Source organism: Acidiferrobacterales bacterium (genome assembly GCA_028820695.1).
Taxonomy (GTDB): domain Bacteria; phylum Pseudomonadota; class Gammaproteobacteria; order Arenicellales; family JAJDZL01; genus JAJDZL01.
In genome coordinates this window covers 1-115343 of sequence record JAPPIB010000055.1, presented here as the reverse complement: position 1 = coordinate 115343, position 115343 = coordinate 1, and the positions used below count along the sequence as shown (strand labels likewise).

General features: G+C 52.9%; 98 protein-coding genes, 1 tRNA gene, 1 rRNA gene and 2 pseudogenes (1 of these 102 running past the window's edge). 43 read left to right on the top strand and 59 right to left on the bottom strand.

Annotated elements, in window-relative coordinates; all coding sequences use genetic code 11:
* The 8 genes from OXI60_11255 to OXI60_11220 all read right to left on the bottom strand — a co-directional run.
* Positions 1-929, bottom strand: partial view of a hypothetical protein gene (locus tag OXI60_11255; protein MDE0310386.1) — the 5' portion only. 10 nt of this gene lie to the left of the window's left edge; the window shows 929 of its 939 coding nt (coding positions 1-929); it begins with the start codon at positions 927-929; its stop codon lies off the left edge, out of view.
* The gene (locus tag OXI60_11250) at positions 926-1990 is read right to left on the bottom strand and encodes a VWA domain-containing protein (GenBank protein MDE0310385.1); all 1065 of its coding nucleotides are present in this window, start codon (positions 1988-1990) and stop codon (positions 926-928) included. The genes OXI60_11255 and OXI60_11250 overlap by 4 nt, the downstream gene beginning before the upstream one ends.
* Before the next feature lie 13 nt (positions 1991-2003).
* Positions 2004-2759 carry a MotA/TolQ/ExbB proton channel family protein gene (locus tag OXI60_11245; GenBank protein ID MDE0310384.1) on the bottom strand — a complete coding sequence of 252 codons (756 nt, stop codon included), beginning with the start codon at positions 2757-2759 and terminating at the stop codon, positions 2004-2006.
* Positions 2760-3033: 274 nt separating this feature from the next.
* Positions 3034-5049 carry an SUMF1/EgtB/PvdO family nonheme iron enzyme gene (locus tag OXI60_11240; GenBank protein MDE0310383.1) on the bottom strand — a complete coding sequence of 672 codons (2016 nt, stop codon included), beginning with the start codon at positions 5047-5049 and terminating at the stop codon, positions 3034-3036.
* Positions 5036-7123: a hypothetical protein gene (locus tag OXI60_11235; GenBank protein ID MDE0310382.1), complete on the bottom strand. Its 2088-nt coding sequence runs from the start codon at positions 7121-7123 to the stop codon at positions 5036-5038. The genes OXI60_11240 and OXI60_11235 overlap by 14 nt, the downstream gene beginning before the upstream one ends.
* Before the next feature lie 70 nt (positions 7124-7193).
* Positions 7194-8417 carry a hypothetical protein gene (locus tag OXI60_11230; GenBank protein ID MDE0310381.1) on the bottom strand — a complete coding sequence of 408 codons (1224 nt, stop codon included), beginning with the start codon at positions 8415-8417 and terminating at the stop codon, positions 7194-7196.
* 31 nt (positions 8418-8448) lie between these two features.
* Positions 8449-9069, bottom strand: a complete 621-nt coding sequence (locus OXI60_11225; GenBank protein MDE0310380.1) for a hypothetical protein — start codon at positions 9067-9069, stop codon at positions 8449-8451.
* Positions 9070-9190: 121 nt separating this feature from the next.
* Positions 9191-9646 carry a thioesterase family protein gene (locus tag OXI60_11220; GenBank protein MDE0310379.1) on the bottom strand — a complete coding sequence of 152 codons (456 nt, stop codon included), beginning with the start codon at positions 9644-9646 and terminating at the stop codon, positions 9191-9193.
* A 342-nt stretch (positions 9647-9988) separates the two neighbouring features.
* On the opposite strand from OXI60_11220, the gene OXI60_11215 reads away from it, so the two are divergent.
* Positions 9989-10717 carry a type 1 glutamine amidotransferase gene (locus OXI60_11215; GenBank protein MDE0310378.1) on the top strand — a complete coding sequence of 243 codons (729 nt, stop codon included), beginning with the start codon at positions 9989-9991 and terminating at the stop codon, positions 10715-10717.
* An 18-nt stretch (positions 10718-10735) separates the two neighbouring features.
* On the opposite strand, the gene tyrS is transcribed toward OXI60_11215, so the two are convergent.
* The 5 genes from tyrS to OXI60_11190 all read right to left on the bottom strand — a co-directional run bounded on the left by tyrS (position 10736) and on the right by OXI60_11190 (position 17114).
* On the bottom strand, positions 10736-11914 hold the full coding sequence (gene tyrS, locus OXI60_11210; protein MDE0310377.1) for a tyrosine--tRNA ligase: 1179 nt from the start codon (positions 11912-11914) through the stop codon (positions 10736-10738).
* 188 nt (positions 11915-12102) lie between these two features.
* Positions 12103-14628, bottom strand: a complete 2526-nt coding sequence (locus OXI60_11205; protein MDE0310376.1) for an FtsX-like permease family protein — start codon at positions 14626-14628, stop codon at positions 12103-12105.
* Between the two features lie 6 nt (positions 14629-14634).
* The gene (locus tag OXI60_11200) at positions 14635-15330 is read right to left on the bottom strand and encodes an ABC transporter ATP-binding protein (GenBank protein ID MDE0310375.1); all 696 of its coding nucleotides are present in this window, start codon (positions 15328-15330) and stop codon (positions 14635-14637) included.
* A 114-nt stretch (positions 15331-15444) separates the two neighbouring features.
* Positions 15445-15942 (bottom strand): very short patch repair endonuclease, encoded by a 498-nt coding sequence (locus tag OXI60_11195; GenBank protein MDE0310374.1) that lies wholly within the window; start codon positions 15940-15942, stop codon positions 15445-15447.
* Positions 15943-16052: 110 nt separating this feature from the next.
* Complete coding sequence (locus tag OXI60_11190) at positions 16053-17114, bottom strand: DNA recombination protein RmuC (GenBank protein MDE0310373.1); 1062 nt, start codon at positions 17112-17114, stop codon at positions 16053-16055.
* 214 nt (positions 17115-17328) lie between these two features.
* On the opposite strand from OXI60_11190, the gene OXI60_11185 reads away from it, so the two are divergent.
* The 3 genes from OXI60_11185 (at position 17329) to OXI60_11175 (ending at position 19169) form a co-directional block, all read left to right on the top strand.
* Positions 17329-18033: a YggS family pyridoxal phosphate-dependent enzyme gene (locus OXI60_11185; GenBank protein MDE0310372.1), complete on the top strand. Its 705-nt coding sequence runs from the start codon at positions 17329-17331 to the stop codon at positions 18031-18033.
* Positions 18034-18097: 64 nt separating this feature from the next.
* Complete coding sequence (locus OXI60_11180) at positions 18098-18799, top strand: arylesterase (GenBank protein MDE0310371.1); 702 nt, start codon at positions 18098-18100, stop codon at positions 18797-18799.
* A 55-nt stretch (positions 18800-18854) separates the two neighbouring features.
* Positions 18855-19169: a hypothetical protein gene (locus OXI60_11175; protein MDE0310370.1), complete on the top strand. Its 315-nt coding sequence runs from the start codon at positions 18855-18857 to the stop codon at positions 19167-19169.
* A gap of 259 nt (positions 19170-19428) precedes the next feature.
* On the opposite strand, the gene OXI60_11170 is transcribed toward OXI60_11175, so the two are convergent.
* The 14 genes from OXI60_11170 to OXI60_11105 form a co-directional block, all read right to left on the bottom strand.
* Complete coding sequence (locus OXI60_11170; GenBank protein MDE0310369.1) at positions 19429-21165, bottom strand: ATP-binding protein; 1737 nt, start codon at positions 21163-21165, stop codon at positions 19429-19431.
* 397 nt (positions 21166-21562) lie between these two features.
* A complete protein-coding gene (gene bamC, locus OXI60_11165) occupies positions 21563-22696 on the bottom strand; it encodes an outer membrane protein assembly factor BamC (protein MDE0310368.1) in 1134 nt (377 codons plus the stop codon).
* 14 nt (positions 22697-22710) lie between these two features.
* Entirely contained in the window at positions 22711-23580 is an 870-nt protein-coding gene (locus OXI60_11160; GenBank protein MDE0310367.1) for a ParB/RepB/Spo0J family partition protein, read from the bottom strand.
* The gene (locus tag OXI60_11155; GenBank protein MDE0310366.1) at positions 23577-24347 is read right to left on the bottom strand and encodes a ParA family protein; all 771 of its coding nucleotides are present in this window, start codon (positions 24345-24347) and stop codon (positions 23577-23579) included. Before OXI60_11155 ends, OXI60_11160 begins: the two co-directional genes overlap by 4 nt.
* A gap of 15 nt (positions 24348-24362) precedes the next feature.
* Positions 24363-25055 carry a 16S rRNA (guanine(527)-N(7))-methyltransferase RsmG gene (gene rsmG, locus OXI60_11150; GenBank protein MDE0310365.1) on the bottom strand — a complete coding sequence of 231 codons (693 nt, stop codon included), beginning with the start codon at positions 25053-25055 and terminating at the stop codon, positions 24363-24365.
* A gap of 27 nt (positions 25056-25082) precedes the next feature.
* Positions 25083-26969: a tRNA uridine-5-carboxymethylaminomethyl(34) synthesis enzyme MnmG gene (mnmG, locus tag OXI60_11145; protein ID MDE0310364.1), complete on the bottom strand. Its 1887-nt coding sequence runs from the start codon at positions 26967-26969 to the stop codon at positions 25083-25085.
* Between the two features lie 18 nt (positions 26970-26987).
* Positions 26988-29030, bottom strand: coding sequence for a hypothetical protein (locus tag OXI60_11140; protein ID MDE0310363.1), 2043 nt, complete (start codon positions 29028-29030; stop codon positions 26988-26990).
* Positions 29031-29048: 18 nt separating this feature from the next.
* Positions 29049-29978, bottom strand: a complete 930-nt coding sequence (locus OXI60_11135) for a hypothetical protein (GenBank protein MDE0310362.1) — start codon at positions 29976-29978, stop codon at positions 29049-29051.
* A 73-nt stretch (positions 29979-30051) separates the two neighbouring features.
* Positions 30052-31431: a tRNA uridine-5-carboxymethylaminomethyl(34) synthesis GTPase MnmE gene (gene mnmE, locus OXI60_11130; protein ID MDE0310361.1), complete on the bottom strand. Its 1380-nt coding sequence runs from the start codon at positions 31429-31431 to the stop codon at positions 30052-30054.
* Complete coding sequence (gene yidC / locus OXI60_11125) at positions 31398-33116, bottom strand: membrane protein insertase YidC (GenBank protein MDE0310360.1); 1719 nt, start codon at positions 33114-33116, stop codon at positions 31398-31400. The genes mnmE and yidC overlap by 34 nt, the downstream gene beginning before the upstream one ends.
* Complete coding sequence (gene yidD, locus OXI60_11120) at positions 33116-33361, bottom strand: membrane protein insertion efficiency factor YidD (protein MDE0310359.1); 246 nt, start codon at positions 33359-33361, stop codon at positions 33116-33118. Before yidD ends, yidC begins: the two co-directional genes overlap by 1 nt.
* 339 nt (positions 33362-33700) lie before the next feature.
* Positions 33701-33835 carry a 50S ribosomal protein L34 gene (rpmH, locus tag OXI60_11115; GenBank protein ID MDE0310358.1) on the bottom strand — a complete coding sequence of 45 codons (135 nt, stop codon included), beginning with the start codon at positions 33833-33835 and terminating at the stop codon, positions 33701-33703.
* 157 nt (positions 33836-33992) lie between these two features.
* Positions 33993-34820, bottom strand: coding sequence for an S-formylglutathione hydrolase (gene fghA, locus OXI60_11110; protein ID MDE0310357.1), 828 nt, complete (start codon positions 34818-34820; stop codon positions 33993-33995).
* A gap of 10 nt (positions 34821-34830) precedes the next feature.
* Positions 34831-35943: an S-(hydroxymethyl)glutathione dehydrogenase/class III alcohol dehydrogenase gene (locus OXI60_11105; protein MDE0310356.1), complete on the bottom strand. Its 1113-nt coding sequence runs from the start codon at positions 35941-35943 to the stop codon at positions 34831-34833.
* A gap of 530 nt (positions 35944-36473) precedes the next feature.
* Between OXI60_11105 and dnaA the strand changes: the two genes are divergently transcribed.
* The 3 genes from dnaA (at position 36474) to OXI60_11090 (ending at position 41832) form a co-directional block, all read left to right on the top strand.
* Positions 36474-37844 (top strand): chromosomal replication initiator protein DnaA, encoded by a 1371-nt coding sequence (gene dnaA, locus OXI60_11100; GenBank protein MDE0310355.1) that lies wholly within the window; start codon positions 36474-36476, stop codon positions 37842-37844.
* A gap of 252 nt (positions 37845-38096) precedes the next feature.
* Complete coding sequence (dnaN, locus tag OXI60_11095) at positions 38097-39287, top strand: DNA polymerase III subunit beta (GenBank protein ID MDE0310354.1); 1191 nt, start codon at positions 38097-38099, stop codon at positions 39285-39287.
* Between the two features lie 88 nt (positions 39288-39375).
* Entirely contained in the window at positions 39376-41832 is a 2457-nt protein-coding gene (locus OXI60_11090; protein MDE0310353.1) for a DNA gyrase subunit B, read from the top strand.
* 12 nt (positions 41833-41844) lie between these two features.
* Here OXI60_11090 and apaG read toward each other — a convergent pair whose 3' ends face one another.
* The 4 genes from apaG to OXI60_11070 form a co-directional block, all read right to left on the bottom strand.
* Entirely contained in the window at positions 41845-42222 is a 378-nt protein-coding gene (apaG, locus tag OXI60_11085; protein ID MDE0310352.1) for a Co2+/Mg2+ efflux protein ApaG, read from the bottom strand.
* Positions 42223-42327: 105 nt separating this feature from the next.
* A complete protein-coding gene (locus OXI60_11080; GenBank protein MDE0310351.1) occupies positions 42328-43140 on the bottom strand; it encodes a symmetrical bis(5'-nucleosyl)-tetraphosphatase in 813 nt (270 codons plus the stop codon).
* Between the two features lie 32 nt (positions 43141-43172).
* Positions 43173-43898 carry a VacJ family lipoprotein gene (locus OXI60_11075; GenBank protein ID MDE0310350.1) on the bottom strand — a complete coding sequence of 242 codons (726 nt, stop codon included), beginning with the start codon at positions 43896-43898 and terminating at the stop codon, positions 43173-43175.
* Between the two features lie 3 nt (positions 43899-43901).
* Positions 43902-44528 (bottom strand): YbhB/YbcL family Raf kinase inhibitor-like protein, encoded by a 627-nt coding sequence (locus OXI60_11070; protein MDE0310349.1) that lies wholly within the window; start codon positions 44526-44528, stop codon positions 43902-43904.
* Positions 44529-44631: 103 nt separating this feature from the next.
* On the opposite strand from OXI60_11070, the gene OXI60_11065 reads away from it, so the two are divergent.
* Positions 44632-45480 carry a hypothetical protein gene (locus OXI60_11065; GenBank protein ID MDE0310348.1) on the top strand — a complete coding sequence of 283 codons (849 nt, stop codon included), beginning with the start codon at positions 44632-44634 and terminating at the stop codon, positions 45478-45480.
* A 123-nt stretch (positions 45481-45603) separates the two neighbouring features.
* Positions 45604-46278: a hypothetical protein gene (locus tag OXI60_11060; protein MDE0310347.1), complete on the top strand. Its 675-nt coding sequence runs from the start codon at positions 45604-45606 to the stop codon at positions 46276-46278.
* Between the two features lie 65 nt (positions 46279-46343).
* Here the strand turns inward: OXI60_11060 and OXI60_11055 are convergent, their stop codons facing one another.
* Positions 46344-47069 (bottom strand): type III pantothenate kinase, encoded by a 726-nt coding sequence (locus OXI60_11055; protein MDE0310346.1) that lies wholly within the window; start codon positions 47067-47069, stop codon positions 46344-46346.
* Between the two features lie 150 nt (positions 47070-47219).
* Positions 47220-48152: an AEC family transporter gene (locus OXI60_11050; protein ID MDE0310345.1), complete on the bottom strand. Its 933-nt coding sequence runs from the start codon at positions 48150-48152 to the stop codon at positions 47220-47222.
* 86 nt (positions 48153-48238) lie between these two features.
* Between OXI60_11050 and OXI60_11045 the strand changes: the two genes are divergently transcribed.
* Positions 48239-48778: an NUDIX hydrolase gene (locus tag OXI60_11045; GenBank protein ID MDE0310344.1), complete on the top strand. Its 540-nt coding sequence runs from the start codon at positions 48239-48241 to the stop codon at positions 48776-48778.
* On the opposite strand, the gene OXI60_11040 is transcribed toward OXI60_11045, so the two are convergent.
* Complete coding sequence (locus OXI60_11040) at positions 48775-49671, bottom strand: fructosamine kinase family protein (protein ID MDE0310343.1); 897 nt, start codon at positions 49669-49671, stop codon at positions 48775-48777. The genes OXI60_11045 and OXI60_11040 overlap by 4 nt on opposite strands.
* A 69-nt stretch (positions 49672-49740) precedes the next feature.
* On the opposite strand from OXI60_11040, the gene OXI60_11035 reads away from it, so the two are divergent.
* The 3 genes from OXI60_11035 (at position 49741) to OXI60_11025 (ending at position 54599) form a co-directional block, all read left to right on the top strand.
* Positions 49741-51978, top strand: coding sequence for a primosomal protein N' (locus tag OXI60_11035; protein ID MDE0310342.1), 2238 nt, complete (start codon positions 49741-49743; stop codon positions 51976-51978).
* Between the two features lie 13 nt (positions 51979-51991).
* Positions 51992-53725, top strand: coding sequence for an arginine--tRNA ligase (gene argS, locus OXI60_11030; protein ID MDE0310341.1), 1734 nt, complete (start codon positions 51992-51994; stop codon positions 53723-53725).
* 232 nt (positions 53726-53957) lie between these two features.
* Positions 53958-54599: an SPOR domain-containing protein gene (locus tag OXI60_11025; GenBank protein ID MDE0310340.1), complete on the top strand. Its 642-nt coding sequence runs from the start codon at positions 53958-53960 to the stop codon at positions 54597-54599.
* A 16-nt stretch (positions 54600-54615) separates the two neighbouring features.
* Here the strand turns inward: OXI60_11025 and phaC are convergent, their stop codons facing one another.
* The 3 genes from phaC to OXI60_11010 all read right to left on the bottom strand — a co-directional run bounded on the left by phaC (position 54616) and on the right by OXI60_11010 (position 57924).
* Positions 54616-55671, bottom strand: a complete 1056-nt coding sequence (gene phaC, locus OXI60_11020) for a class III poly(R)-hydroxyalkanoic acid synthase subunit PhaC (GenBank protein ID MDE0310339.1) — start codon at positions 55669-55671, stop codon at positions 54616-54618.
* 9 nt (positions 55672-55680) lie between these two features.
* Positions 55681-56493, bottom strand: coding sequence for a hypothetical protein (locus tag OXI60_11015; protein ID MDE0310338.1), 813 nt, complete (start codon positions 56491-56493; stop codon positions 55681-55683).
* Between the two features lie 348 nt (positions 56494-56841).
* Positions 56842-57924: a hypothetical protein gene (locus tag OXI60_11010; protein MDE0310337.1), complete on the bottom strand. Its 1083-nt coding sequence runs from the start codon at positions 57922-57924 to the stop codon at positions 56842-56844.
* 337 nt (positions 57925-58261) lie between these two features.
* On the opposite strand from OXI60_11010, the gene OXI60_11005 reads away from it, so the two are divergent.
* The 6 genes from OXI60_11005 (at position 58262) to OXI60_10980 (ending at position 61043) form a co-directional block, all read left to right on the top strand.
* Entirely contained in the window at positions 58262-58558 is a 297-nt protein-coding gene (locus OXI60_11005; protein MDE0310336.1) for a hypothetical protein, read from the top strand.
* Positions 58559-58632: 74 nt separating this feature from the next.
* A complete protein-coding gene (locus tag OXI60_11000) occupies positions 58633-58815 on the top strand; it encodes a hypothetical protein (protein ID MDE0310335.1) in 183 nt (60 codons plus the stop codon).
* A 202-nt stretch (positions 58816-59017) separates the two neighbouring features.
* Complete coding sequence (locus tag OXI60_10995; GenBank protein ID MDE0310334.1) at positions 59018-59488, top strand: peroxiredoxin; 471 nt, start codon at positions 59018-59020, stop codon at positions 59486-59488.
* A gap of 91 nt (positions 59489-59579) precedes the next feature.
* Positions 59580-60305: an acetoacetyl-CoA reductase gene (phbB, locus tag OXI60_10990; GenBank protein MDE0310333.1), complete on the top strand. Its 726-nt coding sequence runs from the start codon at positions 59580-59582 to the stop codon at positions 60303-60305.
* A gap of 7 nt (positions 60306-60312) precedes the next feature.
* Complete coding sequence (phaR, locus tag OXI60_10985) at positions 60313-60780, top strand: polyhydroxyalkanoate synthesis repressor PhaR (protein MDE0310332.1); 468 nt, start codon at positions 60313-60315, stop codon at positions 60778-60780.
* 92 nt (positions 60781-60872) lie between these two features.
* Positions 60873-61043, top strand: coding sequence for a rubredoxin (locus OXI60_10980; GenBank protein ID MDE0310331.1), 171 nt, complete (start codon positions 60873-60875; stop codon positions 61041-61043).
* A gap of 13 nt (positions 61044-61056) precedes the next feature.
* Here the strand turns inward: OXI60_10980 and prmB are convergent, their stop codons facing one another.
* From prmB to trxA, 4 genes are all read right to left on the bottom strand, one after another.
* On the bottom strand, positions 61057-61965 hold the full coding sequence (gene prmB / locus OXI60_10975) for a 50S ribosomal protein L3 N(5)-glutamine methyltransferase (protein MDE0310330.1): 909 nt from the start codon (positions 61963-61965) through the stop codon (positions 61057-61059).
* A 55-nt stretch (positions 61966-62020) separates the two neighbouring features.
* Entirely contained in the window at positions 62021-62221 is a 201-nt protein-coding gene (gene rpmE / locus OXI60_10970) for a 50S ribosomal protein L31 (GenBank protein MDE0310329.1), read from the bottom strand.
* 149 nt (positions 62222-62370) lie between these two features.
* Positions 62371-63633: a transcription termination factor Rho gene (gene rho / locus OXI60_10965; GenBank protein MDE0310328.1), complete on the bottom strand. Its 1263-nt coding sequence runs from the start codon at positions 63631-63633 to the stop codon at positions 62371-62373.
* A 183-nt stretch (positions 63634-63816) separates the two neighbouring features.
* Positions 63817-64149 (bottom strand): thioredoxin TrxA, encoded by a 333-nt coding sequence (gene trxA / locus OXI60_10960; GenBank protein MDE0310327.1) that lies wholly within the window; start codon positions 64147-64149, stop codon positions 63817-63819.
* Between the two features lie 495 nt (positions 64150-64644).
* On the opposite strand from trxA, the gene OXI60_10955 reads away from it, so the two are divergent.
* From OXI60_10955 to OXI60_10940, 4 genes are all read left to right on the top strand, one after another.
* Entirely contained in the window at positions 64645-65736 is a 1092-nt protein-coding gene (locus tag OXI60_10955) for a TRAP transporter substrate-binding protein (protein ID MDE0310326.1), read from the top strand.
* 145 nt (positions 65737-65881) lie between these two features.
* Positions 65882-66934, top strand: a complete 1053-nt coding sequence (locus tag OXI60_10950; protein MDE0310325.1) for a TRAP transporter small permease subunit — start codon at positions 65882-65884, stop codon at positions 66932-66934.
* Between the two features lie 3 nt (positions 66935-66937).
* Positions 66938-69601, top strand: coding sequence for a TRAP transporter large permease subunit (locus tag OXI60_10945; GenBank protein ID MDE0310324.1), 2664 nt, complete (start codon positions 66938-66940; stop codon positions 69599-69601).
* A gap of 219 nt (positions 69602-69820) precedes the next feature.
* The gene (locus tag OXI60_10940; protein ID MDE0310323.1) at positions 69821-70405 is read left to right on the top strand and encodes an SIS domain-containing protein; all 585 of its coding nucleotides are present in this window, start codon (positions 69821-69823) and stop codon (positions 70403-70405) included.
* On the opposite strand, the gene OXI60_10935 is transcribed toward OXI60_10940, so the two are convergent.
* The gene (locus OXI60_10935; protein ID MDE0310322.1) at positions 70369-72729 is read right to left on the bottom strand and encodes a xanthine dehydrogenase family protein molybdopterin-binding subunit; all 2361 of its coding nucleotides are present in this window, start codon (positions 72727-72729) and stop codon (positions 70369-70371) included. The genes OXI60_10940 and OXI60_10935 overlap by 37 nt on opposite strands.
* 188 nt (positions 72730-72917) lie before the next feature.
* Between OXI60_10935 and bioB the strand changes: the two are divergent.
* Positions 72918-73859: pseudogene (gene bioB / locus OXI60_10930) on the top strand (biotin synthase BioB).
* A gap of 65 nt (positions 73860-73924) precedes the next feature.
* Entirely contained in the window at positions 73925-74620 is a 696-nt protein-coding gene (locus OXI60_10925; protein ID MDE0310321.1) for a hypothetical protein, read from the top strand.
* Here the strand turns inward: OXI60_10925 and OXI60_10920 are convergent.
* From OXI60_10920 to OXI60_10905, 4 genes are all read right to left on the bottom strand, one after another.
* Positions 74603-75871 carry an adenosylmethionine--8-amino-7-oxononanoate transaminase gene (locus OXI60_10920; protein MDE0310320.1) on the bottom strand — a complete coding sequence of 423 codons (1269 nt, stop codon included), beginning with the start codon at positions 75869-75871 and terminating at the stop codon, positions 74603-74605. The genes OXI60_10925 and OXI60_10920 overlap by 18 nt on opposite strands.
* On the bottom strand, positions 75868-76527 hold the full coding sequence (bioD, locus tag OXI60_10915) for a dethiobiotin synthase (GenBank protein ID MDE0310319.1): 660 nt from the start codon (positions 76525-76527) through the stop codon (positions 75868-75870). Before bioD ends, OXI60_10920 begins: the two co-directional genes overlap by 4 nt.
* Before the next feature lie 4 nt (positions 76528-76531).
* Entirely contained in the window at positions 76532-77695 is a 1164-nt protein-coding gene (locus tag OXI60_10910; protein ID MDE0310318.1) for an 8-amino-7-oxononanoate synthase, read from the bottom strand.
* Positions 77696-78106: 411 nt separating this feature from the next.
* On the bottom strand, positions 78107-78664 hold the full coding sequence (locus OXI60_10905) for a phosphoribosyltransferase family protein (GenBank protein ID MDE0310317.1): 558 nt from the start codon (positions 78662-78664) through the stop codon (positions 78107-78109).
* A gap of 285 nt (positions 78665-78949) precedes the next feature.
* Between OXI60_10905 and OXI60_10900 the strand changes: the two genes are divergently transcribed.
* From OXI60_10900 to OXI60_10885, 4 genes are all read left to right on the top strand, one after another.
* Entirely contained in the window at positions 78950-79801 is an 852-nt protein-coding gene (locus OXI60_10900; protein ID MDE0310316.1) for a TauD/TfdA family dioxygenase, read from the top strand.
* Between the two features lie 87 nt (positions 79802-79888).
* A complete protein-coding gene (gene speB / locus OXI60_10895; protein ID MDE0310315.1) occupies positions 79889-80854 on the top strand; it encodes an agmatinase in 966 nt (321 codons plus the stop codon).
* A 63-nt stretch (positions 80855-80917) separates the two neighbouring features.
* Positions 80918-81559 (top strand): hypothetical protein, encoded by a 642-nt coding sequence (locus tag OXI60_10890; GenBank protein MDE0310314.1) that lies wholly within the window; start codon positions 80918-80920, stop codon positions 81557-81559.
* Positions 81560-81592: 33 nt separating this feature from the next.
* Positions 81593-82090: a cytochrome c gene (locus OXI60_10885; GenBank protein ID MDE0310313.1), complete on the top strand. Its 498-nt coding sequence runs from the start codon at positions 81593-81595 to the stop codon at positions 82088-82090.
* Positions 82091-82140: 50 nt separating this feature from the next.
* Here OXI60_10885 and OXI60_10880 read toward each other — a convergent pair whose 3' ends face one another.
* Positions 82141-82824: a cytochrome b/b6 domain-containing protein gene (locus OXI60_10880; GenBank protein MDE0310312.1), complete on the bottom strand. Its 684-nt coding sequence runs from the start codon at positions 82822-82824 to the stop codon at positions 82141-82143.
* 201 nt (positions 82825-83025) lie between these two features.
* Between OXI60_10880 and rpoZ the strand changes: the two genes are divergently transcribed.
* From rpoZ to OXI60_10850, 6 genes are all read left to right on the top strand, one after another.
* Positions 83026-83355, top strand: a complete 330-nt coding sequence (gene rpoZ / locus OXI60_10875) for a DNA-directed RNA polymerase subunit omega (GenBank protein MDE0310311.1) — start codon at positions 83026-83028, stop codon at positions 83353-83355.
* The gene (locus tag OXI60_10870; protein MDE0310310.1) at positions 83306-85528 is read left to right on the top strand and encodes a RelA/SpoT family protein; all 2223 of its coding nucleotides are present in this window, start codon (positions 83306-83308) and stop codon (positions 85526-85528) included. Before rpoZ ends, OXI60_10870 begins: the two co-directional genes overlap by 50 nt.
* Positions 85529-85636: 108 nt before the next feature.
* Positions 85637-86020, top strand: coding sequence for a RidA family protein (locus tag OXI60_10865; protein ID MDE0310309.1), 384 nt, complete (start codon positions 85637-85639; stop codon positions 86018-86020).
* Positions 86021-86025: 5 nt separating this feature from the next.
* Positions 86026-88119 carry an ATP-dependent DNA helicase RecG gene (recG, locus tag OXI60_10860; protein ID MDE0310308.1) on the top strand — a complete coding sequence of 698 codons (2094 nt, stop codon included), beginning with the start codon at positions 86026-86028 and terminating at the stop codon, positions 88117-88119.
* Positions 88109-88963, top strand: coding sequence for a 4-hydroxybenzoate octaprenyltransferase (gene ubiA, locus OXI60_10855; GenBank protein ID MDE0310307.1), 855 nt, complete (start codon positions 88109-88111; stop codon positions 88961-88963). The genes recG and ubiA overlap by 11 nt, the downstream gene beginning before the upstream one ends.
* Positions 88964-88980: 17 nt before the next feature.
* Complete coding sequence (locus tag OXI60_10850) at positions 88981-89352, top strand: DUF2306 domain-containing protein (GenBank protein ID MDE0310306.1); 372 nt, start codon at positions 88981-88983, stop codon at positions 89350-89352.
* 11 nt (positions 89353-89363) lie between these two features.
* On the opposite strand, the gene OXI60_10845 is transcribed toward OXI60_10850, so the two are convergent.
* The 3 genes from OXI60_10845 to OXI60_10835 all read right to left on the bottom strand — a co-directional run bounded on the left by OXI60_10845 (position 89364) and on the right by OXI60_10835 (position 93526).
* Positions 89364-90668: an aspartate aminotransferase family protein gene (locus OXI60_10845; protein ID MDE0310305.1), complete on the bottom strand. Its 1305-nt coding sequence runs from the start codon at positions 90666-90668 to the stop codon at positions 89364-89366.
* Between the two features lie 18 nt (positions 90669-90686).
* On the bottom strand, positions 90687-92243 hold the full coding sequence (locus OXI60_10840) for a trimethylamine methyltransferase family protein (GenBank protein MDE0310304.1): 1557 nt from the start codon (positions 92241-92243) through the stop codon (positions 90687-90689).
* Between the two features lie 98 nt (positions 92244-92341).
* A complete protein-coding gene (locus tag OXI60_10835; protein ID MDE0310303.1) occupies positions 92342-93526 on the bottom strand; it encodes an NnrS family protein in 1185 nt (394 codons plus the stop codon).
* 562 nt (positions 93527-94088) lie between these two features.
* Here OXI60_10835 and OXI60_10830 point away from each other — a divergent pair.
* The 6 genes from OXI60_10830 to OXI60_10805 all read left to right on the top strand — a co-directional run bounded on the left by OXI60_10830 (position 94089) and on the right by OXI60_10805 (position 102760).
* Positions 94089-96533 carry an FAD-dependent oxidoreductase gene (locus tag OXI60_10830; GenBank protein MDE0310302.1) on the top strand — a complete coding sequence of 815 codons (2445 nt, stop codon included), beginning with the start codon at positions 94089-94091 and terminating at the stop codon, positions 96531-96533.
* A 5-nt stretch (positions 96534-96538) separates the two neighbouring features.
* Positions 96539-98974, top strand: a complete 2436-nt coding sequence (locus OXI60_10825; protein MDE0310301.1) for an FAD-dependent oxidoreductase — start codon at positions 96539-96541, stop codon at positions 98972-98974.
* A gap of 186 nt (positions 98975-99160) precedes the next feature.
* Positions 99161-100003 (top strand): shikimate dehydrogenase, encoded by an 843-nt coding sequence (gene aroE, locus OXI60_10820; GenBank protein MDE0310300.1) that lies wholly within the window; start codon positions 99161-99163, stop codon positions 100001-100003.
* 157 nt (positions 100004-100160) lie between these two features.
* Complete coding sequence (locus OXI60_10815; GenBank protein MDE0310299.1) at positions 100161-101165, top strand: ABC transporter substrate-binding protein; 1005 nt, start codon at positions 100161-100163, stop codon at positions 101163-101165.
* Between the two features lie 5 nt (positions 101166-101170).
* The gene (locus tag OXI60_10810; protein ID MDE0310298.1) at positions 101171-101962 is read left to right on the top strand and encodes an ABC transporter ATP-binding protein; all 792 of its coding nucleotides are present in this window, start codon (positions 101171-101173) and stop codon (positions 101960-101962) included.
* Between the two features lie 6 nt (positions 101963-101968).
* Positions 101969-102760, top strand: coding sequence for an ABC transporter permease (locus OXI60_10805; GenBank protein ID MDE0310297.1), 792 nt, complete (start codon positions 101969-101971; stop codon positions 102758-102760).
* Positions 102761-102859: 99 nt separating this feature from the next.
* On the opposite strand, the gene OXI60_10800 is transcribed toward OXI60_10805, so the two are convergent.
* Positions 102860-103240, bottom strand: a complete 381-nt coding sequence (locus OXI60_10800) for a DUF2384 domain-containing protein (GenBank protein MDE0310296.1) — start codon at positions 103238-103240, stop codon at positions 102860-102862.
* A 45-nt stretch (positions 103241-103285) separates the two neighbouring features.
* On the bottom strand, positions 103286-104632 hold the full coding sequence (gor, locus tag OXI60_10795; protein ID MDE0310295.1) for a glutathione-disulfide reductase: 1347 nt from the start codon (positions 104630-104632) through the stop codon (positions 103286-103288).
* A 459-nt stretch (positions 104633-105091) separates the two neighbouring features.
* Between gor and OXI60_10790 the strand changes: the two are divergent.
* Positions 105092-105607: pseudogene (locus OXI60_10790) on the top strand (ImmA/IrrE family metallo-endopeptidase).
* A gap of 327 nt (positions 105608-105934) precedes the next feature.
* Here the strand turns inward: OXI60_10790 and putA are convergent.
* From putA to OXI60_10755, 7 genes are all read right to left on the bottom strand, one after another.
* The gene (putA, locus tag OXI60_10785) at positions 105935-109636 is read right to left on the bottom strand and encodes a bifunctional proline dehydrogenase/L-glutamate gamma-semialdehyde dehydrogenase PutA (GenBank protein ID MDE0310294.1); all 3702 of its coding nucleotides are present in this window, start codon (positions 109634-109636) and stop codon (positions 105935-105937) included.
* Positions 109633-110685, bottom strand: coding sequence for a redox-regulated ATPase YchF (gene ychF / locus OXI60_10780; GenBank protein ID MDE0310293.1), 1053 nt, complete (start codon positions 110683-110685; stop codon positions 109633-109635). The genes putA and ychF overlap by 4 nt, the downstream gene beginning before the upstream one ends.
* A gap of 24 nt (positions 110686-110709) precedes the next feature.
* Positions 110710-111324: an aminoacyl-tRNA hydrolase gene (gene pth / locus OXI60_10775; protein MDE0310292.1), complete on the bottom strand. Its 615-nt coding sequence runs from the start codon at positions 111322-111324 to the stop codon at positions 110710-110712.
* 73 nt (positions 111325-111397) lie between these two features.
* A complete protein-coding gene (locus OXI60_10770; protein MDE0310291.1) occupies positions 111398-112072 on the bottom strand; it encodes a 50S ribosomal protein L25/general stress protein Ctc in 675 nt (224 codons plus the stop codon).
* A 42-nt stretch (positions 112073-112114) separates the two neighbouring features.
* Positions 112115-113059 (bottom strand): ribose-phosphate pyrophosphokinase, encoded by a 945-nt coding sequence (locus tag OXI60_10765; protein ID MDE0310290.1) that lies wholly within the window; start codon positions 113057-113059, stop codon positions 112115-112117.
* Between the two features lie 80 nt (positions 113060-113139).
* A tRNA-Gln gene (locus OXI60_10760) sits at positions 113140-113214 on the bottom strand.
* Positions 113215-113589: 375 nt separating this feature from the next.
* Positions 113590-114468 (bottom strand): HNH endonuclease, encoded by an 879-nt coding sequence (locus OXI60_10755; protein ID MDE0310289.1) that lies wholly within the window; start codon positions 114466-114468, stop codon positions 113590-113592.
* 540 nt (positions 114469-115008) lie between these two features.
* Between OXI60_10755 and OXI60_10750 the strand changes: the two genes are divergently transcribed.
* Positions 115009-115343, top strand: a 16S ribosomal RNA gene (locus tag OXI60_10750); the annotation flags it as partial.

The window sequence follows — 115343 nt, the reverse complement described above, 5'->3', positions numbered from 1 at the left end:
GGCAACCCAATAAATGACCCGCGATTTCTTTCAGTCACATATCTCATTAATGTCGCATAGCGGTCACCGCTGTACCCCGAAATGAATCCGACTGCGTGTATACGTGCGATCGCTTTTTCGGTCGAGTTGTCGATATTCAAACGATCTACGGTGTCAATCACCGCGTCATAGGATGAGCCGGTAAACTCATCTCCGAAAATATAGACTGATATGTTCTCCTTGCGTTTGGCGTAGGTCCTCAACGCAACTTCCAAACCCTCGACGGGACTGCTGTTGGAAAAACTGGCCCACGAAGACAATACGCCCTTGACGTTTTTTCGCGTGATTGGCGTATCCGGAATCCACTTGCGTCGAGTGCCCTGAATCAGATAACTTCCGTTGTCATTCAATATTTGAAATCCGTTCACTTTTGGATGGATGTCGATCACTTTATATATGACATCGATGACCTGGTCCCAGATTGCCATCATGCTCCCCGACGTGTCAACAATGAATATGACGTGATCGCTGTCAACCGGAATTCCGCCGACTTCCGGGGCTCGCTGCTCTGGTTCTGTGGTTGCTCGGATTGTTATCCGCTTCAATGACTCGACGACTTGTTCAAGGCCCAGATTGTCAGCTTTCAAATCGGAAAGCTCAGCGCCGGCTTGTGCAATGGATTGGTCAAGCGTCTCCGTGTCACCGGGCCGGGTCTTGGGAACTTCCAGCTTGGTCATGCTCATTGATGCCAACTCGGTTTCCAACCTGGCAATGGTCGTCAACACGAGTTGTATGGAGGACGTCAGGTCAACAGATTCCTGAACAGCATCAACTTCGACCGGGATCGGTCTTGTAATCAGCAACAGCAGAATGATTGCACCAAATCCGCAAGTTACAATGTCCAAAAACGCCAGGCTGAAGACTTCTGTACCTTGTCTTTTCTTTTTCATGGCCAATTTTCCGCCGGAACCAGCATTGTGCCTCCAGTCACCGCGGCCCACGACCAGTATTCGGGCGCGGCTTCGGGATCTCCCTCCAGAGGCAACAATATCACGTTAACGACTGTTCCTGATTCCGGCACCACAACCAGGCTGCTGTGAAAGTATGCCTTGCGACAACTGCCGCTGACCGTATTCGACCTGTTCCTGCAACTGGAGAACAACACCGGTCGAGACAAGCTTTGGGTCGGCAAACCATCGGTAATGACATACAGGTCGCTTGCAAATGGCGATGCGGATTTCAATTCCCGTAATGCAGACTCCAGATTCGTTGCGCCTGTGGGGACCAGCTGAGCCAACTCGTCGACGATCCCCTGAAGCGATTCGCTGTCCCGTCCCTTGGCCCAGCGACCTTCATTCAATATCTGCGCCTGATCGTTGAATGCGACCACGATCACATTCGAGTCTTCGGGGACTCGATTCAACAGCCACTTCGCAGTCCGTACTGTACGTTTCCACTTGGGGCCCTGTTTTTTTATGGTGTCGGATCGAACTTTTCGACTGATGATATCGACCAGCAAGTTGTCTGTCATGGACGCACTGCGATCGATCAATATTGCGATGTTGCGCCCTTTGACTTCCAGTCCCAAGAGATATTTCTCTTCGCCAACCTGGGAATTTTCTAGTACATCGGCTGCCTGTCGAGGCTGTATCGAAACTATTTCATCTTGCAGTCGGGTCTTTCGCACACGTTCGGATTCCAACTGGCTCTGGAGTATTGCCAGTTGATTTTGTTTCTTCTCAAGTTCGTCGAGTCGCCGGGATTCGTTGCGCGCCGCTGATTCGGCTTGCCGTGCGAGTTCAAGCTCGCGGGAAAGCTGCGACTCGTGCTCTTCCAACTGGCTTAGCAACTCGACTTGATTCGCATCTGATTCCACCTGACTTGACTGATCCTCGACTGCACCGGTGTTGTGCTTGACGATCAGGAATAGCAGGATGGCCACGCCCAGGCCACACGCCATTACGTCAAGAAATGCGAGTGTGCTGCCTTGACTGCGCCGAGTTTTCCTCATGGCGAATCACAAGTCAACGACTGATGCGTTTGAGCAGGAATTCTTCGCAATAGTTCTGAATGTCAACCAGTCTTTTGTCCTGTGCCCGCTGTAAGGAATGCAACAGCAGCATGAGCACTATACTGATTACCAGCGCGACGAAAGTTGAGTTGAACGCAATTCCAAGGCTGGCGGTCATATCTGAAATATCGCCTGCCAATGCTTTGTCAGCCTGCGACAGCGCGGTACCGATACCGCGAACAGTACCGATGAACCCGATGGAAGGTATGGCCCAAATAACATATCTGATCATCGTATTGTCCGCCTCCAGACGCATAGACAATGCCTCTACACTTGTCTGTATGGCATCAGAGGTGTTCTGAACATCTTCTGTTATGCGGTAGCGGCGCAGACTGGCCTTCAGCGTCTCCAAGAGCTGGGTGCGTCCAATGTGATCGGGAAGTGATTCCAGCTCTTCCAGGGTGTCAGCAAGCGGGGTTTCCTCCTGATCCGCGGCCGCAAAGAGATCGACTTTGAACAGATATTGTTCTTTGGCGACCTCCCTGAGTTTCAGAACAATCTGCACTATGCAGAACAGCATCAGGATGATGCAGATTTCCTGTTCCCAATCCTTAAGAATGACAACCCATTCCCGGGGGGCGGACTGCCCGGCCCGGCGGGCGGCTTCGATAACGATCTCAGCCTTCGGTCTGATGAACTCAATGTAAAAAAGATGGACACCAAGCGCAGAAGTTGCCAGTATCGCAAAACTGCGAACCGTGTGCTTCATATCATATGTCCACCGGGAAGCTGACCGGAGAATTCAGGCTGATTTGACTATTCTGGCTACGCGCGGGCTCAGAGAGGTAGTAGCTTACTCCCAGTACAGCAATAGCCAGCGATGTGAGAAGAATCAGCGCGTACATACGCGATTTCGAACGAATTCCAAACAAATCTCAGACTCCTGTTGGAACAGGCAGTTGTCTTTTTGCCAACATCTCACTACTGTTCATGTCGATTATACTACCTGGGAACTATCGTGAATTTTCATAGACAGCCTGAAGTCAGTAAAGGTAGCGGGCAACTCGAAATCCAATGTCATCGGCCGACGAGTCGCTGCCGTCCCGCCACGAAGCACGTAACTCAGCAGGGTCTGCCGACCTGAAACTTGATCCCTTGAAGGTTCGCCGCAACGAATCGTCGCTGTCCAGGACGTCATCTTTCACCTCGCCCTCCCTCGGCGGCCGCAAGCTGTAGGCATCATGTACCCATTCCCTTGCATTCCCGGTCAGATCATGCAGTCCGGACGGGTTGGACGAAAAACGTCCCGTTTCGGAAAGTGACGGTGCACCATCGCTGTAGTTGGGAATGTATGACTCCACCTTTCCCGTTGCTGATTCATCTGCGAGATTACCGGAATTCTTGGGTATTGTCCTGCTGTTACCCCACGTAAAAATGGACTGCTCAACGCGTCCTGCCTTTCTTGCCAGCCACTCCCATTCAGCCTCGGTCAGCATTCGATAACCGTCGGCGGACGGATCGCTCCCGGTAAATTGCCCGTCCGGGAACAGATAAACCGGTTCAAGCCCTTCTTGCCTGCTAAGCCAATTACAGAACTTTGCGGCCGAAATCCAGTCTATGCCGACAATGGGATGACGGTTTCCCGAGCCGGCCGCGTCGGGCGACTTGAACTTGTTGTATTGCTCGACCGATACTTCATGAACACCGGCATAGAACGGCCTTGAAAGCCTGACCTCCCTGAGAAACTCGTTCGCCCGTCGATCGATCTCACCTCGCGGTGAACCCACTGTGATCGTATCTGCGGTTTTGAACAGCTTCATCTCCATGCCCGCACTGTTCGAGTACTGCGCCGGTGAATTTCTCAATCTGTAGGCACTTTTCGTCTCCAGTGTGACAAACATCTCCAATGGGACATTTTCGTCCGGGACAAACTTTCTGAACTGTGTCTGGTAGCCGGGCGCGCTCAGCGCAACAGTCTGTTCAACGGCGTGAATTTTCAGCAGTTGGGGGGTTTGTCCATAGTCCGTACCGCCAATCTCGATTTTCGCACGCGGGTGCGAATCGATTCTCACCACTCCGTATATGGGCTTTAGCTCAAGCGCGACCGAATTCCCGCTTTCATTGACTGTGAACTTCTCGCCCTTCGTGCTGAATCCTTGCTTGGAATAGCGCAGGCTGTGCTGGCTTCCAACGGGCAGGAGCAATTTGCCGGTTGGTACCGATATGACTTCATCGTCCAATGAGATGACGCCTCCTTTTGGAGAAAGGATCAACGACACCGGCCGCAACGTTCTTTTCAGCTCGTAGTGCCGTTTGACCGTCGGAGAGGAATTGCTGACTGATATCGAATCTGTCTTGGTGTCGTATCTGTCAGCGGAAACGGTCAGGTGATGAACGCCGCCTTCGACTTGCAGATTCAACGGAGTCCTGCCTAACACCTCTTGATCCGATGCCACTTCAGCGCCGCCTGGTGCCGATGTGATGAAAATTTCTCCCTTCATCGGCTTCAGTGTCAGATCAAGATTGTATCGTTCGCCCCTGTTCACAGAAAATACCGATGTCTGCGGAACATAATAGGGGTGTACAGCACTGATACGGTAATCTCCGGAGTTCAGTTTCATGTCCAGCGAATCGCCTTGTCCGACAAGGTTATCATTCAGATGCCATCGGATGTCAGGAAGTCGGGGTGTGGCGACTGCTTTCAGAGTGGCGAGAACTTCTCGCATGATCACATCCACCTTCTCCCGCTCCCATGTCGCGTGTGTGATCGAGAATTCCTCGGTTTCATACCCGTCGGCTGATATCCGGATGATCATATCGCCTTTCAGTCCCCAGATTCTGGAGCCCGTCACATAGCCCTTGCCCTGCGTGACTGCAATTTGGGCCGAATTGGATGCCTCCGTCGGTGTTATGACAACAGATACTTTCCCGATTACCACAGTTGCGAAGTACAACACCCCTGCCAGCGCACAGATCGACACTACAACTGCCGTAGCGATGACCGCCCGTTTTCGGTGGCTGCGCTGTGCTAGGTTCAGAATTCGTTCAACTTCGCTCACTGCAGATCACGGTTATTTCCTGTGCAATTTCGCTGCTTGCCACGACGATTTCTATCAGGGTCGAGCGATATCCTTCTCTTCGTCCTTCAAAAACGTAGGTGCCAGGACGCAATGTGATTGACTTTTCTTTCGTCCTTCCGATGCGACCGACCCCCCGGATCCCGATTTCCGTCTTTCCGTCTGACAGCACCCTTACCAGCACAGGTGTCTGCCACTCGAGAATTGCATCTGCCAGCGAGTTGGCAGTCAACTCGAGTCTGCGGCTGAAAACGCCCAACGGCGCGGCACTCTCAACGGCTGAATTGGCAGAAGCGGCTATATTGGGCGAGCTCAGTCGATGGGGTCTGTTGAGAAAATCATCCATTGCACTTTGCAGTGCGATAATCCTGGTTGCAAATTCACGACCTTGGACGGCCTCATCACGATCCGGATCGATGGACAAGACTTTCTGATAGTGAACAAGTGCATTGTTCCAGTTATCCTGTTCCCAAGCGCGTGTGGCAGCTTCGAGGAGTTCAGAGATCCTGTGTTGTCGCTCTGCGTGTTCAATGCCACTTTGCAATCTTGCGGTTTCCGATGAAGATGGCCGTTGATTCCTGGCGTTCGAGAGTTCGGTTCTTGCCTGTTCAATATTGCCATCCGATAAAGCCGTAAGCCCCCGACTAATGGTGCTGAAGAACTGCCTGTCACTGATCAATTGCTTAAGTTCTGCGATGCGTTGTTCGGTCCAATCGGTGTCGTTCGAATACAGTACGACTCGTTCGAGGGCTTCAACTTCCTTGTGCAACTGGCCCGAGTCGCGGGCAGAGTCTGCGTCTTGCTGCGCTTCGATCAGATTTGGCAATGATTCAATCTGATCGTGCCAGTGAGCCGCTTCATGACTGTTCGGTCGCAACGCAACAGCCCGATCAATTGCCTGCGCGGCAATTTCGACATTGCGGTCTGCATACGCATCCTTGGCAGCTGCCAGACTCAGATGATAATGCCGCTCTTCGTGCTCGACTGCCTTGTTTGCGTCAGCGAGTGCGATAACAGCGAATCGCTTTGCATCGCTGAACCTCTGCACTCGATAAGCATCTTTTGCCTTGGTGAAATTTTGCTGCGCCGTTTCAATGATGCTTTTGTTTTGCGGTACAAGATTCTGGTTTTCCTGAACGGTTGGTAAAACGCGATTCAGTTCCGACATCAAAAATTCGTACTCCAGTCTGGCCAGATTTTCGTTGTCTGGCGCGGTGTCGCGTTGATGTTCTGTTTCGCTTGGCTGTGAGCCCTCGGTTTCGAAGTTCGTTTGTGGACTCAATGCGGAAACTTCCCGGTCGGACACCTCAGCGGAATCCGCTATGTTGCTGCCGTCAGTAAATTCTGGTTCCGCGTCCGAAATCGGCAACTCCACCGATTGCCGGTTGCCCTGCGCCAGATCACCGTCTGATCTTTGCTCACCTATGGGTATTGAAAGGATTACATTCGCTATCGATACCTCACCGGGCTGATCGTGATCAAGTGATAAGTCTCCTCCCTCATCCATTCGATTCTGTTCTGATGCTGACTTCGATGAATCATCAGACACGCCGTCTGTCTGTCTGTCAGAAAGACCCGCCTGAATCTGTTGCACAGTTCCTGAACCAGAGGACATTGCATCGATTTCTGAGACTGCCTGGCGCCAGTGCTCTGCAGATAATTCCAAATGCCGCAGCGCATCGTCGACGTCGCCGGCATTGAAAGCGTCTTGTGCACGAATCAACCCCAAAGCGACCTGCTCGCGGAATTTTGCTCTCCCGAAATTGCGAAGTTTCTCACTTTGATCTGAATTCAGTGCAGCCTGCAGGTCTGCATGCAGCTGCTGGTAACGCTGGTTCAGCTGAACTGGATCAGCTGAATCATCTCGAGAATCAAGCGGGTCGTCAAGCCAGGTCGAAGAATCAGTCACCATGCCCGCGAGGTCATCGATCGTATACATTCGCGCAAGCCAGACACCGCCGGCCAACACAACGACGAGCAAGATGGCGGTCAATAACAGAGTTCGTGTTGAAATACGATTCTGTTTTGGGGTTGTGATGTCATCTGTCGCGGGCATGCTCGTTCAGTACCATCAACACCCACTGAATCATGGCTCGCTGCAATAACTTCCTACGTCGGCTTCGGCATCAAAGCTGAATATCAGGAATCCTTTCACGCTCGTAAAGGTCTCCGAGCACAGTCAGCCATTGACGATACTGGGACTTGACTCCTCCTCGAAGCTCAAGAGTCGTATTTTCGAACTCCACAATTTGTGGAGCCACTTCAAAGTTCAGCGTCTGTCCCAACTCCATCAGATTTTCCTGGTGGAATTTGCCTTCAGCGTTGGCACTGAAACTGTCCTGCAACATCAATACACCTCCGGTAGCCAAACCGGCGGTTACCAGTTGATCGCCCGTTGAGTCACTTTCGGACGCCGCATACGCAGCGCCCAGCAACAGCAACCCACCTAGAATCGCTTGCCCTGCGGCCTTGGATTTTGCTTCTCGAGCCTGTTTTGCAGAAGTCAGGCTGTGCTCCTGCCATGAGACATAACTGTCGTTCGTGTCCCGTACCAGACTGTTGTAGTGAGTCTGCATCTTATCCATGAACAGCCCATCAACCACTCTGATCGCCCTGGTACGCTCAAGCATGGGGTCGTTTTCCGGCGGCAGGGAAACGAGTTGGATCTTGTTATTCTCAACTGTTACGTGATCCGAGTACACGCCCGGAACAAAGGCACTGGCAAACTTGATTTCTGTAATCGCTCTCACATCTCCGAGTCTTTGTTGCGGAACCTTCTTGAGCAGACTGACAATATGTTCGGCAGCCTTCGAGAAAACTGGTTGATACGGATCTTTATCTTTCTGACGCACATCCCTCCAGTGATACTCCTTGACGCGGTGCTTGAAGGTCTTTTTCGACCACCTTTTTCCGCTCGCATCGTAGACCTGGATGTAGATTTCGATGTCCTCACCATTGGACTTGTCGACTCTGCCGATTACGTACAAGTCGCCGGCGACGGCCACATCGGGTGCGATGCGGACATCGCCAAAAGCCATGGTATCCTGCAGGGCCAATTTCATCGCCTGAGCGAACCGAACCGATTCAGTTCTTCGAAGTTCTGGCCACACGCCAAGTTTTTCGTATTCGTCGGGGTCCTCAGGAATGTTGGGGTCGAATACAGGAACAATGACGTCGAGCTTGACACCCGCGTAATGACTTGCGGTCTTGCTACCTGGTGAGTCCTCAAGACTGACGCCGAACGGCGTCTTGCTCAAAGAAGAAACCTGCCCGCCGGACCCACCGCCAACACAACTGACCAGTGACAATGCGCTCAGACTCAAGCACAGCATAAAAAAGATCTTTTTCATTTGACCATTCTCCAATACATTCGGTTTCTCGCTATTTGACTTCCCTTACTTTAATGCCCTTGACCTTTCGATATTCGTTCCACAGGGCTGCCTGTGCCGCCGGATCGGTCTCATTTTCCGCCGCGAGACGGATCTGTGCCGCGAGGACGCTGTCGTTGTCTGCGGGCGGAATGTCTTCAGGAATCTTGCCATTGTCTGCGAGCGGCAAGTCTTCAGGAATCTTGCCATTGTCTGCGGGCGGCAAGTCAGATTGGAAAGTGCTGACACTTTCTTCTTCAATAGGCTCGAGCGACGGCGAATCTGTACCCTGAACGCCCGATGCCGCTACAGACTCAATAGATCCTGAAGTCTGTCCGCCGCTGGTTGCGCCGCTTGCGACAGCACCACCGCTTGCGCCGCCTCCGAGACATTCCTGATACTCGGCCAGTGACTCATAGAAAAGTTCGTCTATCAGCGCAATCACTTCTTCACGGGTAAACGACGTCTCGTCAATGTCAATGTTTATGGAAGGATTGCAGTCAGCAGACCTATCCTGCCCGATTGATGGCACTGGCACCAGAACGAGCCCGAATACGACGGCATACAAAACTCTCAACATGTCTTCAATACTGATTTTTCTTAATTTTCTGCTCGGACGTGACCGCGTTTCCAATCAGATAGTCTCCACACCAAAGCACATCAAAATGCCAGTTGAGACAAGCTGCCAAAACAGCAAGTGATGTTCAGACCGTGAAGCTGTACGTCCTTTGGCCAACCGGTCCTCGAACTGCGCTTCATTGCCTTGCCATGGATATGCGTCTGCCCACCCAATCTGGCCGTGAGTCAATTTCCGCCGCAGACAGCATCGCCTGAACCTCCTGCGGCAAGGGTATTGTCTTATTTTCTCGAGTACTGTAGTGGAGAATCATGAATTCTGCTGTCGCACATAACTTCTCCGCCACCCGCATCAAGTGGGCAAACCATATTTTCTTGGCGTCTGACCCCAGTATTATTGTTTCCACCTCAATATTGGCGGGTTTCCTGACTTCCTTAAGGTATCGCAGATGCGTTTCAACGGTGTAAAGCGCACAGCCAGTTCTCTCAAAGTAGTCAACACCAATCCCGAAATGATCCTGCATGATCCACGTTGTGTTGGTGAATGGGACAAGGTAATAGGCTTCGTTGAGGTGTCCGTAGGCATCCAGCCAGGAATCCTGAAGGGGCTCGGAATGAAGTCTCAATACGCTCACAGTGGTTCAACCCTTCCTCAGCCATTGACTGCACTTCGGTATATTTTGATCAGGCGTCACAGTAACCTTGCATTATATTTGATGTAACATCGACTGGCGAATTCCAGCATTGGCAGACAACGGCAGATCTCATTCAGACGCAGTGAGGAACCAGTGCAGTCGGATGTGGATATGTGTGCACAATGCTTTCGCGGTCGCGGCCCATCGAAGTCGGATTGCTCACAAACCCGACTGTACTGACAATCAGTCGAGCCGGATCGGTATGCAGTTTTCGAGAAGATGACAGGTTTGAGAAAATAGGACATAATCAACGCATCGAGTCTTCGATTGAAGGTATGTAACATGGCAAGTGATTTCCGAATTGTTGTTTTCCAGCACATCGCCTGCGAGCACCCGGGGATTTTCCGGGACTTCATGCGCCACGACGGTATCAGGTGGGACGCTGTTGAGCTGGACGAAGGCGAGAAGGTGCCCGACATCTCACGCTACGACGCGATGATATCAATGGGCGGCCCGATGGATGTCTGGCAAGAAGACCAGTTTCCCTGGCTGGCTGCGGAAAAAGAGGCGATTCATGAAGCGGTCCGGGTACGCCGCATGCCATTTCTCGGAGTATGTCTGGGGCACCAGCTGCTCGCTGAGGCCGCCGGCGGATCGGTCGGGAAGGCGCAGACACCGGAAGTCGGCATGCTCGACGTCAACTTGACCGATGCAGGCCAGGCTCATGTGCTCGGAAAGGATCTGCCTCAGTGTTTCAAGACCCTGCAATGGCATGGTGCGGAAGTGAAGTCTCTTCCTGATGATGCCAGTGTGCTGATGTCGTCGCCGGTGTGTGCTGTACAGTCATTTGCCATCGGGGACGCTTCGCTGGGCATTCAGTTCCACGTCGAGACCGGACCTCAGACAATCGACGAGTGGAACGCGGTTCCGGAATATGAACAGGCGCTGACCGCAACTTTTGGAGTCGATGGTGCTGACAGTCTCAGAGTCGAAGCACAGCAGTACCAGGAAAATCTGTCGTCTACAGCACAGATACTTTATCGGAACTGGATGGACCAGTGCAGGGCTTGAGGCGGATGCCGCTGCCGATTATTGGCTTGCCTGCACTGAAACCCGGGCGATCCGCCGCTTGCCCACCCGAATGACATGTGAGGTTCCTGCAGCAATTTCCTGCCTTGAGTCACTGACACGCTCACCATCGATTCGAACAGCACCCTGATCAACCATGCGATGGGCATCCGAAGTTGACGCGACCAGCCCTGCGTCCTTGAGCAGATTCGCGAGCGCTATGCCCGACCGCTCAATGAAAATGTCCTTGTGCTCGATATCGTCTGGGTCCATGCCCTGCTGAAATCTGGCGATAAACTGTGCATGCGCGCTTTGCGCGGCACTTCCAGAGTGGAACCGTTCAACCATTTCCATCGCCAGCAGAACCTTGAAATCGCGAGGATTGGCTCCTTCAGACGCCTGCTGTCGGAACTGTTGGATCTCCTTCATCGGCCGCTTACTCAGCAATTCGAAGTATCTCCACATCAGCTCGTCGGAGACCGACATCAACTTGCCGAATATTTCGTCCGGCGGCTCATCGATTCCGATGTAGTTACCGAGGGATTTTGACATTTTCTGAACGCCATCCAGCCCTTCCAGAATCGGAACGGTGATTACGACCTGCTGCGGCTGGCCATACTGTCGCTGCAAGTCTCTTCCGACCAGGAGATTGAACTTCTGATCTGTGCCGCCCAGTTCGACATCGGCCTTGAGTACCACAGAATCGTAACCCTGAACCAGAGGATAGAGAAATTCATGAATGGCGATTGACTGCTGATCCGCGAACCGTTTTTTGAAGTCATCGCGTTCGAGCATTCTGGCAACCGTGTATTGGGACGCCAGCTGAATCATCATGGCGGAATTTTCCTCTGAATACCACTCCGAGTTGAACCGAACAACAGTCTTGTCCGGATCGAGCACCATGGACACCTGCTTTCGGTAGGTTGCCGCATTGGCTTCAATCTGTTCGGTGGACATTGGCGGGCGCGTAGCGTTCTTTCCGGACGGATCTCCGATGCGTCCGGTGAAGTCGCCGATCAGGAAGACGACTCGGTGTCCCAGATCCTGAAACTGCCGCATTTTTTCCAGCAGAACGACGTGACCCAAGTGCAAGTCGGGTGCTGTGGGATCAAATCCTGCCTTGACACAAAGCGGACGCCCTTTACGAATTCGATCGTTCAGTTCTGAATCCAGCAGAATCTCATCGGTTCCGCGACGGATGAGATCAAGCGATTCCTCAAAAGAATAAGTCAGTTTAGAATGCTCCGTCTGCGGTCAAAAAATGAAGTGCCTTGCAAATTTTAAATGATTGGACTCGCCGATTGGCACCCAAATTCCGCAACAGCTGTGATCAGGCCCTGCGATTGTCGACATCGGCCGTGCTCCTCAACATTGATTAAACTCAACAATCATCCGTTTCTCAGATACGTCAGCGGACGTTGTCTCAACGCTCTCAGGATGCCGAACATGCCCAGAACCAAAGAAATGGCCAAACCCAGAATCGCTGTATTCAAAGCGGGAAGCGGTATCAGCTGCCAGTCCCAACCCATCAGCCCGGAAACAACTGCCCATGATGCGGCCGTTCCAAATATGATCGCAACCACTGCGGTGATTACGCCCTGCAGCAGATATTCGAACGAAAATGCTGCCAGTACGTATTTTCTCGAGGCTCCGATTGTCTTCAGCAGTACGCTCTCGTACGCCCGTCGACGATTCTCCGAGATGACAATGCCCGCCAGCACCAAGATTCCCGCCAGGACTGTAACCGTACTGATGCTGCCGGCTACAGTTCTTGCCTGTGCCATAAGGTTGGCAACACGGTCCAAGGCATCCTTGATTCGAATCACGGTTATGTTGGCGTAACTGCTCGCAACGTGCTCCTGCAGCACAAAGTCGACTTCAGGGGGCGCGCGAACCGTACCGACATTCGAGTGCGGGATCGTATTCAGAGGATGCGGTGACAGCATAATGGCAAAATTCAGACGCATTGACCGCCATTCCAGATCGCGGATATTGTGAACGGTACCGGTTATTTCCCGACCCAGGATGTTCATGGTGATCGTATCACCGATGTCGACATCAAAACCTTCCGCAACATCCTTATGAATGGAAAGAAGAGGCGGTCCTGAGTATTCAGGGCTCCACCAGTCACCCTTGATCATCTCGCCACCCTCAAGCGGAACCGCGGTGTAGGAGAATATGCGCTCACCGTCGTCATCGACCAGCCAGCGGCTGTCTTCGTCCACCAGGGCATCAAGTGGGTTCATTCCCTTGATCTGCGTGATCCGGCCTGGAATATAGGGCAGAATATTCAAGTCGGAGGTGCCATCGGCCGCTTCAATCAGATTTTCGAATTCATTGAGCTGCTCTGACTGAATGCCCAGGAAAAAGAAAGTCGGTGCGTTGTCCGGAATCAGATTGTTGATCTGCTCGTCCATGTTGGCCGATACCATGGCGGTCGCCACCAGGACCGACAGTCCCAGACCGATTGCCAGCACGATATCGGAGGTGGCTGCCCCGGGACGGTGGAGGTTGGCGATGGCCAGACGAAGCGCGGGCAGATGCCGGAATCCGAATTTTCTTGACATCACGGTGATGATCAGCCCTACCAGCCTGAATGCGGCCCAGGCGACACTGACGCAGATGACAAACCAAACCGCAAATCGGGTTTCGTATGCGGTCGTGATTACAATCCCGGCCAGCACGACAGCCAACAGCGCGGAAATCACACCATAGATCCACGAGGCGGTGCGTCTTTCTGCGGTCGCCGCATTTCTGAAAAGAGCCGAGGGCATCGTGTTGAGGGCGCAGGCAAGCGGCCATAATGTGAACAATATGGCTGTAAGCATGCCATACGTGATGATGATCATCGCGATGTAAAGACTGAACGAGTACGCAATGGGAACTGAATACAGGTTCGCAATGATCGTCCCGCTCACCAATGACAGGGCGGTCCCGAACGTCATACCCAGTGCGATACCGACACCGGAAAGCAACAGAATCTGAGTCAGATAGATCCTAAAGACGAGGCGCTGCGACGCGCCGACACACTTGAGTATGGCAATCGTCGAAAGTCGGGTGTCCATATAGGCGCGAATCGCATTGCTTACGCCTACTCCGCCGATCAGCAGTGTTGTCAGTCCGGCAAGTGCCAGCAGCACACCGATCCGCTCGATCACCTCGGCCAGGTTCGGCGACGCGTTGGAATAGTCTCGAACGTCCAGATTCGGATACTGCTCCGACCAGCGCGTCTTGAGCTCGCGGGGGTCGACTCCCTGTTTCAGCTTGATCCGGTAGTCGAAGTACGTGCGACTGCCTTCCACCACCAATCCGGCCGCCTTGACCGCCTCGTCACTGACAATCACCCGCGGCCAGAAACCGAAGCTTCCTGTACTGCCGATGCGGTCCGGTTCATTTTCGATCACTGCGGTAACCGTGAAGATGGCGTTTCCCAGGAAAACCTGCTCACCGACCGACACCCGGCCTGACTCAATCAGGACTGGATCGACAATCGCGCCCCATGTTTCCCCGTTCCAGGCGATCAATTCGCTGATATTTCCGCCGTCGCGAACAACAAACTCTCCGTAAACGGGATAGTTGTCGTCGATCGCCTTTAACGAAATGAGTCCACTTCTGCGAACATCGTCGCTACGCAACAGGGTCCGCATTTCCAAAAATCTGGTGCTGGATTCCGAGTATTGCTGAATTTCCAGAAGCTGTTCGTCGGTCAGGTCATGAAACTGCTGTCCGATCGCGATCTCGCCACCGAGCAGTATCCTGCCATCTCTCTCGATTCCATTGACCAGACTGGCTGACATGGTCATGACCGCAGTGATTGCAGCCACACCGAGTGCGAGGCAACTCAGAAAAATCCAAAAGCCGCGATGTCCGCGTCGCAGATCGCGGTATGCAACTTTGAGGACGGTGAGGTTCATCAGACTCTATCCGTCCGTATTGGCGATGATTCGGCCGTCGGAAATTTCCACATGTCGGGTGCAACGTTGCGCGAGTTCCCTTTGATGGGTAATGAGAAGCAGCGTCGCGTTCTTGTCAGCACAACGTTGAATCAGAAGATCCATGATTCGTTCGCTGTTCGTCATGTCCAGGTTGCCGGTGGGCTCGTCCGCAAGAATCAGGTCAGGTTGCGCAATCAACGCACGGGCGATGGCGACGCGTTGTTGCTCGCCACCTGACAGTTGGCTCGGATAGTGACCGAGTCTGGACAGAAGGCCGACCTCGGCGAGCTCGCTTCTCGCCCGATCGAATGCATCCTTGTCTCCGGACAATTCGAGTGGAATTGCGACGTTCTCCAAGGCCGTCATGGTTGGAATCAGATGAAAGGACTGAAAGACAATCCCGACATGCTGTCTGCGGAACCTGGCAAGCTCATCTTCAGTCGAGTCGTTAATTCGCACTCCTGCAACAACGGCCTGTCCACGGGTGGCTTTTTCCATGCCGCCGATAATCATCATCAAACTGGTTTTGCCGGCACCTGACGGTCCCGAAATACTGACACTCTCGCCGTACCTTACGTTGAGATTGACCCCTCGAAGTATCTCAACACTCCCTGCCTGGCTTTTGAGTACCAACCACAGATCGTTGAGCGCAACGATAGGCTCATTTTCTTTGTTAACCATCTTCATTCCCGGATTGGCACGGACAAATCAAACCATCCTGATCGGAAAACTGGTGAGGACGGCCGCGGATGTGAATCACCAGCACACGGATAGATGTGGTTATTCGGGTTATTTTCAACTGTTGCAATGCAAGTTTGGCGGCTCGGCTCCCGAGATCGATGATCCGCCGCTGATCTCAAGCTCACGATGGTCGCTCAGCAACCAGTTTTCTATTGCCGGGATCAGGTCATCCAATACCGTTCGATGTCTACCCTTCATGCTGCACTCCCAGATGATGAGCACGCGCCATCCCAAGTCAAGCAATTCTTGCCGGACTTTCTGATCACGTTTTTGGTTGTTGCTGATCTTGTCGCTCCAGTACTTCTGATTCGTTGCCGGCATCCTGAACAAGGTGCAATCATGTCCATGCCAGAAGCATCCGTGAACCATAATCACTGCCTTGAACTTCCGAAATGTCAGATCCGGTGTGCCGGGAAGGGTCCGGTCATGAAGTCGGTACCGGTAACCGTTGCGATGCAGCGCCTTGCGGATTGTCATTTCCGGCTTGGTATCCTTCGCGGTAATGGACGCCATGATCCGGCTTCGTTTCGCTTTGTCAAATACGTCAGCCATGACGATGCGGATGTCAGAACTATTGTGGGAGACTCGGCGTCAGCGATACGGCATTGCATCGGGGTTCATCGGGTACAGTCAGGCGGGTCCGGCTTGATAGGGCTCAAGAATCATGGCTGTACACTCGGTTCCCGCGATCCGTCCTGACCCGTCTCTTCTTCGCGGTGAGCGTCACCGATCACATCGATCCTTTCCCTCACACTGTGTGTTCTGCGGGTGATCCGGGATACATCGCCCTGCAGCCGGTCGAAGTTCTTTTGGAGTTTTTTTGCCAGTTCGTCCAGTTTTTCGACCTCAACGGCGACTTTCAGCAAGACTTCCCTGACCTGTTGCGCCTGATGGCTCAGTTCGGCATCTCTGACAATACCGCGAATCGCGGTTACGGTCGCCATCATGGTTGTCGGCGACACAATATATACCCGGGCATCGTGTGACTCCTTCACAAGATCCTGGTGAGCGTCCTGAATTTCCGCGAAAATTGCTTCGGACGGTACAAACATCAGCGCGAATTCACTGGTTTCACCGGCTACGATGTACTTGTTCGCAATGTCCACGATGTGCTTCCGGACTGCAGTCTTGAACTTTCGGCGTGCTCCGTCTACGTCCTTGGTCTCGCGTGCGTCCTGAATGTCCTGAAAGGATTGAAGCGGAAATTTTGAGTCGACGCAGATCGAGCCGGGTGGATTCGGCAACTTCAGTATCAGGTCAGCCCGTCTGGCGTTCGAAAGCGAAGACTGAAACTCATAGCTCTGTGCCGGCAACACGTTGCGGATGATGTCTGCAAGTTGCTGTTCTCCGAATATACCTTTGTGCTTGGTACTTGCGAGCACCTCATGCAATCGGTTGACCCTCGTCGACAAATCCGTGATTTTGCCCTGATATACCGTAATCTCCCCAAGCCTTTGTCTGAGGTCACCTAGCGTTACCGACGTCTCTTGGGACGTTTTCTCAAGAGTCTGTCGAACATCAATTCCGGTTCTTTCCAGACGCTGATCCAGCAATCCTGTCAACACTCGTTCCTGGGCGGCGAGTTTTTCGGTGATTTGCTCAAGCAGGTCGAATCTATCGTCGTGGCTGTTGCGGGCCGATGAACGTCTGAGCAACACAAATGAGACCCACGCCAAAATCAGCACAAATCCAAGCACAAAAAACGGGTCGGTCAAAACTTGCAAGGCAGATTCCCTCACTGGTTGGAGATCTCCGAAACTGTCGATTCTTTCAGGCTGATTACTCTATATGCCAGCGCGGCAACTGGCGCAGACTATTGTAGTGGTCAATGGACAATTATGCATCTAACATCACACTCGCGTAACCTGATTGGCGATAATAATAGGTGTATGCGAGGCATCCGGTATCGCGTGCGCCCGTAATTGTCAACAGCCATTCATGAACAATTCGAATCTCGCCGAAAATTATCGAACCGTAGTGGACCGGATTCACGCGGCCGAAAGGCAGGCGGGCAGGCAAGCCGGCTCTGTAAGTCTGGTGGCGGTCGGAAAACTGCACCCGGCACAAGCCGTCAGGACCCTGGCTGAATGTGGCCAGCGCATTTTCGCGGAGAATTTTGTCCAGGAAGCGATCGGCAAGCAGCGGATGCTGTCTGATCTGCAACTTGAATGGCATTTCATCGGAAGCATACAGAGCAACAAGACCAAGGATATTGCCAATCACTTTTCCTGGGTACACAGTGTCGACCGATACAAGATTGCCAGGAGGCTGAACGATCAGCGCCCTGATGATCTGCCGCCATTGAATCTGTGTGTCCAGACCAATCTGCAAGGCGAGGCGACAAAGTCGGGCGTGGCTGGTGAGCAGTTGTTGCCGTTGCTGGACGAGATCGCGAGTCTCCCCCGCGTTCGTATTCGGGGTTTGATGATCATACCGGAACCTGTCGACACGGTTGAGCGGCAACGCGCGGTTTTTGCCCGATTGAGACAGTGGCTGGAACTGGCGATCAAGCAGGGGCATCCGCTGGATACTCTGTCCATGGGCATGACGGCAGACATGGAGGTTGCGATCAGTCAAGGCTCAACCCACGTCCGCATCGGCACCGCACTGTTCGGGCCTCGGCCTTCCAGGACGCAGCGTTGAAAACGTCTTGCCGGATGGATTCCAGGTCATTAAAAAACCCGACTCACTTCAATCAGCAGCGATTATGAATAACACGTTCTTCGGTTCGTTTCCGGGCCTGGCAGCAGTCATTTTTGTTGTTGCAGGTTTGCTGCCGGCCGAAACTGACGCTGCCTCCCCGGAATCAATAAGGATTGTCGCAATCGGCGACAGTCTGATCGCAGGTTACGGACTCGCGTCCGAACACGGGTTTACGTCAAAACTGCAGAACACACTGAAGGAGAGAGGCTGCCCGGTCAGCATCGTCAACTCCGGCGTGTCCGGTGATACCACTGGCGGCGGACTCGCGCGGGTCGACTGGGTGCTGTCCGATCCATACTCGGGCGTGATTGTGTTCCTGGGCTACAACGACGCGTTTCGAGCTGTACCGGTTGAGTCCGTTCGTCACAACCTGACCGAAATAATCAGGAAAATCCAGTCCAGAGGGTTGCCCATATTGTTTTTCGGTGCGAAGGCGCCCCGCAATCTTGGAGCAGACTACTACGAAAGGTTCGACAGCATCTACCCGGACCTCGCCGAGGAGTTTGGTTTGCTGTTCTATCCTTTTTTTCTTGACGGCGTCGCAACCGAACCGTCATTGAATCAAAACGATGGCATTCATCCGAATGAGGCGGGTGTTGACTTGATTGTCGGCCGAATCGCTCCGTATGTCGGGCAGCTGATTCAACAGATTGCGTCGTCGCAAACTTCTGACGAACTGCCCCAGTTGTCAAATTGTTCAATATAATAACCACCGGTTTGTAAGGTCATGTGCTGAAAATTCTGAGCAGGCAGTCATTGAAATGTCAAAAAAGTCTTCCTTGATTCTATTCGCTACGGTGGTATTTACACTAGGTGCCCTGTTGGGATGTGGAGACAGGCAGTCAGACCGGAAGTCAAGTCACCCTCCTGTTCCAGATAACCCGAAAGGAGGGGGAGATATCCAAGGTTCGCCGCTGTTTTTGTTCAATCAAGGCGGTGGGCGGCTCGGCCCCGGTGAAGACGATCCAGCTTATCAGGAATACTTGCTCTGGAAAGAGTGGCAAGAGTACCAGAAATATCAGGAATGGCTTCGAAACAACCCGGATGCCCAGCCCGTCAATCAAACCGGCGAATAACACAGTCCCGGACAATGGATACTGTCTGTGACCAGGCAGGATTCAGCCATCATTCCAACAGTCTCAATGCTTTCGCTACATGATGTTGCCTGGCGTTCCAAACTCGCCCGGGCAAAGATTCCTCAGTTACGCTTGAGATACAGGCATTTTCGTTTCTCTGCATCCAGTCAATTGAGGCGGCTGGAGTTGCGGCGACGCGGTATCCATTGAGTGTTGGAACCGATCGAACTGACTGCCCGATCAGCCGGTGCCGCATGACTTACTTGCGGCTGTCAGAATCGCTCAAAGCATTTTGCTGAATCGCGAGTTTGATTGATTTCAGGACTGTCGAACAGATGAAGTCAATTTTTGCACTTTGGATTCCGATTTGGGAATGAGGCCATCGCAGGCCCGACAGCCCAGTACATTGATTTCCATCGACATCAATCGTAAGTGTCAACGCTTCAGTGTCGAAAGTCCATTTCAACGAAACGGTCAAGTTAAGGTTGAGGTTGGTAACTAAATTCTTCAACTCCAGACTGTGAACGAATATCAGTGGCTGCAATTTTTCGATTCTAAATCCCACAAATGCGAATTCTTGCTCTTTGATTGACTCCCAGCGCGAGGGCTCGAAGAGGGTAGCCGAGTTGATTGTTCGATCCCTGACACTAAGTTTCGAGCCGGCGTGATATCTTTGAAATAGCGGTTTCACATGCTCGCTCAGCAGTTGCTCAAGATGATCAAGCGTGGGTCTGATGTATGCGTAAAACACTGCGTCCAGTGTGCCGCGGTCAGACGAATCGGGCAAATCGGACAGACCAGTTCGTGCAATGGATGACATTTCTTTTTCAGCTTGAAAACGATCAAGCACATCAGACAGGTCACCGAAAGGCACCACCTCAACTGAACTTTGGGTTTGGCGAGCCGAACCGCCATAGACAATGATTTTTCTTGATATTTTCGGAATCAGATCTCCAATTCTGTCAAACGGCTTGAAATAGTCGGTTGCGATCGTTGCTCCCGATTTGATCTCGATCGCGAATATTTCATCGCCTGTCTCGAACAGCAAGTCGCACTCCAAACCTCGACTGTCACGAAAAAAAGAAAGAATTTCTCGTTTCCCGTTATTGAAACAATACTTCATGGTTTCTACGACGACCATGTTCTCAAATAACGCTCCTCGCATCGGGTGGGTGCTGATCTGTTCCGGCTGGTTGATACCGATCAGATAGGCCGCGAGCCCTACATCGTAAAAATAGATTTTTGGTGACTTGACGAGACGCTTGCGAAGATTGGCACGAAATGGAGGCAATCTGAAAGCAATGAAACTGGTTTCCAGAAGATTGAGCCACTGTTGTGCTGTTGTGTGCGATATACCTGCATCTGCTCCAATTGTGCTCAAGTTCGCGATCTGTCCGATTCTGCCGGCACACAGACGAACGAAACGCCGAAATTCCTGCCGATTGCGAATTTGGCCTATCCGCAGTATGTCCCGTTCAACGTAAGTCTCAAAGTAGTCAGAGTAGGCTTGGTTTGCATCAAGCTGCTGGTCATATATGCGTGGATAAAATCCCGAATAGAGAATGTCTTCGATTGATTGGCCGGCACCCGTGCTGTCGCGTTCAGCAATGGTTAAGGGAAGCAGGTAAAGTAAACCGGTTCGGCCTGCCAGGGACTGACTGATTGTGTTTGAGAGTTTGAAGTGTTCGCTGCCTGTCAGAACAAACAGGCTACTACGCCCTTTATCGTCTGACAGAACCTGCAGGTATGAAAGAAGTTCCGGGACACGCTGAACTTCATCAATAATTGCGCCATCGTCAATTTCAGACAAGAATCCGCGAGGATCGCTTTGAGCAAATTCCCGCACATCCGGTGACTCTAGATTAACGTACCTCAGATGAGGGAACACAGCGCGGCACAGTGTTGTCTTGCCGGATTGACGCGGACCGGTCACGGTTACGAAAGGATACTGCTCAAAGAGCCTGACAAGACGCGAAGCGATAGCTCGATCAATCATAACTTCAATTGTACATTGTCATGCACAATATGCATATAGTATTTGCATTTTGTGCATAACATGTTCGTTTCTCTGCATTCATTTGATTGAGGCGGCTGGAGCACAGACTGAGTTCGCTCAAGATGGCTCTGGGGCGCAAGATGCAAGCCACGAACGGGTAACGAATATCTGGAATGTCGCAGTAATCAATTGCAAGGACAGCACCGTCTGGCTGGTCTTGCGCAGGAACTGTCACCATCGGCCGCCGTTGACGTCCAGCTGCGATCGGCGATATGAAGCGCACCGTATTGTGAATTATTCCGCCGTCGGGCGCGCTGGATGATTTTCCAAAGGTCAGATCTGCGGGCTGACAAGGATGGATGATGCCAGGCTCAGTCTGGAAATGACCCCCGGCCGATCAGGTTAGCAAGCGTTCGTAAATGATCCCCAACAACTGTTCGCCGTATTGATCATCCGACTCGTCGTCCCCGGAGCCCTCAACATGAATTCTTGTCTGGGATCCATGGTCGGTGACCAGTACCCTGAAATGCTTCTGTGCTACTTCTTTTTTGTCTTTTCTCCAAAATGCGAGTCGCCATCTTTTCTTTTTGTCTTTTTCCAGATGGCTGAAGCTGACGAGATATAGACCCTGGCTTCGATCCAGATCATCGATGTTTACACCTGAAGCTTCCAGCGTTCGTCCAACCCGTACCCAAGCCGAATCAAAATTCTCTGAAATTACAATGGTCTGCCGTCCTTCGATCACTGTAATCGATTTATTGGAAACCGCGCTCGCCAGTGCTGTGCCGGACTCATCCTGCTGATAGCTCGTAAGCAGATAGTACCTGAGTCGGGTCAGGAATTCCTTGCTGCCCTCGGCATTCACCTCGACGTTGAACTCAGTCTTGGCGACCACCTGCGTCTCGGTGGCACTCGTCGTTACTACGTGCAACTCATCGATTCTTCCTTTGTATTCCTTGAATCCTATTCGCTGCAGCAGGGTGGGCAACTTCTTGATATCAACCCCGGAAACAACGAATTTACCGATTTCCTCATCGGCACTGTTCACCTTGACATCCATGTTGTGGAGCGCAACCTTCATCCGCTCAAACACGGCCTGTGCTGAATCGACCACCCGCAATCGTATCGCGTTCTCTCCGGTATCAATCACCGTTACCTTGAAGAAGTCCTCGCCGCGTTCGACGGCCTCGCGATACTGATCCGCGTCAACACCAATACCCTTGTCCGCTCTTTGAAACTCCTGGAATTTCTCGAATTCAACCCACGTCCCATAGTTTCTGAACTGTTCTGGAGAAAGATCCTCGGGAGCAAGTTCAGCCGGATTGTACTCACCGGGAATCTGGAACTGCTCAGCTTCCGGGAGGGGGGACAGGCCCGGTGGAACTTCCAGCGGGTCCAACACTCGGGACGACTGCAGCAACGACAGTTGTTTACCACCAAATTCCGCGCAACCGGTGATGACCAGTGCTGAGAAAATGACCACAGTCAGTTTGGCAACGTGGTTCATCTGTGACTTTGTGACGGTTTCCATAACTGTTTGTGCCTTCACTCGATGTTCAGATTCATTCGTTCAAGTATCCCGTCAAGCTCATCAAGATTTCCGTAGTGAATCCTGATGTATCCTTTTCCATTCCGATCATGAATATCGGCTTTCGCTCCAACTTTTTCTGACAATTCTCGCTCAAGCCTGGAAATGTCGGAATCCTTGGGTTTCGCTATTTTACCCGACTTGCGCCCGCGTTCGCCCCAGCGTTTGACCAAATCCTCTGTTTTTCGCACATTCAGGGCATTTTGCACGACAACCCGTGCCGCCTCAATCTGATCGGTCTTGGCAAGCGCAAGCAGGACTTTGGCGTGACCCGTCTCAATCTGACGGTTTTGAAGCATTTCCAACACAGGTTCAGCCAATGACAATAGTCTCAGTATATTGGTGATGGTGGCTCGCGACTTGCCGACATTCTCACCGACCTGAGCGTGCGAGAGATTGAACTCCTCAACCAGTCTTCTGATCATGTTCGCCTCTTCAACCGGGTTCAGGTCCTCCCTCTGAATGTTTTCAATCAGTGCCATCGCCATACTCGACTGATCGTTCAGCGTACGGACAATGACCGGCACTTCGTGCAGACCCGCCATCTGCGCCGCCCGCCATCTTCGTTCTCCGGCAATGATCTCAAATCCAGTGCCGCTGTCCGACTCGCGCGCGAGAATTGGCTGAATGATGCCATGGGCCCTGATTGAGTCGGCCAGCTGTCGCAACGGCTCGTCTTCTATTTCCATACGCGGCTGATAGGCACCTGAGTGCAGCTTTTCAATCGCGATCATGCTCACATGATCAATCGGAGCTGTCGTCGCTTTCGTCGCGGCCGACCCAAGCAACGCACTCAAGCCCTGGCCTAATCTTTCCTGACTGCTCATCTTCGCTCTTCCCTACTCAGCACTTCACCCGCTAATGCCAGGTAAGCCAATGATCCGGCACATTTTTTATCGTAATCAAGCACACACTTGCCATGGCTTGGCGCTTCAGCGAGCTTGACGTTTCGCGGAATGAAGGTACGATAGACCTGATCATTGAAATGGTTGTTCAATTCTTCAGATACTTCTTGGTGCAGCTTGTTTCTGCGGTCGTGCATGGTTCGCAGAATTCCTTCCAGTTGCAGATTCGGGTTGAACGACTGACGAACAGATGCAATTGTATCAAGCAAGTCAACCAATCCCTGCAAGGAAAAAAATTCGCATTGAGTGGGAACGATAACTCCGTCGGCTGCCGTCAGAGCGTTGATCGTCAGTATGTTCAGCGATGGCGGGCAGTCGATCAGGATGTAACCATAGGTGTTTTTAAGTGAGCTCAGCGCGCGTCTGAGCTGGTATTCTCGATTTTCCAGATTGAGCAGTTCCACCTGTGCGCCGGCAAGGTCCCTGCTCGCGTACACTGCATCTACGCCAAAGTCTGTCCGGCCGACGACCTCCGCAATGGTTGCCGCGCCAATGAGCACATCATAGATGCCCTTCGCGTCCGCATCTGTTGTCGCATGCCCCATTCCGGCAGAAGCGTTTGCCTGTGAGTCCAGGTCAATCAACAAGACCTTGCGTTTCGCACGCGCCAGCGAGGCTGCGAGATTGATGCCGGTCGTTGTTTTGCCAACCCCGCCCTTCTGATTTGCTATGGCTAGTACACGGCTCATGATATTCATCTGCACTCAATTCGTTTTTCTTTTTATAACAACAAGATGCCTGCTCTCACTCAAGCCTGGTACCGACAACTGATGAACGGCACAGTCACAGATTGATCGAATCGTCTCAAGCTCTCGTTTCGGATACTTGCCCTTCATTGCGAGAATCCGTCCATTCGACGTCAGGATCGGCAACTCACACTCGGCGACTGTAGCCAGTGAACCCAATGCCCGTACCAAGACCGTATCAAAACTTCGACAGTCCTTCGACAGTTCCTGTACCCGTTCGCACAGCACAGTCACATTGCACAACCCCATCTGCGCAACACAATGCCTGAGAAACTCGGACTTCTTCATGCTCGAATCCAATAGAACAACATGCGAATCCGGTCTGGCCAGGGCAATCGGAATACCGGGATATCCCGCGCCGCTTCCGATGTCAATGACTTCCTTCCCCTTGACGTGCTCGACAATCGAAAAACTGTCCAGCAGATGCCTGACCACAACATCGCCCAGATTTCTGATCGCCGAAAGATTATGGACACGATTCCAACGCAGCAACATCTCGGCATGATCAAGGCAGCGGTCGATGGCACTCTCCTGAAGGGTTATATTTAATGTTATCAACCCCTTACGTAATATTACATCCGCCTGGCGCCGATTGATTGCCAAAGTGGCGCTGTCCTGTTCCAAGACTGGCCTGTCAATCAGATTTTCCATCGGGTCGCAAGAGGCCACAATCGGACTTCAGGCAGACTTCAACATCGCCTGCTTTTTCAGATGTACGGAAAGAGCGGCGATTGCGGCCGGTGTCACACCGGGTATCCGCGAAGCCATACCGAGATTGTCGGGTCTTTTTGACTGCAGTTTCTGTCGGACCTCATTGGATAATCCGTGCACCTGAGTGTAGTCCATCGAATCGGGCAGTCGTATGCCTTGTGCATGCGAGGCCCTGTTAATCGCGGATCGCTGTCGATCGATGTATCCTTCGTAACGTGCCTCGATTTCAAGTTGTTCAGTGATCGTCTGATCTTCGACAGGCGTACCGGTGCCTGGAATTCTCATCACAGATTCATAGCTGACATTGTTATCGCGCAGCAAATCGAACAAAGTCGAATCGGCCGTCAGGTTCCGCCCCAATGCCTCATAGATCGCTTTCTGATTGGTCTTGGATGGTGTGACCGTATGTTGCTGCAAGCGGTCGCGCTCACGTGACAGTGCATTGCGTTTTTCAGTAAACCTCGCCCAGCGCTCATCACATACGAGTCCGAGCTCACGGCCTTTTCCGGTCAGTCGCAGATCCGCATTGTCCTCGCGCAGAATCAGTCGATGTTCGGCCCTGGACGTGAACATTCGATAAGGCTCATCGGCCCCCTTGGTCACCAGATCATCAATCAGGACACCGATATACGCCTCGTCTCGACCCGGCCACCAGGGCAACATGGACTGCGCCGTCCTCGACGCATTCAGCCCCGCGATCAGTCCCTGACAAGCGGCCTCCTCGTATCCGGTGGTTCCGTTGATCTGTCCGGCCAGAAACAATCCGGGCATCAGCTTCGACTCCAGAGTCGGCTTGAGATCAGTCGGGTCAAGAAAATCGTACTCAATCGCATAGCCGGGACGTGTCAGCGTCGCATTTTCAAATCCCTCAATCGACCTTACGAACCTGCACTGAACATCAAACGGCAAACTCGTGGATATGCCATTCGGATAGATCTCGATTGAGTCCAGCCCTTCCGGCTCAACAAATATCTGATGTGACGCACGATCCGCAAATCGAACAATCTTGTCCTCCACCGACGGACAATATCTTGGACCAATCGAGTCAATTGCTCCGCCGTACATGGCGGACTGGTCAAGTGCGCCTCGAATGATGTCGTGAGTACGCTCATTGGTGCGTGCGATGTGGCAGGAGATCTGCCGAGGATGCTCATCGGAACTGCCCATGAACGAAAATACCAATGATGGATCATCGCCGGTTTGCACCTCAAGCCTGGAGTAGTCAATGGTCCTGCTGTCAATTCGGGGCGGTGTGCCGGTTTTGAGACGTTCCACGTGGAACATCATCCGTCTGAGCCGCTTCGAGAGCCGGTTTGAAGCGGCATCGCCCGCGCGTCCGCCACTATGATTCTCAAGACCGATATGAATGGTACCGCCGAGAAAAGTGCCGGTTGCCAGTATGACGGCACTTGCCTTGATCCGGATGCCGAATCGCGTCAATACGCCCCGGACCATGCCATCTTCAACCAGAAGGTCCTCCACTTCTTGTTGAAAGATGGTGAGACGGTCTTGTCGTTCCAGCAAGGTCCGAACCGCGGATTTGTACAGTGTGCGATCAGCTTGGGCGCGGGTGGCCCGAACCGCGGGGCCTTTTCTGACATTCAGACGCCTGAACTGTATGCCGCTTTTGTCGATCGCTCTCGCCATGACGCCGCCCAAAGCATCTATCTCGCGTACGATATGTCCTTTGCCGATCCCGCCGATTGCGGGATTGCACGACATCTGTCCGATGGTCTCAATGCTCTGGGTGAGCAACAATGTCTCACTGCCGGTGCGCGCGGCCGCCATTGCAGCCTCGACCCCGGCATGACCGCCGCCGACCACCACAACGTCATATTCCTGTGGATGTCTCATCCGTCAGCTACCGTTGCATTATTGGTGATAATAGTCATATTGTGAAAGGATTTGCTGGGTAAATCCCCAGGCCTCTTCGAATGTCAGGAGTTCCTGCTGGGGAAACACAATGCGAGTATACAACCCTTCCGGCCGCTCGGACTTCAATCGGGTCAGAATCTCATCCAATTGCTGCCGATCAACAAACGTCGCCACAGTCTGGTCCGGCAACTTGTAAGAAAGAATCTGATTGCCGGAATCATCTTTTGTGTAACGCACATCGACAATATAACGGTTCGCGGGGCTTCTCGCCGGACGCAGCATCAGCTGCGCCTCTTCCTTAAGCTCGACCAGGTCCGATCTCAGACTTCGTGCTTCCTGGCTGCTTTCGGCAAATGCAACCTCCAGTTCGGCCAATTCGCTCAGTCGTTCCTGATAGGCTTGCTTCAGTTCCTCAAGTTCGTCCTGCGACTTCTGTCGGTCAGATTGCAAGGCGTCCCTCTGACTTGTCAATGTATCGATCTGCCGCTGTCTGCCCTCAATGTCCGTGCCCAGCCGATCGGTTATGGAGCGCAATGTGTCAAGCTGCGCTTCCTGGTCGGATTGACGGCGTCTTAGAAATGACAACTCTGTTTCCAGGGCCTGACTCAGGTTCTGAAGATCAGTTCTTTCCTGAAACATGGTCGAAAGGTCACGCTCCAGACTCGCGATCTGGGTTTGCTGTGTATCGATTTGTTCCTCGTGAGCAGTTGACTGCTCCCGCAATTCACGTTCCGCTGTGCGAATGCTCCCAAGTGTTTGATTAAGCTCCGAAAGCTGGCGCTGGTACTCAGAATTTCTCGTATTCAGATCGTCAATCTGTCTTTCCAGTTCGGTACGTTGTTGCGTCAGTTGAATAATCTGCGACGTTTGCTCCTGACCCGCTTCCTCAAGCTGCTTTCGCGTCGCGATCAATTGTGCGACCTGTTGCAACTGTTCGCTGCGCAGAGATTCCAGATTCTCAATGGTCGCATTCAGCCGCGCAACATTCGATGTAAGTTCCGTGCTGCGACTTTCCAGCTCGTCCTGTGTGCGGCTCAGCTGCTCAATGTGCTCATTCTGTACTGCGACAAGCTTCTCAAGCTCGATACGCTTGCGCTCCTGCTCGGTAATCTGTACCAATTGCTCCTGTGTCGTCGCCTCAAGCGCGCTTCGGTCATCAATCAGGGTCGCGATGCGTTCCGCCTGATCGTCGCTCAGCAATCCCAGCTCGTCTCGCTCCTGCGTCAGTTGTGCAATCTGTGTCTGTTGCTGTCCTGACTGTTGTTCGAGTTCATTATGTAATTGAATCAGTTGTGTTATTTGTGATTCCTGCAAACCGGTCAGTGACTCCAGTGAGACCCGGGTCTCAATCAGCTCGGCAATGCTCTGTTGCTGCTCAAGTTCAACCATCCGCAGATTTTCCAGTGATTCGTTCAGACTGGTGACCTCAATCAGTGTCTCCTCAAGGGTCATCTGAACGGTCCGAAGTTCGCCCAACTTGTCGTCAAGCTCCTGCTGCACAGCAGCCAGCGCCTGCGACTTGCTCTCGCTCACGGATTCCAGGTCCGCGATAGTCAAATTCATCGATGCGATTCGTTCGGTCAGCTGCGTCCGCAATGCACGGGATTCGGTGAGCTCGGCGCCAAGATCTTCCAGTTCCAGGTTCAACTGCGCCTGCGTACGGTAAAGATCGGCTGTCTCATACTCAAGCTCGGCAATTCGGGTACCGCGCTGTTCCGCCAGCAGGCTCGCTTCTTTCTGAAGACGCTCTGAATCGACCGCTCGTTGCTCAGTTTGTCTAATGATTTCCGATAGATAGGCGGCTCTATCCCGTAGAGAGCTGATCTCTTGGAGCGCTTCGCCCTCGGACGAGAGAGATGACTGCAGATCTTTGCCCAATTGAACATTGCGCAGCATGAATATGACTGAAGCCATCAGAAAGATCATCACGATCACCATCATGATGTCGGTGAATGACGGCCAGATGCTATCGTCTGAGTGACTGGCCTCGGATGCCCGATGAACGCGAAGGTCAACGAATCCGCCAGTGTTCCAGGTCATGTCCATCCCCCTCCGGGGTCAGTTCTTGTCGGACTCGTCGCGCAACCTGAATCCCGCACGCAGTATGCCGCGAATATCCGTCAGCAGATGCATATTCTGGTCGGTTAACTTCTCAAAGTTGGCAAAAACCTCGTCTTGTTTGGCACTGATTTCCTGAATTTGACGAATGAAGGTGTCAAACTTGTTGATCGTCTCAACGGTGCCTGCGAGCATCGCACTCAGATTCTGCTCGGGTGACCGAGTCGCGGCCTGGTACCGCGGCACCAGCACTGTAGCGGTAATGTGTTCAATTTTCCCCAGCACGTAGGATTGGGTGTCAAGCAGTTTCAGGTAGAAGTAGCCGAACAGAAAATAGGCCAGGATTGCGGTCATCGTAGTGGACAGCGCTGTCGACATGCCGTGAATGACAATATCGATACCTCGCAGGCTGTTGGCATCGGAAATCGCAGTTGATGCACCCAAAAGCGCCACGGTCAGCGATATGATCGTGCCGAAAACCCCTGTCAGGATCAGTATGTTGTTGACAAACTTGGCGAAACTGGTGCGGCTGGCCTCCTGAGCAAGCAATGTTGCGGCCAGCGCGTTGTGATTGAACTCCGTGCGGGTACTGAAAAAATCACTCACAATCCGGTAGCGTTGCCCGATGATGGTGCCTTCAGGGATTTGATCGAGTTGGTGCTCCACATCTTCCGACGAAACTGCGTCGCTGAACTGCTTGAGCGCTTTCTCCTCGCGACCATAGAGAAGAAACAGCCGTACCAACTGCGAAAGACCCGCAACAAAAAGGGCCATGATCGAAATATTGACGATCAGACCGACTCGGGTCACCTGGTTTCGAATATAAAGGTCCGCCAGATAGTCATACTGCCAGATAATCACCGAAGCGACTGCCGCCAGCACGATCAGCATCTGCAAAAGAACCGCTTGGGATTTGTTCAGATTCGTCATTTTGTATTCAACGCCAGTTCGGTCGCGGGACCATCAATGCGGATCAGGCCGGACAGGGTGTCAACTGCCTCGTTTACTTTCCGATGCAGAAATTTGCGAATATCTCGCCAAGCAACTGATCCGAGGAAGGTGTTTGCGTAATCTCGTCGAGCGACTTCATCGCATCCCACAAATCCTGGGCTGCAAGCTCGCCTGCCGACCGTTGCGCGAGCGCTTCGTGCGCCTGCGCAACGAATTCACTGGCACGTCTCATTGCGGAAAGATGTCGTCGCCGTGCGAGGAAAAGCCCTTCTTCATTCACTTCATAGCCCGCAATCCGCTTTATTATTTTATAAACTTTTTTCATACCCAAGCCAGTTAACGCGGAAACATGGACCTGTAGGCACGATTCCGACTCGATCGCCGGGCGAACATCCCCGATCAGGTCTGTCTTGTTCCATACAACGGCGCAATGCGCGCGGTCCAATTTCCCGATCTCCTTCAAGTCCTCATCATTCGCCCCCTGCTCGCTGTCGATCACGTAAAGCACGATGTCCGCCGACTGCATCGCCTGCCTGGCACGCGAGATCCCCTCCTTTTCAATCGCGTCGGAAACATCACGCAAACCCGCTGTATCAACCAGCCGTACCGCCAGTCCGCTCACATCGACAGTCACATCGACCGTATCGCGGGTAGTTCCGGGCTGTGGCGTTACAATAGCCCGTTCCTGCAGTGCCAACCGGTTGAAAAGACTTGATTTTCCAGCATTAGGGCGGCCTGCTATCACAACCGTAATCCCCTCGCGCAACAGATTGCCCGCGGTTGACCGGTCGATCAGGTCGGTCAGGTCCTGGTGGATCTGACTGATTGACGCGGCAATATCGGAATTCGCCAGGAAATCAATCTCCTCTTCCGGGAAATCGATTGCCGCCTCGATGAACATCCTCAGATTGACGATTTTCTCCACAATCCGGTGTGCCCGTTCGGAAAACTCCCCGCTCAGGGAGCGCATGGCAGATTGCGCAGCGACCGCGGTCGAGCTATTGATCAGATCAACCACCGCTTCGGCCTGAGCCAGATCCAGCTTGCCATTCAGAAATGCCCGGCGGGTATATTCTCCCGGGTCCGCCAGTCTTGCGCCCAGTTCCTGCAGCCTCGACACAAGCACATTGAGCACAACCGGACTTCCGTGGCATTGGAATTCACATACGTCTTCGCCGGTGTAGGAGCCAGGCGCAGGAAAGAAAAGTAAAACGCCCTCGTCGATCAGGCTGCCATTGTCGCTAAAGAATCCACTGAATATCGCCTGTCGCGCAACCACGTCCCGGCGTGTTACGGCACGCGCCAGATCGGATGCCTTCGGCCCCGAAACCCGGATGATTCCAATGCCACCGATCCCGGCAGGGGTTGATATCGCCGCTATGGTATCGGCTTCAGCAATCAGATCGCCGCCAACTTTTTGGTGATGTACCACTGCTGCGCAATTGAGAGTACATTATTGACGAGCCAGTAGAGCACAAGGCCGGACGGGAACCACAAGAAGAAAAATGTAAACACGATCGGCAGGCTCATCATGATGTTTTTCTGCAGCGAGTCCAATGGAGTTGGATTCAGAAATTGCTGTGCAAACATTGATGCGCCCATCAATACCGGCAACACGTAGAACGGATCGGCTCGAGACAGGTCGTTAAGCCAGAAGATGAACGGCGCCTGGCGCAACTCGACACTCTCAAGCAAGACCCAGTAAAGCGCAATGAAAACAGGTATTTGAATCAATATTGGAAGACAGCCACCGAGCGGATTGATCTTATCTTTCTTATAGATCTGCATCATCTCCTGATTCAGTTTCTGCTTGTCATCACCATATCGCTCCTTCAGGGTCTTGAGCCTCGGCTGAAGTTTTTTCATTTTGGCCATCGACTTGTAACTGGCAGCCGACAGCGGATAGAACACAATTTTCACCAACAGTGTCAGAAGAATGATTGACCATCCCCAGTTTTTCACGACATCATTGATTTTCTGCAACACCCAGAATAGAGGCGAGGATACTGGCGTCAGCCAGCCATAATCTACCGTCAGGATCAGACCTTCTGAGGGATCCTTGATCCGGTCCTGCTCCTTTGGCCCCACATAAATCTGGGTTCGCAGTGATGCGACCGAGTTGTTCTCGACTACAGTCGGGGTTCGGGCGACGTAGCCGGCGAGATAGCGTGTCTCTCCGCTGGCATCACGAAGCGGCCTGGTATAGAACTCATATGGTGCGTTTTCGTAAGGCAGCCACGCGGTCATGAAGTAATGCTGCAGCATTGCCACCCATCCGGATTCCGTCTCAAACGCCGGACTGTCATTTCGAATTTCCTTGTAGTCGATCTTATCGTATTTGTTCTCAGGCGTATAAAGCGCCGCTCCCTTGTAGCTTGGCAAAGCCTTGAAAAACAGGAATCCCTCGGACTCCTCGACATACTCGGTGCTCAGATATTGTCCATATTGATAGGCTTCCAATCGACTTCCGCTTTGGTTGTCGACGGTGAATTCAACATCAATGAGATAGCTGTCCCGATAGAATGTGAAGGTTTTCAAATAGTTGACGCCTTCAGGAGATGTCCAGCGCAATGGCACCTCAAGCGAACTGTCCGAATCAGACAGTACATAGGACTGCGCCTCGGCGGTAAATTCTGTCTTGTGATTTGGAAATGCACCACCCGTTCCGACCAGGCCTGACTGCGCAACCAGGATTCCGGGACCGGTATCCGTCAGCAACCTGAACGGCACATCCGGCATATCAACCTCAACTGGGTATTCGGGCAGCTTCGCTTCCCGTATCTCACCGCCATAGGTATCAATCTCAACTTTCAGGAGATCAGTCAGAATCTTGATCCGTTGTGTTGATTCCAGCGCAGAACTCTCGGCTGAACCTCCAACCGCCGGTACAGGTGCCGAAGGTGCGGATGGAACGGCAGGCGCATCGGAAACCTCACCGGTTGCGGCACTCTGGGGCTGGTCTGTCGAGGAGGGTGATGTCGGAACACCCGGAGCCGCGTCGGTTTGGGTAACCTGCGCAACCCGCGCCTTTTCGTCCTGAAAATTCAGCCACGCCTGCCAGATCAGCATCAGGATCAGCCCGAGCGAAATGGCCAAAAGTGCACGCCGAAAGTCCATCACTGCTCCTTGCCGGCTTGCGGTACCGGGTCAAATCCGCCTGGATGCCAGGGATGGCATCGGCCGATCCGACAGATCGCGAGGAACGAACCTTTCATCGCGCCGTGTTGACTGATCGCCTCGACCGCATAGCTGGAGCATGTCGGGTGAAATCGGCAGCACGGACCGAACAGCGGGCTGATTAGATATTGGTAGCCACGGATGGCCAGAATAAAGATTCTTCTCAATTTTCCAACTGTTTGAATAGTTTGATCAGTCTGTTTCGCAATTCAGAATTCGGAGCTGATTCACAGGCACGGTGCGCAATGATCACCATGTCGCGATCGATCAGATTGTGCCGATGGGTTCGGAAACACTCACGGATCTGACGCTTGATTCGATTTCGCTCAACTGACTTTTTCGATACCCGGCGCGAAACAACAACCCCCAGACGTGGGCCTGTTCGGTTGGTTCCGCCGTGCACCAGAACCCGAAAATACCGGTTTGAATACTGCCTGTTGTTGTCGAAAACCGTCCGATAATCAGCACGCCGCTTTATTCGGAGGCTTCCTGGAAAGCAATGTTCTCTCGGTGTCGGGTGTTTTTCATGCACTGAGCCTTGAGCGGCCTTTCGCTCGTCGTGCATTGATCACGGCCCGACCGCCACGGGTTCGCATGCGGGCACGAAACCCGTGTTTGCGTTTTCTCTTCAAATTGCTCGGTTGAAAGGTACGTTTCATAATTTCAAACCACGATATTCTGTTTTCAATTGTGCTGTCCGGATGTTTCGACAACGCAATCCGTGTTCCCTGGAATGGATTGCAACTGCCAAATTATAGCAATCCAGTACCAAACGGACTTAAAATTTCCAGCCGCCGACGGCAGGGGCAGGTCAGTCTACTTCAGATTCGAAGCGTGGAACGCAATGTGGTCGGCAATGAAACTGGAGATGAAATAATAGCTGTGATCATAGCCCGGCTGCATGCGCAATTCGAGAGGTTGGCCATTATCATTGCAAATGGACGACAGCAGTTCCGGTTTGAGCTGATCGGTGAGAAAATTGTCAGCATCTCCCTGATCAACAAGAATCTTACCGCTTCGGTGACCGTTGCCGATCAATTCCACTGCATCGTATTGAGCCCAGGCGCTGCTGTCATCACCAAGATACCCGCTCAGCGCTTTTTGGCCCCACGGACATCGAGTCGGCGAACAGATCGGTGAGAAGGCGGAAATCGATCGGAAAAGCTGCGGATTTCTCAAACCGATGGTCAATGCACCATGCCCGCCCATCGAATGCCCGGTAATTCCCTGTCTTGACGAATCGACAGGAAATCGTTCGCAAACTGTATATTGGAGTTCCTCGGTGATATACGAATACATCCGGTAGTGATCACTCCAGGGCGCCTGGGTGGCATCCACGTAAAAACCGGCTCCCGAGCCGAAGTCGTCATCCTCGCTCTCAATACCGGCACCTCTCGGACTGGTGTCAGGGGCCACAATAATCATTCCATGCTCCTCGGCAAATTTCTGTGCACCTGACTTGACCGTAAAATTCTCTTCGGTACATGTCAGTCCGGACAGGAACCACAAAACAGGAAGTTTCCCCCGCCCGGCTGATGAGGATACAAACACCGAAAATTGCATCGGGGTCCGGGTATGCCGGGACTGGTGGCGATAAATGCCCTGCACACCGCCGAAACAGCGGTGCTCGCTGACAACTTCCATGACGAAACTGCTAGAACTCGACGACGCTGCGGATGGACTTGCCCGCATGCATCAGATCAAACGCATCATTGATCTTGTTCAAGGGCATCTTGTGGGTGATCAGATCATCAATGTTGATCTTTCCATCCATATACCAATCGACTATCCTGGGAACATCGGTCCGACCCTTGGCACCACCAAACGCAGTGCCGCGCCAGACCCGGCCGGTGACAAGCTGAAATGGTCGCGTGCTGATTTCCTGACCCGCGCCGGCAACACCGATGATGATACTCTCACCCCAGCCTTTATGACAGCATTCGAGCGCTTGCCGCATCAGCTCAACGCTCCCGACACACTCAAAACTGAAGTCAGCGCCGCCGCCTGTCAGTGACACCAGATACGGCACAATGTCGCCTTCAACCTCATTCGGATTGACGAAATGGGTCATCCCGAAACTTTCCGCAAGGACTTCGCGTGCCGGATTGATGTCCACCCCGATAATCATGTCAGCACCGGCAATCCGCGCGCCCTGGACAACGTTAAGACCGATTCCGCCAAGACCAAACACGACCACATTATCGCCCGGTTGTACCTTGGCGGTATTCATGACCGCACCGATTCCGGTGGTCACGCCGCAACCGATGTAACACACCTTGTCGAACGGTGCATCCTCGCGAATTTTCGCAACCGCGATTTCAGGTACGACCGTGTAATTCGAAAATGTTGATGTTCCCATATAGTGAAACAGAGGCTTGCCGCCCAGTGAAAATCGGCTGGATCCATCAGGCATGAGGCCCTGACCCTGTGTTTCCCGAATCGCCTGGCACAGGTTGGTCTTCCCGCTGGTACAGTACTCACATTGCCGGCACTCGGGCGTGTATAGGGGAATGACATGATCACCAACCTTTACGCTGGTCACTCCTTCACCCACCTCAACCACCACACCTGCGCCTTCATGACCCAGTACCGCCGGAAACAGTCCTTCGGGATCTGCACCGGACAGTGTGAATTCATCGGTATGGCAAATGCCGGTGGCCTTGATCTCCACCATGACCTCTCCGGCCTTGGGGCCGTCAAGATTTATCGTCTCAATTTCAAGTGGTTTGCCTGCTTCATAGGCTACCGCAGCGTTCGTCTGCAAAATTCACCCTCCGTTATTCAGTCTGATGGCTTTTCGGTCGATTATATTGAACTGAACCCGACCCGCATTGAATTCAGACAGTATACCAACATAACAGGTTGCCTGATTGCTCATGCGGTCCGCTTCTGGTCCCGGCGGTGAGGATTGTTTGTGATCAAACCGGCATGGATGAATCAGAATCGTCCAATTATCTTGTGTTTTCGTGTTCCGAATCAATCACTTAAGCTCGCATAGAATTGCTGTCAAACTACCTGAAAACTACCCTCGGATTGACTTTCAATCAAACTTTTCGTCCATCACATTCATGGAATCACGCCGGGGATCGGGGATCGAAAATTCGAACGGCTTATAAAATCAATCTGTTAGCAACAGCATGAAAAATCGCACTCAAAAATGTTGACAGACTGCCCGAACTGTGCGTTACAATCGACTAACGAGCATCACACTCGACCCGAGTGCCAAAGCACCGGATTTTCGTGCAACAAAAGTTGCCTTTCGAACCGAATTAAAGAATTAGAAATGGTCTGAAAGTTATGCCTTCTACTCTATGGAAACAAACTCTTTCTCGTTTAGAGCAGGATCACAATGAGGCCGAAGTGACGGCTTGGCTGCGCTCCCTGAGCGCGGTAGAGTCGGGCACTTCCCTTGTACTGAACGCACCGAACCGCTTTACCAAACGGAAAATCGAATCAAACTACCTTCCGAAAATTGCCGAAATCGCTGAGTTTCTCACCGGCCAGAAGTACGATATTTCAGTCAAGATCGGCATGGCGTCAAATTCCGCGGTCATTGCCGAAAAAGACTCGTTCAGTCGTAAATCCAATTCAAGCAGCCGCCATACGGCGGCAACGAGCCACAGACAACCGTTTGGATTCGAAAAACTTACCGCAGAATACACCTTCGACCAGCACGTGGTGGGAGAGTCCAATCAGCTGGCGCGATACATGGCACAAAGAGCAGCTGAGGAACCGGGGCTGCGTGACCACAACCCGCTTTTCATCTATGGGGATGTCGGGAACGGAAAAACACATCTGATGCAGGCCGCCGGACACGAACTGATGCGGCGATTCCCGGACAAGCAGACACGCTACGTTCGGGCCAACAACTTTGTGCGTCATCTGGTCACACTGATGAAAAGAAAGGACAGCGAGAGCATTGAGCGGTTCAAGAATTTCTACCACGATCTTGATGTCCTGCTGATTGACGATATTCATCACTTTGCCGGCGCGGATGTCTCGCAGCAGGAATTCCTGCATACCTTCAACGCATTGCTGGAAGGAAACAAGCAGATCATCATCACGAGCGACCGGTTTTTCAAGGAGATCCAGAGTGTGGAGGACCGGCTCAAGTCCAGGCTTGGACAGGGTATCGCGATCCGGGTCAAGCCGCCGGAGCTCGAGACCCGCATCGCCATCCTGGAATCCAAGGCCGAAAGACGCGGCGTGGAACTGGATCCGGAAGTGTCAAGGTTTGTCGCCGAGAAGATTTACGGCAGTGTGCGCGAACTTGAAGGCGCACTCAACCAGCTGATCGCCAGTCACCGATTCACCAACAAGGGAATCACCATCACCGTCGTCAAGCAAGTCCTTTATGACATGCTCGAGTTCAATGCTCGCCCCATCGACATCCCGACGATCGTGCGGGAAGTTGCCCGGTTTTACCGAATCCGGGTGGACGACATTCTTTCAAACAGCCGCAAGGCGAACATTGCGCGGGCCCGGCATGTCGCCATGGTCCTGTCGAGAAACCTGACAACCCACAGCCTTCCCCGAATTGCCAGGGAGATCGGCGGCAAGAACCACACAACAGTGGTTCACGCAAGCAAGAAAATCGACACCCTGCTGGAGAAAGACAGCGAATTCAAGACCGAGTTCAACACCCTGAAAGACATCCTGTCGTCCTGACCTGTTCAGCCACCATCGACGATTTTTTTGACAGCGGTCTGTACGTATTTCAGTGTATAATGTGTGCATAAGTTTTCGAGGTTCTTCAAAAACCGAAAAACAGGTTTGTCGATACACATTTTCCCAACCTTTTTTCAGAAAGTTCTGAACAGGCATCAGTCGACCTAACTGTATGATTGTGTTGGCTGAGTTTCACTTGTTCCGCTTATACACAAGCCTAACAAAAACATAATTAATTCCTTTAGAAGTTTTATGCACTTTATTGTTGAACGAGATCAGATTCTCAATCCGCTGACCCGAGTCAACACCGTTGTTGATCGCAACCCCACCATTCCGATTATTGCCAATATTCTACTGACTGTTGATGAAGATAAAAACGGGTTCCAGCTGACGGGTTCCAATATTGAGATCGAGATCAGTGAGCACGTACGCGATGTAGAGGTGACCGAGTCCGGAAAAGTCGCTTTTCTCGGACTGACCGTGCAGGAATTCTGTCGGCAGCAACCGAAAGGCTGCAGATTGAAGTTTGAGTTTTCAGACGGGATGGTGAACATCAACAAGCTGGACGACGCTACCGGTTCTGAATCCGAAGCCGCTGAAAGTTCCGACGTGGAGAGCCGTCGCAGCCATCTGAGCCTGCAGACTATGATGCAGGATTCATCAGTCGGCCCGTTTCCGATCCTGGACACAGGCAATTGGGACATCAGCTTTCAGATCAGTCGGTCCGACCTGATGACCATTGTACAGCGCGCCCAGCACGCGATGGGATCGCAGGATTTGCGTTACTACCTCAACGCAATGCTTTTCGAGATGACCGATTCCGAGTTGCGGACGGTGGCTACAGATGGCCATAGAATGGCCGTGTGCCACACTGAAGTGGTGACCGGACTGAACGAAAGCACACACCGCGCCATTGTGCCTCGAAAAACCGTGTTGGACCTGAGCAAGCTGCTCGGCGACTTTTCCTCGCCGATTACATTGCAGTTCAACGAAAACCACGTCCGGGCGGGCACACCGAACATCACGTTCACCTCGAAACTTCTGGAAGGAACCTATCCGGACTGGCGGGGTGTGATTCCGGCGAATCTATCGCGTGTGTTCCAGGTCACCCGGGAAAGCATAACTGCGTCGCTTCGCAGAGTTGTCGGGATTCTGGGACCGGAGGTGCCGGCAACCATGAAAGTTGAGGACGGCACCTTGAGACTTCATGCCCAGTCATCCCGAAATTCACAAGCTGAGATCGATGAACTGCTGGGCATTGAACAGCACGGGGAAGCCCTGTTGTTTCAGGTCAACGGCAAGTATCTGCTGGACATTTTCGAGGTCATGAAAGAATACGACAAAGTCGAGTTCAACCTGAAAAACGCCCAGTCAGCATGCCTGCTCAAATTTCCGGGAAATGAGTCCTCAAGTTTTCTTGTGATGCTGTTGAAGGATCGCTAAGACCGAGAGCTTGGTTTTGGCCAGCCCATCCGGCCGACGATCCAGCCGAAGGCCGATGCATATTTAGAATATATCAGTTTCTGTCCAGATGACTTCAGACAAACCTTTGAACGACAGCTACGATCACACTAAGATCCAGGTACTGCGCGGGCTCGAACCGGTGCGCACCCGGCCGGGCATGTATATCGGGGATACCGATGACGGTACCGGCCTGCACCACATGGTAACGGAAGTGGTCGATAATTCGATCGACGAGGCCTCACAGGGATTTTGTGATCAGATCATTACGACCGTGCACGCCGACGGCTCAGTCTCAGTATCTGATAACGGCCGCGGAATTCCGACCGGAATCATGGAGGGCGAGGGCGAGAATGGCGAAGACTTGCCAGGTGCCACGATCATCATGACGATCCTGCATGCCGGTGCGAAATTTGACGATCTCTCCTACGATACATCGGGCGGGTTGCACGGTGTCGGCGTGTCGGTTGTCAATGCACTGTCAGAGTATCTGTCCATGACCATTCATCGCGAGGGCGAGATTCACTTCCAGGAATTTCGTGACGGCGTACCGGTGGAGCCGCTGAAAGTGATCGGTGAAACCGAACTTGCAGGCACCACAATCCGATTCCTGCCCTCTGTCGAAGTGTTTTCAGATATCGAATTCCGATTCGATATTCTGCGCGAGCGGCTGAGGGAGCTGTCGTATCTGAATCCCGGCGTACAGATTGAACTGATTGATGAACGTGACGGCCAGCATCAGGTCATGTGTCACGAAGGCGGTATCGTTGAGTTTGTCTCGGAAATGAATCGTTTGCGACATCCGCTGAACGAGACGGTGATTTCGGTAAGCGATGACAAGGATGGAGTCCAGGTCAGCGCTGCCCTGCAATGGTGTCAGCAATATTACAACGAGAACATCCGTTGCTACACCAACAATGTGTATCAGCGCGACGGCGGTACCCACAACACCGGATTCCGCACCGCGGTTACCAGGACCATCAGGGGATACATGGACAATCACGGGCTCAGCAAGAAGGTCAAGGTGACCGGGGAAGATACCCGGGAAGGCCTGACCGCGATCCTGTCGATCAAGTTTCACGATCCGAAGTTCTCTTCCCAGACCAAGGACAAGCTGGTTTCTTCGAACGTCGAGGGTGCAGTGCAGTCAGTCGTATCGGAAAAACTGGCCGAATACCTGGAAGAGAATCCGAAAATCGCCAAACTGATCGGCGAGAAGGTCAACAACGCGGCAGCCATTCGGGAGAAATCGCAAAAGGAAAAGGCGATGGCCCGCAAGAGCGCCTTTGAGTCGACCAGTCTGCCCGGAAAGCTGGCTGACTGTCAGGAGAAGGATCCGGCTGAAAGCGAACTGTTCCTTGTCGAGGGCGAATCCGCCGGCGGCTCGGCCAAACAGGCCAGGGATCGTAAGTTCCAGGCGATTCTGCCATTGAAGGGGAAAATCCTGAATGTCCAGAAAGCCTCGATTGACAAGATTGTGCGCTCCGATGAGATTCAGACCCTGATTGCCGCATTGGGCACAGGTGTACAGCCTGATTTTGAGATCGATAAATTGCGCTATCACCGAATCATCATCATGACGGATGCCGATGTGGACGGGTCACATATACGCACCTTGCTTCTCACGTTCTTTTACAACAAGATGCCCGCCCTGATCGAGGGTGGTCATCTGTATATCGCCCAACCACCGCTTTACAAGGCGAAATACCGCAAGACGGAAAAGTACCTTAACGACGATCAGGAATTGAACGGGTACATCCTGGAAGTCGCGGTCAACGACAGCGAAATCCGATTCAGCGGCGCAGACGACGTGAACCAACAGTCCCTGACCGGCGATGCGCTGGAACGGCTGTGTCAGCTTCATGTCACCGCCAGGAACGCCTTCAATTCACTGAAACGAACGCTTGACAGCGATGTTCTCAGTGTGATCAGCAAGACATCAGTGCTGGACGCAGCAAGATTCGAAGATGAATCCTACGTGAATACGGTTGCGCGGGAATTAAGGGAAAATCTGGCGCAGGAACTCAATGGCAATGCGCACTACGAAGTTGAAGTCGAGTCGGACGGCGGGAAGAACGGGCATGAGCGTTACCGGTTGCGAATCGTCAAGGAGAATCTCGGCGACAAAGTTGAGTTCAGGGTTGACGACAAATTCATCCGATCACAAGCCTTCAAGTCGATTGTCAGACTCGAGCAAGAGTTGAGCAAGTATGCGCAAGGCACGGTCGAAGTCATCAAGGGCGGCAAGTCTGTCAGTAACTTGAGCTTTTCCAAAGCGCTCGACTGGCTGCTTGATGACGCACGCGACGGCATTTCCATCCAGCGCTACAAGGGACTCGGCGAAATGAACGCAGATCAGTTGCGAGAGACTACGATGGATACCAGCGAGCGTATGCTACGGAAAGTCAGGATCGAAGACGCCATGCGAACAGACAGGGCATTTGAGGTGCTGATGGGCGACGATGTGCTTCCAAGACGCGAGTTCATCGAGACCGAGGCACTGTCAGTCCAGAATCTGGATATCTAAACCTTCCCGCTGTCAGTGCAGGGTGCTGTGCGCGGACAGCACGAATTGCGGAATTTCCGCGTCGAAGCTCTCGCCCTTATCGGTGACCATGTGATAACTTCCTTTCATCGTCCCCACCGGCGTCTGCAGCACGGCACCACTCGTGTATTCGAAGGCATGTCCCGGCAACAGATGAGGCTGCTCACCGACTACTCCATCTCCGCGAACGTGCTCCACTTCACCGTTGCCGTCGGTAATGATCCAATGTCGCGTCATCAACTGCACGCCAACGGTTCCCGCGTTGGTGATTGTAATGACATAGGCAAACAAGAAGTTATGTTCTGCCGGTTTGGAATTTTCGGCTATGTAGTGCGTTTCGACTTGTATGTCGATCTTGTGGACGTCGGTCATGGTATTCGTGACTCGGTGCTGTTCAACCATTAATTGTAAGATGTAAATTTTCGATCAGTTGATCAAGTTTCAGAGTATTCCGTGTTCCGGTCAAGGGCAAGCCGGTTACTTGCAGGCGACCTGGGTGATGGCAAACGACTCGCCATCCAGACGTGCCGCGCTCAGGCAACGTCCCCAGCAACAACCTGAATCCATGGCAAGGATTCCAGGCTGCTGATAGACGCCAAGCGTCGACCAGTGACCAAATACGATCGTCGGTCTGATTTTCACTCGTCCTGGAAACTCAAACCACGGTACGAGGTTTTTCTGTTGCTTGCCTCGGGTCCGAACTTCCTTGAAGTCAAGTTTTCCGTTTCGCTTCACATATCGCATGCGGGTGAAGACGTTGACCAGGATACGCATGCGGTCCCAGCCAGCCAGGGTATCCGACCAGCGACGGGGCTTGTTTCCAAGCATATGCATCAGAAATTCCGCGCGCCCGGAACCGGCGATCACCTGCTCGGCCTGTTTTGCGTGCATCAGAATATCGTCATGGGTCCAGAAAGGATGAACACCGGCATGTACCGCAAGAATGTTCAGTTCCGGTTCGTCAATCACCAACGGCTGTCGGCAGACCCACGCAAGAATTTCCTCGCGGTCAGGTGCGGAAAGTACATCGGTAAAGGTATCGCGTTCGCGCGCCTCGACAATGTTTTCCAGCACGCCAAGCAGATAAAGGTCGTGGTTGCCGAGCACAGTCCTGACCGAGGACGCATGGGACATGGCAAAACGTACCACATCCAAGGAATTCGGGCCGCGATTGACCAGGTCCCCAAGCAGGATCAGACGATCGCTTTCAGGCGAAAACCGGATGCGGTCAAGTAGACGCAATAGATCGTTGTAGCGACCCTGAATGTCGCCGACAGCATAAGTTGCCATGCACAAAGGTGTTCGAAGGAGAGTGAGGAATCCTAAGGATTACAGATCGTGTTCAGGCGGGCTTGCCGATAGCTTTCCCGGGCAAACAGATACGGGTCTGGTTGCTGGTCAAGCAGCTCGGTGAATGGCAACAGACGGGCCCGGCTATCAACCGCAGAACCGACTTGGACAAAGAGTTGATGTTCTGACTTCTTGATACGTTTTTCCACATAGGTCACTTGCAGATGGATCGCAGAGCCGGCAGTATCTCTCATATTGCTCGGACCTGTAAATGGCCAGACAACGTACGGACCCTCACCGACTCCCCAGGCCCCTAGCATATGGCCAAAATCGTAGTCGTTGTACGGAATTCCAGCATGACCTGCCAGATCAATCAGGCCAAGCAAACCCAGAGTCGAATTCATTGTGAATCGTATGCTGGATTCGGCCGTTATATCCGTCCTTCCCGCCAACAGGGACGAGACTATATTTCTCGGTTCCTTGAGGTTTCTGTAAAAACTGGAAACACTGGTTTCCACCGGATCGGGTGTTATTGCTTTGTATGTTCTGGCGACAGGTTGATAGATCGCTTTGTCCGTACTCTCGTTAAACTCAAACATGTCGCGATTGAATGATTCGAGCGGATCATGCGTCTCTTGGTATTCTTCCGGATCCAGTGCGTTGCAGGCGACCGGCGTTTGAAGTGTCGCACAGCCGGTGAGCGCCCAAAACGATGAGACGGCGAGGACGCACAAGATGTGACGTGTGCAAACTTTCACTGGTTACGACAATGCCGGGTTGAGCGTGTAGGTGCCGACCAGCGAAGCTTGATCGAGGATGTGGCCCTGCATGGCCTCAACAACTTCCTGTCCTGTAAATGAGCCACTGACCGACAGGCATTGAACATCCAATGCATAGATTGTGAAATGGTAGTGGTGAATGATGCTGTCGTTCCATGGCGTGCAGGGACCGTCGTAGCCAAAATACTCACCACCCATGGCTTCATCACCAGCAAACCAAAGTGTGTAATCATTGACGCCATGACGCATGCCTGACGGCACAGCATCCGCCGATTTTCCGCAAGGCGTGACCTCGTTGCTATGGGACCCCGAAGCAATTTCGGACTCTGATGCCGGGATATCAGCCAGTACCCAATGATAGAAATCAATTCTTGGCAAATCCGCAGGTACTGTTTTTCCGGCCTGGTTGACATCGTCAGGGCGACTCGGAACGTCCGGGTCACAGCAAAGCAGCGCGAAAGACTTGACTCCGCTCGGTACGTCAGCCCATTTGAGGTGCGGATTGCGATTGGAAGAAAGCCCGGCATGGGAATTGGAGTCTGGCTTGCAGAAAGCCAGCAATTCCGGAATTTGCTCTCCATTGTCAAAATCTGTGCTAGATAGTATCATTTTATGACCTTGAAAAAACGAAGAAAAAATTGCGACATCACGCTTATTTTATTCAAATTCATCGCATTGGGTTACCGCGATTGATATCAGAAATGGCTCCTTCATGAGCACCCGATTCTCCGCAGCTTGTCTGATCACCTGGCTGTCACTGACGGTTGTATTCTGCAACCTGGCCGGCGCGTCCTCGATTGAGGAAACCGCGAACAGACTATTCAAGGCCTTCACCAAGACCAATCAACTCGAAACTGGTCTGGATGTCAGTCCTGTCGCGGGCGTCGCGGTTCAGGATTACTACATTGCCTTGCTGCGACCGACCTGGGGGATGGATGTCGGATTCTCGGCGGTCAGCGTCGGTGGCAGCGAAAGCCCGCTGACCGGAATCCTGCTGGAAAACATGTTCACCGGCACTCGCTCGGTCATCGATCGCTCGTATGGAATTGACATGCGAGCTGCGCCGGAACTGCTGTTTCGTGTCGGTTCTGCCGAACTGAATGATGCGATCGACAGAACAGAAGCGCTGGCATCACTGCAATCTGTAATTCCAGGGGTTCGGTTGTCCGATGCCCTTTTGGCCGACGGTACGCAACACCACCATGCGGTAACCTCTGCAGCAAACCTGGAAGTGCGAATGTGCGTGCTTGGTGGCGAATTGAAACTTGCTGGCAGCACAGATTGGATTGATCAGCTTGCCGACTACTCGGTTGTAATGTACGACCAGAACAAGACAACCATTACCGATTACCGCCATTCGGCGGCGAAGCATCCTCTGGATCTTGTACTGGAGGTGCGCGACGCGCTGGCACATCGAGGCATACAGGTGCAGCGGGATGACCTGATTGCGTTGGGCCCACTCACGGACGGCGTATCCGTAGAGGAGTTGAGCCGCTTGCGGGCAGTCTTTCACGGTCTGTCGGACGACCAACCGCTTGTGATCTATATGGGCTTTCGGTGAACTGCCGCAAGTTGGGCTCGAAACACACCGACTTGACCATTCCGTTCGCATTCATCAATCGGATACAAGGCGGTTTGGGATCCGGGCCAAGTTTCCATTTACTTTTTGATACCCCTTCCCGGTATGGACTGTAAGGGTCTGATCTTTGCATTGGGACGACAGTCGCAGGCTTCTTTGCCCATAACGGTAACCGGAAACCGTACAGAATCAGCCGATGACATTCCCCGCGTGTGTTTTACCATTGAAGTGATGGCATCGGCCGGTATCAGAAAAATCCTGATCGGAGCAACGCCCGAAAATCTGATCCGTCACCGGGAGGCCGTTCGTCAATACGCGGACCTCAAGGCCGAACTATCCTACCTGGTGTTGGATGAGGACGCAGGAGTGTCCCGCGGTCTGCTGTCAGCCAGTGAATTCGCATCACGGTCAAGTCTCATGATTGCCGACGCAGGGCTGTATTGCGAAGGGCGGGGGCTTTCTTCGAGACTGGCGACTGTATTGCATCATTGCAAGGGTGTTACGGCATTCAGGATGCGCGGCTGCCTTTCCATGGAAGGCGAGTTGGTACCCCGCATGCTGGTGCTGGATGCGCGGGTTCGAGACAAGTTGCGTGCACAGGACGCTGACCAGCTGACTGAAATTTCGGCCCTGAGGAAATTCTGTGCAATCAACTTCGGATATACGGAGTGCGACTTTGAGGACAGCAGTCACTTCGTCGATCTGAACGACTGTTCCGAAGTGGATGAGTCGATTGTGGCAAACGCGCTGGCAGAAATTCGACCTGCGCCATCCAGCTGAATGCCGATGTCACACGCAGGCGACTGCGAGTGGCGGATTGTTTGTCGGTGGATGTGAGGCACCCATCAACTCGTCGAGTCAGCAATGATTGAAATCCCCTCAAGCACAAGATTCGGCATGTATTCGAACTTCTTTGAGGTGTGTTGTTGAATGATCGGTGCGTCTCCGCCAGTGATCAACAGCCTTGAGGACTCGCCGGCAACTTCACGATACTTGTCAACCAGCAACTCAATTCCACCCACAGATGAGAAGATCACACCGGTGGCAACAGCCTCTGTGGTTGCTGTGGCTGGTATCACGGCAGGCATCTGATCGGAAGATTCACGGACGCCCGGTGCCCGTCGATAAAGAGAGTCCATGGCCAGTCCAATTCCTGGCATGATTGATCCGCCGATAAACTCCGCCGAGTCGGACAGCGCATCGACAGTCACGGCTGTACCGCAATCGACAATAATCGTCGCGGTTCGAGTTGTGTGCCAAGCAGCGATGGCGGCCACCCATCGATCAGCGCCAAGCTGATGGACTTGCCGGTAACAGTTCTTGACGCCGCATTGTTCTGGCTGGGAGAAGATCTCAACCGGATCCAGACCCCATATCGGACGTACACAGTTCCGAAACCTTTCGGATACATCCGTTCCTGCGACATTGACGAAGTAAATTCCTGTTACTCCGCCCAGCGGACGCAAATATTCTGTAATGCAAGATTCAAGCGACGATGAATCAAACGATCCGTGCCGATCTCCAAATAGCCACTTGACGTATTGGTTACCGATATCAACCAGAAGATTCATGATCTCGATTCCTGTGGCGCAAAGGTGCCTGGCTCAATAATGAAAGATGAAAAAGCTGGGAGAATTGAAGTTGGACGGACTGCGGTCGCTTGCTCTCAGTCGACAATATGATAACTGCTTCGCCGGCACTGCGCGGGCGGACCTGTCAGGTCAGCCGACACGCGTCACAATGAATGTCAGGGTGGCGACGGAAACCAAGGTCGACAGAAGTATGGAAGCAGAAGTGCGAGCGACGTAGATGTTGTATTGCTGAGCGAGTATATAGGCGGTGACGGCAACCGGCATGGCCGCTGCGATTACGGCGCTTCTTGCCCAGCCTTCGTCAACGGAAAACAGATGACTCATGGCAAACCAGATCAGCAGAGGATGGATTACAAGCTTGATCAGGCTGATGACAAAAATCTGCAGCTGCAGGAATTCAGCACGGTCCTCATCGATGCTTGAGCCAAGTGCGAACAGCGCGCAAGGAGCCGCCGCGGATCCAAGCAGTACTACAAATCGATCAGCTGCTTCCGGAACCTGTAATCCTGACAATGAGAGCATCGCTCCCAAAACTGCCGCAACAATCAAGGGGTTCTTGATCACCGACAGGATCGATGCAGTGTAAACGTTACTGCTTGATTCTTTGCGGCCGGTCTCAGACTTTTCAAGCATCATCGAGGCCAGCGGAAGCATGACGGCAAGATCAATTGTCGTGCACACAATCACCGGCACGCTGGCATCCTGTCCGAAAGCGATAATCACAAAGGGCAGGCCGAAATAGCCGGTATTGCCGTATATGCACGCGGTTGCGAACACCACAGACAGGCTCCGTCCCAATTGAAATACCAGTCGGGCAACCAAAAAAGACAGAAAGAACAGTGTGAATGCCACACAGAGATAGGCGACCACGAATGTCAGCTGAAACTGATCCTCAAGGTCAGACTGAGCCATCAGCGAAAATGTCAGTACCGGCAGCGCGAAATAATAGACAAATCGATTGAGCCCTGTGCGTCCCGCGGAATCAATAATTTTCCGCCGCGACGCAATAAATCCGCACGCGATCACAGCGAAGAAGGGAATAATGATCAGAAAAGTTGTCATGCGCTACGACATCCGATGAAATTGCGAATCACGGTTTATACTGTATCGCACGACCAGGTCGGCCAAATAGTTGGAATTCGAAAAAGATGAACTATTGCAGTTTTTGTGGCGAGACGGTATCAAGGAAAGTGCCCAGAGGCGATAATCTTCCGCGATATGTCTGTGACAGCTGTGACGCGGTACATTATCAGAACCCCAAGATCGTCACGGGCTGCATCGTGCAATGGGAAGAAAAGATTCTATTGTGTCGAAGAGCGATTGACCCGCGATACGGATTATGGACCATTCCCGCAGGGTTTATGGAGCTAGGTGAGACGATTCACGAAGCGGCCGCACGAGAAACCTATGAAGAAGCGAGGGCGGTGGCGCAGATCGATGAATTGTTCGCGGTCTATAACATCCCACATGTCAGCCAGGTTTATTGCATCTATCGTGCACATCTCGAATCGCCGGAGTATTCGCCAGGTGAGGAAAGCCTCGAGGTCGAACTGTTTTCTGAAGATGAGATTCCTTGGGAACTATTGGCATTCCAGGTCGTCCGGGAGAGTCTCATCCGCTATTTTGAAAGCCTGAAAACAAACGATAACAGGCCATACGTGGACGACATCATCAGGAAGCGTCGCTAATCCTCAGCCAGCAATTGCCTGCACATCGACAGCGCTTGTTGCAGGTAACCGCTGCCAAACAGATTCAGGTGGTTGAGGATATGGTATAGGTTGTAGATGACCTGCCGTTGCGCCCAACCCGACGGCAGCGGCCACTCCCTGTGATAGCTTTCGTAGAAAGACTCCGGAAACCCACCAAAGAGCCGGGTCATGGCAAGATCGGTTTCCCGGTCCCCGACATAGACGGCAGGGTCGAATACAACCGGTACCCCACCATCTATAAATCCACAGTTGCCCCGCCATAGATCGCCATGAAGAAGCGATGGTTCGGGCTTGTGTGAGTCAAGTATTGCTGTGACACGGTCTAGAACCTGATCCCGCAATGCTCCCACACTTGTGCTGAACCCGTTGTTGCAAGCCCGTTCGAACTGACAATCCAGACGCATGTCGCGGAAGAACGCCGCCCAGCTTTGCCGCCTCAAGTTGATCTGAACGGTTGCGCCCAGGTAGTTTTTGCGATGCCACCCAAAGGACCCGTCAGCGGGCAAACGGTGGAGCCTGGCGAGATCATGTCCCAGACGATCGAAGTCCGGATGGCTATGATTGAGCGCAAGATATTCGACGATGAGAAATCCAAACGCTTGCGTCCGGCTGCAAGCCACGAGTCGCGGAACCCGTATCGAATCCGCGGCCGACAACGCTTTCAGTCCGTCGGCTTCCGCTTCCGTATAGTCATGGTCGGCACTTAACTTGAGGAAATACTGATTGGATTCGCATTCGATGGCGTAATTCCAGGAAAAACTGCTGTTTGACAGGGCGGTGACAGTCCGGACTTCATCCTGAAGGCACGCACTGACATCGTCCCACAAGGGTGCTTTCGGATTGACCGCATCCATCAGGCTACCTGTAGTCATACAGACCGAGCGTGATGGTCTAAAATTGATTCAGACTGTCCGCCGGCTGAGATTGGGAGAAGGCACAAATTGAGTAGCATTTTATCGCAAAGTTCAGATGCCGAAACACTGCGCATTGTTCGGGTCGCGATACCGATACGTCACATGGACCTGTTTGATTACCAGTGCGAATCTCATGAGTCAGCGAAAGTGGGGTGCCGGGTTGTTGTTCCGTTCCGACGCGGAACGCGTCTGGGGATTATCGTCGAACACCCGCGCGAGTCGAAATTCGAGTCCAGCAAGATCAAGTCTATCATTTCAGTAATTGAGACTGAACCGGTCATCGACGAGGACCTGCTTCGCACTTTGCAATGGTCATCTCAATACTACCACCAACCGATCAGTGAGCTTATCTGGGCGGCGTTGCCAAGCGCGATCCGAAACGGAAAGTCACTACAGCCAAACGTCGAAATGGGTTATGTTCTGACCGAGACCGGATGCAATCTTGACATCGGCGAACTGTCGAGAGCAAGGGTGCAAAGTGGCATCGTTGAGATACTGAAGTCCGCGGGCGAGCCCGTCGATCGGACACAAATCAGTCGCGCTGGAAAAAGTTGGCAAAGCGCACTGCGCCAGTTGATGTCCAAGCAGCTGGTCGAGGCGCAGCCACTGCACAGTGCCCAATACGCCGGCGCCGCGAACCTGTTGCAGGATCTTACGCCGGCGCAAGTCAGTGCGGTCGAAACGATTGTCAGCACGCTGGATGTCTATCAGTGTTTCCTGACCCATGGAGTCACCGGCAGCGGCAAGACCGAAGTGTATCTCCACGCCATAGACAGGATTTTGCGCGACGGTGGGCAGGCCCTGTTGCTGGTTCCGGAAATCGGACTGACTCCACAACTCGAACAGCGAGTCAATCATGCACTTGGAATCACTGCTTGCTGCTTTCATTCCGGAATGACAGACTTTCAGCGACACAAGACCTGGTGGGCCGCTCGTACCGGAGAAGCCAAAGTCGTGATCGGAACGCGGTCTGCGGTCTTTCTTCCATTTCGCAAACTCGCGATGATCGTCATCGACGAAGAGCACGACACATCGTACAAGCAACAGGAGCGGGTGCGCTATCACGCACGGTCAGTTGCAATCCACCGAGCCGCGACGTTGAGGATTCCGCTGGTTTTCGGGACTGCGACGCCGTCGATTGAGACTGTCTACGCCGCGCAGGTCGGTCGACTTGAAACGATTGATTTGCCTGAGCGCGCGACAAACATCCGGATGCCGTCCATGAACCTCATCGATCTCAACAGATCGATTCTCAAAGACGGCGTGGCGGTACCGCTATTGAGCGAAATCGAAAAGCGACTGCATCGTCAGGAACAGAGCCTGATATTCATCAATCGTCGTGGATTTGCGCCGGTGTTCATTTGTTTTGACTGCAAATGGACAGCAACTTGTGCCAATTGCGACGCCAACGTCATTTATCACATTGTCGATCAGAAATTGCATTGCCACCACTGTTTCGCGAGATACACGCCGCCAAGCCGATGTCCTGACTGCATGTCAGAACGAATCAGTCAGCTGGGAGAGGGGACGCAGCGTATTGAACAACTGCTGCGAAGTGAGATTCTCGGCGCGCGCGTAATGCGAATTGATCGCGATACCACCCAATCCTACGCTGAGTTCGAAAGGAAGTTCCAACGTATCCACAACCGCGAAGTGGACATCCTTATCGGCACGCAGATGTTGTCGAAAGGGCATGACTTTCCGAATGTCACTTTGGTTTGCATCCTCAATGTCGATGCCGGGTTTTTCAGTATGGACTTTCGTGCGACAGAGCATATGATTCAGCAAGTACTGCAAGTTGCCGGCCGAGCCGGCCGATTTGAAAAACCTGGTGACGTCTATATACAGACGCTGTTTCCGGACCATGAGGTGTTTTCCAGCCTGCTGACTCACAATTACCTCCAATTTTCCTCGCAAGAACTGGATCGGAGGAAGGCGGCAAGACAACCGCCTTATTCCCACTATGCGTTACTTCGCGCGAATTCTCCAAAAGCGGGAAAAGAGCTGGATTTTCTCAACCAGGCATTTGACAACGCTACAAGCATTCTGAGACTTCAATCCCATTGCGGCATAAGGCTATTTGATATAGTACAGTCCCCGATACAGAGAATATCCAACAGGCATCGGGCGCAACTGCTCGTATCGGGCGAAAATCCCAGGTCAATGAGGGAGTTTCTCGGGATCTGGACCCAAATGCTGCGAAAAATTCCTCAAAGAGGCCAGTTGCGCTGGAGTCTGGATGTCGACCCTATCGACTTGATGTGAGTCTCCAAACTGCATGAAAGCGAAAATACAGGACCTGCTCGCGCAATCCATTGAACATCTTGCGGCATCGGGAGAACTGTCGGCTGAAGCTGTTCCCGAGCATTGTCCGGTCGAGGCGTCACGTCGTGCCGGTCAAGGCGATTACGCAACCGGCGTGGCAATGAGCATGGCGCGTGCAAGCGGTATGAAGCCGCGTGAGCTGGCGGAAAGAATACAGGCCAGCCTCCCGTCGGCGCAATTTCTGGAACGGACCGAAATTGCCGGCCCCGGGTTCATAAATTTCTTCATCGCGAAACAGGCCCTGACAGGCTTGGTCGGCGAAATACTCAAACGCGGTGACGATTTCGGCAAGTCATCACCTGGCACAGCCGGCCGTATCCTGCTTGAGTTCGTCTCCGCCAACCCGAACGGTCCGCTGCATGTCGGACACGGTCGCGGAGCAGCCTTCGGCGATGCGCTCGCACGGTTGTTGCGGGCGGCTGGCCACCACGTGGATACCGAATACTATGTGAATGATCTCGGCCGACAAATGGATATCCTGTGTGTAAGCGTCTGGATCCGTTATCTGCAGCTCCATAACCTTGATGTCAAACTTCCGGATAACGCCTACCAGGGTGAATACATCATTGAAAGCGCTCAGAATCTCAAAGTCCGGCAGCACGCTTCGCTTGTGTGTTCGGACTGTGCCCGGTTCGATGTTCAACTCGAAGACGGGGATGCTGTCCTGACCGAGTTGATCAGCTGCACCAGACAATTTTTGGGAGAGAACGCCTACTTTCAGTTGCGCGACGATGTTCTCGCAGACATGATGGAGATGATTCGGTCCGATCTCACGCGTTTCGGAGTTCAGCACGACCGGTGGTTTTTTGAAAGCCAGGTGTCGAAGCACGGTGATGTAGAGCGTGCGATCAGACAATTGCGGGAGCGCGGTTTTCTTTACGAGGCGGACGGCGCAACCTGGTTCCGTTCCAGTGGATTCGGCGATGAGAAAGACCGGGTGGTGGTTCGGGCGAACGGCGATCTCACTTACTTCGCATCCGACATTGCCTATCACCTGGATAAGTTGAGACGGGATTATGATCTTGTGATCAATATCTGGGGTGCCGATCATCACGGCTATGTCACCCGGATGAAAGCGGCGATGGAGGCCTGTGGCGAGGATCCACAGCGGCTTCAGATCCTGCTGGTTCAATTTGCAACGCTTTATCGCGACTCTGTCAAGGCGTCGATGTCGACACGAACCGGAGAGTTTGTGTCGCTGAAGGAACTGATTGAGGAAACCGGTCGGGATGCGGCGCGATTTTTCTATATCCTGCGCAAGTCCGAGCAGCATCTTGATTTCGACCTTGAACTCGCAAAACGGCAAACCGGCGAGAACCCGGTCTATTACGTTCAGTACGCCCATGCAAGAATCTGCAGCGTCGTGCGACAGTTGCACGAGCGCGGTCTCAATCGAACCGACGGCGACCATTCCCTGCTGACAGAGGATTCGGAATTGGATCTGCTTCGACGCCTTTCGCGTTTTCCAGACGTGGTCCACAGCGCTGCGAACGACTATGAACCACACCAGGTTGCGTATTATCTGAGGGACGTTGCAACTGACTTTCACTCCTTTTATAACAAGGAGAGAATTCTCGACTGTGCGGACGCATTGCGTTGTGCGCGGCTTGACTTGATTGATTCAGTTCGGCAGGTGCTTGCGAACGGTCTTGATATCATTGGGGTGTCCGCGCCCACATCAATGTAAGTTATTGATAAAATATAAATAGTTGACACTTACCGCCCAATGATATATAGTTTCCCAGCGATGCAAGTGGTAATGGAGCAGTCTCCATTGAGGCAGTTATCGAGTCCCGACACCGCAGTGCAGCCAACGCAAACTCATTATCTCAGCGCAAATCCATTGGCAACAGGCCGGCGTTCACCGGTCAGATCAGGATACAGGCATACCGACCAACCGCTCGATAGGATAATTCACGATGTCGCGTAAGCGGAACAAAAAAACCAACCGGCGAAAGTCGTCAGGATTCGGCCTGTTCATTCTGGGAATCCTAGTCGGTGTGATATCCACCGTGCTGACGATGGGCGCAATGGAAGACAGACCTTTGAATATCGGGGCCGGCATCGCGAGCCTGCTCGACCGGGTTGAAGAAAGTGACAGTGTGACCGAGTCGCAAGGTACAAAGGAAGAGTCGACAGCCGACGCCCAATCAAAGCTTCAATTCGGCTATCACCAGTTTCTGTTGGAAGATGAGTACGTGTTGCCCCAGGTCGTTGCTCCAGAACTGAAACAGCAGACAGCCGAGGTGTCCCAGCCCGAAGATACTGAAAGTGAGAATACGCAGCCGGAACAAACTGTCCAGCTGCCGCCAGAACCTGAAGGCTCCGAATATGTACTGCAAGTCGGCTCCTTCAATAACTTCGAGGATGCGGATGCGGTCAAGGCAAAACTTGCCCTGAGCGGCCAGCAGGCATTTATCCAGAAGGTGACTGTCGAGGATCGGGGAGACTTCTACCGAGTTCGACTTGGTCCCTTTGACCAGTTGAATGTATTGCACGAAGCCGCCGAATTTCTGGACAGCATCGGATTTCCATCAATCAAGTTCCGAATCAAGAACTGATTTGGCCAGACCTGCGTCAGGCCCGCTCGCGAAGCCAATTTGCCATTCTCTGTGGAATGTCGCGCCCGGCTTTGGCACTGACGTAAATCCCTATGTGTCCTGTATCGTAGGCGAGTTCGGAACAGTCTTTCGATCCGGTTAGATATTTCAACGCCTGCGACGAGGCGGGTGGAACCAGATGATCCTGTTTGGCGAAGATGTTCAGCAATGGTTGCGATACAGACTTCATATCAACAGGCAGGCCGCCGATCGATAATCCTCCGGTTACCAGCCTGTTCTCGTGAAAAAAGTTCTTGAGAAAGTCGCGGAACATCTCGCCCGCTTGATCGGGGCTGTCGAATATCCATTTTTCCATCCGCATGAAGTTCTCCACCTTTTCTGGATCGTCGGAAATCTTCACAAAATCCAGGTATTTCTCAACACCCAGTTTGTAGGGTCTCAACGATAGGAAAATGCTGTTCAGAAGTGTTCCCGGAACGTTGCCCATCGTGTCAACCAAAAGGTCGACATCAATCTCGCGAAACCAGTGCGCGAGCATATTGTCTGAAGTGTGGAAGTCAACGGGTGTAACCATCGTGACCAGATTTCGCACTTTGCGCGGTTGGAGGGCCGAGTAGCAAAGACTCATGGTGCCGCCCTGACATATGCCGAGAAGATTCACCTGCTTTGCGCCTGAGTTTTGCAGTGTTCGGTCTACACACCGATCGATCAATACAGAAACATACTGCTGGAGATTCAAAAGACGGTCGCCGGGCCCGGGATATCCCCAGTCAATGAGATACAGGTCAATACCCTCCGCGAGCAGTCCTTGTACCAGCGATCGCTGTTCATGAAGATCAACAATATATGGTCGATTAACCAGAGCGTAGATAATCAGCAAGGGACTGGCGGTTGTCGCTGTGTCCGAAAAGGGCTGATAGCGATACAGGCGCAAACCGCCAACCTGATCGACCAGTTCCTTGGGTGTCGAGCCCACACAAATCTCACCGAGTCCGGCCGCGACCTGCGCGCCTTGTGCAAGCCGTGTTTGGAACTGCACTGATTCCTCGATAATTTTTTCGAAATTCTGCATTGGTTTTTGCTATTTCGTCTTCTTGCTTCGGGTAGAGGGCCGCTTCGGTGTGCTCGACGCTCTCGATGTCTTTTTGCGTTGAGAGGCCTGCACGCTCTTCAGACGTCTTTCCAGATCTTGAACTTTAAGGTTGAGTTGCTCAATTTCCGCAGTGGATTGCGAATTTTTCAGATGAAGGTCATCCAATTCGGTTCTCGTGGGTTGTCCCGCCATAGTGGCCAACTGTTCCTGCATTTTGGTTCCATGACGAAGCAGTCGCATGCTGGCGTCGATCAGATTGCCATACGCCACACAAAAGTCCTCAGTGCCGGCGACTTTCAGAAATTCACTGTCACAACAGTCAATCCACTGTCGACAGACATCCTCGAATCCCATGTTTTCGTCCATGTCCGAAATCGACTCAATGAAGCGTTCGCTGGCACTGATTGTGAATTTATCGAACATTGCTGTGAACTCCCGCAACGCGGATCCATATTCGTGCTGCAGCCGCAATAACTCAGTCCAGTCTTCCTGGTATTCTCGCCCGATTCCAAGAGCGGGCGGTTGACTGCCCAACGACGTTGGGCGCATCAGCGTCTTGCCTTGGTCGAAGAACTGCTGCCAGGGGTTGTAGTTCGAGACATCAATCATGGGCGGGAAGTTTGGCGGGATCGGGTTGATGGTGAACTGCCTCATCATCTGTTCCATCTGCCGTTGTCTGGCAGCTTGGTCGGATGGACTCTGCCCAGCCTCAAACACAGAGCGGAAGAAGTTGCCAAGCTCGTGCATTTGCGCGTAGACCGGAGAAGCCGGCGATGCGTTTGACCACGCTTTAGTCCACATTGAGTAGATGTCGGTGGGGTTTTGTGTTGCCCAAGGATTAAACATGGTGATCAGGTTTTTGAAATCGTGTCGGTTGGTTCGACCGCACAATCCTTCCCATGATGATTCACAATGGCTCTGTTTAACTCAACGGTGGATGCTTTCCGAAGTTTGGAGTGAATATAGTTGCCCATGGCTGTCTACATAGTTGATTGGTTCGACTGAGAATGACCTGGCGAACTCAGTTGCGAAAAGGAGCAACCTTTCCGACTGCTACATCACCACTATATCAGCAAGACGAGCGCACCGAATCTGCTCCGGATATTGTTAGTGTAAGCCGCCTTCGATTGCAAAACGTCAGAATTTTGCTTAGGAACGACTTTTCGATTGATTCGGATCAGGCAATAGGACTCCTTCCTCAGATTGAAATTTGACAGATAATTCATTGCACACTATTTTGATATGCCGGAATTTTGTTTTGGTATTCGAATGTGTGCTTATCCACCAACTTCCACTTCGAACAGGGCGAGCACGATTAACCATTGATATCGGCATATCCGCCTTTCGTTCATAAAAGAAATTTAAACTTTTCAACTCTTGAGTTGATAAGCGCGGAGCCAAGACTTCCATTATTTTCACATATGCTGATCCGTAATTGGGCTCGGTATATTCTTCTCCGAATAGGCAGTAAGTAATTTTTCCTTTGAAGGTGGATGTCCGCGTTGATTTATCACCAGATAGTTTTACGCGTGGTTCGTGTGAAGTGGGTTGAGAAGGTGACCTCAAATTCTCAAAAAATTGAATTACATCTTGTTGTTCAGGGGCAAACCCGCATATTCGCGAAGTTTCCTCTATAAGAAATTCAACAAATATTGCTTCTTCGCCAGACGTCAAATTTCCCCAGGCTTCGCTAATTTTGGATCTTGCGAGGTTGCGATTTTGAATTTTCTCTTTGATGTTTTTTGCAATTTCAATTGACTTGCCAGACGCTACGTTGTCATACGACAAAAGTTCACGAAGATCATTGGCTATTTGATTTTCGTCGCCGCCGGCAAAATCAAAAGTTCTAACCAAGCGTTCCTGATAGCTGCCGGGCTCAATCGGTAAGTAAACCCTCCATTCTCTGCCATCAGTTAAGAATGCAAGTGCTACTCCGGTATGAAATGCGTATTCGAACAACTGCTGATCCGCATCAACTTTTCCAAGAGCCTTCACCTCAATGATACATCTGGGATTCGCACTGACTTTAGGAACAATCAGCGCATAATCCACCCTACGATTGTTGACTGAATATTCAGGAACCACTACGTTTGGATCAGTAGTATCCCAGCCAAGGTGGGTCAAGACAGGAATGACAATCTGTACACTAACCGACGCTTCGCTCGGGTACGCGTTGACTGAAGTAATCAAATTTTGTTTGACGCCGTTAATGAGTGTTGCTAAAGAATCCATAATCTGCCACCAACGTTAGAATTGAAACTTTCGGACCTAAAACGACCAACTCGTGTCTGTCAGAACTCACTCTGACTTTGTTTGGACTCTCGAGCTCATGCCTCATCGTCAGGCTTCGGTTTCTATTGAATAAGTTTTCACTTTCTCTTGTCAAGTGTTTTAGTATCTTTCGCCCAACCTTGCTGACTCGGGTTCCCGATCGCCAACCATCGATGTGCGGGTCGCACTGTCTTGCCATCCTAAATCGTTGGACACGAAAACACCAATTTTGTGTTAGTCTTTTGCCGCTTCATCATGCCGCAGAATACTTGTAGATCTGTCGTGGGCGTCATCTCGGATGGAAGGAAACACCTATAACATTCTTGAATCGGAACGTTTAATTCGCTTCGGGCAAGAAGCGCCTGATAGAGATCGAAGGGAAGCCATAATGATCCTCAATCACCAGGAAGCCATAAAGTATGTTGTTGATGACTTGGCAGATATCTCGATCAATCAACGGGATATATTCAACATTCACGCCCTGCTTGCAGATGGTCTTCTCATAGACCCATCTATGGCCGGCAGATTAAGGAAAATGCCTGTCAGAATGGGCCCGCTCAAGCTGCCAGCCTCTCGATTCCCCTTATGCGATTGAAGAGGAATTTGAGGTTCTTGTTGGTAAGGCCGCACTCACCTATCGCGTTTTTGTTCGCAGTGCAGCATTGCGTTTTGGAATTGAAAGCGATTTGTCAGGAAGATATCGATAGGATGGCTGTGGAAGCGGGAATTCCGGAGAACGATCGTGAAGAGGTCATTCGCTATGTGGAAAGAGAAATTCGCGGGTTGCACGAAGGCAACCTGATACGCTGCCGGCCGCGCCAAAAAGATTTAATTGGTTTCGTAAACCGGTAATCTGGTCACCAAGAATTTTTTGTGACTGTTCACATCATTGCCAAGAATTTTTCTAACCCGTACCCGACGCAATACGAAAAAACTGATTGATTCCCATAGTGTGGCTGGCGTAATACAATTTGACGAATCTGTGCCGGTTCGGGTTTTCTCTTGGATTTTCCCAATTGACACTCAGTTGATCACAAACAATTGGAGATGAACGATGACTGTAACAATAGGGCAGAACGCACCGGACTTTACGTTGAAGTCGACTGACGGTGCTGATGTGTCACTTTCTGACTTGCGAGGTAACAACGTTGTAATCTTTTTCTATCCGCGTGACAACACACCCGGTTGCACGAAGGAGGCATGTGGTTTCAGGGATCTGTGGGATGACATTCGAGACACTGGTACCGAAGTGATCGGGGTATCACCGGACGATGCCGAATCCCACGCCAAGTTTGTTGACAAGTACAATTTGCCATTTACCCTGCTCTGTGATCCGCAACACAAGGTCATGAGCGAATATGGTGCGTACGGTGAGAAAAATATGTATGGCATAAAGACAATCGGCGTGATCCGATCAACAGTGATCGTTGACCGCGAAGGCAGGATCGCTCACCATTGGAAACGGGTTCCGAAAGCGTCGGCTCATCCCGCAAGAGTGTTGGAAGTATTATCTCAGATGGCCTGACCGGCTTGACCTTCGACAACGTCTGGCGGGAGCTGAGCATGCCGCGGCAGTGGTAAAATATCACTTTTAACTTGACATCAAGGACGACTATATGAATTCACAAGTTGCCGTCGTTACAGGCGGTACCAGAGGTATCGGTGAAGCGGTTTCGATCGCGCTGTCTGGGGCAGGATTCAACGTTGCGGCGAACTATGCCGGCAATGTTGAACGCGCACACGCATTCAGCGAAAGAACCGGAATTCCAACCTATCAGTTCGACGTAAGCGACTTTGGGCAGTGCCAGGCGGGCGTTGCAAAGATTACTGAAGATCTCGGCAATATTGACATCGTTGTCAACAACGCCGGTATCACCCGGGACAAAACGCTTCATTCGATGGATTTTGATCAGTGGAATGAGGTGTTGCAGACGAATCTTTCGTCCTGTTTCAACATGTGCCGCTGTGTGATTGAAGGGATGCGCGAGCGAGGATTCGGACGAATCGTCAACATAGGCTCGATCAACGGCCAAGCCGGCCAATATGGCCAGGTCAACTATTCAGCATCCAAATCCGGTATTCACGGATTCACCAAGGCACTCGCCAAGGAAGGTGCCGGCAAAGGCATTACGGTCAACGCAATTGCACCAGGATACGTCGACACAGACATGGTGCGCGCGGTTCCCGAACGGGTGCTTGAGAAGATTATTCAGACGATTCCGGTCGGGAGACTGGGGCGCGCCGAGGATATTGCGAGGGGCGTGCTGTTTCTGGTCGATAAGGAGGCATCGTTCATTACCGGGTCGACCATCGACATCAACGGCGGACAGCATATGTATTGAGCATGCCATGGACGAACCAAGAGTCATCAAGAAATATTCGAACAGACGTCTTTATGACACTGTAGAAAAGAAATATGTGAACCTGTCGGAGGTGCGTCAGCTGGTGCTGGACGGTGTTGAGTTCGCGGTAACTGATGTCACATCAGGTGATGATATTACCAGACAGGTTCTGCTTCAGGTGATCGCTGAACAGGAACTCGGGGGGCACCCTATGTTCACGACCGAAATTCTCAGTCAGATGATTCGGTTTTATGGCGGCGCGTTTCAGAGTGTATTTACGGACTATCTGAGCAAGACCGTTTCAATCGTCAATGGCCAGCAGCAGGCCTATCAGGACCAGTTGAACGAACTGCTGAGCGCAAGTGGCATGTCTTCAGTCAGCGAAATGACACAGAAGAATTTCAAACTTTGGACCGACATGCAGCAGCAGATGCTGAACATGTACGGCATTCCGCCAACTGACAAGGACAAGTGATACATCTTTCCGCCGCCTGCTTGAGTGGTCGGATCCTTCGATCCTGACTATCAGCCTGAGCAAAACGAATCTGAGGGCGAATCTGACCTTCGATGGACTACAAGGTATATATGTGCGTGGTGTGCGGTTTCCTCTATGAGGAGGAGTTCGGCATGCCGGAAGAGGGAATCGAGCCCGGAACACGTTGGGAAGACATTCCGGATTCCTGGGTGTGCCCGGATTGTTCCGCCGTGAAAGAAGATTTCGAAATGATCGAGATCTAACCGCGTTCCAGCTTCAGTTCCGACTGAATCTGGACTCGTACACCTTCAGTTGCTCGGCACTGATCAACAATACAACCGACTCGCCGCTTCTTGAAGTCAGCCACAAGAACGGAATGTCCGGGAACTGTGACTCCAGAGTCTGTGCCGATCCGCCAAGCTCAATCAGCAAGTGCCCGTTGTCGGACAGGTGCCGAATCGCTTGGCAAAGTATCTTCTTTACGATTTTCAGACCCTCATCTGCCGCTTCCAGTGCCAGTCGCGGCTCGTGGTGGTATTCCGCTGGCAGATCGTCGGCGTCAGTACTGCTGACATAAGGCGGGTTACATACGATCAGGTCGTAACGATTCCTCTCAAGACGTTCAAAAAGGTCACTCTCGACCAGCCGCACCCGCTTGTCGACGCCAAAGCGCGAGACATTGATCCGGGCCACATCAAGCGCATCAGGGTCGATATCAACTGCATCGACAATCACATCCGGGTATTTCAAAGCCATCGCGATGCCGATACACCCGCTGCCGGTACACAGGTCCAATACATGGCGCACGGACTGCGGGCTGATCCAGGGGGCGAAACCGTCTTGAATCAGGTCTCCGAAATGTGATCTTGGCACGATGACGCGTTCGTCGATGTAAAACGCATGTCCTGCGAACCATGCCTCTCGAATCAGATAGGCAAGCGGCTTTCTCAAGTTGATTCTGGCATGGATCAGTGCCTGAATCGCAGAACTGTGCTCACGGCTTACTTTTTTATGACAGACGTCTTCGTATTCGTGATCAATCAGGCCGGTCACATGCAATGTCACCCAGATGGCCTCATCACGGGCGTTGTCGCAACCATGCCCGAAGAACGAGTCAGATTGCTCAAGACGCGCGAGCGCCCATTCGACATGATCTGAAATTGTGGTGGGTTGTGTGCCAGGCACAATACGTGAGCGTCATCACAGTCTGGTCCAGACTCGCCGATGACAGGAAGAACTCTCAGAGTCCGTACTTCTCCTTGAATCGTCCAACTCGACCGGCGGTGTCGATAATCTTCTGCTTGCCGGTATAGAAGGGATGACAGACGGAACAGATTTCGATGTTCAGGTCCTTTTTCAAGGTCGATCTTGTCTCGAAACTGTTCCCGCAGACGCAGGTGACCTTGATGGTCGAGTAATCAGGGTGAATGCCTTGTTTCATGGGGTTCACATACTTGGTTTGGGTTTTTCGATCAGTGCCCGAAAAATATTGTCCAGGCCGTAAGACTCATTGACCGGAATTACAGGAGACAATATGTTACCAGATCGAATTCTTCCCGGTCGTAAAATCCTGACAGCTCAATTGGCCCGTCAGGATGCTCGTTTCATCGAAGCAAAGAACTCCGCGTTGGTCTTTGTTGCACGAAGCCTCTCCAGCAGCAGCTCGATCGCTTCGATATCGTCATGCGAATGCAACAGTCGACGAATCGCCCAGATCATTTTCAGCTCAGTTGGCTCTGTGAGCAACTCCTCCCGACGTGTTCCGGACTTCGCAATGATGATCGAGGGGTAGACCCGCTTTTCAGCGATACGGCGATCAAGGTGAATCTCCATATTGCCGGTGCCCTTGAACTCCTCATAGATTACTTCATCCATTTTTGAACCGGTTTCGATTAACGCCGTAGCGAGAATCGTAATGCTTCCGCCCTCTTCGACATTCCTTGCCGCACCGAAAAAACGCTTCGGTCGTTGCAGGGCACTTGAATCAACACCACCCGTGAGCACTTTACCCGAAGCCGGGGCCACAGTGTTGTACGCTCGTGCGAGTCGTGTGATCGAGTCGAGAAGAATGACTACGTCACGCTTGTGCTCAACCAGACGCTTGGCTTTTTCGATTACCATCTCAGCCACCTGTATGTGTCGTGAGGCGGGTTCGTCGAAAGTCGATGAGACAACCTCTCCGCGGACCGAACGCTGCATTTCGGTTACTTCTTCCGGGCGCTCATCGATCAGCAGCACGATCAGCTCCACTTCCGGATTGTTGGCGGTGATTGAATGGGCGATCTGCTGCAGCATGACGGTCTTCCCCGTCTTCGGTGCCGAAACAATCAGTCCGCGCTGACCCTTTCCGATCGGCGCTACAAGATCGATAATCCTCGCGGTCAAGTCTTCCGTACTGCCATTGCCCAATTCGAGTCGCATGCGGGCATCCGGATGCAGCGGAGTGAGGTTCTCAAACAGAACCTTGTCCTTGACCTTGTCCAGATGCTCATTGTTGATCTTCTCGACCTTGAGTAACGCAAAATATCGTTCCGAGTCCTTGGGCGGTCGGACCAGTCCGGATACCGAGTCTCCGGTTCGCAGGTTGAATCGCCGGATCTGACTGGGCGATACATAGATGTCATCAGGTCCCGCAAGATAGGAACTTGATGGTGATCGAAGAAAACCAAATCCATCCTGGAGCGCTTCCATTACGCCTTCGCCGGTAATGTTGCCGCCACTTCGAGCCTCAGCCTTCAGGATGGCAAAAATTTGATCCTGCTTTCGCATCCGGCCCACACCGTTGATGTTCGCATTGCGTGCGATTTCGACCAACTCAGTTGGTGATTTTGATTTTAGCTCGGTTAAGCTGATTCCCATAGAAAATGCCTCTGTGATAACACAATAGGTGAGATGGCAGCAGGCGCTGCCGAGAATTAAGAATGTGTTTGTGAGTAGTAGGTAACTTAGATGTCAGAGAAGAGACTGGTGGTCGATTGCGACCCGCTGGAATTTAGGAATTCTAAATTGGCGGCGGAAATTATAACCTTTCTTTGATCAATTGTTAATCGCTCCGTCAATGAACGCTGTCAGTTGAGATTTTGAGACGGCACCGACTTTCGTAGCCTCTACCGCACCATTCTTGAAAATCATCAGTGTCGGGATTCCGCGAATCCCATATTTCGGCGGTGTGAGTGGATTGTCGTCAATATTAAGTTTGGCCACCTTCAGCGACCCGGCATATTCGACCGCAACCTCCTCCAGAATCGGCGCGACCATTTTGCATGGACCGCACCACTCCGCCCAGTAATCGACAATTACAGGGATGGATGAATTGATGACATCCTCATCAAATGAGGTGTCGCTGATGTGTACTATTGAATCTGACATTATTCGAGATTTCTATCGCGGACCGAACAGGACTTTATTCTGGAGCAGGGATAAGCATTATTGACGAAAATGAAATTAATGCAAGTATTTTTTTTAATTAAAAGTCTTCCGACGTTACTCAAAATTTACGAAAAATCGAATCGTTCGTCATATAAATGGTTGTATCTTTTATGTTTACTTTGCAGAAACGACGTTGATTCAGTCAGGAACTGAATCTCGCACGAATTTGCAACTCGGCGACAATAATTCCCAAACCAGGCTTCGCTGCGGCGACAGTTCGATCAGCCTCAGCATCCTGTGTCACCGAGGTCGTTGAACCACGAGCTGAGAAACTTGAATTTCTAGTGTTGGACTGAGCGCGAGGATAATCAATGAAAACGTGACAGAACCATAACCGGGTCGACAGATAACCCGTGAGAATTTTTTAACCCTTCAATTACTATCGATTACAATGCAAACGTTGTTCATGTATTTCTTTATGAGGAGGATCACAAAATGAAACGCCGTGATTTATTGAAAGGCAGTGCGCTTGCTGCCGCTGCTGCAGGTGTCTCCACACTGGCCGCACCTGCAATTGCGCAGGAGCGAGTCTCAATTGTTGTCGTATCTACGTGGGCCAGAGACTTCCCGGGTCTCGGTACTGGCGCGCAAAGATTTGCCCAACGGCTGATTGACATCAGTGATGGCAGATTTCAAGTTGATTATTTCTCCGCCGGGGAACGTGTGGGTGCCTTTGACTCTTTTGACGAGGTAGCCTCCGGCAACGCACAGATTTATCACGCCGCGGACTACTACTGGAAAGGTAAACACCCTGCATGGGCGTATTTCACAGCGGTTCCATTCGGGTTGACTTATACCGAGATGAATGCCTGGATCCGATTTGGGGGTGGGCAGGAACTATGGGACGAACTGGCTGGAGAATACGGCCTGAAGAATCTGATGTGCGGAAATACCGGCGTGCAAATGGGCGGTTGGTTCCGAAAGGAGATGGAAAGCGCTGATGACTTCAAGGGTCTCAAAATGCGTATTCCGGGTCTTGGTGGGGACGTTTTGGCGAAACTCGGTGCCTCGCCGGTCTCGTTGCCCGGTGGCCAAATCTACGAAAACCTGATTTCCGGTGCAATTGACGCCACCGAGTGGGTCGGGCCATGGAATGATGCAGCGATGAAGTTCTATGAAGCAGCCAAATACTACTATTATCCTGGTATGCATGAGCCGGGCTCCATGTTGGCCGCTGGCATCAACAAGGATTTTTGGGAAAGTCTCTCCAAATCCGATAAAACCATGATTGACGCAGCCGCATCAATGGAAAATGATGTGATGATGGCCGAGTTCAACGCCAATAACGGCGCATCTCTGACGAAACTGGTCAATGAGCAGGGTGTAGAGTTGCGCAAGTTCAACGACGACATCTACGACTCTTTCGGCGAAGCTGCAGAAGAGGTGTTTGCGGAAACTGTGGAACACAGTGACCTCGCCCGACGAGTTCATGAAAGCTTCCTGCGTGCACGGTCCGATATCGGTGGCTGGCAAAAAATTGCTGATCAGGAGTACCTGAGTCAACGCAATCGGGTCACCGGAGTCTAACCGCAAATTATTGCGAAACCTGACCGGAATTTATCTAGCAGGTCTTTATGTTTCTGGGAAAGCGGGGCCTTAGGGTCCCGTTTTCCAGTTTTACAGCCTGTACTCATATTGCACAAGCGAAGACCCGCGCCGAAACGGGATTCTTATGCGAATTGCTCCGTTCCGATTTCTGGAAACCGCTGCCCGCCATCCGCGACTTATACGTTCTTTATCTGTCGTAATGGTTGCAGCGGTATTGCTGTTTCTCATCGACAACTTCTTCATCTATTGGACTGACTGGCCGGGCATCAGTCGGTTTCTTGCACACCTTGGGATCCTGGCCCAAGACGATAAGTTCAAGGCTATCGAAGGACTTGTCTTGGTAACCGGCTGGATTCAGTTTCTATTTACTGCGGCACTGCTGGTCTTGGCGGTTTTGTGGGTTTTTCGCACCCCTGACCGGGACTTGAACAGCGATGCCGAACTTTATGACGCGTTGGCTGCTTATTTCACACGTCTAGCATTCTGGTCGATCTTTCTGATTGGATTCACGGATGCACTGATCTCATTTTTGAGGGTGGAAGGATTCCTGCCTGTCATTTTCGGCGATCACTTGGCCACACAGCTTGGCCGTTCAGTTTTCCGCGGCACTTGGATTCACTATCCGTTAATCTGTGTCGCAGCACTAGTTGCGCTGTTCAATCGTTCTATCGGTTTTATTTGGTTGGCGCTGATGATTGTTGCCGCTGAGTTTGTCATCGTCGTCTCGCGCTTCGTATTTTCTTACGAGCAGGCATTTCAGGGTGATCTTGTAAGATTCTGGTATGCTGGTTTGTTCTTGTTTGCCAGTGCGTACACACTCATGCACGACGGACATGTGCGAGTCGACGTGTTTTACACCAATTTCACCGAGCGAGGCAAGGCAACAAGCAACGCCATTGGATCCCTGATACTCGGACTGCCGCTTTGTTGGACCATCCTTATACTCGGAACCAACAGCCGCGGCAGCATCATTATCAGCCCGATGCTGAGCTATGAAATCTCGCAAAGCGGATTCGGCATGTATACCAAGTACTTCATGGCAGTCTATCTGATCGTATTCGCAGTCACCATGGCCATCCAGTTCGTGAGCTTTTTTCTCTCGAATATGTCGAAACTGACAGAAACCGAATCCGATGAGTCAGCCGAGCCAAACTTGCCGGAAGGAGCAAACGCCTGATTTATGGAACTGGTTTTCCTGTGCATTCTGATTCTTGTGATGATCGTCGCGCTGAGCTCCGGCTTTCCGGTTGCATTCGCGCTGCCAGGCTCGGCCATATTCACAATTTCACTTGCAGCTGTCTCGGGGTATTTCTTTGCCGACGATCCTTCTGCATACTTCGCTCAGGATGGGCCAACCCAATGGCTCACCGCCGGTATTACCAACTTTAGAAGCCTGTACTGGGAGGTGGAGCGAGACACGCTGATTGCTATTCCGCTGTTCGTCTTTATGGGCATCATGCTGGAACGTTCGCGCATCGCCGAAGACTTGTTGGTCTCCATGGCGCGCCTTTTCGGCCCGATTCCCGGCGGACTCGGAATCTCCGTCGTATTTGTAGGCGCATTGCTGGCCGCAACCACCGGTATTCTCGGTGCCACGGTGATCGCCATGGGTCTGATTTCACTGCCTGCAATGCTGCGAAACAACTACTCCAGGCCACTGGCTACAGGCACGATCTGCGCATCAGGTACACTCGGGCAAATCATACCGCCGTCTATTGTGCTGATCATTCTCGCCGACCAGTTGTCCAATGCTGCGGATCAGGCCAGCACCACACGCAAGGCGAATTACAAGGAACTGACCGGGGAGTTCTCGCTGCCGACAGAGCTGGATATTACCTCCGCCAGCGCCGGCGACATGTTCATGGGCGCCCTGATTCCAGGCCTTATCCTGGTCAGTCTCTATATGCTCTACATCCTGATCGTTGCCCTGCTGAAACCAAAAACCGCGCCACCCGTCCCTTATGACGGTAAATATGACATGAAATTCGCGACGGGCATAGCGTTGTCACTTATACCGCCCCTGTCACTGATCTTTGTGGTTCTGGGATCGATCATTCTAGGCGTTGCAACTGTCAACCAGGCAGGTGCCATCGGTGCCGTGGGTGCAATTATCATGGGCGGGTACCGGCTGACCCAGGGACATCGCCATCAATTTACTCCGACCATCATGGCCGTATTGTCGATTGCCGTCATCGTTGTTCTGCTGCAGTTTTTTAAACTCAACATCAAAAGCATCCACAGCCAAGCGGAACTGATGGCTGTGCTCATCGCCGGCGTAGCCGTAGCGGTGTTTGTGGCGGCACTCGTTTGGAGCGTGTGGCGCGCATACACGATGAACAATACACTGGTCAGTGTCATGGTGGATACTGCCAAGACCACGTCGATGGTATTCATCATTCTGATCGGTGCAGCGATGCTGACATCGGCTTTCAGGGCATTTGGCGGTGAGGAGCTTGTACGCCACTTCCTGACCGGTCTGCCAGGCGGGTTCTGGACCCAGTTCCTGGTCGTGATGCTGGTCATTTTTCTGCTCGGATTCTTCCTTGACTTCATTGAAATCGCAGTGGTCGTCGTTCCGATCGTAGCACCCATCCTGCTTTCCGACCCGGCGGCCAACATCACGGCGGTCTGGCTGGGGGTGATGGTTGGGCTCAATATCCAGACGTCGTTTTTAACACCTCCTTTCGGCTTCGCCTTGTTTTACTTGCGCGGCGTCGCGCCGCGCACGGTCAAGACGACGCATATATACAAGGGTGCCGTGGCGTTCATCGGTCTTCAGCTGTTGGGCCTCGCGATTGCCGGTTACTTTCCAAGCCTGGTCAACTACATGCCAAATAGAACGCATCTCACCGCAGAGACCGCGCCGCCCCCGGTCAATCCAAAGTTACAGTATTGCATGGAAGAGGATCTGTTTCCGTATTATGTGAACAACCGTCAGTCGCTGACCGCCTTGATCAACGATATGCGCGGTGTTGACTATTCCATGCTGCCGGAAGACTTGCGGGACAAGGTTACGAGCAGTTTTGACGAAGCGACATCCGTGTTTGAAAATGTTGAACGAAGCCAGCTGGCCGCAGCCGCACTTGAAGAGTATTCCGAAGGGTTCAGATCGGAACACCAACAATATCGGCGTGAAGAGCGGTTCCTGCGCAGGCTGGAAGACCAACTTGAAGACGAACTCAATTTACTGGATCGGTTCCAGCGTCAAGGCGCTCCATCCCAGGAAGAGATCATCAAGCTTGAACAACACATTCAGGAACTGGAAGCGCAAGTGGCTGAACTCAAAATGAACCTTTCGGACACCTGGCAATCACGCCACGATCAATATAAGGAGCTGGCCAAGGCAGACAAGATTGCCCGCGGCCAGTATCGCCGCGGCGCCGATGCGTCGTACGAACCAATCGGGCACCTTCACACCCTGCTGACGCAGGTTGGTGCCTTGGAACAGGCCGCCGAGGTTGTCAACAGTGTCGAACAGATTGTCAAGCGGGAAACTGCAATTGACGCAATGGAAATGATCAAGGCGCGGGAAAGCGAATTGTCCGAGCTTGAAGGTGTCAGCCACATCAAGTCAGCGCTGTCAAAAGCCAGGCGCGCGCTTAAAGGCGACAATCCGGACCGGGACAAGGCGCTTGCCCAGGTCGCGATTGCGAAGGAACTCTATCTGGAAGAACTCAACTGGCGCCAGCAGGCAAGTTCCGAGTTGATGGAGCCGCTGAGTGCCTACCGTGACGAGATCAGCGAAAGCATTGGTGTTCGCATGCAACGACGCTTGCCGCTCGCGCTGGCCAAATCGGTCGCCACATGTCTGTCTCACCACCGGGATATTTCGCTGCATTTCTGATCGACAGATGCTGAATTGATCAGATACCACTTGCAACACGTCTATCCGGCGGTTGGCTATCGCAGGGTCGATCCCAGTGAGCCTCGCTTGTCAAAAACATGAATATAAGTTATTGTTAATAAAAACTTCTATATACACAAATTCTGATGACTATCCGATATAATTTCCTATAATCTCACCTATTCCTGATCTACAGCTGGTTCCAAGTCAATGGATGTCATGCAACGAATACGATACGTCCTGGACGCTGAGGCATCAGCCATTCAGTCCATCGAGGTATCGTCACACTACGAGACGGCAGTTCATCTGTTGCATGCTTGTGAGGGCAAGGTGCTGACAACCGGAATGGGCAAGGCGGGAATCATAGCAAACAAGTTTGCCGTCACACTTTGTTCAACTGGCACGCCAGCCGTATATCTTCATCCAGGCGAGGCCGCACACGGCGATCTCGGTGTAATTGCCGACGGGGACTGCATCGTCGCCTTTTCCAATAGCGGGAAAACCCGCGAGGTCATCGAAATGCTGCAACTGGCCAGGCACCTGGGTCTGGGCAAGGTGATCGGCATCACTTCCCATGCGGACTCTCAACTTCGAGGTCACAGCGATGTGATACTTGAAATGGGCGCTATCGTAGAGCCGTGTCCGCTGGGCCTGACGCCATCATCGAGCATCGCCGTCATGAATGCGATCGCCGATGCGATCACGCTGGCCCTGATGGAACTCAAGGGCATCACCCGACAACAGTATGGACAGCGCCATCACGGCGGTTATCTCGGACGTGTCGCCCGCGATAACAGTGAATGATCACCTGGATGCTGCCGTGAGGTAATTTCCCGGATCACCCGCCAGACTCTCTGGGGTGTTGCGGGACCGGCCAGCGATACAAACTCCAGACCGTTGCCAAGCAGGTCTGAAATCGCATTGTCCAACGCACCCGGCGCCCCGAGACTTGCCACCTCACCCACGCCTTTGACGCCCAGCGGATTGGTCCGGCACAATGTCGCGCTCTTCTCAAGCGTGAAAAACGGCAGATCCGCCGCCCGCGGCAGCTGATAGTCCATCAGGGAGCCTGAAAGCACTTGTCCTTCCTCATCCTCATCATACTGCATGCACTCCATCAGTGATGTTCCGATCGACTGGGCCCATGATCCGTGGAGCTGGCCGTCCGCGATTGCCGGCATCAGAATTCGTCCGATGTCGTCCACACCGACGGCCTGAATGATCCTGACAACGCCCGTATCCGGATCGCATTCGATCTCGACTACATAGGCACCGCATGGATGAGTGGTATTGGTACCCTCGAATGATTCCGATCCCACGCAGCCGGGGTGATCGTCTCCAGACTCTTCGATGAACCGTGCAATGTCAACCAGACTTGCGCGACGGTCTGTTCCTGCAATGACGAATTCGCCGCGGTCATAATCAATATCTGCTGTCGAAACCTCAAGCAGGTGCGAAGCCGCTTCACAAGCTTGTTCCAGCATCTTGGTTGCTGCTTTGCTAACCGTGACTCCGGCAATCGCAACCATCGAGGAGCCGCCGGTACCGCCGCCTGAAAAAATCTCATCGGTGTCGCCCTGTACCACCTCGATGCGCGAAAGATCAATCTGCAATGCTTCTGCCACCAATGACGCAAGCGCGGTCTGATGCCCCTGACCTGCGGATTGCGTACCTGTCGTGACACGAACCGTGCCATCTCGGCAAAGTCTGACCTCGCCCGTCTCGTCTTTCGAGCCGCCGGTGGAATGCATATACATGCCGAGTCCTATGCCGCGCAACACGCCGCGTTGGGACGCATTCTTGCGTCGCTTGAGAAAACCATGCCAATCGGACTTTTCCAGCGCAAGGTCGAGCAGGGCGCTGAAGTTCCCACTGTCGATCACCTGACCGTTATGCATCAAATACGGCAGCTCGTCGGGCTGAACAAAGTTATTTCGTCGAAGCTCGATACGGTCCATCCCCAGTTCGATCGCCGCCTTGTCGATCAGTTGTTCAACCGTGGATATCGTCTCCGGTTTGCCGGCACCGCGATACGCATCGGTGGGAGTCGCGTTGGTAAACACGCCCTTGCAACGATAGTTCACTGACTCGAACTTGTAGTTGTGCCCCATGACTGTATACGCATATTGGCCTGCGATCGAAGGACCGACATACGAAAGACTCGCTCCAAGATCGGCTTCAGCATCGATCTGAATTGCGAGAAACTTTCCTTCCGCGTCCAGTCCCAGTCGCGCGCGATCGATTCTTGCCCGACCGTGGGCATCTGATACGAACGACTCCGATCTTGTCGCAGTCCACTTCACAGGCCGGCCGAGCTTTTTGGCCGCATAGAGAACCAGTGCATATTCCGGATAGGGAAAAATCTTCATGCCGAAACTGCCGCCCACATCGCGGGTGATCACCCTGAGGCTGTGCAGCGGAATTTTCATGACGTCTGTTGCCAGTACCCGTCGTACCATGTGCACACCCTGGGTCTGGACATGAAGCGTGTAGTGACCGCCCGCGGCATCATATTCGGCCAGTGCCGCCCGAGGTTCAATCGGGGTGACCGACATCCTCGGATGATGCACCTCGATCGACACCACGTGTTCAGCCTGTTCCAGCAACTGTTCGGTTTTCTGTTCTGAACCGTGGCTTGAGTCAAAACAGACGTTGTCTGGCGCCCCCTCCCATATGCTGGTTTCGGCGCGCAGGGCCTTTTCAGTACTTGAGGCGCCTGGAAGTTCGCGCACATCCACCTCGATCAACTCCGCTGCTTCCAATGCTTCGTGCATGGTATCGGCAACTACGAAAGCGATTGGTTCGCCGACATAACGCAGCCGGTCCCGTGCAAGAACCGGCCGTGGGGGTTTGTACATCGGGCTGTCGTCGCGGTTGGTGAGGTTTGAGACGCAGGGCAGATCGCCGTAGCCCGCGTCATCGAGATCGGCCGCAGTCACCACCAGCTGAACGCCTGGCAGGGCTCTTGCAACTTCCACATCGATATTCAAGATCTCAGCATGCGGATACGAAGACCGTACGACATGTCCGACACCAAGTGCCTTCGCGTGCAGATCATCGACGAAACTGCCCTGTCCGACAATGAGGCTTAAATCTTCGACACGTTGTGTTCTCTTCGGGTTGTCCATGTCCAATCAGAGGAGTTGCCGTACACAGAAAATCAATAAGTTGGGACTGCCTGACGCGATCAGGCAACCTTGCCGACGGAAAAATCGCAATTTGGCCAAGCTGCAAGGGTAGTATATTATTGCCTCATTGAAACCGACTGTGCCGGTTTCATTCGAACTCCACATTGTTACGCAACCAAGCTGTCGCTATGCCCCGGATCGCCAACAATCAGACATGGACCGACAAGCAGGTAGAGGCACTATTTGCCATGCCTTTCAACGATCTGCTGTACCAGGCGCAAACCATCCATCGGAAAAATTTCGCGCCCAATCAGGTGCAGAAAAGCAGACTTGTCAATATCAAGACCGGTGGCTGTCCTGAGGACTGCAAGTACTGCAGCCAATCCATTCGCTACAAGACGGAAGTGGATGCCAGCAAGCTGATGAAGGTTGAGGACGTTATCGCCGATGCCAAGGCGGCAAAAGAGGACGGCGCAACACGTTACTGCATGGGAGCAGCGTGGAGAGGCCCCAAACCCAGTCATATGGAAAGCCTGTGTGCGATGATCTCGGAAGTCAAGTCGCTCGGTCTTGAAACCTGTATGACACTGGGTCTGCTCAACCGCGATCAGGCGATCAGACTCAAGCAGGCCGGCCTCGACTTCTATAACCACAATGTTGATACATCACCGGAATTCTACGATCAGATTATCACCACCCGGACATTCGACGACCGATTGCAGACGATCGGCTATGTGCGCGAGGCAGGAATGAAGGTCTGTTGTGGAGGAATACTGGGCATGGGTGAATCCCAGCAGGATCGAGGCAGCATGCTGGCCGTGCTGGCAAACATGGAGCATCCGCCGGAAAGCGTCCCCATCAACATGCTGGTGCCGATTCCAGGCACACCATTGGCTGAAGCACAGCAACTTGAACCGATAGAGTTCGTCCGCACCGTCGCGGTCGCGAGAATCATGTTGCCCGGGTCCATGTTGCGGCTGTCAGCCGGCCGCAGGTCAATGTCGGAAGAACTCCAGGCACTTTGTTTCTTTGCCGGCGCAAACTCGATATTCGTTGGCGACAGATTGCTGACCACCGACAATGTCGAATACAACCGCGATGAGGCGCTATTCGCCAAGCTGGGACTCGAGGACATGTTGCCGAAGCCGAGCCACCCACCCGCCCTCATTGAGACAGCTGACAGAGAAGTTGCGTCATGACAGTCGCTGTTAACGAACTGGTCAGTGAGTTTGCCCTCAGCAATGAGGATCTTACCGATTGGAGCATGTCGGTATTCGTGAGCCTGTGTGAAAACGAGCACAACGCGGTTCTGTTTCTGAACACGCTGTCGTACATGGAACACATCGGCAGTTACAAGATCATGGCAACTCAACACGCGTCTGCAATGGACTACCCGACATTGCGACACCTCAATGAAGAGACCGGTCACGCAGTTTTCTTCAAGCGGCATGCCGAGCGTGTATGCGAACAGCAAATCGACTACTCGGCCGACGCGCTGCTGGCGCCGGCATCAGCCCGAGCCTACTTCAATCGGCTGGAAGCCGGTATGGTACGGATGTTCGGACGCAGTGCCAATTACCGGACGATTTATCTTTATATGTCGCTGGTGATCGAGTTCCGTGCCGTGTGGGCGTATTCCCTGTTGCAGAAAGCGCTTGATCGCAACACCTTTGATATCTCTCTCGAGCGTTTGCTGGCCGAGGAGCAGGGGCACCTTTATAGCATGGCAAGGCGACTGGATGGTGACGGACACTACAACCGCAGGACGATACGCCGACTGTGGGTTCAGGAACGGTCGCTCTACGTACGGCTGCTGGGTTCAATCGAGAAACTGCTGGATCAGCCCGTCCTCGAATCAGCCGCAAACAGTCTGCTACTCCAGCAAGCCTGACACCGTATCCGAAATTATTTCGTAGATCCTGTCGAGATCATCCAGCGTGACGCAGTACGGAGGCAGTACGTAAATCGTATTGCCCAGCGGTCGCAACAGGACCCCGCTTTTCTGGAACCTCAGATACAATTCGGTACCGATTTCTGACAGGTAACCGCGGTCGGGCACCCGTACATCCATGGCCGCGATTGTTCCACGACGTCGCAGGGACGTCAGCCACGGCGAGCCCTCCAGCTGCGATAACTTGAGTTTCTGCATTTCCGCGACCCGGCTTACGCGGTCTAGCACGTCGGGTTGTTTCCACATCTTGAGGTTGGCGGCGGCAACCGCGCATGCAATCGGGTTCGCCGTATATGAACTCGAATGATAGAACGTCCGGCGACGGTCGGTGGAGTAGTGTGCCTGGAAGACACGTTCATGGCACATGGTTACGGCCAACGGCAGAAAGCCACCCGTGATGCCTTTCGAATAGCATGCGATGTCAGGCACAACGCCCGCCTGATCGCATGCGAACAATGAACCGGTTCTTCCCCAGGCAGTCATCACCTCATCGGCGATGAACAGAACGTCATATCTTTCGCAGACGCGCTTCATTTCGGCGAGGGTCTGTGTCCCATACATGAGCATGCCACCCGCTCCGAGAACCAATGGCTCCGCGATGAGCGCCGCGACATCAGGCTTGTTGCGACAACTGCGCTCAAGCGCGTCAATGGTTTTCTGCTCTTCGCCTTCGGCCGGAAACGGGATGCGCTCAACCGAAAACAGCAAGGGGTCGTATGGCTGGTTGAATACACCGCGTTCCCCGACCGACATGGTGCCGATGGTGTCGCCGTGGTAGCTGTGTTCCAGAACGAGTACCCGTTGACGGTCAGACCCCAGATGGTGCCAGTACCCCAACGCCATTTTCAACGCGACCTCGACTGCTGTTGAACCGCTGTCCGAGAAGAACACATAATCCAGACCGTCGGGTGTCAGTTCTTCAAGCAGACGTCCGGTCTCCTCCGCCGGCTCGTGGGTGTAACCGGCAAAGATCACCTGGTCCAGCCGTTCGATCTGGCGTCGAGCGGCATCCTGCATCGTCGGATGACAGTGACCGTGTGTAATCACCCACCACGACGAGATGGCATCAATGATCTGCCGGCCGTCCGCGGTATACAGATACGCACCCTCGGCACGCTCGATCTCCACAAAGTCTGGAAATAGGGCATGTTGCGTGAAGGGATGCCAGATTGGTGATGCAGATTCTGTCATGTGAGAACCCTCGTAAACTGTTCAATGTCGAAGTTTTGCGCAAAAGCAGTACGAAGCGATTCGATATCGAGTGATTCCAGGAATGGGAGCCGGCCAAGTCTTGCGACCTCGCCCATTTTCGGAATGATCGCCTCATTTTCCTGATGCGGGTCTCCGACGAAAACCACGCCGTGTACATCGATTGACCAGCGCCGCAGCGACTCGATGGTCAGCAACGTATGGTTGATGGTCCCAAGCGAGGTGCGTGCGCAGACGATGGTGGGCAACTGCCAGCGTCGAAACATCTCAATGTATGGCACCTGTGCAGTCAACGGTACCATGACACCGCCGGCGCCCTCAACAACAAGCGGGCATGATGTCTGCGGCAATGTCAATCGGCTGGTGTCGATCTCGACGCCATCGATGGCTGCCGCAAGGTGCGGGGAGGCCGGTGTATTCAGACGATAGGCCTCGGCAATGATCCGATTGGGTGTCAGGCCTGTGACACGTTGTACAAACTCGGTATCGGTCTCCTCATCGAGCCCGGCCTGAACCGGCTTGAAGTAGGCGCCGTCGATGGCGTCCACCAGCATGGCGCTGACTACGGTCTTGCCGATACCGGTATCGGTACCGGTGACCAACAATCCGCGAGCATTGCTGTGCGTTGCGTGTGTCATCGTCTCAAATTGGTTTTGGCTCGACTTTAAGTCGATCCATGATCTTGCGAAGGGTTTGCAGCATCTTGCAGATGTCTTGTTCGGTAACGTTCAGTGTGATCGAGATGCGAAGTCGCGATGTTCCCGACGGTACGGTCGGCGGCCGAATGGCCCGCACGTCAAATCCTGCATCCTGCAATTCTCGGGCCACCTGTCGGGTGGGCGCCTCTTCACCGATCACAAATGGAATGATCTGCGAGCCGCTGCCAGTGATTCCGAACAGCCGCTCAAGTTCGTGATTCGCGGTTTCGATCAACCGATGCAGTTTCTGTCGTCGTTCCGGCTGCGTCGTCAGCAGTGTGAGCGATGTTCCCACCGCAATCGCAATGATTGGCGGCGGTGCGGTCGAATAGATGAACGGACGGCACCGGTTGACAAGAAAATCAATGATCTCAGACGACGCACAGACCAGCGCCCCGGCCGCACCCAGCGCCTTTCCGCATGTATGAAGCACGATCAGGTTGTTGTAACCCTGGTAGGGTTCCGTCAATCCGAGACCGTGCGTGCCAAATACTCCGGTGGCATGCGCCTCGTCGACTACCAGCATCGCATCGCAGCGCTCCGCGACCGAGATCAGCTCCTTAAGTGGCGCTCGATCGCCGTCCATGCTGTACAGGCTCTCTACCGCGATCCATGCAACTGCCGATGGAGCACTGTATTTGCGCCAGTTGACAATCGCACGCTCAACCGCGTCCGGGTCATTATGACGGGCCTTGACGCTCTTGGCCCGCGTGGTGAACACCCCTTCACGGATGCTGGCATGCGACAGCGCATCATAGACAACGAGGTCCTGCTTTTCGGGCAGCGTCGTAAACAGTGCGAAATTCGCAGTGTAACCACTGGACAGGAATAGCGTTTTCTCACTACCGAACAGTCTGGCCGCTTGCGATTCGAGTCGCTGGTGCTCAAGGTGGTTTCCGCGAAGAAGACGCGAGCCGCCCGCACCCAGGGAAACCCCGTCATTGAGCGCCTGTTGCATCGCCAGCCGGATGGGTTCGGCGCGGTTCAGTCCAAGAAAGTCATTGGAGGTGAAGTCCAAGCCGCCGATCGTTGCAAGTTCGCGCCTTAGGTTGGATTGCTCAAGACGATCGATTTCGGCGCTGTATCGGTCAAGGAGACGTGTCAGCATCACCTTGCCCGGCGATAAATATGAGTAACACGATATGTTGTCATTGCAGTTGAATTCTTGTATTCATGTACATGCCCCGGTTTATTTTCATCACATTGGGAATCGGGATCTCTCAGCATGCCAGTGAATTTGAATTTTACAATGACCATCAAAGTAAGTTATCGAACCGTTCTTTCGAGTGTGCAAAACTGAACTCAACCGTGATTGCTCTCCCATTGCGTCGATCAAGACCTGTTGAATGTCATTCGTCAGGGACGGGGCGTGCCTGCAGTTCCTCTGATCTTGATTGGAGCAGCGCCATGATTGCCGATTTTGAGACGTGTTTCCGGTCGATTCAAGTGACTCATCCAAATTGACTCAGCTGCATCCAGCACTCTGGATGTTGATTTGAAATCAGGTTGGCATTGCCGCTCATTCCTTCAAGACCGACCAGATCTCGGGTCGGTATTTCTTGATTTCCTGATCGCTCAAACCTTCAAGGGAGTGGGGAAACTTGATCCACTGATCAGTCTCGTGAAGGTAGTATTCCGGCACCCTGTCAGTTTGGTTGCGCATGGGTTTGTACCAGGGAACTGCGACACGAATATCACGCGGCGTGTTCAGCCGCGCCTTGCGACGCAACTTGTTTACCACAGCTTCAATGGTATGTCCTGTATCGAATACATCATCCACAAAGAGCATGCTGTCTTCGGCGTTCACATGGTCTACAAGGTAGTTCAGACCGTGTACGCGTACATGCTGGCCCCGCTGGTCTATGGCATGACCATACGAGGACGTACGAATCGCAATATGATCTGTTTGGATGCCGGCCCATGCCAACACCTCCTGAACAGCAATTCCAATTGGTGTGCCGCCGCGCCAGATGCCAACAATGAAACGGGGCTTGAAACCGCTGTTGACCACCATAACGCCAAGCCTCACCGCGTCGTCAAGCAAATCCTGCGCCTGAACATAAACCTTCTCGCTCATATCAGAATTTTAGTCTATGATTCTGTTGGCAAGTGCTGAAAAGCAGTCGTGATTATGGACCGCGATCGGCTCGAAAAACGTTGGTACGTTGAGACGCAACGATAGTCTGTATCAACCCGCAAGTAACTTTCTGGGCTTTCAGTCAATAATTACATCGGAAACCGTCTACAATCCAAAGGGTGTTGCATGTGCGGCCCCAGGAAGAACATGGACCGCGCTTCAACTTACAAGCGAACAGCAACTTTTTGCTCACCCGATAAATGAGCGGTATCAAACCAATCGGCAATGACTCAAGAGCCATACAGCATCCATAGACTAACTCCGGCCATCGGTGCCGAAATCACCGGCGTGGATTTTTGCAGGCCTCTTGACGACCGGGTGTACGACACCGTCTATCAATGGCTGATTGATTATCAGGTCATATTCTTCCGCAACCAGAAAATGACACCGCAGGGTCATCTGGACCTCGCACAGAGTCTTGGCGATCCTGAACCGCCTCACCCGGTTTACCCGTCGCTGGAAGATCACCCTCACGTCATGGTCTTGGATTTCGCGGCAAACTCTCCACCAGATACCGATGTGTGGCATACGGATCTCACTTTCAAAGACAGCCCGCCAACCGCGTCGATAATTTACTCTCGCGTTATACCGCCTGTCGGCGGTGACACGTTGTGGGCGTCTTTAACCGCTGCCTACGACGCTCTGCCGGCCGGAGTCAAGTCCGACATCGCCGAACTGAGGGCGGTTCACGATATGGGTGATTTCAGAAACAATTTCACGACCGGCGAGCGAACCGGAAATGCCCGCCCGCTTTCGCTGGCCCACGAGCGGTTGGGAAATGCCATACACCCGCTTGTCAAACATCATCCGATTACCGGAAAACCAATACTGTATTGCAATCCCGCATTTACAGTGCATGTCGAGGGGCTGACTGCGTCAGATTCCAGAAACCTGCTGAATTACCTTTTTGAGCACATTACCCGTCCCCAGTTTCAACTTCGATTCAAGTGGACTGCTGATACGGTGGCGATTTGGGACAATCGGTGCACCATGCATTTCGCTCTCGGGGATTACCTTCCGGCACGGCGTACAGTTCATCGGGTTACCGTAATCAATGACAAAAGAATCGGTTGCTGACGCCCATCGATTATTCTCAGCCCTATCGATCGCAAATTACTACAATGAACGAACTTAAGACTAATCTTGAACTGCAATCCACTGCTTATGGCTGATCGCAAGAATCCTCCTGTTGAACCCGTATCGGGTACCATCGTGCCGCGTTATGCCGGCCCATCCACGTTTTGCCGTTTGCCCGAGATTCGCGATGTGCCGTACTGTGATGTTGCGATTGTTGGAATTCCGTTCGATTCAGGAACCAGTTACCGCCCTGGCGCGCGGTTCGGGCCGCAAGCGATTCGTCAGGCATCGCGTCATCTTCGCTACAATTTTCATCCGGCATACAGCACCGAGCCCTTTCGCGAGATTCAGGTTGCCGATGCCGGCGACGTGGCGTGCAGTCCGTACAATATACAAGAGGCGATCGGGCAGATTGAGTCCGCGGCTTCGGAGTTTTTAGACCAAGCCGAAACAATCATCTCGCTAGGAGGTGACCATACGATTGCGGTTCCTCTGCTAAGAGCGATGCATCGTCGCCACGGTCCGGTCGCACTCGTGCACTTTGATGCCCATCTGGACACCTGGGACACTTACTTCAGTGCGCCTTATACGCATGGCACACCATTTCGGCGTGCGGCTGAGGAGGGGCTGTTTGATGATGAGCATTCGATGCATGTGGGAATCCGCGGACCGCTTTACAGCAGCGAAGACTTGCGCCAGGACGAAGAGTTGGGATTCAAGGTCATTCACTGTGATGAGTTAAATGAAATGGGACCTGAACACGTTGCCAGGCGGATTCGCGATCGGGTGGGTGATGTTCCGCTGTATCTGTCTATCGACATCGACGTTCTCGACCCGGCTCACGCTCCCGGTACCGGTACACCAGAAATTGCCGGACTCAGCAGCCGGGAACTGGTGAATATCTTGAGAGGACTGAAGAGTCTGAAGATTGTCGGCGCAGATGTCGTCGAGGTTGCCCCAGCCTACGACCACGCAGAGATGACCTCGCTGGCCGCTGCCACCTTGGTATTCGAAGTGGTCAATCTGATTGCATACAACGCACGAGAATCATAGCGGTGCCAACGTTTTTTATCGAGGGATCATAAGCTTCGCCTGCTCATTAGAGCCATTGAGTCTATGAATCTGCCGTCAAATGCCGAAAAAGTGTACGTTGACGAGCAGTCGCTGATTTTGGACGGCTATCGGCTTGGACGTCAGATCTTTGACAGCGGATTCCGGCCAGACTTCATTGCCGGCATCTGGCGCGGTGGCAGTGCAGTCGGTATCGTCGTGCAGGAATGTCTGCAGTATTTTGGTATCCAGTCCGATCATATCGCCATTCGCACATCCTATCAGGGCATGCAGCACTACAATGAAATGGTTCGTGATTCTGCGGGCATTCAAGTGCACGGACTGGAATATCTGGTAGATCGGCTGGAGTGCAATCATCGACTGCTATTGGTCGATGATGTGTTCAGCAGTGGTTTGAGCATCCAGGCTGTGAGGGAAAAGCTTAACCGTAAACTGCGTCGGAACATGCCGGCTGATACCCGTGTGTGCTCAGTCTGGTACCGTCCGGTGGCGGACCGTCCATCACCTGACTACTTTGTGAACAAGACGGATTGCTGGTTGGTACTGCCTTACGAGTTCTCTGGCCTCGGTCTGGACGAGATTCGCAACAATAAAGGTTGGGCGGCACCCATTCTGGAATCTATCCGCGCAATCCAACCTGATCGGACAGATGATTTGGATATAGATTCGAGGGGACTGTCCTTATAATCGATGTAAATTCACTTAAATTGGGATCAAGCTATGAAACTGACAACCAAACTTCCAATGATTGTGTTGCTTGTGTCAAGTATGACAGGATCGATCGCACATGCAACTGAACCCCCGACTGTCGGGTCTGCCGAGGAAGTGGCGGCCGTACTGGAAGCCAGAAGCGAATTCATGAAAGGTATGGGAAGTGCTATGAAAGCGTTCTCGAATTTTCTGAAAAGAGGCGATGGCGAACCCCTTGAACTGGGTGCCATGGCCGCGGAAATTGCGGAAAATGCACCCGGGATACCCGATCTTTTCCCAACCGGCACCGGCATGGAACAGATCGAGGAAAGCGAGTCCAAACCCGAAATCTGGGAGAAGTGGGACGACTTCGTCGCCGCTGCCAATGACTTGGTGGAGCCGGCATTGGCTCTCGAGATGGCGTTCGAGTCAGGTGACAAGGCAAAGATTGGCGCCAGCGTCAAGGCGTTGGGCGGAAACGGATGCCGCGGCTGTCACACGCCGTTTCGCGAAAAGCATGAGCACTGATCGGACGACGCAGGCCATCCAATACCAGTCCCATAAGGCAGCACAGCAGTTCAGCCGTAGCGGCCGAACAGCCACAGCATGATCGTCGCGCAAACCGCGATGACCGCGACAGCCTTCCAGGTTGGCGCTATGTCCGGTTGATTTGACGAAAGGTCTGATGGAATCTTTCGGACTCCGGTGATCATGGGACTGATCAGATTGTCTTTCTTGTAGAAGTAGTAGAACGCATTGGCTGCCAGATGCAGGCCGATGATGTAAAGCAGCAATCTCTCATTGCTATGATGCAGGTCAGTCGCCCAGCGACTGGTGTCATAGTCTACATAGTATGCAAAAGGACCTTCGATCAGTCCATCGATGTCCGATGCAACCAATCCGGTCGCTACCTGCAGCGAAATGATCGAAAGGATCGCAATCACCGCCAGCGCCCCGATCGGACTGTGTGCCAATCCGAACCCGGGTTTTCGCTGCCCAAGCTGCGCGATATAGGCTACATACTCGCGCGGGCGGAAGAATAAGGCCGAAAACCGGGCGTTCGAACTGCCGATGAAACCCCAGACGATTCTCACTGCCACAAGTATGGCGATACTTTTGCCCGCCAGGATGTGCACATCGAAATTGCCAAACTCGGCACTGATATACATGACGGCAACAAGTACCGCCAGCAACCAGTGATAAGTCCGGATCAGAAAGTCCCAAACCCTTACACTGATCTTGTTTTGGCTGCTGGAAGTCATGACGTCCAATTTTATCGTGCAATGACCCGGGATTGATCAGGAACTGTCGGAAGTGCCGACATGCCTGTCGCAAGGAACCGGCAATGACCGAATGACCGACAATAATTTGAATACCGAAAATTTACACATATATAATTATTTGGATAACCCATTGGACACATTTCCGTCAGTTCCTGACAACGCAGCTCTCAGAGGTAGAAAATGGCACGTATTACTGTTGAAGATTGCCTTGAACAGGTTGAAAATAGATTTCAGCTGGTTCTGATTGCGACCAAACGCGCGCGGCAGCTGGCTGCCGGTGCGGAACCGTTGGTCGACCGGGACAATGACAAGAATACGGTGATTGCCCTGCGCGAGATTGCCGACGGCCTGGTCACCGCGAGCATTCTTGACGAGGACGACAATCCCATCATTGCAAATCCCTTGGAATTCCTATCGGAAGAAACCGAAGAGCTGCAGACCGAAGACGACACACCAGAGGATGCCGACAGCGAACCAGCTGATCAAGACGTCGAGCAGCAAGTTAATTGAACTGTATCGCCGTCTTGGCATACCAGACAGGGAAAAACGGCAGTTTGACAATCTCTGCGACCTGCTGGCCGAGTATCTTGACAAACAGGAAATCGACGAGGTTCGCAGGTCCTACGAGATAGGAGCAGCCGCCCACGCCGGACAACGGCGGATCAAGGGTGAAAAATTCATCAATCACCCGCTGGCAGTCGCCGAACTGCTCGTCAAGCTCCAACTGGACAGCCACACAATCATGGCTGCCATTTTGCATGACACCCTGGAAGACACGGAAGTGACCTGGGATACCCTCTGTCGCGAATTCGGAGAAGATGTCGCCAATCTGGTCAGCGGTGTAAGCAAGGTCACCGGAACGGAGTTCACGGACCCGGATGACGTGGAGGCGGAGAACTTCCGACGTTTGCTGGTTGCCGCGGCAGGCGATATCCGGGTGATCCTGATCAAGCTCGCCGACCGGATGAATAATCTGGAAACACTGGATGTGCACCGCCTTGACAAGCGCAAGAGAATTGTCAGGCAAACCCGCGACATCTACATTCCGATGGCTTACATGATGGGCATGCATGAGTGGCATCGGAGGCTTGAGGATCTGTGCTTTATGGCCATCTACCCCTCCCGCTACCGCACCATCACCAACGCGATCAGAAAAACCGTCAAGTCCCGAGCCACAGTCTCCATCAATCGCCACGTCAAGACCATCACCGGCATTCTGAAAGAACACGGAATCTCAGCACAGGTATCATGGCGCGAGAAAAATGTCGCGGCCATCCATCAGAAGATGCGCCGCAAGCGCGAGTCAAATCAGTCCATCTCGTTCAGTTCGATCAAGGATCTTGTCGGGTTCCGCGTGGTACTCGACAGCGAGGATGATTGCTATCGCGCACTGGGTGTCATTCACAAGAACTATAAGCCGCTCTCGCGCGAGTTCAACGACTATATCGCCATGCCGAAAATCAACGGCTATCGTTCACTCCATACCAGTGTCTATGATGAGTCCGGACGCATAATGGAGATACAGATCAGAACCCGCAAGATGCATGAGATAGCAGAATATGGCATTGCCTCACACCTGAGTTACAAGACCAATGTCCGACCGTCGCAGATCCGCGCGCTCGGCGATATCCCATGGCTGAAGGATCTGCTGGATCATTCTGTCAATCACAATGAAGTCGGACGCGAGTTCCTTGAGAGCCTCAAGCGCAATCTGTACTTTGACAGCGTTTTCGTTGTAACGCCCAAAGGAGAGTCCAAGCGTCTGAAAAAAGGCGCGACCGTGATTGACTTCGCATATGCCGTCCATACCGATCTGGGACACCAGGTCAAGTCTGCCACAATCGGCGGCGAGCGGGTTCCACTGTATACGGTGCTGCAGGATGGCGACCAGGTTGAGATAAAGAAGCGAGCATTCGGCAATCCGGACCCGCAGTGGGAAAAGTTCGCGGTCACTGCAAAGGCAAAGATGGCGATTCGGCGGGCACTGAAAGACAAGACCGCACAAGACTATGTCAGGATGGGGGAACGACTGCTGAGAAACGAACTCAAGAGTGAGAAAATAAAGTATTCCAGCATTACAGACGAGATGAAGGATAGCCTGGCGAAGAGACTGCATCTCGACGAATGGAAGACAATCCTTCAGGAAATCGGCAATGGGAGCCGGTTCGCACCGGTGATTGTGAAGCAGTTGTTCGCGGATCAATCCTCGGCAGACGACCCAATCCTCCGCCACGTACTGTCGGTGTCAATCGATGGTACCGAAGGCATGGTCGTGCAATACGCCAAGTGCTGCAACCCCATACCCAATGATTCGATTGTCGCATTCTGGAATGCGGGCGGTGGCATCGTCGTGCATATCGCTGACTGCAACAACGTCCGCAATTCGAAACTGCCTCCCGAACGCTGGCAGAAACTCTACTGGACTGTCAGGCCCGAGGGTGTGTTCCGCGTGACCATACGAGTTGATGCCGAAGATCGCAGCGGCCTGCTTGGACAGATTGCGACAGACATTGCATCTACGGATGCGAATATCGGAGATTGCCGAATCGTCACCACCGATGGAGGATCGGTGACATTGGAGTTCGACATTGACGTATCTGACCGTCAGCATCTGGCGAGGATTATTCGAAAGATCAAGAAAGTGCCTTCCGTATTCCATATTCAGAGACACAGGTTGGCGTAAAATCCTTGCCTGACAGAACATATGGGACCATCGATGGTTCCATTGCAATATCCTGTCAGGTTATTTTCGCATTCGGGCACGAATGCCTCACCCCGGAGGACGTTTCGGATGACAACCAGGGAAACAATTTCAACTGACCGGGCGCCGGCAGCCATTGGTGCCTACTCGCAGGCTGTGAGAACGGGCAACACCGTCTACATTTCGGGCCAGATTCCGCTCGACCCGGCAACACAGGACATCGCCGCAGGCGACATCCGTGCCCATATTCATCGCGTCTTCCTGAACCTTCAGGCTGTGGCCGAAGCAGCCGGCGGAGAGCTGAATGACATTGCCAAGCTGACGGTTTACCTGGTGGACCTCGAAAACTTCCCGATTGTCAACGAAGTCATGGCGGAATATTTCGACAAGCCCTATCCTGCTCGCGCGGCGATTGGTGTCGCCTCGTTACCCAAAGGCGTAGGCGTTGAGATGGAAGCCATCATGGCCCTGTAGTTGCAGTGGAGACGGGGGTCCAGCAAAATCCGGAAGAACTGCCTGTCTCAGTCCTACCGCGGGTAACCGACAAGCTGGCATCCGCACTGGAGAGAATCGGAGTTTTCCAGATCAAGGACCTGTTGCTTCATCTGCCATACCGTTACCAGGACCGGACAAGGTCAACTCCGCTCGGCGAGCTCGTCCCTGGACGCGTCTTCATGGCGACCGGCCGAATCGTCAAGGTACAAGTCAATTTCGGTCGCAGTCGCAGCCTGGTCACACAAATTCAGGACGACACCGGCGCAATGCGCATGCGTCTTTTCCATTTCAACACCAGGCAGCGACATAACCTGGAGAGCGGTTCATGGATCCGCTGCTTCGGCGAGGTTCGCCTGATCAGCAATGCGTTCGAGATGGCGCATCCGGAATACGCAGTTTACAATTCCCCGCCGCCTGAAGTTCATGGAGACAGCTACACACCGGTCTATCGCCTGACCGAGGGTATTGGACAGAGACTGATGCGAGACCTTGTCAAGTCCGCAATAGATTTGTTCATGCAACAGGATATTGCCGACCCGCTGCCGGATCAGATACGCCGGCAGTATGATCTGGCAGGTCTCAGGGATGCATTGCAGATCGTGCACGCACCTCCTGTGGGTGAGTTTGAGTTGCAGGCCGCCGAAAATCATCAGCCGGCGGTCCGCAGGCTTGTATTCGAGGAACTGGTGTCGTTCCAGATTGCCCGAAGAAAGCACAAGCAACTGCGTCAGTCGGTCGGCGCACCGCAGTTGCGACCCCAAGGGACCCTCTCGAGGCGCCTTCGGGATTCACTGACTTTTGAACCGACAAATTCACAGCGCCGAGTCATCCGTGAGGTTATTGATGATCTGAAAAAATCTGCTCCCATGCTGCGGCTGTTGCAGGGCGATGTGGGTTGCGGCAAGACGCTGGTTGCCGCGGCTGCGGCTGCCTGGACAGTGGATTCAGGCTTTCAGATTGCGATCATGGCGCCGACTGAACTGCTCGCGGAACAGCATCTGAAGTCGTTTACAGGATGGTTCGAGCCACTCGGAATCCAGGTTCATCTTCTCACCGGCAGGTTGCAAGCAAAAAAGCGAAAGGAAATCGAGCAGGCGATACGGTCCGGGCAGGCGAACATTGTAGTCGGCACCCACGCGCTGTTTCAGGAGAAGGTTGAATTCCACAATCTGGGCATGGTGATTGTTGATGAGCAGCACCGGTTCGGCGTCGGACAGCGTTATGCATTCCGACAAAAAGGCGTCAGCGACGATCTGGTACCTCATCAGCTCGTGATGACCGCGACACCGATCCCGCGCACGCTGGCCATGACATTTTATGCAGATCTGGATGTTTCCAGTATCACCGAGCTACCACCGGGCCGACAACCTGTGCAGACGCAAATCATGGCATCTGCCAACCGGCACGATGCGCTGCAGCAAGCCAGGAGACAGCGGACAGCTGGTCAGCAGGTCTATTGGGTATGTCCGATCATCGAGAAGTCCGAGGTTCTGGATGTTGAATCTGCGGTCGAAATGGAAAAGGTGATCAAAAAGGCGCTGCCGCAGTACCGCATCGGCTTGGTACACGGTCGTCTCAAGAGCGATCGCCGAGATCGAATCATGAAGTCATTCCGGGACGGAAAGATTGATGTACTGGTGGCCACGACTGTGATCGAGGTCGGAGTGGACGTTCCCAACGCCAGTCTGATGGTGATTGAGAGTGCCGACAGACTGGGACTTTCGCAGTTGCATCAGCTTCGCGGTCGCGTCGGTCGGGGGGCCGAGCAGGCAAAGTGCCTGCTGCTGTTCAAGGCACCGCTGGCGCAGTCGGCAAAAAAGCGTCTGGAGGTGATGCAAAAGACGACCGATGGATTCCTGATTGCGGAAACTGACCTGAGGCTGAGAGGGGCGGGTGAATTGCTCGGCACCCGCCAGACCGGCTCACAGCTGTTCCGGGTTGCCGAATTGCCGCGTGACATGAATATGATCAACGAAGTCAATCAGGCGGCACAGCTGATCCTGAATCAGTACCCCGACAATGCACAGGAACTGATTCGACGCTGGACGCCGAGAGAGGGCGAATACAGTGCTGTCTGAACGACTCGGCGCCTATGCCCGTCTGATGCGGGTGGATAAACCGATCGGAAGTCTCCTTTTGCTTTGGCCGACGCTTTGGGCAGCGTGGATTGCCGGCGATGGGTCACCCGAGCCGCACATTGTCCTGATCCTTGTAATCGGCGTGTTCGTCATGCGCTCGTGTGGCTGCGTGATCAACGACTTTGCGGACCGGGACTTCGACCCGCATGTCGAACGTACACAGGATCGCCCGCTGGCGACCGGCGAGGTGTCAGTACGCCAGGCCATGTACCTGGTCGCTTTGCTGACGCTGATCAGCCTGGTTTTGGTGTTGTTTCTGAACACACTGTCGATCCTGCTTGCGGCGGCAGGCCTGTTTCTTGCCGCGTCCTACCCCTTTCTCAAACGTTTCACCAACCTGCCCCAGTTCTATTTGGGCATCGCATTTGGCTGGGGGATTCCGATCGCGTTCGCAGCGCACCTGGACGCGGTACCGTTGTCCGGCTGGCTGTTGCTGGCGGCCAATGTCGCGTGGGCCGGTGCGTACGACACATTCTATGCGATGGTCGACCGCGACGATGATATGCGTATCGGAGTAAAATCTCTTGCCGTACTGAGTGGTCGGCGTGATCGGCTGACAATCGGAATCTGCCAGCTACTGACATTGCTGATCCTGGGACTTGTGGGTTATATCGAACAGCTGGACTGGTACTACTATCTTGGCCTCAGTGGCGCCTCGGCGGTCGCAGTCTGGCATCAGTATTCGTGCAGGGCGAATGATCGAGCAAGGTTTTTCGCAGCCTTTGTTGGAAACGGCTGGTTTGGCGCGATGGTGTTTGGCGGACTGGTGCTCGCCTACCTTTGATTCGAAGCGGAACGACGATGCAGACAATTATCGGGGTTCATATTGCGGCAGCGGTCGGTGCGGTGCTTCTCGGCACCGTAATCCTCTCCTCGTCCAAGGGCACAAGACGGCATAAACTGCTTGGCCGGATCTGGGTTGTCCTGATGTCTGTGACCGCGATCGGATCTTTCAATATACGCGATCTGAGTGGCGACGGTGATCTGAGTTGGATCCACGCCCTGTCGGCGTTCACCATGATCTCCATGGTCTATGCGGTCTATATGATCCGGCAGGGCAACCGGCGCGCACACCTGTCAGCGATGATCGGATGTCTGATCGGTGCCCTGGTCGCCGGCGCTTTGACTTTTCACCCGAGTCGCATCATCGGAGGGTTCTTTTTTACCGGCTGAACCTGACTTGATCAGTTCAGGTCATGAAACGACCGTGCCATCGCATCAACGATCACAGGTACGTCCTTCTCAGACAGGCACATCGGGGGCACCAGTCTGAGGACATTTCTATGCGGTGCTGCCTTGCTGGTCACCAAACCGTATTTCCGGGTGTTTTCGAATACTGCAGCGGTCTCGTCGCTCGCCGGTTCCTTGGTGGCAGGGTCTTTCACCAGTTCGACTGCCATCAGCAAGCCGGTTCCCCGAACATCGCCGATCACCGGGTAGTCTCGCTGCACGCTCTTCAGTCCTTCCAGCAACAGCTTTCCGACCTTGTCTGCATTGTCCTGCAGTCTGTCCCTTTCGATAATCCGCAGAACTGCGCGCCCGGCCGCGCAGCTGACTGGATTCGAACCATAGGTATGAAAAAGAAATTTATCGGCCATCGCCTCGGCAAATTCCCTACGCGCAATGACCGCTGCCAGTGGGTAGCCATTGCCAATCCCCTTGGCCGCGACCACAATGTCAGGAACAACGCCAAGGCAGTCGAAACTCCAGAAGCTCTTTCCGGTTCTGCCGACCCCCGCCTGGACTTCGTCAATGATCAGCAACCCGCCTGCCGATCGAATCCGTTGCGCGGCGCCTTCAATATATCGTGCCGGAATCGGAATTGCGCCACCATAACCCTGAATGGGCTCGATGATCATACCGGCAAGCCTGGCGGATGTGGAAAATTGAATCGTGCCGTCCAGGGAATCCAGATACATTTCGACATCATCTGCGAACGCACCGCGATACGGATGCGGTGTAAGGGCGAACTGAACGTTGCCCGGCAACGCGACGTCGTGCCGAAAACCGCTGATACCGGTAACCGACTGTGCGCCGTAGGTCGGGCCATGATAACTGCCCTGCAGTGCGACGATGTCCTTATTGCCTGTATATGTCCGAGCCATCATCAGTGCCAGGTCCACAGCCTCAGCGCCGCTGTTGGTCAGATGGACAACCCACTCGTATTGCGGTGGCATGGTGGCGGCGAGCTCCTCACAGTAATGGGCCGGCACCGGGTGATAGTACATGGTGGTGCAGTGGGACAATGCTGAAGCCTGATCACTGGCGGCCTGATTCACTTCCGGATGGGAGTGCCCGACCGACACACACACATTCATCGCCAGCAGGTCGATGTATCGATTGTCATGTTCGTCCCACAGATATTGTCCGCTGCCACGCTTGATAATCAGCGGTTTTTCGTAAGGTTGGAACTTTCTTTGCGAGGCGGCGTAATATCGCTCGCGCTTGTCAATTACATTTGATGTTGTCCAGTCGGTATGGATGTCCATTGGCATGCTCCGTGTGCGTTAGGAAGGTTTGTTGAGTTTCAGCTCCCGGCGTCTGACGAAATCGTCTATCGCATCCGACAGGTCATCAGCGATGTTCGGGGGCTGGTATTCGGCAAGCAGCTTCTTCCACATCTTGTTGGCGCGCTCATGCTGCCACGTGGAGCCGTCCGCCTCCCACTGCTCAAACGATCGGCTGTCGGAAATTGCTGACTGGAAGAATGCGGTTTCAAAATTTCGCCGGGTGTGGCTTGATTCGAGAAAATGGTCACCTGGCTGGACTTCGCGAAATGCGTCCCAAGCCTGCGCCTCATCCGAGAAGTCGACATTCTTGGCAAATGCCTCAAGCATGGCACAGCGATCGGCATCCATAATAACCTTCTCGTAGCCTGTCGTCAGCAGACTCTCAAGGCAGCCGGTTGCGTGAATGATGAAGTGGGTGCCGGCGAGAAAGGATCCGAGCAATTGCGTGGAACTTTCATATGCGGCCTGTGCGTCCGGCACTTTCGATGCTGTAAGCGCACCGACTGAATGCAGCGGCACACCGAGCCGGTCGGCCAGTGAGCGAGCGCACATCTGGAACTGCATTCCCTCCGGCGTTCCAAATGTCGTTGCTCCCGACTGCAGTGAGATCGGACTGAAAAAAGTACCGAATACCGCCGGTGCGCCCGGACGGATCAGTTGGATCAGGCACAGCCCGGCAAGCACCTCGGCAAGTACCTGCGCCAATGTCGCCGCCACCGAAACGGGACTCATCGCTCCACCCAGTACAAATGGTGAGACGACGACGGCCTGGTTTGCGCGGGCGTATACCTTGAGCGCGTGAAGCATTGTGGCATCAAGGACCAGTGGCGCATTGGTGTTCACCACGCTGTAAAGACAGCAATTGTCATCGACGAACTTCTCACCGAAAACCAGTCTCACCATGGCGACAGTATCCTCGGCTCTTTCCTGTGAGGTGACAGCGCCCATGAATGGCTTATCGGTCAGGGTCAGGTGGGCTTTCGCCATATACAGGTGCCGGACAGGAACGGGCAGGTCCACCGGTTCGCAGACCACACCGCCCGAATGATGGACACTGTTGAGCATATAGTGAATGCGCGTCAGATTCTCGAAATCCTCGTATGTCGCATAGCGCCGCCCCCGGTCGATGTCGTGCACGAAAGGTGGCCCGAAACTGGGACAGAATAATGAGTTGTCACCGCCGATCATTACAGATTTGGCGGGGTTGCGGGCGTGTTGGATGAACTTGCGCGGAGCGCTTTGGCGGATGATGTGCCGGCAAAAGCCAGGTTCAAACCGCACCCGCTCACCGCGCACGTCACACCCTGCATCGCGAAAAATCTGCAAAGTCTCGGGGTCGTCGCGAAAGTCCATTCCGACCTCTGCGAGAATTCGGTCTGCATTCGATTCGATCAGTTCGATGCTCTCCTCATCCAGCAGTGAGAATTTACCGACTTTCCGTTTGATGTATGGATTGCCGGAGCCCGGTTCGTCAAAGCTTCTGAGCCGGTCGCGCTTAGCCCGTCGACCGCCGATTCTCCGTGTCGGCCGCTGACTTTTATCCGGGTTGACCATTACTCCGACTCCCCTTCATTCACAGACTGATGGCTGAACCGGAGCACAGCAGTCGGATGACGTGGAAAAATAATTTTGACAGGAACATTCTCGTGTCATTATTGCATGGCACCTGTGTTTTGTGAACGTTGAGTCAGCATTGGACCATAGGTGAGAAGGAAAATCGCAAAACCTGCACACCACAGAAATGATGAAGCGGTCCATAGCACAATCGAATGGTCTGGCGCCATTCCCACGGCACTTCGCATCAGTACGGAAACGATCACGAGCAGGTAAACAATGATGGTTGCGGAATTTGCAGTGAGTTGCCGTCCGGTATGCCCTAACGTGGCCCGAGTCATGACTGCGAGTGTCATGACCCCAATCGCTCCGGCCATCCACAGATGCTGAACTGACGCGAGGGCTTGGTGCTTTTGTTGCAGTAGCACAAATCCTATTGCCAGCATGCCAAGCGGAACGAACGCATAACCTGCGTGCAGAATCCAGACCAAAGCCTCACTCGCGGCTGCAAATCCCCTCCATCGAATCAGCCGTACGGTTTGAATGAACCCGGCAACAAGCAGCAATACCCCTGTCACCGCGGATGCAGGGCTGCCAATCCAAACCACCAGTCCAATCAATGTTGTTGCAAGCGCCAACATGTCGAACCAGCCGAAACTTGCCGGAATTGCAATTTTATTGTGCTGCTTCAGCCAGTTTCCCGTAAACGCCGGCACAATTCTTCCCCCAATCAGTGTAATCATCATTACTGCTGCGCCAACTCCGATTCGTGTTCCGTAACCCGATACCGGGCACGCGTCATTTGCCGCCTCAATGTGAAACACCGCGTTGCCTGCGAGAAGCACGCCAACGATGGCGACTACGGGTAGATTTCTCCAATTTCTTGCTGCGCCAATTTCACGTAGTATAAGGAGTGCAAGCATTAGAAGAAATGAAAGGTCAAATACGCCAATCCAGACAGTCGGGAGAAAACTTCCGAACAGAACTGCAACTCGACCTAGAATCCACAATAGGAACAGGAGCAGCAATATCCGGGCGTCAAGCGGTGGCCGGTCAGTCCAGTTCGGAACAGCGGTCAGCAAAAAACCAGCGAGAACAGCGCTGAGGTAGCCAAACAATGCTTCATGAGCGTGCCAGGAAATCGGGTCAACGGCAATCGGCAGTGTAACGAAGTCCAGAAGCATCAGAATCCACAGCATCATGCTGAGCAGGGCCCATAACGCGGCGAAAAGAAAAAATGGGCGAAAACCATGCGAAAAAAATACTGGACGGGAGGGCTGCATGTCTGATCTTTAGAACTTCCTGGACTTATGACTTCGCCAATCTGGCCCCGATTATTCAACGAATCTCACCACCGCTTGCGAGGCATTTTCGAACGGTGTTCGTCAATTGCGGCAAAACAAAAAGTGGTGTATCCGCGTAGTCGGTAATATTATCAGATTCAAAGGACTGGCCTGCCACGGAAGCAAGGTGGCGCGGATTTGGGTTGCGTAATTTATCACGAAGGACAGGACCAGACTTTTTGATGATCGGCTGCAACAAGCGACGATACCAGGCTTGATGTTTGGACCGCGGCGGTCTGCTGAGAGAAAATAAACGATGCCGCGCGGATTCATGGGTTGGATAAAGAGACCGGTGCAGTGAAGTTTGAAAATGGAATCGAGATATTGAAATAAAATGAGATCGATTTGTTCGCAGTCCGTTGAAGGTCCCCCACACGTACCAGTACTTGACAATGATCCAGAAGTTTTCAGGGACTCAAGGACATCGAACTGACTCCATACTTACCAACCGCAACGATTGGTCCCAGGTGAATCAGGTCTTTTTCTCACGTTCCTGTCCGTGATGAGCAATCGAGAGGATGTCATCATTGTTGGTGGTGGTGCCGTTGGACTTTCGGTTGCCTATCATCTGGGTGCGCAAAAACAGCATTCTGTTCGCCTGTTTGAGAAAAATCAGATTGGCAGTGGGACAAGCTGGCACGCGGCAGGCATTGTCGGGCCGCTTCGTTCGTCGCTGAACATGACACGTCTAGCGATGCATGCGGTAGAACTTTTTCCGCGGCTTGAGCAGGAAACCGGCCAGTCGATCGGCTACCGACGCACCGGCGGATATTGGCTGGTGCAGACAGCCGAACGCCTGACTGAGTTGAGAAGAATCTGTGCTGTTGGCACCGCGGTAGGTCTTGACACCCAGATTGTCAGTCCTTCAGAATTGTCCCGCGCGATCGACTTCATCCGTGCCGACGATCTGACCGGTGCAATGTGGGTTGGCGAAGATGCACAGGTATCGCCTGTCGATCTGTGTTCTGCCTATGCGATCGGTGCCAAGAGTCGAGGTGTCACAATCGAGGACAGTTGCGGCGTTGATAAGTTCATCGTTGAGCACGACGCAGTCAAGGGAGTCGTGCTCGAGGATGGTCGTCGGTATTTTGCGGACCGGGTCGTTCTGTGTGCTGGTCTGTGGTCCAGGGAACTGGCCGCAACAGCCGGCGTACGGGTGCCGTTGCAGGCGGTTGAGCATATGTACATTGTCACTGAGACGATGAATTGCCTGCCCGACCCGGTTCCTGTGATCCGGGATCTTGATTCCGACATCTATCTCAAGGGTGATACAGGCAAGTTGGTGTTGGGAGGATTTGAGCGCAACGCCAAGACATGGAATCCGGATTCATCCGGACCTCACATTCCGTTTGTCATGTTCGATGAGGATTGGAGTCATTTCGAACCGATCATGAGTGCGGGCTTGAACCGGGTCCCTGCGCTCGGCAGCACAGGTGTTCACACATTCATGAACGGGCCGGAGAGCTTTACCCCGGACACCCGACCGATGATCGGAGAATCTGCACAAGTTGCGGGATTTTATGTCGCCGCCGGATTCAATTCTGTCGGTGTGATGTCGTCAGCCGGTGTCGGTCATGCGCTTGCCCGGTGGATACTGGACGGCGCTCCGCCTTACGATCTTTGGGAAGTTGATGTTGCACGTGCCGACCCGAGATGGTCTGAACCGCATTTTCTCAAGCAGCGCATGCGCGAGGCTGTCAACGATCAGTTCGCGATGCACTGGCCATTGAAGCAGCCGCAATATGGCAGGGATATGCGATGCACGCCGTTGCATGGGCTGTTGCAGGGAAAGGGTGCGGTTTTCGGTTCCATGGCCGGTTGGGAGCGTCCGTTGTGGTTCGCGCACAGCCGACAGGAAGAAAAGCTCATTCATACCTACTCGGAACAACCGTGGTGGAGATATGTCGCCCGCGAGGCGCGGCAGATGAAAGACGCAGTGACGCTGACAGACTTCACCCCATTCACAAAGATCGAACTGAGGGGGGCTGGCAGTGTGGATGCATTGCAGTTTCTCTGTGCTGCCGATGTCGACATCAAACCGGGTGGATCGCGTTATACCGTCATGCTCAATGAGCGTGGCGGAATCGAGGCCGATGTGACGGTTTTGCGACATGATGAGGATCATTTCCGAATCATATCAGCAGCCGCGATACGCTATCGGGACCTTAGACGCATGCGACGTATGCTGAAAGGATATCCATCGGTATCAATGGACGACGTGACAACCACCGAAGCAGTGATCGGCGTCATGGGCCCACAATCCCGGAAGCTTATGGAGTGTGTGACAGATGAGGATTGCTCAGGTGAATCATTCAGATTCGGCACCAGTCGCCATATGAGAATTGCCGACACTCCCGTCGCCGCCCTTCGACGCAGCTATGTCGGCGAACTTGGGTGGGAAATCTATGTTGGGCGCGAATTCGCGGCACAGGTTTATGAGAGGTTTTTGGCTGCCGGCCGTGACTTGGGAATCGGGCAACTCGGACTTCTGGCAGTCGATGGCTGTCGGCTGGAAAAGAGATTTGGGCATTGGGGACATGATTGGGGGCCCGATGTGACGCCGCTCGAAGCCGGACTGGTTCACGCTGTCAACATGCAAAAGTCCGATTTCTTGGGGCGGGAAGCGCTTCAGAGGCAGATTCATGCAGGACTGCGTCAGCGTCTGGTTCTGTTGGAGGTCCTGATCGAATCCGGTGAGCGTCCGTTGCTGTTGCATGATGAGCCAGTTGTCGTTGAAGATGAGATGATCGGTCTCACGACTTCAGGAGGATATGGACCGAGGACCGGCAAGTTGCTTTCATTTGCGTTGATTCGTTGCGGGCCTGATGAATCACTGGCGCAAATCCACGACCGGGTTGTCACGATTGAAATCGCCGGAGTCAGCCATGTCGCGCGTGTTTGTCCTGAAGCGCCGTACGACCCCGACGGCATGCGAATGAGAGGATGAGAGCGGTGACATCATCTGCAAGAACAGTTGTCATTGGCGGTGGAATCATGGGCGTGTCGGTTCTGTATCATCTCGCCAAACTGGGCTGGACAGACTCGGTCTTGCTGGAAAGACGCGATCTCACACATGGCTCTACCTGGCATGCGGCAGGCCTGTGTACGCACTTCGCCCACAATGCCACAATCATGCAGATGCGAGCCGACAGTATCCGTCAATACAGTCTGGAACTTGAGCAGGAAACAGGACTGAGTGCTGGTTTCCGCAAAACAGGCGCATTGAGGATTACCCGCAGCGCCGATCGTATGGATGAGTTTCGCCACGTTCAGGGAATCGGCCAGTTTGTCGGCCATGAATTCCATATTGTTACGCCGGACGAAGTGAGCGAGTTGCACCCGCTGGCCAATATTGACGGGTTGATTGGCGGAATTTACGAGCCTGGAGATGGCAACGTCGATCCCAGCCAGGCCACCCAAGCGCTTGCCTCCGGAGCCCGGGCGCAGGGGGCGCTGATCTATCGTAACGATCCGGTTGTCGAGATCGAATCGACCTTCAGTGGTGAATGGCGGGTAATCACTCCGAACCGGGAAATACTGTGTGAGCATGTGATCAACGCAGCTGGCACCTGGTGTCGCGAGATCGGAGACATGTTGGGTGTCGATCTTCCTGTTGTTCCGGTTCTCCATCAGTATTTTGTCACCGAATCGATGCATGAGGTCGCGACACTGCAGCGGGCTTTACCGATTATCCGTGACCCTGAAGAGAGCTGGTATATCCGACAGGAACGGGACGGGCTCATTTTCGGCCCGTACGAACGCGACGCGCAGCCCTGGTCAGTTGACGGGATACCGGACCATTTCGGTGCCGACCTGCTGCCGCCTGACTTCGACCGGGTGGAGACCATTGTCCAGTCAGCATCCGCTAGGATACCGTCATTCGGGTTGGCTGGAATCAGGAATGTCGTCAATGGCCCGATCACCTTCACCCCGGATGCCAATCCCCTGATCGGGCCTGCTTTCGGATTGCGCAATGCCTGGCTGCTCACAGGCTCCTCAATGGGGGTCATGGAGGGCGGTGGCGCAGGTCGCTTTCTCGCGCAGTGGATCGTTGGCGGTGAGCCTCCTATGGATCCGATTGCGGTTGATTCAAGGCGTTTCGGTGAATATGCTGATCGCCGATATCGGGTGGCGAAGGCGAAAGAAAGTTTTGCCCATCAATTTGCGGTGCATTATCCGCGGGAGGAACGACCGGCGGGCCGTCCTTGCCTGAAGTCAGAGTTTCATGCACCGCTTGAATGTACCGGCGCGGTGTTCGGCGCTGCCTGCGGTTGGGAGCGGCCGAACTGGTTTGGATCTGAACGCAATCGAGAACACACCAACGACAGTTTCCGCAGAACCAACTGGTTTGATGCCGTGGCCAGCGAGTGCCGCACTGTTGCCGAACGCGTCGGCATATGTGATATGACGGCTTTGAGCAAGTTTTCACTGACGGGTGGCGACGCACATGGATTTTTAGATACGCTTGGTGCGAACCGGCCGCCGCAGAGTGATGGTCGAGTCGGCCTCATCCACGTATTGAGTCGATCCGGCGGTGTACTTTCCGAGTTTACGGTACTTCGAAAGTCGAGGAATCACTATTACCTGACGTCTGCCGCCGCCGCTTTGCGTCATGACTTCGAATTGCTTCGCAGTCGTGCCCGTGGATTGGATGTCAGGGTTGAGTCGCAAACATCAGACTACTGCGTCATCGGACTTATGGGTCCGGCATCCGCAAAGTTGCTCGACGAACTGACCTCGGATGATCTGTCTGTGGATGGGTTTCCCTGGCTGACTGGAAGAATGCTGGAAATCAGAAAACGAAAGCTATTGGCGATTCGAATGTCGTATGCGGGAGAGTCAGGGTGGGAATTGCATGTTCACCGATCGGACGCGCTGGCTATCTTTTCCGCGCTCACTGAGGCAGGGCGAAATTTTGGAATCGGATATTTTGGCGCTTTTGCGATTGACGCGATGAGACTCGAGAAAGGGTATCGGGCGTGGGGTATGGATCTGACTACGGAGCGAACACCACTCGAATCAGGTCTTGGACATCTTGTAAGAACCGAAAACAGGCAGTTCATCGGCCGCGATGCGATGCTTCGTCGGCACCAGCGAGAAGACTGCTGGCGAATGGAGTTGCTGCAGATTGATTCGGATGGAGACATTGACCCGTTTTATCTTCATCCTCTTTTTGCGGACGACAAGGTGATTGGAATTGTGACGTCCGCAGCCTTCGGCCACCGTACCGGACTTTCACTGGCGCTTGCGTACCTGGACGGCAGATGTGAGCCCTTCGGACAGTCCTTGGAAGTGGAAATCATCGGACACAGATTCCCAGCTGGAATACTGGACAGACCGCCTTATGATCCGGACAACGATCGACTCGCGGCTGATTCAACGCAGTGAACCTCAGGCATTCAAGGCGGGTTGGTCTGAGAAGATGTACTGCTCGGTCGAAGTGCCCGCAACCCATCCAGCACAAAGCGCTCGGTTGCGGTTTTGCCGCGAGCAGCTTTCCAGTTGTCGTATAACTCTTGGCTGAAACCTGTCGGACCGACTAATAGTCAATTCAGACCAATTCAGTATTTACCGATGACTGACATCTTCGATTTTGGACCACGGAGGTCTTTGTATGCAGTGTTCGGCAATCCGATCGGGCACAGTAAATCCCCGATGGTTCATAACTTGTTTGCACAGCAGTTTGACATCGCACTCGAATATCGTGCGGTCCATGTTGACATAGGGGGTTTTGAGCAGGCGGTCAGCGGATTTTACGCAGGCGGTGGACAAGGTCTCAACGTCACAGTCCCTTTCAAGCTCAATGCGTGGAAACTGGCGGATGAACTCAGTGACCGTGCACGTCTTGCCGGCGCGGTCAACACATTATCACTCGGGGACACGATAAGCGGGGACAACACCGATGGCATCGGGCTTGTCACAGATATTCAGCACAATCTTGGAGTCAGCATGGATGCTGCAAGAATTCTGATTGTCGGTGCTGGCGGAGCGGCCCGCGGCGTAGCCGGCGAAATCCTGTCGGCGAAACCCGAACACTTGTTTGTCGCGAATAGAACAAAGGACAAGGCCATTGACCTGGTCCGGCAATTTTCTGAAATAGGCCCGATTTCGGGCGGTGGACTGGACGACATTCCAAGTCACTCTTACGAGATTGTCATCAATGCCACATCCAGTGGACTGACACACGATGCGCCTGACCTGCCGTCGGGCACATTTACGAATGCGTGCCTGGCATATGACATGATGTACGGTCGAGCGCAGACGCAATTTCAAAAGTTAGCGAAACAATGTGGCGCGAAGCTGACCAGTGATGGTTTGGGAATGCTGGTGGAGCAGGCAGCCGAGTCATTTTTCATCTGGCATCGCAAAAGACCTGAGACGGCTGCAGTCATTGCCGCTGTTCGCGAAGCTTTGTGACTTTTCCTGGCTGGTTTGCGTCTCAATGGTCGAACTTGTTCAGTCGCGTCATTGCGAACATTTAAACTACATTACCGAAGTTATTGGGTAAAATTCACTCAGCAGTTCAACTTGAATTCGGGTTTGAACAATCAGTCAATAAAATTAGAAAGAAATTATGAAAAAGTTAGTCCTAGTACCGATACTCGCATTATTTTTCTGTGGTGTTGCAGTAGCGGAAACCTCAATTAAGTTTGCCAATGACTGGAAGTGGGAAGGGCCAGCCGCGCCACTGCTTCTGGCTTGGGATACAGGCCTTTATAAAGCCGAAGGTCTTGATGTTCAGATGGACACCGGAAAAGGCTCTCTTGATGCGATTCCACGCGTTGCATCCGGCACCTATCAGATGGGGAACTCAGACATCAACTCTCTGATAAAGTTTCGCGATAAAAACCCGGATTTGCCTGTCATGGCGATATTCATGATCTACAATGCCCCGCCGTTTGCGGTTGTCGGTCGCAAGTCACTTGGTGTGAATGCTCCGAAAGATCTCGAAGGCAAGATACTTGGCGCGCCAGCTCCTGATGGCGCCTATGCTCAATGGAAAGCGTTCGTCAAAGCCAATGATATCGACGCCAGCAAAGTGACCATCGAGAACGTAGGATTTCCAGTGCGCGAGCCGATGCTTGCCCAAGGCAGCGTTCATGCAATTACCGGCTATTCGTTCTCATCGTTCATCAACTTGAAGGCCAATGCGGTACCCGAGGACGACATTTCAGTGTTGCTGATGCGGAATTACGGACTCGACCTTTATGGCAATGTAATTATTGTCAATCCTGAATTCGCAAAGTCGAACCCCGATGCTGTAAAAGGATTTCTGCGCGCAACAATAAAAGGATTTCAGGCGACGATCGCTGACCCGGCAAGTGCTGTCAAGCATGTCATCAATCACAACGATGTGGCCCGAGAAGAAGTTGAGCTGGAGCGGTTGCAGATGGCGCTTGATCAGAACATTGTGACTGATGAGGTGCGTCAGAATGGCATCGGCGGGGTCGACATGGACCGACTTGAACGATCGATTGACCAGATCGCCCTGACCTATGATTTCACGGCTCGACCGAACGGGGCGGACATTTTTGATGGAAGCTTTCTGCCTGCAGCGGAAAACAGAATGGTTCAATAATCACATTGAATGCGTTTGTTGAAATTGAGGATGTCTCGCTTCGCTACAGCGCTCAATCCGGAAATGAGAGCACATTGGCGGTCGAGCACCTCAATTTGCAGGTCAATCAGGGAGAGTTTATAGCGGTAGTCGGTCCGTCAGGCTGTGGCAAGTCCACGCTGATGAAGTTGGCAACCGGTTTGCATTTTCCGTCAACAGGCGAGGTACGTCTTGATGGCAGACAGGTCGAAGGTCCTGTCTCCATCGCTGGAATGGCGTTCCAGAACCCGGTGATGCTGCCGTGGCGGCTCACCCGTGACAACGTGCTTCTTCCGATGGAGGTTGTCAACCCTCACCGAAAGAAAATCAGGACAAACCGCGCCAGTTATCGTCGGATGGCGGACGAACTGCTGGCGTCGGTGGGTCTGGACGGCGCGGGCGGCCAGTATCCCTGGCAGCTGTCCGGTGGCATGCAGCAAAGAGCGTCGCTTTGTCGGGCATTGATCCACGACCCGCAATTGTTGATGCTGGATGAGCCGTTTGCGGCATTGGATGCATTTACCCGAGAGGAGCTTTGGTGCGTCATCCGCGACCTTCATCTGCAAAAGCAGTTTACCACCATCCTGGTTACCCATGATCTGCGAGAGGCAGTATTTTTGGCTGACACGGTTTATGTGATGAGCGCAAGGCCTGGACGAATCATCGTCTCGCGCGAGGTACCGATTCCAAGGCCGCGTTCGATCGAAGTGACCTATGAAAAGGAATTTTCGGACCTTACCCAGGAATTGCGTGGCCACATAGCCGAAGCACGCAGTTAGACTCAGATGCTAAATCGTTCCGAATCAAACGGCATTCAAATTGATTGGGTCAAGTTGTCACCTTGGCTTTGTACCATCGGGCTTTTCCTGATTTGGGAGGCTACGGTTCGATTATTTGGAATTCCGTACTACATTCTCCCTGCACCTACCCACATCACATATGCGATGTATGAGTTTTCGGATGCCCTGTGGTGGAATTCCATCCAGACGTTGTGGACGACACTCGCTGGGTTTGGACTGGCGATCGTGTTCGGATTGATGTTGGGGCTGTTTATCGGATGGGACAAACGAATCTACTCGGGCCTTTATCCGCTGATGATTGGATTCAATTCAATCCCGAAAATCGCAGTTGTCCCCATTCTAGTATTGTGGTTTGGCGCGGGCTGGCTGCCAGCGGTGCTGACGGCATTTTTGATCTCATTCTTTCCGATCGTTGTGAACGTTGCGACGGGTCTGGCAACCATTGAACCTGAAATGGAAGATGTTCTGCGTGCGCTCGGAGCCAAGAAGCTGGACATCATGACCAAGGTAGGCATCCCGCGTTCATTGCCATACTTTTTCGGCGCTCTCAAAGTCGCCATCACACTCGCCTTCATCGGCTCGGTACTGTCAGAAACCATTGCCGCGAACTCAGGTATCGGTCATATGATGCTAACAGCCCAGGCGAATTTTGAGGTGCCGTTGGTATTTGCCTGCCTTATCGCGCTGGCGGTCGAAGGCATCGGCATGTATGCGCTGATGGCTGGGTTGGAAATCCGAATGACCGGGTGGGCTCATCGATCTGGCTTTAACCGATAGGCTCGTTGTCTTTGCTTGAGTGCATTGACTGGAAGTACCAACAGAGCGATGGCGCGGGTCATTGAAACTGCTTTTCTCCATCACACTTGTGCCAAATCGTCATATTTTTTCTCTGATTGCATCAACGTACCGAAGAACAGCAGTCAGACCTTGTACAGTCTCAATCTGCTTTGCAGGAATTCCGTTTGTCATGCTGTTGGGGGAATGCATGAAGCGCCTCATCCACACTTCATCGCCGCCCGTCAATGCGAATAATGCTTGGGCTACCCGTATCAGGATCAATGCCAGTTCACCCTGTTTGGAGGTCGGGTCCAATCGAGGGTTTTGATTGAGTCGGCCGATGGATGTTCGATGAACCCCCAATACTCTGGCCAGATCCTGCTGCTTCAGTCCCAATTGTTTTGAGGCTTTCAGTACAGCCTTGGCCAGTACCACATCGGATTGAATGTTTTCAAATTGAGACTTGGTTTGGTTAGTCATTATTCTTTACCCCTGAATCAAGCAGCACTTGCACAATAATCTTGCTTATCTCAATGTGACCAACTCTTCCGAAGCCGTCGGATGTATGGCCACAGTGTTGTCAAAGTCTTGCTTACGTGCGCCCATCTTGACCGCAACCGAAAAACCCTGAATGATCTCATCGGCAAAATCTCCGACAACATGGCAGCCAATTATCTTCTCATCGGATCCCGTCGTTATCAGCTTCATTAGTGTCGGGGAACTGCGACGGGTAACCTGATAGTACATGTTCTGGAATTCACTGATGTATATCCTGACATCATCTCCATATTGGGCACGTGCGGCCTGCTCACTCAGACCGACAGTCCCGATGGGCGGGTGACTGAAAATGACCGAGGGTATATTGTCATAGTCAAGGTGCGCGTTGGTCACCCCTCCGAATAGACGGTCGGATAGTTTTCTGCCTGCAGCAATGGCCACGGGCGTGAGCGCAACTCGTCCGGTTACGTCACCGACCGCGTAGACACCTTGCTGTGCGGAGTTCTGATATTGATCGGTTTCGATATATCCGCGCGAATTGAGTCGGACGTCAGTGTTTTCCAGGCCGAGTCCCTGTGTGCACGGTTTGCGGCCGATAGCGAAAATAAACTTGTCAACGTCAACGATTGATGTCCCGTCATTGAGCTCGACAGCCAATCCTGACGCTTCTTGCCTTAGCGAAGAAATTGCGGTATTGGTGAGAATCTTGATGCCGCTTCGCTTCATCTGTGAGGTGACGACAGATGTCATTGATGAATCAAATCCTCTCAGCAGCTGGTCTTTCCTTAGAACCATCACAACCTCACTACCCAATCCATTCAGCATTCCTGCGAACTCAGTTGCGATGTAGCCGGCTCCATTGATCACAACTTTTCTCGGGAGATCTTCCATTTCAAAAAATCCATCGCTCGTAATGGCTAGTTCCGATCCGGGCACGTCGGGAACCGTCGGCTGCCCGCCGGCAGCAATCAGGATATGAGGAGCATGGTAGGTAGTGCCGTTGACTTCGATAGAATTCGCAGAGTCGAATCGAGCGGTGCCGAATACCGTATCGACGTTTGCCTTGTCAAGATTGCCGGCATAGATGCTGTTCAGGCGAGCGATGTATTCATCACGGGCGCGTTTGATTGTCGCCCATTCAAAGCCTCTGTTTTCGATACGGAAACCGTAATCCGGTGCATCTTCCAGCATTTCCGCAATTCTGGAGGTCGTCCACATCACCTTTTTCGGTACGCAGCCGACATTGACACAGGTGCCTCCAAGTTTCTTGTTTTCGATTACGGCGCATCTCGCACCGTATTCGCTCGCCCGGCGCGCGGCGGCAATCCCACCACTCCCGGCACCAATTACAATCATGTCGTATTGAGTTTTCATGCTCTTTTCGTACCTGTCATTTGCCCCTCTAGAATTTCCCGACCACAGTAGCCGTCATTTCTTTGCTGACGCACATGCGGCAATGTTGGTTCAGTATCTGATCACTATTGTTCATGCCTGAGAATGTATTTCAGGGAAAGGTCTAACGAGGCGGATGGTCGTGCCTGCTGTATCGTGTCAATTGCAAGTTACGCAATGATTCCGTCGTTCCAACCGAAGCGTACCTAACGATCGGTAATTTTGAAGTAATCGCTTAAGGATGGAATTCGATTGAATTGAGGTAAAAATCAACTATCTCAAGTTGTTATTTTACTTCACTTTTTCATTGTCAATTCGTGCGCACATGACCAATTTCAAGCAAGAAATCAGAAATATGAACGCTAGCGGTCAGCGTTCGGACAAGCGCCCGCACAAGCACTGTCTTCTGCTCGCAGTAATTGATGCGATTCGGAAGCCCGCCGTCACTTCAATCTCGCACATGAGTTATTTCACAAACTAACGTGGGAGTCAATGCCGCCGAATCATGCTAAGGAATCTTCAGGAAGTAGTGACCGCCGCGCTGAACAACTGGCAAATAACTTTGCGACAGCCATGCTGATGCCAGCAGCGACTTTACGTCGCTACGGTAGTTGGTCGATTCTATCTGAGAGTGATCTTATATTGCGGTTGAACAAAGTTGCGGATGACTTTCACGTGACATCCTCAGCACTTCGCCGGCGCTTGGTTGCACTGAAGGAATTGAGTCAGTCCGTGGCTCGTTCGCTACCTGCGGTTGCGTTGCGTAATAATGGTCGACAGACCGATTCAGGGGACGTGCCCGCCTTGTTTTCGGCGCCCTTCATGAAAGTTCTGAACTTAGCCATCGAACAAGGATTGATATCCGCACGTCGCGTTGCCAAAATTCTTGGACTGACGATCGAAGATTTGTCAGATTTGTTCACGGCACACGGAATTGAATCTCCCGTTCAATTTTGAGTTGCGACAATGCAACGACCACCTTCTGTTTTGGTAGATACAAATGTAATCCTGGAATGTCATCGGGTTGGTTTGTGGCGTGCATTTGTCGGTCGATATCAAGTCGAAACAGTTGAGGAATGCGTAATTGAAACTCAGACAGGCCATCATCAGCGGCGTGAGGTTCAGCAGATTAATGTGCGCGAGTTGCGACAAGAACTGTCTGCAGTCCATTCGGTCACTTATGAGGAACGAGCTAGACTGCTGACAAGAGTGCCCGATATATTTCTTGATACCGGCGAAGCCTCGCTGTGGACTCATGCAGTGAGTCGAAACGAAGACTGGAATTTATGTGGCCCGGATCGGGTGAGTCTCCGATTTGGAATTCGGATGAGCGTCGGTAGATTCAACAAGCAGTCTGGCGTTGCCGCCTCCGGCAGTGATGTCTGTGCAGATTGATTTTTCGAAGCAGAACTGCCACGGGACATTCCGCTCTGTGACGAGACCGATAATTGGTCCTAGGCGTGCAGCCAGTTCAATTCGCAGTTTCCGCTTAAGTTCAGCGCAACAGTTGCCGACCGCGACACCGGCCAAATGTTCGGAATACGTCAACGTGTTCTTGTCAGGCAAGACATCACTTGACACCACAGGCAAGTCGGATTCCAGTAACTTTCCAAGCAACGCATCGTCGATTCTCACGGCCAAGACGGCGTTGCCGGCCAAAAGAGCATGCAGTACATGCTCGATTGATCCAATACAGATGAAAACTCCCTTGGGACCGAGGCGCAGATGATTGAGCTCACCGGTCGGTCCATCCAACTCCTGGAGCGGCGGCGTATGCCGATTGGCGAATTCAATGCATCGCACGAGGTCTGATCTATTGCCGAGAACCGAGTTGAGCCTGTCAAAGCGGTCAGGCTCGCTAATCCAGCCAGACTGCCTCATCGCCACCATCTCAAGCAGTGCTCTGAGGTCGCTGCGGTCTGCTTCGCACCCGATTCGCCCTCCATTGTCAGATTGCCCGAAGTCGCGCATTCTCGAGACATAGTACGGGCCACCTGCCTTAGGCCCTGTACCGGACAGTCCCCGCCCACCGAATGGCTGTGACCCGACTACTGCACCGATCTGATTTCTGTTGACGTAAATGTTGCCAGCATCCACATTAGTGGAAATTGTCTCGGCTCTTTCCTCAATCCTGGTATGCAGACCAAATGTAAGTCCGTATCCCCGGGCGTTTACGGACTGCAGGATCATGGGAATGTCAGCCGAATCGAAAGTGGCGATGTGCAGAATCGGACCAAACACCTCATCCTCGAGCTGTTCGATTCCTGATACCCGAAATGCGGTAGGGGGCACGAAAGACCCGGGTGATTGTTTCGCAATAGATGTCTGATGCATAAGATGTCCCGCGTCAGTCATGGACTTGCAATAGCTCAGAAGCGCCTGTTGAGCTTCCTCATCAATGGCTGGTCCGACATCGGTCGACACAAACCAGGGATCACCGACCCTCAACTCATCCATTGCGCCAAACAGCATGTCAAGAAGGCGGTCCGCAATATCCTTCTGTACATAGAGCATGCGCAGGGCCGAACAGCGTTGTCCGCAACTTGCGAAAGCCGAGGCAATGATGTCGCGTACGGCCTGCTCAGGCAGCGCGGTGGAATCTACGATCATTGCATTGAGCCCGCCGGTCTCGGCAATGAACGGGGCTTGTGAGTTTCCGCTTTCAGTCATGGTTTTCAATATCAGCCGGGCTGTTTGTGTTGAGCCGGTGAAGCAGATTCCGTCAACCCGACTGTCGCCAACGAGTGCGGCACCGACCGTCTCTCCATTCCCCGGCACCAGTTGTATGACATTTTCCGGTATGCCGACCTGATGCATCAGATCGACCGCAACAGACGCTGTAAGTGCGGATTGTTCGGCTGGTTTTGCAAGCACGGAGTTGCCAGCTGCCAGAGCGGCTGTTATCTGGCCCGTGAAAATCGCCAGTGGGAAGTTCCAGGGCGAGATGCAGACGATAATGCCTCTGGCATCACTGCTTGCAATACTTTCGAGCCGCATGGCCTCATTCGCGTAATATCGGCAAAAATCGACTGCTTCTCTCAATTCCGCGATGCTGTCCGAAACGGTCTTGCCAGTCTCTCGAATCATGAGAGCGATCAGTTCATGTGCGCTGGCTTCGTAGAGATCGGCGAGCCTGTTCAATGCCTCGGCCCGAGTCGCGGCCAATGCAGCGTGCCACGACTGAAATCCGTTTCGTGCCTGCAAGATGAGATCGCCTATCGAGTCAATAGACGTCTCGATGACCGTGCCTACAACATCATCAGGGCGCGCAGGATTGCGTGCTTGTATTGCTGTACTGTCCGCCGATGTGGTCGACAGACCTGGCTTTGCACTCCATCTGACCTCTGAAAATCGCGATATTCCGTCGTAGAGCGCCTCGAGTTCGGAACGTCTTTCCAAGTCAATGCCCCTGGAGTTGATTCGATCGGGTGCGAACAGCTGTGATGGTTGGTCGATACTCGGATTCACAATGGCATGTTCGAGTTTGCTGACAGCATCTGTCGGGTCGGACACGATCGTCTCGATCGCAACGCCTGAATCCGCAATCTGATTGACAAACGAACTGTTGACACCGTTTTCGAGAATCCTTCTGACCAGATACGCAAGCAAATCCTCGTGTGCGCCGACCGGTGCGTAGATTCTGCATGGATAGCGGAACAGTTTCCGCCCGACCCGGTGGATTTCCTCACCCATTCCGTGCAGTCGCTGGAACTCGAACCGCTGATGCTTTCCCACCATCGCCATGATGGAGCAGATCGAATGTACGTTGTGCGTCGCAAATTGCGGGTAAATGCGATCGTTCAGTTCCAGCAGTCGCTTTGCGCAGGCGAGAAAGGATACGTCAGTGGAACATTTTCTCGTGAATACAGGAAACGATTCGACTCCGAGAACCTGGGCGTGCTTGATTTCGGTGTCCCAGTATGCACCTTTGACCAACCGCACCATGATTCGACGGTCGTACCGTTCTGCGAGCGCATGCAACCATTCGATCATCTCACTGGCGTGCAAGCAGTATGCCTGTACAACCACACCGAAGCCGTTGAAGTCCTTCAACAACTCGCTTTGCAGTACCCGTTCGATCACATCCAATGTCAGGTCGAGTTTATCCACTTCCTCAGCATCAATGTTCAGGCCCATATTCGCATCTTTGGCAAGACGCACAAGCTCCAGGACTGAATCTGTCAGTGATTGCAGCACGAGACTGCTTTGGGAACATTGGAATCTCGGGGTCAGTGCAGAGAGCTTGACCGAAATTCCTGGATTGTCCCTGATGTCACTGGTCTGACTACGACGTGAGAGAAGCCGGATCGCTTCGCTGTAGGCATCCCTGTAGCGCTGGGCGTCTTTGGATGTCATTGCAGCTTCTCCCAGCATGTCATACGAGTAACGGTAGCCTTGGCGTGTCCGCTTGCTGCTGCGGGCCAGGGCTTTGTGAATCGTTGTGCCCAGAATGAACTGGCTCGCGCTGAACCGGGTGATGCGGGTGGCGCATAAACGAACGGCAGGCACCACAAGCTTCTGCAGTTTGGACCTCAGTGCTCCGTCGGTTTCTGAATGGCCGTGTTGATCAACTATAGCCGCGGTCAGTTCAAGGGCTCTGGTCGACAAATTGACTATGGCGGAATCCGACTTCCCGATATGGTACTTCCAGTCACCTGCGCAGATCCGATCCCTGATCAAGGTATCGATTGTTGCGTTATCCGGCACTCTAAGCAGCGCTTCGGCCAGGCACATCAGTCTGACCCCCTCGGCAGAGGACAGACCGTACTCGGTGAGAAACCTGGACACCGCACCGAATTTCCTCTCCGAGCGGATAGAACGCACTATTTCGAAAGAATTCTTCCGCGCGAGCGCACCTTGATCGGGGGATAGGATACGGCGGCGTTGAAGGTTATGTACTATGTTCGATTCATCAAGCCGATTCGCATTACCTATGGCTGCGCGTAATGCATCGGGATGGGCAGCAGATGGATCGGTCGGAGTCAACTATTGAATCGAATTCGAATGATTTCGCCTTCTTCCGGTTCGTATGATTTACCTTCAATTCGTACCTTACCTGCCATTTTAACCGAGTGCTCGCTGCCATGTGAGATCAGGTCCTCGCATGACATGACTTCCGCCCGAATAAATCCCCGCTTCATATCATCGTGAATCTTGCCGGCAGCCTGTTGTGCCGTAGTCCCCTTCGCAATCACCCAGGCACGGACTTCATTTTCATTGAAGGTAAAAAAGGTCCTCAGTCCCAATGCCCCGTAGCCGCACGCGACTACATCGGAGAGTGCTGACCCCTTTATTCCGAGTTCCTCGCGAAATGCATTCTGTTCCTGCAGCGATAGCTGCGAGAGTTCGAACTCCAACTTCGCACAGACTGAAATGACAGGTGTTTTCAATTCAGGTATCCGTGCAAAATCCTGCTCTGCCAATTGACTTTCGGACACATTCAGTACATGAAAGCTGGGTTTTTCGGTCAGTAGGGAAAGATGTCCGATCGTCTGCCGGTCATGCTCTTCAAGCATCTGATCACGGACGGCTACTTCGCCTTCAAGCCCGACTGCAATTCGGCCGAGAACATCAGCAAGTCTCGCCTGTTTGCGGTCTCCGGTACGAGAGCGTCTGATCGCCTTGTCCGCGGCCTTTTCCACAGTTTCAAGATCCGCAAGCATAAGTTCCAGACTGATCACATCAATGTCCGACTGCCATCGCCTATCGCGGACGAACGCGCCGACAACATGCGCAATCAGGTCCATTTCTCGGATATGTGCGAGAAACCGGTTACCGAGCCCCTCCCCGCGGGATGCGCCTTCGACGAGACCTGCGATGTCAACGAACTCGATGACAGCGGGGATGACGGTGGGAACGCCGACGGTATCGGCGATCGCCTGCAGTCGGTCATCCGGTACCGCGGCTGTTCCGACATTGGGGTCAATGGTGCAGAATGGAAAGTTTTCCGCCGGGACAGTTGAGCCGGTCAGCGCGTTGAACAGCGTCGACTTGCCGGAATTCGGCACGCCTATGATTCCGCACCGAAATCCCATTCTTCCGATTCTCCCGGCGTGCAGTCAGTGACTAGCGTCAGTGCAGGTCGTTTCGTCGCCGCCCGATGGACGGCTGTGCAGACGATTCATTGCGATTGCCAACTTTCCCGTCACTATGTCATCCAAAGACCGCAACGTATCGGAAATTGCATCGTCAATGAGGGCTTGCTCTGATTGCGGCGGTACGCTCAGGACATAAGGGACTGTCGCCGCACTGGATTGCGGCCGGCCAATTCCGATCCGGACCCTCAGGAATTCTCTGCTACCGCAGTGTTGGATGATGTCTGCAATGCCATTGTGCCCTCCGCCTCCTCCTTTGGTCTTGAGGCGGACGGTTCCGGTTGGAAGGTCAAGTTCGTCGTGAACGACGATAGTATCCTTTGGATCGATTTCGTAGTAGTCGGTGACGAGACGGTACGCAGATCCGCTTCGGTTGACGTATGTGATGGGCTGAACCAGCCAGACCGCAATCTCATTGATTCTTGTACGAACCAGATGACATTGAAGGCGCGGATTGAGCTTGAGCGAAACCTGACACTGTGATGCGAGCCGTTCAATGAAACGAAATCCACAATTGTGCCGGGTGTCTTTGTACTGGCGGCCCGGGTTGCCGAGCCCTATGATTGCCCGAGTCTGCATTTTATTCCGCTGCCGGCGCAGCAGTAGCCTGTCAAACTGACGATTTCACCGCCCCGCGGGCGGACATACAAAATCAATCTTCGGTCGAATCTGAAGCTTCGGCCTCCTCGGTTGGCTCGCCTTCCAGATCGATCTCTTCTTCTCCGTCTTCATCAAGATCGTCGACGGTCACGCGCGGCGGCGTCACAGATGCAATTGCGAAATCATCGCTGTCCTGATAGGCGGTCGAAAGCTCGACACCTTCCGGAAGAACGATATCTGAGATGTGCACAGCCTGGTTCAGTTCGAGTTCGCTGACATCGACTGCCAGATACTCAGGAAGATCTTTCGGCAGACACAGAATCTCGACATCGTTGATCAAACGCGAGAAAATGCCGCCGAACGTCTTGACGCCCGGTGCGACATCGTCACCATCAAAGTGCAGCGGTACTCTGATGCTAATCTGTTCGGTCGCCCTGACGCGTTGCAAGTCGATATGCAGGATCTGGGTCTTATACGGGTGCATTTGCACTTCCCGCAGAATGGCACTTTGTGTCTTGCCGCTTTCGGTGATGTCGATAATCGCGGAATGGAACGCCTCGGTATCAAGACTATGAATCAGTGCGTTGTGATCGGTTGTGAAGTGTGCGTTACTCTTACCCGCGCCATATACGACCACCGGCACCTGGCCGGCTCGACGCAACCTGCGGCTGCTGCTTGATCCGAATTCGTCCCGCGGCGTCAAGTCGAGTGTGAAATTGGTACTCATCTGCAAGTTCCTTATCTATAGATTTGAAGCGGACCTGATAAATCAGTCGACAAAAATTGAACTGACCGAGTCGCCGATGTAGATCCGGCGTATCGCTTCTCCGATCAGCTGTGAAACATCAAGAGTGCGAATTTTATCGCATTTTTTCGCCTCTTCGGAAAGATTTATCGAATTGCATACAACCAGTTCGTCCATGCACGAATCACTGATTCGCTCAATTGCCTGGCCAGACAGCACAGGATGTGTGCAGTAGGCCTTGACCGCGAGTGCGCCTCTTTGGGCGAGCGCTTCGGCTGCCTGGCATAGCGTGTTGGCGGTGTCAACGATGTCATCGATAAAGACGCATGTGCGATTTTCCACGTCACCGATCACGTTCATCACTTCGGCAACATTGGGCCGTGGTCTTCGTTTGTCAACGATTGCGAACTGTGCCTCAAGCTGTTCGGCAATGGATCGGGCGCGCACCACCGCACCGACATCGGGTGAGACAATGGTGAGGTTTTCCGGACGGTGTTTCCACAGGTCGCCGATGATGACAGGTCTGGCGTAGACGTTGTCAGTCGGAATGTCGAAAAACCCCTGAATCTGGTCGGCGTGCAAGTCCATGGTGAGAACGCGGTTCGCACCCGCGGTGTGTATCAGGGACGCGACCAGCTTAGCGGTGATCGGGACGCGGGAATTGCGGGGTCGTCGATCCTGTCTGGCGTACCCCAGATAAGGTATGACGGATGTGATACGACCGGCTGACGAACGCTTGACGGCATCGATCATGACCAGCAGTTCCATCAGATTGTCCTGGGTTGGAGCGCAGGTCGACTGGATGATGAAAACATCCATGTTACGGATGTTTTCGCTGATTTCCACCGAAATCTCCCCGTCGCTGAACCGACCGATGGTCGCATTTCCGAGCGGTACGGACAGGTAATCTGCTATTGAGAGGGCGAGTTGACGGTTGGCGTTACCCGTCAGAAGCATCATATTTTCAATCAACATGTGCGGACCTCGAATCTCAGGTGGATATCAGTCAATTGATGTTGATGGTCAGTGAGTTTGAGCTGCCAACTGATTGGCTGGGGTGCCAGGATTCGAACCTGGGTATGCCGGAATCAAAATCCGGTGCCTTACCGCTTGGCTACACCCCATCTGATAATGGTTTGGTACAGGGAACTTGCAATCAAAAGCCCTCACAGCACGACTTGTCCAACAAGGGCATCCACATTAATGATTTGTGTGAATTTTATACGACTACACGCATTCGTTGTGGAAATTCGTACCGTTACGGCTCTTGCGACCTTGGTCATGAGTCATGCGCATGGCACATGTGACGATCACGTCGACCGGACTGGACGAATGGCCGCAACGCCCTGCAATCCAACCTGATTGTGACCAAATGTTACATATTTGCAGGAAATTTATGGCTATATTCAAAGTCAGCGAAAATCTGGTCCGGTGAGAATGGACTTGGCATATATGAGTCTTCTGACAGATACCAACTAATCCCCGGTAAACAGGCGTTGCTAACCCTTGAAAATGTTGTCACGATGATATTTCAGGTACTTTCGATTTGGCTCATAGATCTTTGACATGGGCTCTCGCAACTTTCGATCATGCTCGAACATGGCCAGCATTGAATCAGGAATGCTTCCCTCGCTTACTAGAACTGTGAAGTTGTCGTCGATCGATATCAAGCCGCGATCAAACATCCAGTGCACCGTTTTGCTCAAAGCGATGCCATTCCTTACTGAATCTGGTCCATTGTGGTTTACCGGGCGAATATGCGCCGCTTCAACCTCGGCCCTTCCCCCACCATTGAGAATTTTGAGTCCGGTCACGGCACATGTATTGTCGTATGCTTTTTTCACTTGCCTCGAGAAAGCGATTTCACGAAACGGTCTGTTGGTGACCTCCTGAATGATCCTCCGCTTAAAGTTTTCATTCTCTTCTTCAGGTGTGATTCTCAATACTTCTAGTGGTTGGTGGTGATCAATTTTGAATTCATTGAATCCTGAGCCGATGATCTGAGTGTATTCAAAATCACTGATCGGCCTAATCGATTTCCTAAAAGCCAAAGGGTTTGACTTGCCATCCGGACTTCGAAGTTCGTTTTCGTAAAAAAACGTCCCTTCCCTGAACGGAACAGGCTGGTCAAATTCCAGATATTGGGATACGTAGGCGTAGTGATGATCGCCTCGCCTGGGATCCTGTTCAATCGAGTCAACTCTCGCAATAGCGAAATAAGCCCCGCGTCCGTTTCCTCGGGTCGGTTCGTAATAAATAATCCAATCGTTGATCGATTGTCTTGCCGTTTTCCAATACCTATTCGGAAAATGGTAGCGGTATTCAGGAATGTCGTCGTAAATCGATTGCTGTTTTATAGTAAAAATTGCCTTTGTCATTTTCCACCCATCACCGTTAATGAACGTCTTCCCGAGACACCATGAATGATACTTCAATGCATGGACGCTGATCGCAGGCAAGAGGGGCCCCAAGTCCGCTGGTTCGACGATGCCGGATCAGGGGATGCCTGTTCATGAGCTCTTGATTGCCACCGCCTATTTTTGACAGAGGGCAGCATCTCTCGCGCCGGCATGACGAAAGCCCCGACCGTCTCTACCACATCGGAATGAGTGCCTGGATCAAAGAAAACCGACCTGCATTTGAAATTCTTCCATTGCCTGGCTCTCATCGAACTCCAGGCAAAAAACTTCCGGGAACTTGTCAGCTGGAATTTGGGTTTGTCGATTCGTTAAGTTTGCCGCACAGAAAAATAAAAATATTTTTTTGTTGACAGGTGTGCGATTCGGTATATACTTTTATCTCCCTTGATCGCTCGGTCAGGGGTTTTTGTTCTTTAATAAATTGGAAACCATACAGATTGTGTGGGCGTTTCGTCTGTGTCAACGCTCCATTCTAAGATTTATTTCCTTCGGGAAATCGAGACGGAGAGTTTGATCGTGGCTCAGATTGAACGCTGGCGGCATGCTTAACACATGCAAGTCGAACGGTAACGCGGGGAGCTTGCTCCCTGGCGACGAGTGGCGGACGGGTGCGTAACACGTAGGAATCTACCCAACAGTGGGGAACAACTCGGGGAAACTCGAGCTAATACCGCATAAGCCCCAAGGGGGAAAGCGGGCCTCTTCTTGAAAGCTCGCGCTGTTGGATGAGCCTGCGCCCGATTAGCTTGTTGGTGAGGTAATGGCTCACCAAGGCGATGATCGGTAGCTGGTCTGAGAGGATGATCAGCCACACTGGGACTGAGACACGGCCC

Excerpts from the sequence above, each read along its gene's own strand:
- dnaA (MDE0310355.1), top strand. The coding sequence starts at position 36,474 with ATGCCTTCTACTCTATGGAAACAAACTCTTTCTCGTTTAGAGCAGGAT.
- OXI60_10835 (MDE0310303.1), bottom strand. The coding sequence starts at position 93,526 with ATGCAGCCCTCCCGTCCAGTATTTTTTTCGCATGGTTTTCGCCCATTT.
- OXI60_11195 (MDE0310374.1), bottom strand. The coding sequence starts at position 15,942 with ATGGCTGACGTATTTGACAAAGCGAAACGAAGCCGGATCATGGCGTCC.
- pth (MDE0310292.1), bottom strand. The coding sequence starts at position 111,324 with ATGCAGACTCGGGCAATCATAGGGCTCGGCAACCCGGGCCGCCAGTAC.
- OXI60_10955 (MDE0310326.1), top strand. The coding sequence starts at position 64,645 with ATGAAACGCCGTGATTTATTGAAAGGCAGTGCGCTTGCTGCCGCTGCT.
- trxA (MDE0310327.1), bottom strand. The coding sequence starts at position 64,149 with ATGTCAGATTCAATAGTACACATCAGCGACACCTCATTTGATGAGGAT.
- OXI60_11185 (MDE0310372.1), top strand. The coding sequence starts at position 17,329 with ATGAACAATTCGAATCTCGCCGAAAATTATCGAACCGTAGTGGACCGG.
- OXI60_11175 (MDE0310370.1), top strand. The coding sequence starts at position 18,855 with ATGTCAAAAAAGTCTTCCTTGATTCTATTCGCTACGGTGGTATTTACA.
- gor (MDE0310295.1), bottom strand. The coding sequence starts at position 104,632 with ATGAAAACTCAATACGACATGATTGTAATTGGTGCCGGGAGTGGTGGG.
- bioD (MDE0310319.1), bottom strand. The coding sequence starts at position 76,527 with ATGACACACGCAACGCACAGCAATGCTCGCGGATTGTTGGTCACCGGT.
- OXI60_10945 (MDE0310324.1), top strand. The coding sequence starts at position 66,938 with ATGGAACTGGTTTTCCTGTGCATTCTGATTCTTGTGATGATCGTCGCG.
- OXI60_10950 (MDE0310325.1), top strand. The coding sequence starts at position 65,882 with ATGCGAATTGCTCCGTTCCGATTTCTGGAAACCGCTGCCCGCCATCCG.
- OXI60_11040 (MDE0310343.1), bottom strand. The coding sequence starts at position 49,671 with ATGACTACAGGTAGCCTGATGGATGCGGTCAATCCGAAAGCACCCTTG.
- OXI60_11080 (MDE0310351.1), bottom strand. The coding sequence starts at position 43,140 with ATGGCAACTTATGCTGTCGGCGACATTCAGGGTCGCTACAACGATCTA.
- OXI60_10935 (MDE0310322.1), bottom strand. The coding sequence starts at position 72,729 with ATGGACAACCCGAAGAGAACACAACGTGTCGAAGATTTAAGCCTCATT.
- OXI60_11135 (MDE0310362.1), bottom strand. The coding sequence starts at position 29,978 with ATGACGAATCTGAACAAATCCCAAGCGGTTCTTTTGCAGATGCTGATC.
- OXI60_10850 (MDE0310306.1), top strand. The coding sequence starts at position 88,981 with ATGCAGACAATTATCGGGGTTCATATTGCGGCAGCGGTCGGTGCGGTG.
- rpmE (MDE0310329.1), bottom strand. The coding sequence starts at position 62,221 with ATGAAACAAGGCATTCACCCTGATTACTCGACCATCAAGGTCACCTGC.
- OXI60_11010 (MDE0310337.1), bottom strand. The coding sequence starts at position 57,924 with ATGGATTCTTTAGCAACACTCATTAACGGCGTCAAACAAAATTTGATT.
- OXI60_10940 (MDE0310323.1), top strand. The coding sequence starts at position 69,821 with ATGCAACGAATACGATACGTCCTGGACGCTGAGGCATCAGCCATTCAG.
- OXI60_10910 (MDE0310318.1), bottom strand. The coding sequence starts at position 77,695 with ATGCTGACACGTCTCCTTGACCGATACAGCGCCGAAATCGATCGTCTT.
- phbB (MDE0310333.1), top strand. The coding sequence starts at position 59,580 with ATGAATTCACAAGTTGCCGTCGTTACAGGCGGTACCAGAGGTATCGGT.
- fghA (MDE0310357.1), bottom strand. The coding sequence starts at position 34,820 with ATGGAAGTTGTCAGCGAGCACCGCTGTTTCGGCGGTGTGCAGGGCATT.
- OXI60_10870 (MDE0310310.1), top strand. The coding sequence starts at position 83,306 with ATGCCGACAGCGAACCAGCTGATCAAGACGTCGAGCAGCAAGTTAATT.
- OXI60_11015 (MDE0310338.1), bottom strand. The coding sequence starts at position 56,493 with ATGTGGACTAAAGCGTGGTCAAACGCATCGCCGGCTTCTCCGGTCTAC.
- phaR (MDE0310332.1), top strand. The coding sequence starts at position 60,313 with ATGGACGAACCAAGAGTCATCAAGAAATATTCGAACAGACGTCTTTAT.
- apaG (MDE0310352.1), bottom strand. The coding sequence starts at position 42,222 with ATGACCGACGTCCACAAGATCGACATACAAGTCGAAACGCACTACATA.
- OXI60_10925 (MDE0310321.1), top strand. The coding sequence starts at position 73,925 with ATGACAGTCGCTGTTAACGAACTGGTCAGTGAGTTTGCCCTCAGCAAT.
- OXI60_10890 (MDE0310314.1), top strand. The coding sequence starts at position 80,918 with ATGAATCTGCCGTCAAATGCCGAAAAAGTGTACGTTGACGAGCAGTCG.
- OXI60_10815 (MDE0310299.1), top strand. The coding sequence starts at position 100,161 with ATGAAAAAGTTAGTCCTAGTACCGATACTCGCATTATTTTTCTGTGGT.
- OXI60_10830 (MDE0310302.1), top strand. The coding sequence starts at position 94,089 with ATGAGCAATCGAGAGGATGTCATCATTGTTGGTGGTGGTGCCGTTGGA.
- rpmH (MDE0310358.1), bottom strand. The coding sequence starts at position 33,835 with ATGAAACGTACCTTTCAACCGAGCAATTTGAAGAGAAAACGCAAACAC.
- phaC (MDE0310339.1), bottom strand. The coding sequence starts at position 55,671 with ATGCAGAATTTCGAAAAAATTATCGAGGAATCAGTGCAGTTCCAAACA.
- speB (MDE0310315.1), top strand. The coding sequence starts at position 79,889 with ATGGCTGATCGCAAGAATCCTCCTGTTGAACCCGTATCGGGTACCATC.
- OXI60_10885 (MDE0310313.1), top strand. The coding sequence starts at position 81,593 with ATGAAACTGACAACCAAACTTCCAATGATTGTGTTGCTTGTGTCAAGT.
- OXI60_11250 (MDE0310385.1), bottom strand. The coding sequence starts at position 1,990 with ATGAGGAAAACTCGGCGCAGTCAAGGCAGCACACTCGCATTTCTTGAC.
- OXI60_10755 (MDE0310289.1), bottom strand. The coding sequence starts at position 114,468 with ATGACAAAGGCAATTTTTACTATAAAACAGCAATCGATTTACGACGAC.
- argS (MDE0310341.1), top strand. The coding sequence starts at position 51,992 with ATGAAAGCGAAAATACAGGACCTGCTCGCGCAATCCATTGAACATCTT.
- OXI60_11200 (MDE0310375.1), bottom strand. The coding sequence starts at position 15,330 with ATGGTTAACAAAGAAAATGAGCCTATCGTTGCGCTCAACGATCTGTGG.
- OXI60_10865 (MDE0310309.1), top strand. The coding sequence starts at position 85,637 with ATGACAACCAGGGAAACAATTTCAACTGACCGGGCGCCGGCAGCCATT.
- OXI60_11205 (MDE0310376.1), bottom strand. The coding sequence starts at position 14,628 with ATGAACCTCACCGTCCTCAAAGTTGCATACCGCGATCTGCGACGCGGA.
- ychF (MDE0310293.1), bottom strand. The coding sequence starts at position 110,685 with ATGGGATTTCGGTGCGGAATCATAGGCGTGCCGAATTCCGGCAAGTCG.
- OXI60_11055 (MDE0310346.1), bottom strand. The coding sequence starts at position 47,069 with ATGAATCTTCTGGTTGATATCGGTAACCAATACGTCAAGTGGCTATTT.
- OXI60_10920 (MDE0310320.1), bottom strand. The coding sequence starts at position 75,871 with ATGACAGAATCTGCATCACCAATCTGGCATCCCTTCACGCAACATGCC.
- OXI60_11025 (MDE0310340.1), top strand. The coding sequence starts at position 53,958 with ATGTCGCGTAAGCGGAACAAAAAAACCAACCGGCGAAAGTCGTCAGGA.
- OXI60_11235 (MDE0310382.1), bottom strand. The coding sequence starts at position 7,123 with ATGCCCGCGACAGATGACATCACAACCCCAAAACAGAATCGTATTTCA.
- OXI60_10805 (MDE0310297.1), top strand. The coding sequence starts at position 101,969 with ATGCTAAATCGTTCCGAATCAAACGGCATTCAAATTGATTGGGTCAAG.
- OXI60_11090 (MDE0310353.1), top strand. The coding sequence starts at position 39,376 with ATGACTTCAGACAAACCTTTGAACGACAGCTACGATCACACTAAGATC.
- OXI60_10995 (MDE0310334.1), top strand. The coding sequence starts at position 59,018 with ATGACTGTAACAATAGGGCAGAACGCACCGGACTTTACGTTGAAGTCG.
- OXI60_11215 (MDE0310378.1), top strand. The coding sequence starts at position 9,989 with ATGGCAAGTGATTTCCGAATTGTTGTTTTCCAGCACATCGCCTGCGAG.
- OXI60_11050 (MDE0310345.1), bottom strand. The coding sequence starts at position 48,152 with ATGACAACTTTTCTGATCATTATTCCCTTCTTCGCTGTGATCGCGTGC.
- OXI60_11245 (MDE0310384.1), bottom strand. The coding sequence starts at position 2,759 with ATGAAGCACACGGTTCGCAGTTTTGCGATACTGGCAACTTCTGCGCTT.
- OXI60_11070 (MDE0310349.1), bottom strand. The coding sequence starts at position 44,528 with ATGATACTATCTAGCACAGATTTTGACAATGGAGAGCAAATTCCGGAA.
- OXI60_10770 (MDE0310291.1), bottom strand. The coding sequence starts at position 112,072 with ATGAGTACCAATTTCACACTCGACTTGACGCCGCGGGACGAATTCGGA.
- OXI60_10800 (MDE0310296.1), bottom strand. The coding sequence starts at position 103,240 with ATGACTAACCAAACCAAGTCTCAATTTGAAAACATTCAATCCGATGTG.
- OXI60_10980 (MDE0310331.1), top strand. The coding sequence starts at position 60,873 with ATGGACTACAAGGTATATATGTGCGTGGTGTGCGGTTTCCTCTATGAG.
- OXI60_10905 (MDE0310317.1), bottom strand. The coding sequence starts at position 78,664 with ATGAGCGAGAAGGTTTATGTTCAGGCGCAGGATTTGCTTGACGACGCG.
- OXI60_11180 (MDE0310371.1), top strand. The coding sequence starts at position 18,098 with ATGAATAACACGTTCTTCGGTTCGTTTCCGGGCCTGGCAGCAGTCATT.
- OXI60_11140 (MDE0310363.1), bottom strand. The coding sequence starts at position 29,030 with ATGACCTGGAACACTGGCGGATTCGTTGACCTTCGCGTTCATCGGGCA.
- bamC (MDE0310368.1), bottom strand. The coding sequence starts at position 22,696 with ATGGAAACCGTCACAAAGTCACAGATGAACCACGTTGCCAAACTGACT.
- mnmG (MDE0310364.1), bottom strand. The coding sequence starts at position 26,969 with ATGAGACATCCACAGGAATATGACGTTGTGGTGGTCGGCGGCGGTCAT.
- yidC (MDE0310360.1), bottom strand. The coding sequence starts at position 33,116 with ATGGACTTTCGGCGTGCACTTTTGGCCATTTCGCTCGGGCTGATCCTG.
- OXI60_11160 (MDE0310367.1), bottom strand. The coding sequence starts at position 23,580 with ATGAGCAGTCAGGAAAGATTAGGCCAGGGCTTGAGTGCGTTGCTTGGG.
- OXI60_10840 (MDE0310304.1), bottom strand. The coding sequence starts at position 92,243 with ATGGTCAACCCGGATAAAAGTCAGCGGCCGACACGGAGAATCGGCGGT.
- OXI60_11005 (MDE0310336.1), top strand. The coding sequence starts at position 58,262 with ATGGAAGGAAACACCTATAACATTCTTGAATCGGAACGTTTAATTCGC.
- dnaN (MDE0310354.1), top strand. The coding sequence starts at position 38,097 with ATGCACTTTATTGTTGAACGAGATCAGATTCTCAATCCGCTGACCCGA.
- OXI60_11060 (MDE0310347.1), top strand. The coding sequence starts at position 45,604 with ATGGACTGTAAGGGTCTGATCTTTGCATTGGGACGACAGTCGCAGGCT.
- rsmG (MDE0310365.1), bottom strand. The coding sequence starts at position 25,055 with ATGGAAAATCTGATTGACAGGCCAGTCTTGGAACAGGACAGCGCCACT.
- OXI60_11065 (MDE0310348.1), top strand. The coding sequence starts at position 44,632 with ATGAGCACCCGATTCTCCGCAGCTTGTCTGATCACCTGGCTGTCACTG.
- OXI60_11170 (MDE0310369.1), bottom strand. The coding sequence starts at position 21,165 with ATGATTGATCGAGCTATCGCTTCGCGTCTTGTCAGGCTCTTTGAGCAG.
- OXI60_10880 (MDE0310312.1), bottom strand. The coding sequence starts at position 82,824 with ATGACTTCCAGCAGCCAAAACAAGATCAGTGTAAGGGTTTGGGACTTT.
- OXI60_11230 (MDE0310381.1), bottom strand. The coding sequence starts at position 8,417 with ATGAAAAAGATCTTTTTTATGCTGTGCTTGAGTCTGAGCGCATTGTCA.
- OXI60_10845 (MDE0310305.1), bottom strand. The coding sequence starts at position 90,668 with ATGGACATCCATACCGACTGGACAACATCAAATGTAATTGACAAGCGC.
- OXI60_11045 (MDE0310344.1), top strand. The coding sequence starts at position 48,239 with ATGAACTATTGCAGTTTTTGTGGCGAGACGGTATCAAGGAAAGTGCCC.
- rpoZ (MDE0310311.1), top strand. The coding sequence starts at position 83,026 with ATGGCACGTATTACTGTTGAAGATTGCCTTGAACAGGTTGAAAATAGA.
- OXI60_10900 (MDE0310316.1), top strand. The coding sequence starts at position 78,950 with ATGACTCAAGAGCCATACAGCATCCATAGACTAACTCCGGCCATCGGT.
- OXI60_11155 (MDE0310366.1), bottom strand. The coding sequence starts at position 24,347 with ATGAGCCGTGTACTAGCCATAGCAAATCAGAAGGGCGGGGTTGGCAAA.
- aroE (MDE0310300.1), top strand. The coding sequence starts at position 99,161 with ATGACTGACATCTTCGATTTTGGACCACGGAGGTCTTTGTATGCAGTG.